Raw genomic sequence first — 87,615 nt, 5'->3', positions numbered from 1 at the left:
CGGGGCTGCGGGCGGAGCTGTGGGCGCGGGCCAGGGCGGTCTTCGCGGCGGCGGGCAAGGACCCGCCCGCGCCGGGGCCGACAGGTTCGACAGGTTCGGCGGGCCCGTGTGGTTCGCCTGGTTCGGTCGGCTCGCCAAGCTCGCCGGGGGAGCGGAACCCGTGACGTCCGGTGCGCGCGCGCTCGAGCCGGCGCTGCCGCCCTGCACGGAGCGGGCCGTGCCCGGTGGGTGGGTGCGGGTGGACTGTCACGTGCACACCGTGGCGTCCGGTGACGCCGTCACGACGCTCGGCCGGCTCGCCGAGCGGGTCGCGGCGCACCGCATCGACGTCGTGTTCCTCACCGACCACAACCACCTCGCCGGCACTGCGGACGACCTGTCGCGAGCCGTCGGGTGCCGGGTCGTGCCGGGCGAGGAGGTCCGTACGGGGTCCGGCGAGGTGCTCGGGCTCTTCCTGACGGAACGGGTGCCGTACGTGCTGCCCACCCGTGAGGCGATCCGGCGGATCCGCGCCCAGGGCGGGCTGGTGTGCGCGCCCCACCCGTACGACCCCGAGCGCTCAGGGCTCGGCGGGCACCTGGACGAGCTGTGCCGGGACGGGCTGATCGACGCCGTCGAGGTGTTCAACGCCAAGATCGAGGACCAACGCCACAACAGGGCCGCGCTGCGGGCGGCTCGGGCGTACGGGCTGCCCGGCACCGTGGGCTCGGATGCCCACGACCCGGACGGGATCGGGGCCGCGTACCTGGAGATGCCCGACTTCGACGGTCCCCGCGCGTTCCTGGAGGCGCTGCACCACGCCCGCCGCTACGGCGAGCACCGCCCGCACGCCCGCCGCTACGCCCGCTGATCGCATTTCCTTTACCGTCATTTGACGAAAGAGAGCAAGGGCAGGTCGCCCGGCTGATACGTGCCGCATTTCCCCCGCGACAGTGCCAAATGATGGCAGAGCGGTCGTTAGGATTCTGCGGGGAGAACGTGAACGTCCGGGCGGGAGAGCATCGGTGAGTGAGAAGACGGAGGCGAGCGCCGCCAACGGCCTCACCAGGGGCCCCGCCGGCAGCCCCACGGGCGGGACCGCCGCGTCGGGTGACGCGGTCGGCAGGGTGCTCGGCACGCATGCCGCCTCCCCGCTGTCGTTCTGGGTCGGGCTGGAGCCCGGCCGCGTCGTCCAGCTCGACGACGTGGTGGTGACCAGGCGCGACACCCCCGACTACGGCCCGGTGCTGGTCGCGGGCGTGGTGTCGGCCGTCGAGGCGCGTCACGAGGGCGCCGGCTTCGACTCCGACGTCTTCCTCATCGCCGACGGCGCGCTCCCGGCGGCCGTGGTCGAGTGCGCCGAGGTGCGCGTCACCCGGGTCGAGCCGGAGATCTTCGTCCCGCCGCTGCCCGGCGCGCCCGTCTACCGCGCCGAGAGCGGCGACCGCGACCAGGCGCTCTACTTCGACGTCATGGACCGGCGCGTCCCCATGGGGCTGGGCCGCGACGGGCAGCCGATGTACGTCAATTTCGATTTCCTCGACGGCACCCGCGGCGCCCACGTGTCGATCTCCGGCGTTTCCGGCGTGGCGACGAAGACGTCATTCGCCACATTTCTCATCTATTCGATATTCAATTCCGGCGTGCTGGGTGCGGAGGCCGCCAACACCAAAGCCCTGATCTTTTCGGTGAAAGGCGAGGACCTGCTGTTCCTCGACCACGCCAACACCCGCCGCGACGCCGCCGCCACGGCCCAGTACGCCCGGCTCGGCCTGCCCGCCGGGCCGTTCGGCAGCGTCCACGTGTTCGCGCCGCCGCGCCCCCGCGACCCCAACGGCGTGCCCGACGTCTCGGCCAGGACCCGCGACGTCAGCGCCTACTACTGGACGCTGGCCGAGTTCTGCGCCGACGAGCTGCTGCGCTTCGTCTTCAGCGACGCCGACGACGAGCGGGCCCAATACTCGCTGCTCGTCGGCCAGGTCGCGGCCAGGCTGCAGGCGTGGGCCGAGCCGGTGGGCGAGGGCGGCGCCGTACGGATCCGCCGCCAGGGCGAGGAGAGCGGCCCGATCTGCCGCACGTTCGGCGACCTGGTGGACGTCGTCGGCGCGCAGCTCGCCGACGAGGGCACCCGCGCCGCCTGGACCGGCGCGCCCACCCCGCTGGGCACCGTCAACGCGTTCCTGCGCAGGCTGCGCGGCGCGGTCAGGGCGCTGTCGCCGATCGTCCGCGGCGACCTGCCCGGCGGCCGGCCGCACGCGATCGGCACGTCCGACGCTCAGGTCTCCATCGTCGACCTGCACAACCTGCCTGAGCGGGCGCAGCGGTTCGTGGTCGGCGTGACGCTGCGCGGTGAGTTCGCCCGCAAGGAGAGCGCCGGCACCGCGAAGCCGCTGCTGTTCGTGGTGCTGGACGAGCTCAACAAGTACGCCCCCCGCGAGGGCGAGTCGCCCATCAAGGAGATCCTGCTCGACGTCGCCGAGCGCGGCCGGTCCCTGGGCGTGATCCTCATCGGCGCCCAGCAGACCGCCTCCGAGGTCGAGCGGCGCATCGTGGCCAACTGCTCGGTCCGCGTCGCGGGCCGCCTCGACCCGGCCGAGGCCACCCGCCCCGAGTACGGCTGGCTGCCCGCCACCACGCGCGACCGCGCCACGATCGCGAGGCCCGGCACCATGTTCGTCACCCAGCCCGAGATCCCCGTGCCGCTCGCCGTCACCTTCCCCTTCCCCGCCTGGGCCACCCGCCCCGCCGAGGCGGCCCAGCGGCCCGCGGCGCGCCGGGAAGCCGATCCGTTCGCCGGGCTGCCGGGCGCCGACGACGACATCCCGCCCTTCTAGGTCAGGCGAGCGCATGAAGATCCTGCACACCGCCGACTGGCACGTCGGCAAGGTGCTCAAGGGCCGCCACCGCATGGACGAGCACCGCGCCGTCCTGGGCGACCTCGTCCGGCTGGCCCGCAGCGAGGACGTCGACGCGGTGCTCGTGGCCGGCGACCTCTTCGACACCAGCGCCCCCACCCCCGAAGCGCAGGCCCTGGTGCTCAACGCCCTGATGGCGCTGCACGAGGGCGGGCGCGACGTGGTGGTCCTGGCCGGCAACCACGACAACCCGCACCTGCTGGAGGTCTACCGGCCGGTGCTCGGCAAGCTCGGCATCCACGTCGTCGGCGCGTTCCGGCGTCCCGACCAGGGCGGCACCCTCGCCTTCACCGCCCGCTCCGGCGAGCCCGTGCGGCTGGCCGTGCTGCCGTTCCTGTCGCATCGGTACGTCGTACGCGCCGCCGAAGTGCTCGCCGGCACGCCCGCCGAGCACAACCGCGACTACGCCGCCCGCATCGCCGAGCTGGTCGGCGCGCTCACCGACGGCTTCTCCGCCGGCACCGTCAACCTCGTCACCACCCACGGCACGCTGCCGAGCGGCCGGTTCGGCGGCGGCGAGCGGCGCGCCCAGTCGATCTTCTCCTACTACTTCGAGCCCACCGCGTTCCCGCCCGCCACCCAGTACGCCGCGCTCGGCCACCTGCACCGCCGCCAGCAGATCCCCGGCCCCTGCCCCATCTGGTACAGCGGCTCGCCCCTCGCCGTCGACTTCGGCGAGGAGGACAACACGCCCGGCGCGCTGCTGGTCACCGTCGAGCCGGGGCGGCCCGCCCAGGTGCGCGAGGCGCCCATCACCTCGGCCCGCGCGCTGGCCACCAGGACGGGCACGCTGGAGGAGCTGGCTGCCATGGCGCCCGGCCTGGCGGAGACGTGGCTGCGGGTCGTCGTCACCGAGCCGCCCAGGCCAGGGCTGGCCGAGACCGTGCGCGAGATCCTGCCCACGGCGCTGGAGGTGACCGTCCACGAGCGCTTCCGTCCCGTACGCGACGCCCGCCGCAGCTCCGCGGACGGCCCGGCCCGCAGCCCCCGGGACCTCTTCCGTGACTACCTCGCCGCCTCCGGCCGCCACGACGACCGCGTCGCCGCCCTGTTCGACCGCCTGCACGAGGAGGTGACCGGCTGATGCGCCCGCTGCGGCTGCACCTCCACGACTTCGGCAGCTTCCGCGAGCCGGCCACCGTCGACTTCTCCGGCGTCGACTACTTCGTCCTGGTCGGTCCCACCGGTGCGGGCAAGAGCACGCTCATCGACGCCATCTGCTTCGCCCTCTACGGCACCGTGCCGCGCTGGGGCAAGGAGAACGTCATCGCTCACGCCCTCGCGCCGTCCGCCGTCTCCGCCAAGGTCGCCCTGGTCTTCGAGAGCGCGGGACGCAGGCTCGCCGTGGTGCGGGCGCTCAGGCGCGACGCCAGGGGCAAGGTGCACACCGCCGAGGCCCGATTGGACGAGCTCGACCCGTCCGTGCCCGCGTCGGCAGAGCTGGAGGACCTGCTGGCCGCCGTCGTCCGTCCCGTCGCCGAGGGGGCCGCGGTGACCGGCGAGGTGCAGCGCGTCACGGGGCTGGAGTACCGGTTCTTCACGCAGTGCGTGGTGCTGCCGCAGGGCAGGTTCGCCGAGTTCCTGCACGCCCAGCCGCGCGAACGCCAGGACCTGCTCGTCCAGCTCCTTGACGCCGACGTCTACGAACGCGTCCGCCGGCGCGCGGTCCAGGAGGAGCAGGCCGCCGCACAGGCCGCCGGTTTCGCCCGCGAGCGGCTGGCGAGGCTCACCGACGCCGACGAGCCGGCCGAACGCGCCGCCGCCGACCGGCTCGCCGCCCTGCACGCCCTCGACGCGCGGATCAGGACGGACCTGGAGGCGCTGCGCGGCCACGACGAGGAGCTGCGCCGCCTCGCCGGCGAACGCGACGCGCTACGCGACCGGCTCGCCGCGCTGACCGCGCTCGCCCTGCCCGCCGACGTCCCCACCCTCGCCTCCGGCGCCCGCGCCGCCGCCGGCGAGGTCGCCGCGCTCACCGAGACCGTGACCGCCGCCGAGGCCGCCGAGCAGCGCGCCGAGGACGAGCTCGCCGCCCACGACGATCCCGCCGTGCTGCTGGAGCTCCTCCAGGCACTGGAGACGTACGAACGTCTGCTCGCCGACCTGGACGCCGCCGAGTCACAGGCCGCGGAGACCCGCGCCGCCCTCGAACCGCTGGCCGCCCGCTCCCGCACGCTCGAGGCCGCGGCGACCGAAGCCGAGCAGGCCCGCGACCGGCTCCGCGACGCCCACGCGGGCGCCGACCTGGCCCGCCGCCTCGTCGTCGGCGACCGCTGCCCCACCTGCCTGCAACCCGTCACCACCCTGCCCCGCCACCCGGCCACGGCGGACCTGCACGCCGCCGGGAAGCGCCTCGAAACGGCCCGCCGCGAGGCCGACCAGGCCGGCCGCGCACACACGGAAGCCCTCACCGGACTCCGCCACCTGGACCGCACGGTCGACGACCTCACCACCCGCGCCACCACCCTGCGCAAGGAGCTGTCCGGCGTCTTGCAGGAACAGGAGGCGGGGTGGGAGGGGAAACCCGGCATCGACGCGGGAGCCCGCCCGGGGACGGCCGCCGAAGCGCCCGGGGAGAGGGCCGGCGACGGGCAGCACGAGGCGCGGCCCCCTTCTGCGGTGGAGCCCTTCTACGGGCGGGTCGAGCGGGAGTGGATCGCCGCGTGGCGAAGTGAGCTGGAAGGCCGCGTGGCGGCGGGGCGGGCGGCGGAGCGGCGGGCGGCCGGAGCGCGGCGGGCCGCGCGGGAGGCCCGGGCCGAGCTCTCCAAAGCCAGGAAGCGGGCCGACGAGCTGGCCGGCCGGACCGAGCGGCTCTGGCGGGACATCGAGGCCGCCCGCGACACCGTGGTCCCGCTCGGCGCGCCGCCGCTCGACCGTGCCGACCTGCACCACGCCTGGACGGCCCTGCTGGCCTGGCGCGAGGAGGCGGAAGGCCGCGAGCGCGCCGCGCTGGAGAGCCAGGAGGCCCGCATCGCCGGAACAGAACGGCAGGCCCGCGCCCTGTGGACGTCGGTGGTCGCCCAGCTCACCGAGCACGACGTGGCCGTACCCGACCGGCCCGCCGCGCTGGGGGAGGCGGTCAGTGCGGCCGTCGCGCAGGCGCAGGCGTGGCTGGACAGGGTCAGGGAGAATCGGGCGGCCGCCCGTGAGCTGCGCGAGCGCGTCGAGAAGGAGGAGGAGCGGGCCAGGGTCGCCAAGGAGCTGGCGCAGTGCCTGCGGGCCGACGCCTTCGAGCGGTGGCTCTGCACCGAGGCGCTCGACCTGCTCGTCACCGCTGCCTCCGAGACCCTGCGCGAGCTGTCCGACGGCCAGTACGAACTCGCGCTCGGCGCCAGGAACGAGATCGAGGTCATCGACCACGCCGAGGCCGGGATGCGGCGCAACGCGCGCACCCTGTCGGGCGGCGAGACGTTCCAGGCCGCGCTCGCGCTGGCGCTGGCCCTGTCCGACCAGGTCGCCGGCCTGTCGGCGACCGCCGCCCGCAGTCTCGACTCGCTCTTCCTCGACGAGGGCTTCGGCAGCCTCGACCCGGCCACCCTCGACACGGTGGCCACCACGCTCGAACGCCTGGCGGCCGGCCGCGACCGCATGGTCGGCGTGGTCACGCACGTGCCCGCGCTGGCCGAGCGCATCCCGGTACGCTTCGAGGTCGGCCGCGACGCCAAGGGGTCACATTTGTCCAGGATGACCGCATGACGGCAGGGTTCACCGTCGACGCGTGGGACCCGTCCTACTCCGCCGCGCTCGACGCCGAGGCGCTGGCCGAGCTCGACGCCACCAGCGCCGAGCTGGACCTCGACGTCGAGCTGGCCGCCGCCCGCTGGCGCCCGATCACGCCCGGCCCCGGCGTCGCGCCGCCCGAGGTGCTGCTGATCGCCGACGGGGTGCGCCGCATCGACGCGCGCCTGTGGACGTACGCCGACGGCGACCCCACCGCGCTGCCCGGCATCGCGGCCTCATGCGCGGCCGGGATCGTCCGCTGCGCGCCGGGGGCAGGGGCCGCGCCGGTCGCCGTCGAGGTGAGCAGGTCGCTGTTCAGCGCCTCCCCGTACGCCGGCGACGTCATCACCGGCGCCGCCGCCTACCGCGCCCGCCGCGCTCCCGGCCCGGGGGCCGACGAGCTGACCCTGGCCCTGCAGCGGCACCTCACCCAGCTGGAGGTCGAGCTGGCCGTCCGGCACAGGGCCGAGGCGGGGGAGGAGGACCTGCTGCTGGTGGACGGGCCGCTGCGGGGCCGCACACACCTGCCGCGCACGGTCGGCTACGTCAAATCCCACCACACCGCCTACCTGCCCGCCCCGCAGGCCGCCACCGTGTCGGAGCTGCTGCCCGGCCAGCGCACCCCGGTCTTCCTCATGGGGACGAGCTGGCGCCGCCACACCTGGTACCTCCGGCTGCCCGCCACCTCCGACATGCCGTGGGCGGGCGTCGTCCGCTGCGAGGCGAGCGCCGACCTGCCGCTCGACGACCTCGTACGCCTGGCCGACTCCCTCACCCATGCCCTGCCGCCGCTGGCGGGCGTCGACTACAAGGACCCGCGCGCCCCGCAGAACCTCGTGCCCATCGGCGGCCTCGAACGGCTGCTGCGCCACCGCCTGGGCGACGCGCGGCTCCTCTACCGCGCACTCCGCGCGGCCGCCCGCCGCCAGAGCCGCGCCACGTCCCCGCGCACCCCGCTCCCCACGCGCTGAGCCGGGCTTCACCAGTACCGGGGCAGCGGGGTGAATCCCTCGCAAAACAGGACAGAATTGTCGCGTGACCGTCGCAGATCATCTTCCGGCCGGCCCGTTCGAAGAACAGCTGTGGGCCGCCTACCAGGACGGGCAGCAGGCGCTGTGCCTGAGCCTGCTGCGTGAGGCCGACCTGGCGCTGCCGATCACCGCCGCCGCGGCGGCCGGTGCAGAGCCCCCCGCGTGGGCGACCGCCGCCGACGCCGAGCGGACCTGGGTGATCGCCTTCACCTCCGTCGAGGGGATGACACGGGCCACGGGCGGCGCCGCGACGCACTACCGGGTCGCCTCGATGACGGAGCTCGCCGCCGTCTGGCCCGACCCGCGCTGGGGGCTGGCGATCAACCCGGGGCTGCCGGCGTCGTTCATGCTCGAATCCGGCACGGTCGCCCGCCTGGCCGTGCCCACCCTGACCCAGGACCTGCTGCTGGCCCCCGGCTCCGGCGTGCCGGTGATGCAGAAGCTGCTCGCCGCCGCCGACATCCCCGAACTGCTGTCCACGCCGGAGCCCCGGGTCTCGGGCTACTGCCATCACGCGCTCGACGTCTCGCACATCGCCACCCCCGCCGTGCTGGCCGCCGCACTCGGGCAGGAGGAGCTGATCACGGAGTCGGGCTCGCTGAACATGCTGCGCTGGCGGCCCGTCGGCCTGGAGCTCTATCGGACGCCGTACGGGGGGACCGACGAGGAGGGCCGGCAGGCCGTGGCCGGCTGGGTGGTGGAGGAGCCGCCGTTCGTGGGGATGGGGCTGGTGCCGAACGTGGACTCCATCGTCCGCGAGTACAAGGTGTACGGCGTGGGCCTGCCGCACGGCGCGCAGATCTGGGAGCTGACCAACGCCGGCACCGAGCACCGCCGTGCCGTCTACCACGGCGACCTGCGCCGCTGGTACCTCGTGGGCAGGACGTCATGACGTCGTGGCACTCCTACCGGGCCCGCTGGCAGGGCTCGGTCTTCCCGGCCAGCCCCGAGCCGCACGCCCTGGAGCTGTGGGTACGCCTGCGCAGCGAGGAAGCGCTGGACGGCTTCGAGGAGGTGGAGCCCGGCTGCCACGTGCGTACGGTGCCGGTGACCGAGTGCGAGTCGCTGCACTTCGTCACGGTCGTGTGCCGGTGGCGTGACGAGCCGTTCCAGGTGCACGACGAACGCGATGGGCTGCTGCTGCTCGAATACCTCGGCGGGTCCGCGCCGCGGGCCCGTGACCTGGGGCTGGAGCGGGTGGAACGCGGCGTGTGGCGGGCCTGGGCGCCCCGCTCGGAGGTGACGGAGCTACGGGAGGAGGCCGTGTCGCTCACTTCCGGATATTCATATGTTTAGGTCAGCCCCTTGTTTCCTGGTGTTAATGTGACGGAAACTTACTCCTCAGGTAGATGTGGCGTCACATGGGCGAAAGTGGCGAGGGGACTATGGGGGCTTCGGAAGGTCCGGACGTGGCCGCGATGCGGGCGTACGCCGACGAGCTGCGCGAGACGTTCACCCGGCTGCAGGACGAAGGGCTGGAGCTGCACGCCAAGGCCAAGGCCGTGCAGGTCACCGAGACCTCGCGCGACGGCCTGGTCTCCGTCACCGTCGGCCCGCGCGGCGACCTGATCAGGCTCGACCTCGACCCCCGCATCTACCGGCGTCCCGACGCCCGCGCGCTCGCCGACACGATCGCCGAGACCGCGCACAGGGCCGCCGCGGCCGCCCAGGAACGCGTCATGGAGATCTTCGAGCCGGTGATCCCGCCCGACCAGTTCAAGGCGCACCTCGAAGGCGACGTGGAGGCCGTGATGGCCCGGCTCATCGACGACATGGGAGGCGACCGGTGAACGAGGACTGGAGCGGCGCTTTCATCGCCAAGACCGTCGTGGACCGCGGCATGTCCGCCTGGTCCACCACCGCCGAGGAGGTCGGCAAGAGCCTGCCCAAGCTGGCCGCCGACGTCGAGGCGCACCTGTCCACCGCCCCGTGGGGCGACGGCATCGAAGGCATGGCCTTCTACCAGGCGCACCTCGCCGAGGGCGGGCCCTACGAGATGATCAACCAGTGCAAGCGGCTGGCCGAGCAGGTCGTGGACGCCGGCGACCGGCTGCGCGCCGCCATCGACAACACCCTGGAGACGGACGCGGACATCAGGGACGGCCTCACCCGCATGACGCGGGAAGTCTGAGACGGGGTCCATGTCGCACACGGGCGGTACGAACGTCCAGGGGCCCGATCCCGGCTTCGGGGGGCAATCCGTCGAGAAGCAGATCGTCCGCATCGACAGCGACGTGCGGTCCGTATGGGAGACCGAGGCGCTGCCCGACTGGGTGGTCTACTGGCTGATCCCCATGCTGTCGGCCGGGCAGAAGTGGCCCTCGGCCAGCGAGGCCGGCCTGTCGGAATTGGCCCGCCGCTACGCGGCGCTGTCGGACGGCGCGCTCTCCTCCGCCGAGCCCGCCGGCACCGCCGCGCGGACCATCGTGACGGGCTGGCAGGCGCCCGCGACCGCCAAGTTCGTCGGCAGGGCCCGTGAGCTGTACGGCAAGGAGGGCGGCATGGCGGGCGTGAGCAACAACGCCCACGCCTACGCCCTGCAGGCCCAGAACTTCGCGGTGCAGACCCAGTACTCCAAGCTGTCGATCAACGTGGCCTTCTGGGTGACGGTCGTCGCCATCGCCATCGTGTTGCTGGTCAACTTCTTCACCGCCGCCTCCGCCACCCCGCTGATCGGGAAGTACGCGGCCATGGCGCGCGCGGCGATCAGCCGCATCCTGGCCAGGCTCGCCGCCATGGCCGGCAAGCAGATCGGCGCGGTCAGGCTGGCCCAGGTGGCCGCGCTCGCCGGCCCCACCGGCCGGGGGCTGCTGCTCCGCTTCCTGGCCTCGCCCATCGGCAGGGAGCTGGTCGAGGAGATCGGCGAGGAGTTCTTCATCGCCTGGAAAGCCCAGTCACAGCAGATCGACATGGGCACCCGTAAGGACCTGGACTGGAAGGAGCTCGGAGCCACCGGCCTCGGCGCCGGCACGGGCGCCGTCTCCGGGACCGTCCTGTCCGGGCCGATCTCGCGGGTCACCGGGCTGATGCCGGGCTTCGCCGGGCGGGCGCTGACCACCGGCACGACGAACGTGATCGCCTCGCCGCTCGGCAGCTTCGTCGGCAACGGCGTGGTGTACGGCCAGTGGCAGAATCCGTTCACCGCCGAGTCCATGACCGGGGCCTTCCTCGGTGGTGTGGGGCGTACCGGGACGATCAGCCCGTTCAATCCCGACGTGGTCTCGGCGCTGGCGCACCCGACGACCTCGCTCGCCTCCGCCTACGACGCCGCCGCCCGTGCCGACGCGGCCCGCGCCGCCGCCGGCAGCCCCGCGGGCGGACCGTCCGGCGGTCCCACCGGTCCCACCGGTCCCGCCAACGGGCCGACCGGCCCCGACGGCATGTCGCCCGCGGGCTCCGGCGGGCTGCGCATCGCCGACCCGGTCAACGTTCCCGCCCAGCGTACGGCGAGCACGACGACGCCTGCCGGTTCGTCCTCGGCGAACCGGCCCGGCCCCGGCCTGCCCGACACCGACTCCTCGTCCCGCCGCCGCACCCCGGACCAGCAGCAAGCCGTCACCCCGGCCCCCGACGACAACGCGGACGAGACCCCCGAGACGACTCAGGAGCGCCGCGCCACCCCGGCCACCGCCGACGCCCCCTCCACGGCCGACACCTCGTCCCGGCAGACCTCGAACAACCAGAACCACCCGAACACCACCGCCGAGCCGCGCCAGGACGCCGCTCCAGAGCCGGAGACGGACACCACCCCCGAGCAGCAGGCGGACACGCGGGCGGCCACCGCGCCCGAGCCACAGCCGGCCACCACGCCGCAGCCCGACATGTCCTCCCAGCAGCCCGCCACCACCCAGGAGCCGAGCCCGCCGACCGGCGACCCGGCGACCGGCGACACCACCACGGGCGCCACGAGCGGGGACACGACGGCTGACACGACGGCCGGGGACACGACAGCCGGGGACACGACGGCCGGGGACACGACCCAGCAGCCCGACACGTCCGGCCAGACGGACACCGGCCGGCAGCCCGACACGTCCGGCCAGAGCGACGCGACCCCCCAGACGACGCCCGCCCAGGCCGCCTCGACTGGCCAGGCGGCGAACGGCCAGGCGGACACCGGCACGCCGGTGACCAGCCTGACCACCGCCGACCAGGGTGACACGGACGGGCAGGCGTCCAACAGGGCGGGCGCGCCGATCAGGGCGCGGGCGGCGTTGCTGGAAGCGCTCACCACCACGTTCCCCGGCGCCGTGATCGGCCCCAGCGGCGAGGTGCTCGTCCCGAAGCAGGACGGCGGCCACCGCGTCCTGCCGAACGCCACGATGCGGCGCGTCCGCAGGGCGCTGGACGCCCGCGCCGGCGAGGTGGCCGCCCAGGCCGACCTGGTGGTGGACGCCGCCGCGTTACTGGTGCTCGTCGCGTCCGACCCCCATCTGTCGTCGGACGCCCCCGCCGGCGCCGCCCGCCCCCAGGCGCACACCAGCAGGCCGGGAACCGTCACCTCGCACCCGATCCCCGGCACCCGCTACGTCACCGACAGCGGCCGCGGCTCCGACGTCACCACGGCCGAGATCAAGCAGGCCGTCGCGAACCTGGACCCGCAGCACTTCGTGCACGGCGCGGGGCACGTGCGGGGCTTCTCCTGGGACGGCGACGTCCTGGTGGTGGACACCGCGAACGGCCCCCAGCACTTCCGCTTCACCATCGGCAGGCCCGACCAGCGGGAGATGGCGACGACCCAGGTGCGGACGGGCATCGACACCGGCCCGCACCTGGTGACCTTCGCCCCCCGCATCGCCACCGACCAGCTCACCAGGGTCTGGCTGCACGAGATCACGCACACGTTCCAGCGGCAGGAGGCCATGTCGAGGGGCCCGCTGCGCAGGATCCTGCGCCGGATGCTGCCGAGCGGCGTCGCCGCCAACTCCAGGGACGAGTGCGTGACCGCCCAGCAGAACGAGCTGGCGTACCTGATCGAGCGCTGGACCACCGCCGACACGGTGCCGGAGCAGCGCGCGACGGCCGTCGACATCGACGGTCTGCTGGCCACGCTGCGCGCCCGCGGCGTCGAGGTGCCGCCCGCTCCCTGGGAGGCGGGGCCCGAGCACGAGCGGACCACCCTCGACATCCCCCGCCTGGGCGACGACCCGAGCGTCGCGGAGGCCCGGCGGACCGCCGAGCGGCTCAAGGAGTCCGAGAAGACCCTGCGGCGGCTGCGCGAGCAGTACAAGGCGAGCGCCAGGGAGGCCCGCGACGACGCCAGGCAGGCCGAAGCGGCCGCCAGGAAGACCACCAAGGAGAAGGACAGCGGCGTCGAGCGCCGGCGCGCGGCGGCCGTCGCGGAGGCCCGCGCCGCGCGGGACAAGCAGGAGCGGCACGAGCGGCGCGCGGCAGCGTACGGGACCGCGCTGAACGCCGCGATCCGGGCCAGGAAGGCGCACGAGCGGTACGCGCGGCTGATCGAGGCCATGTCCGGCCCGCCCCGGCTGACCCGCCCCGACGAGGTCTCGCTGCCCATGCTCGCGCAGGCCGCCCTGCGCGAGGTCGCGGCGTCCCACATGGGGTACGACGCGGCGGTCGGCCACACCCGCCCCGACCCGTGGTCGCTGACCGAGTCGATGCCCACCGGCCGGCTGGCCCACCTGGACGAGCTCACCGAAAAGGTCAACCAGGAGCTGAGGGCCAAGAAGTCCGTCAAGCAGTACAGGGCGGGCGAGCTGGACACCCTCATCCGCGCCGACTGGCACAAGGTGGTGGCGGGCGACGGCCTGGTGCTGGTCGCCGGCCACGGCCGCAAGGCGGTCGAGGTGCGAATCGCGCTCACGGTGTCGGACCTGGTGGAGGTGGCCGACCCGGGCATGCGGGCGTCCCAGCTGACGCAGGGCAACTTCTACCAGACGGGACAGTCCTACACCGCCACCGAGTCGGGCAGCCTCGGCACGTCGGCGGAGTTCGACACGCGGAAACTGGCGCAGTGGCTGCCCAAAGGCTCGATCACCGACTGGATGGGGACGGCCGGCGTCGCCATCGGCGGCGGCGCGAGCCGTAACTGGTCGGTCTCCAGCGGCGGCAGCATGTTCGAGCAGGGCGGCTCGGTCGCGGACAATCGTACGGAGGCGGCGCTCTTCGACGGCGACGCCAGGTGGACGGTGCAGGTGCGCACCGGGCGGAACACCACGTGGAGCGACCCCGTCGAGGTCACGACCGGCAAGCCGGGCGACTCCCGCACCCAGCGCATCTGGGTGTGGCACTCCGCCATCGACCCCAACGTCACCCGCACCCTCACGATCCCCGCCGACCAGCGCCGCCCCGGAGTGCCGAACCAGGAGGTCCTCGGCATGACCGGCCTGGAGGAGGCGCTGGACGCGCTCGCCGCCGAGCTCGGCGGCGACTACACCCGGATCGGCACCGGCGCCCACGACAACCTGCGCAGGTTCGTCGTCCGCGAGATGCAGCTGCGCTTCCCTCAGGTGCTGGAGTCCGGCCTGTCGGTGAACCTCGCCGTGCGGGGCATGCCCGACGCCAGGATCACCGCCACCGCCGAGGTCGTCGAGGAGGAGACCGAGCTGCTCGGCGGCTGGACGCGGGACGTGCTGCAGGAGAGGGTGCTCACCGAGACCGCCACCTCCACCACCAGGATCGAGCACGGCGGCTCGATCGAGGGCAAGGTGGCCGCGAAGATCACCTCCGACGACCTCAACGACGTGGACGTGCTCGGCCCCCTCGGCGACTACTCCGCAGACTCGATCAAGCCCGAGGCCAAGGCCAGCGTGTCGATCTCCCAGTCGTCCGCCTCGACGGCCAACGAGGTCGCCGTGCACCCGCAGGTGGACAAGAGCAGCGGCATGTCGGTGACGCACCGCAAGCAGGTCAAGATCAAGTTCGCCATCGAGCGGGCGGGCAGGCCGGCGCGGGAGCTGGACCCGTTCCTGACCGAGCTGCTGGTACGCCAGCAGGCGGTGGACGCCTGGTACGCCGGCGACCCCGTGCCGGTCCAGGCGTTCGTCAGGGACGACGGCGAGCTCAGGTTCGACGCCGACGGCCTGCCCGTGCCCGCGGACGCGCCTGCCCAGGAGCCCATCACGGGCCGCAGGATCGGGCTGCCCGATTGGCTCGGCGCCGGCGAGGGCCGGCTGCGCGGCGCGGGCCCCACGGACGTGCGGGAGATCCGCGAGCTGGGGAACCTCGTGCAGGAGGTGATCGACAAGCTCGAGCACACCGGCCTGGTGTCCACCAGAGGCGAGAACGGCGCGCGCGTCTACAGCGACAACCCGCTCGTCCGCCTCGCCCAGCAGCTGAACGAGGACGACATCAAGGCCCACCTGCAGGAGAGCGCGCTCCGCAGCGGGTTCGACCAGCTCACCCAGTCCGGTGTCATCGTCCCGCTGCAGTCGCACGGCGTCGGCCGAGCCCTCGACCTGCACGCCCTGTACATCGTGATCCGGCAGGACGAGGGCGACACCGGCACCGGCGTCGGCCAGACCCACAAGGTGCGGACCCACCTCGACATCGCCAGCGACACCTCAGGACGGGGCATCAACCGGTCGGCCACGAAGGCCGTCGGCGGCTCCCTGGGCAAGACCGACGGCCCTGGGGAGGGGCAGGACGGGGTCTCCCACAGCGCGGGCGGGAACGTCGGCGGCGACCGCACGTTCTCGGCCGGCACCAGCACCTCCAGCATGGTCAACAACGTCGGCATGACGGAGGACGACAACAAGGAGCCGACCGCCAGTGTCCTGACCGAGGCGACGATCCAGGTCGACCACCTGCACGGCGACGAGGTCACGACGCTGGTCGAGCCGCGTGCCATCAAGCCGTTGCTGATGGTCCCCGCCGGCCTGCTGCCCCATGAGGGGGGCCCGCGCTTCAGCGGCAAGATCGGCAAGCCGTCGAAGCGGTTCATGGAGATCGCCAGGCTGGAGCATTTCGACGCCGGCCGCGAGCTGGGCGACATCAACAAGGCCAGGACGCTGCTGCCCAAGGCGCTGCGGAAGAGCATCGCGGCGCTGGTCCAGCTCTGGCCGATGCTGAGCCGCCACCATCTCGCCGGCCACATCTTCGAGGGCCCGGTCGTGAACGACGTCGTGCTCGACCTCAACGGGGCCTCGCCCACGCGCGTGCGGGTGGACGTGCGAGGGGTGCTCGGCGAGGCGGAGTTCGTCGACATCGCCGACCCGGTGTCCGGCGACATCATGCTCGCCCTGCGCAGCGCCGGCATCAGCTGGAGCGCGGCGCGCAACTTCCTGAGCGGCCTGATGAACAGCGTCGGCGACGCCGACGACGGCGGCACGACCAGCGACACCGGAACCGTCTCGCTGCCGGGGCGCAACCGGGTCAAGGCGGTGGCGACCGCGCTCGTCGCCATCTTCGGCACCGAGTTCCTCGGCATCGCGGTGGGCCGCAAGTACCGGATCCGGGTGCCGGTGGACGTCATCGCGAAGGTGACGACCCGCCAGACGTCCCAGATCGGGTTCGACTTCGCCGGCGAGCGGTGGGGCGCCGCGCTGCGCAGCCGCGGCCAAGGGGTGTTCGTCGTCCCCGAGAACGACGCGCTGCGGCTGTTCGCCGAAGGCGAGCTGAACCTGCCGGTGCCCGTCGTGGCCGACGCGGTCGAGCGCTGGCTCAACGGCCACATGAAGCTGCACCGCACGGTCGCGGTGCCGCTGATCCACCGGTACGTTCAGGTCAGCGCCGAGGCGAACCACCGCGGCGAGGACATCGGCCTGGGAAAGAAGCACTATCCGACGCGGCTGCTCGAAGCGCTCAAGGAGGTCGCCGACATCGGCCCGGCGGTCACCCCGGCCGCCGACGCCGCGCGGCACGACCCCGGCAAGGGCTGGGTCCGGCTGGACGAGGCCCTGACCGCCGCCCAGGCCGTCAACGACCAGCTCAGAGAGGTCGTCGTCGCACCCCAGTACGAGCACGGCATGGGCGTCAGCGTCCCGGAGTCGTTCGTCGTGCGCAACCGTCCGGGCGGGGAGCAGGTCGCCATCCTCGACGAGGTGATGAACGCCGTCGAGGAGGCGCTGCCCGGCGTCACCGAGCACACGCCCAACCTGTACCGGCAGCTCCGGGTGGACCTCAACGCGGCCCGCCCGAAGGTCCACCTCGAGGAGATGTGGTCGCGGCGCGGGTTCGAGCGCGAGTACGACGTGCAGAACGGCTCGGAGAGCCAGGCCTCCCAGGTCGTCACCATCCGCCTGCGGACGGTCAGCGCGGGCGACCCGCGCCTGGCGCGCATGGTGAGCCAGACCGACGAACAGGGCACCATCATCCAGCGCTACAGGGGTGAGGAGGCCACCCGCACGGAGTCGTACAGCGCCGCGTGGTCCGCCGGCCTCGACTACAGCGACAGCCAGGACGGCACTGACGGCAAGTTCGGCCTGTCCACCAAGCGCAACCGCTCCTTCGCCAGCACCACGATCCGCAACGTCATGCGGCTGCTGCGCATCGCGAGGTTCGTCGGCGACACCACGATCGAGCAGGACCAGGTGCTCGTCCTGGAGGTCGCGACCCGCCCCGCCCGGGTACGGCCGGTCCCGTTCGAGCGGCACGTGCCGGGCCTGGCCGCCAAGATCCGCGCCAAGAGGGACGCCACGCACGTCGAGCGCCTGGTGGTGCGGCGCGAGTACGACATGACGCTGCGACGCCGCATCCCCAGCGACATGGTGCGCCCCGTCGCCCAGGACCCGGGCCCGGCCCCCGACGTGATCGACCCGCGCTCGGTGGAACTGCCGCCGGGCTTCTTCCCCGACGTCCTGGTCGAGCACGATGACAAGCCCACACTGCACGCCGCCATCATGCGCAAGCTGGAGGAGATGGTCGGCCCCGCGGCGGCCGTGGAGCGCTCGGGAGCGCTGTCCGCGTGGCTGTCGCACTCCGGCATGATCACCGGCCTGGAGCGCGTCGCGAGGCCCGACGGCCAGGTGGTGGCGCAGGTCGCCGAGCCGAGGTTCCATACCCAGGGCGTGGACGTCTCGGTCAGGGCCCGCAACTCGGACCTCACCGTCGTGGCCGGGCCGTTCGACGGCGAGACGGGCGAGGTCAACAGAAGTGCCGAGGCGCAGAACGTCTCCATCGGCCGCAACCGGCTCAAGCCCGTGGGCCTGAGCGCGGGGAACGGCTGGGGCTTCCTCGGTCTCTCCTACGGCGTCAACGCCGGTGCCCAGGCCTCGGAGAGCGTCAACCAGCACCAGGGGGCGCGCAGCGAGCGCAGCATGTTCGAAAGCGGCAAGCTCTACACCGTCCGCGTCCGGGTGGACTACGACGCGACCTTCACCCGGGTCAAGCGGCAGCACGACGGCAACGTCAAGCCCCGCGAGGACAGTGCGTTCCTGCCCGCCGCGGCCAGCGCCACCGCCATGATCACGCTGCCCGGTGAGGTGCTCGCGGAGCTGGACGCCCGAATGCAGCGCGGCATCCGCGTCGCGGCGCCGATGGACGATCTGCCGCAGTTCACGTTCCAGCCGGAGCCCGGCCGCGAAGGGCTGATCCAGATCCTCCAGGACGCCAGGGTCGCCGCCCGCGAGCGCGGTCAGGTGGCCAGCGTCTACGTGCGGGAGTCCGACGGCATCCACCGCTACCTGGCCGCCCCCGACGGCACCGTGCGCAACGACAGCGCGCGCAGCAGTCAGCGCGACGCCGGCTTCGCCAAGGCGTTCTCCACGCTGCCGCCCCACCTGCTCGACGCGGCCGACCGGCACGACCTCGACCTGCGCCACGTCTTCCTCACCTCGCCGGTGCGCGGCACCTTCACCGACCAGGTCGCCACCGCGCTGGACGAGCGCGGCGTGCTCCCGCCGCCGCCGGAACCGGTCTGGAAGATCGCCGAGGAGGAGGAGGCCACGCCGGCCGTCGGCGGCGGCACCTTCCTGGGGTCCACCTCACCGTCGGTGCACTCCCAGGAGCTGCCCGGCAGCCCGCTGTCCGCCTCCGCGCGTCCCGAGGGCGTCCCCGACCTCACCGTCGACGAGATCCGCGGGCAGGACGTGTCCGTCACCGACTTCGGCGGCGCCGTCGCCCACCTGGGCTGGAGCGGGGACGACCACCTCGTGGTGCAGGTCCCCGGGGCGGCCGGCCAGCACGTGCACGTGCTGGCCGAGGACCCGGGCGCCGGGCTCGTCGGACGTACGGAGCTGTACGCGGGCACCGCGGAGGAACCGCACGTGATGCGCATCGGGCCCCGCGTGCACCCGGACCTGGTCTCGTCGGTGCTGGTCCACGAGATCTCGCACGTCGCCCAGGAACGCGCCGCGCAGCAGGCCGGTACGCGGCACGGGATCGTCAGGGGGGCGCTGTCGGCCCAGGAGGAGGGCACCGACCACTGCGTCACGCCCCGGCTCGACGAGCACGCCCACCTGTCGCGCAAGTGGCACGCGACCACCGACCCGCAGGCCAGGGACCGGATCGCGGCCGCCATCGACGCCCTGGCCCTCGACCTCCGCAAACGCGGCCACACCCCGCCGCTCCCGCCCTGGCCCACGTCGGCCCCGTCGGCACTGTCGGCCCTCGCCGACGCGAACGGCACGCCTTCCGCGGTCAGTGCGGCGGACGCGGCGACCGCCGCCAAGCTGCGCGGCCTCATCGACACGATCAACGGTCGTCAACCCGCAGCCCCGTCGATCGCCGACGCCCTCAACGGCACCGCCACGCAGGGCTCGATCGCAGCCGCCCTGAACGGCGGCGCTGCCCTGAACGGCGGCGCTGCCCTGAACGGCGGCGCTGCTCTGAACGGCGGCGCAGCCAGGACGCCGGCCGCCACCGCTGACGGGCGCAAGGGCGGGACCAAGGGGTCCCTCGCCGATGTGCTCAACGGGCGGGCCTCCGTTCGCGGATCGATCGCGGCGGCGCTCGGCGGCGGGCGGTCCGCGCCCACCGGGATGGCCGCCGTGCTCCAGGCCGAGGCGAGGAAGGCCGGCCTGGCACCCGGGCAGCCGGGGGCGGCGGCCAAGATCGCGGCCCTGGCCAGGGCGGGTGAGCTGACGCCCGAGCACGTGGCGGCGCTGCGCGGCGAGCCCGAGCTGCCGGAGCTGGCCGCCGCCCACGCGGTCAGCAGGGCCGCCGCGCTCATGGGCGCCAGGGCCCGCGTCCTGGGCCCCGGCCTGCTCGACATCCGGCTCCCCGGCCGCCCGCCCCTGGTCATGGAGATCCGCCCCGCCGACCTGGCCGGCCCCATGAACGGCGCGGGCCAGGTGAACATCCCGCAGCAGGCGAACGGTCTGAGCACGGCGAACGGCTCGGGTGCGGCGAACGGTTCCGGTGCGGCGAACGGTTCCGGTGTGGCGAACGGTTCGGGCGCGGCGAACGGGCTGAGCGCGGTGAACGGTTCCGATGCGGCGAACGGGTCGGGGGTGCAGGGTGACGGTGGTGTGGTGACGTACCAGGTGGATGGGCGGAAGACGGTCGGCGCGAACGAGCGGGCCGCCGCCGCGACCGCCGCGGGAGCGCTGGCGGCGGCGCTCGGGCTGCCGGCCGGCCCGCACCAGGAGGTGGCGGCGCTGTTCGAGGCCGTCCGCCAGGTGCGGGCCGCGAGCCCGGCGCAGCGCCCGGCCCGGCTCGGCGTCCTGCACGACCTGGCCGCCGCCGCGCCGCTGCACCTGGTGCCCGCCCCGCTGGCCGCCGACCTCAGAACGATGCTCGCCGACCCCCGGCCGGACGACCGGCAGACGTTCCTGCACCGCGGCCGCGACCTCGCCGACGGCAGCGGCTGGGAGGTCATGTGCGAGTGCCCGCAGGACGGCCCCTGCTTCTGCGGCCGTCGCAAGGACGCCGTGCCCGACCGCCTCGTGGCCCAGTGATGACGAGGAGATGACGGGGGCAGGAGTCTCCGGGGTGCGGGCATGATAGGAGAACGGCGAGGAGAGGACGGTTATGGCGTTCGCGATAGCACGGACGAGGGATGAGGCGCATCTCTACCTCGACCTGCACCCGTGCGCGTGCGGCTCGGTCGAGACGGCGTGGGAAAGCGGCCTGGTCGCCGTCGACGACGGGCTCGCCACGCGCTACTGGGGGGCCTGCGACGACTGCGGCAGGCAGCGCGAATACCTGTTCGGGGTGCCCGAGCGGCCGACGATGCCGGCGGGCTACCCGACGTTCGGCGGCCCGGAGCCGTCGGAGCTGCTCGACGCGGGGGAGTGGCTGTGGGTGGCCGACCTGACGGCGGGCAACGTGCCGGTGGACGACGAGGCGGAGGCCCACCGCACGCTGTCGATCGCCACGGCGGCCGTCGAGGAGGTCGTGAAGTTCATCCCGCCGGGCGCCGACGAGGTGCCCGACGACGGGTTCTGGTCGCAGCGGGGCAGGGAGATGCGGGCGGCCGAGCCCGGCAGGTTCCAGCTCGACCGGCTGCTGATCGTCCGCGACTCCTTCCGCGACCTGGCGGCCCGGCATGCCTGACGCCGTCATGGCGCGCTCGCTGGTGGAGGCGCACGTCTACCTCGACCTGACGGTCTCGGGCGGGTCGGGGGGCGCTGAGGTCGTCGAGGTGCCCGACGGGTGGCTGGTGCGGGCGGGCGGCGTGGAGGTGCCGGTCTCGTACGCCGGCGAGCACGCGGCCAGGGAGGCCCGCACCACGTTCGGCACGGGCAGGTCCGAGCTGCTGGACGCCGGCCAGTGGGTGCTGATCGGCGGCACGTACGCGAGCCGGGCCCTGGAGGGCGGCCTTTTCTACGCCGCCGGCTCGGCCGACCCCCAGCGGGTCCGTGCCGTCGAGACCGACTGGACGTACGCCGCCGACGCGGTGGCCGAGGCGCTGAAGTTCCTGCCCGAGGGGGGCGCCGCGCTGCCGTCCGAGGCGTTCTGGACGGAGATGGGCAGGTCCGCCCGCGAGGCCGAGCCCGGCCGCTTCACCAGGGCCAAGCTGGAGAGCGACCTCGCCTTCTACCGCCAGAGCCTCGCCGGCTTCCGCCGTCTCGCCGGCTCCGCCCGGCCGCGCTGACCCTTCCGATGTCAGCCGGATCCGGAGCTCACTGCAATATCATGCAAACTTGGTAGGAAATGTTGACTTAGAGCCTCGGCGCTCGTACCTTCGAGACCATGAGCCAGGGCCCCCACCACACGTCCTCGTCACGACCCACGCTCGCCGCGCTCGTCCTGCTGCTCCTGACGGCCTGCGCCCCGAGCGCCGCCCAGGAGCCGGGCGGGCCCGAGCTGGCCGCGCAGGCGCCGCTGCCGACCGTGGTCCCGCAAGGCGCCAGGCTGATCGTCGGAGACCCCGCGACCAAGGTGGCGCTGCAGCTCTCCGGCGAGATCGAGAAGTTCTCGTTCGCCATCGAGTGGGCCAACATCAGCGGCGGCCCGCAGACGAGCGAGGCGTTCAGGGCCGGCGCGCTCGACGTCGGCGCGGTGGCCGACATCCCGCCCATCCACGCCACCTGGACCGGCCTGCCGGTGAAGATCGTGGCCTCGAAGTTCCGCAAGGACCCGCTCGCCCACCCCACGTACGAGCTCGGCGTCGCCCCCGGCGTCCACGTCAGGACCCTCGCCGACCTGCGCGGCAAGAAGATCGCCTACAGCCCGGGGCAGGCGCAGGGCGCGCTCGTGCTCAGGGTGCTGAAGAAGGCCGGGCTGACCAAGGACGACGTCGAGCTGATCGAGCTGCCGAGCACCGGCGACGTCTACCCCAACGCGCTGGCCTCCCGCCAGGTGGACGTCGCGCCCATCGGCGGCGTCAACATCAAGCGCTACACCGCCAAGTTCGCCGAGGACGGCGCGACCACCGTCCAGCACGGCCTGCGCGACGACCCCGCCCACCTCTACGTCCGCACCGAGACGCTCAAGGACCCGGCCAAGGCGGCCGCCCTGCGCGAGTACGTCGCCGCCTGGGCCCGCGCCTCCCGCTGGATCTACGAACATCCCAAGGAGTGGATCGACGGCTACTACGTCAAGGACCAGGGCCTCAACGCGGCCGACGGCCAGTACCTGGTGGACCAGGCGGGCGAGCCCGACATCCCCGCCGACTGGTCGGAGGCCGTCGCCCGGCACCAGGAGACCATCGACATCCTGGCCGCCGAGACCGGCAACGAGCCGCTCAAGGCCGAGGACCTCTACGACCGCCGCTTCGAGCCCATCGCCGCCGCCGCACTGAAGGAAGGTGCGTGATGACGTCCCAGAGAACGCCGCTGCCGGGCACCCGCACGGTGACGACCCTTCACGGCGGGCCCCTGCCGGACACCCGCAGGAAGGAGGGCGTGAGATGACGCTGCTCGCCTCCCGGCCCGCCGCGCCCGCCCGCGTACGCGCCCGCCGCCGTCTCAGGCCGGGCCGCCCGATCAGGCTGGGCTTCCTCGTGGGCCCGCTGCTGCTGCTCGCCCTCTGGGCGCTCGCCTCGGCGACGGGCCGGCTCGACCCCCGGTTCCTGTCGGCGCCGTGGACCGTGGTCGCCACGGCCGGCGACCTGATCGTCAGCGGCCGCCTTCAGGACAACCTGCTGACCTCGGTCGGCCGGGTCGCCTCGGGACTCGCCATCGGCGTGCCGCTGGGCACGGTGCTGGCGCTGGTGTCCGGGCTCAGCCGCTGGGGCGAGGCGATCATCGACGGCCCGGTGCAGATCAAGCGGGCCGTCCCGTCGCTGGCGCTGATGCCGCTGCTCATCCTGTGGCTGGGCATCGGCGAGGGCATGAAGATCACGGTCATCGCGGTCGGCGTGCTCGTGCCCATCTACATCCACACCCACAACGGCCTGCGCGGCATCGACAGCCGCTACGTCGAGCTGGCCGAGACCGTCGATCTGCGGCGCGGCACGTTCATCAGGAAAGTGGTGCTGCCGGGGGCGCTGCCCGGGTTCCTGCTGGGGCTGCGGTTCGCGGTCACGACGGCCTGGTTGTTCCTGGTGGTGGCCGAGCTGATCAACTCCACCAGCGGCATCGGCTACATGATGGACCTGGCCCGCACGTACGGGCAGACCGACGTCATCCTCGTCGGCCTCGTCCTGTACGGCCTGCTCGGCCTGTTCTCCGACGCCGCGGTCCGCCTGGTCGAAAGGAGGGCGCTGTCGTGGCGACGGACGTTGGCGAGCTGATCCGCGTCGAGCGGCTGACCCGCGGCTACGGAGACCGCAAGGTGCTGGACGGCCTCGACCTGGAGCTGGCGCCAGGCGAGTTCACCGCGCTGCTCGGCCGCAGCGGCTCGGGCAAGAGCACGCTGCTGCGCGCCCTGGCCGGCCTGGACGGTGACGTCGCGGGCGGCGGCGCGGTGCGGGTGCCCGACGAGGTGTCGGTGGTGTTCCAGGACGCCAGGCTGCTGCCGTGGCAGCGGGTGCTGCCCAACGTCGTGCTCGGACTGGCCGGGGCCGAGGAGCGCGGCCGGCAGAGCCTGACCGAGGTCGGGCTGGCCGGGCGCGAGCGGGCCTGGCCGAACGAGCTGTCGGGCGGCGAGCAGCAGCGCGTCGCGCTGGCCCGGTCCCTCGTACGCGAGCCCCGGCTGCTGCTCGCCGATGAGCCGTTCGGCGCGCTCGACGCGCTGACCAGGCTGAAGATGCACCGGCTGCTGCGCCGCCTGTTCGAGCAGCACCGCCCGGCCGTGCTGCTGGTAACCCACGACGTGGACGAGGCCATCGCGCTGGCCGACCGGATCCTGGTGCTCGACTCCGGCCGCATCGCCACCGAGCTGCGGCCCGACTCCGGCGCCGACCCCGCAGAGGCCAGGGCCGTGCTGCTGCGGGCGCTCGGCGTCACCGGGCAGGAGTGATGGTCGCACTCGCGCGGCTACTTGAGCGGCGGCCCGGCCGGGTGGAGCATCGTGTCCACATCTGCTTCACCCGCTTTCCGAGTCTTCCTACTAAATCTATGGGAAAATGAGTTCATGAGCCTGGACGAGATGCGCGCGTCGAGTGCCCGCGCCGACACGCCGCTGACCGCCGCCATCCTGGCCGGCCGGTGGGTACGCTCGGCCGCCGTCGACGACCAGCATGGCCGCTGGTGGCAGGCCAACCCCGACACGCGCGGCGCGTCCGCCGTCACCGCCGAGCCCTGGTCCCTCTACTCGGGGGCCGCCGGGGTCGTGCTGTTCTTCCTGGAGCTGGCCGCCGCCACCGGGCACGAGGCGTACCTGGAGGACGCCAGGGCCGGCGCCCGCAGGCTCGCCGCCATCTGGCGCGAGCAGGACGACCTGACCCTCTACCACGGGCTCACCGGCGTGATGATCGCGCTCATGGAGGCCGGGTGGACGCTCGGCGAGCCCGCGTTCGAGTCCGAGGCCGCGGCCATCGCCGACCACATCGTGCGCAAGGGCACCGAGCGGGGCGACGGGGTCCAGTGGTCGCGCGATCCGGCGCAGCGCGGCGAGGGCGGCATCATCCTCGGGCTGCTGCGGGCCGCCACGCACCTCGGCGTGCCCGCGTACGAGGAGGCCGCCGTGGAGGCCGGGCTGCGCGTCGCCCGCCTGCCCGTCCCCGGCCATCGGTTCGGTGACTGCGCCGACCTGCCGGTGGACGCCGTCACGCCGGGCTTCCTCGCCGGCACGTCCGGCACCGCTTACCTGCTGGCCCGCCTGTACGGCGTCACCGGCGAGCGGCGCTTCCTCCACGCCGCGCGCAGCGGCGCCGCCTTCGTCCGCGAGGTCAGCGTCGTGAGCGGGCGCTGCGCGGTCGTGCCGCACCACGTGCCGCACGCGCGCGGCCTGCACTACCTCGGCTTCTGCTCCGGCTCCGCCGGGGTCGCGCGGATGTTCTACGAGCTCTACCGGGTGGACGGCGACCCCGCCGACCTGGAGTGGGCCGAGCGGCTGGCGCGCGGCATCATCAGCAGCGGAGCGCCGCGCCTCCGCACCGAGGGCTACTGGAACGTCGCCTGCCAGTGCTGCGGCACGGCCGGCGTGATCGAGCTGTTCGTCGGCCTGTGGGCGGCCACCGGCCGCCGGGACCACCTCGACTACGCCTGCACGCTCGCCGCCGACCTGATCGGCCGCGCCACCGACCACAACGGCCAGGGCTACCGCTGGTACCAGGCCTACCGCCGGCTCCGCCCCGGCGAGGTCACCGCCGACACCGGCTACATGGTCGGCGCCGCCGGCATCGGCTCGGCCCTCCTCCACCTCGACGCCGCCGGCCTCCCCGACCGCCCCCGCCGCATCGTGCTCCTCCCCGACAACCCCTTCCCGTCGATCCCCCTCCCCACCTCAGCCGTCAACGACGGCTGAGCACCGCATCCCGCGCGGGTCAGCGGGGAGCCAGCAGGTCCGTGATGCGGAGGAAGCCGTCTTCGCCGTGGCCGAGGCCGATCACTCTGCGGGCCAGGCCCTCCGCGGCGCGCATCACGCTCGCGTCGATGCCGCGTTCCTCCGAGGCCTGGACGATGTGCTTCATGGAGGAGGCGGCTGAGGTGATCGGGTTGACGTCACCTGGGAAGGAGCCGGTGTCCGCCTCCTGCGCGCCTGCCTCGATGAGCGGGGGCAGGATGGCGGCGATGCCCTGCGCGAAGGGCGCCAGTTCCCGCGCTGTGACGCCCTCCGCCTTGGCCAGGGCCAGCGCGTGGGCGTAGCCGGCCATGGCGGTCCAGAAGATGTCGAGCAGCGCCAGGTCGTAGGAGGCCGCCCGGCCGATGTCGGCGCCCAGGTGGGTGTGGGTGCCGCCGAGCGCGTCCAGCACCGGCTTGTGCTCGCGGTAGAGCTCCTCGGGCCCGCTGTGCAGGAACACGGCGTCAGGCGTGCCGATGGTGGTGGTCGGCGTCATGATGGCGCCGTCGAGGTAGCCGATGCCGTGCGCGGCCGCCCACGCGCCGGTCTCCCGGGCGCGGGCGGGCGTGTCGGCGGTCAGGTTGACCAGCGTGCGGCCCTTGAGCACGGAAGCGACCGCTTCCCTGCGGACGATCGCGTCGCCCGCGTCGTAGTCGACCACGCAGAGCACGGTGAGCGGGCTCGCGGCGACCGCGGACTCGGGGGAAGACGCGCCCGCCGCGCCGCGGGCGACCAGCTCGCGGTCCCTGCCCGGCGTACGGTTCCAGACGGCGACGGCCAGGCCCGCGTCCAGGAGGGCGCCGGCCAGCGCCCGGCCCATCGGGCCCAGACCGAGCACGGTGACGGCAGACTGTGGGGTGGATGCGGACATGCGTGAAGACTCCTTGATGACATGACTGAGGGTGGGATGGCGCGATGACGCGCAGCAGGGCACAGGACACGAACGTGTGCGGGGTGACCGCCGCGATCGCCGTGATCGACGGCAAGTGGAAGACGCTCCTGCTCTGGCTGCTGGAGTCAGGCCCGTGGCGGCCGGGTGAGCTGCTGCGCCGGGCGCCGGGGCTCAGCGAGAAGGTGCTGACGCAGACGCTGCGCGAGATGGAGGCCGACGGTCTCGTCCACCGGGAGGTCTACGACGTCCGGCCGCTGAAGACCGAATACTCGCTGACCCCGTTCGGACAGGACCTGGCCGACGCGCTGGCACCCCTCGCTGACTGGGGCCACCGCCGCCTCGAGAGGCTGGCCGCGACCCGGCAGGTCTCGTGACGCGCACCGCCCCGGCCTCCCCTCGAACGTCCGGCTGATCCCGGCGGCCTCCCGGCTGCCATGACTTCAGCTTCGTCCGGGGACGGCCGGGGCGGCAAGTACCCACAAAAAGGTGGGTATCAGGCGCACGCCCTGACCCCTGCCACGCCGTGCAGCTTCCAGCTCGCCGCTCACCGTGCAGCCGCCTCCATCGACGGCGCGTCGCCGTGGCGGGTGTTCTGGACGATCGTGCCGCCTCATCGCGCCGATCATCGGGCTCTTCTTCCTGCAGCGCCGCTTCATCGATGGGGTGACGCTCACCGGCATCAAGAACTGATACATGGCGGTGGTCGGGCGTCGCGCGGGCGTAGTGCTAGGTGCGGGTGGCGGCCTCGTCGTCCATCGACTCCCACGCCGCCTGCGCCCGCCGGTGCCAGCGGTTGCGCAGGTCGTGGAAGACCGTTGCCGCGCGCGGCCCCGGCCAGTCGGGACGCAGCAGCTCGGCCGGCAGGTCGGGGTCGAGGAACGGGAAGCGCCGCCACTCCTGGATGAGCTGCACCTGCGCGGCGAACACCGCCTGCTCGGAGCCGGCCGTCTGGAGGGCGGTGAAGCGGTCGATGAAAGCCAGGTAGCGCTGCTCCACGTCGTCGAGGTCCCAGGCGGCGGCGATCAGCGCCCCGGGGTCGCCGATGCCGGTCGCGGGTCCCGTCCAGGCGAAGGCCCGGTCGCCGAGCCCGAGCTCAGTGATGACCTCGCGCACGGCGGTCTCCTTCGAGGCGTCCGGCACCACCCACAGACCGGGGGAGGGGGAGCCGAGGCCGAGCCAGGTGAGCCGGGTGCGCAGCCGGTGGCGCAGCCGCCGCTGGGCCTCCGGCACCCCGGCGGTCAGCACCAGCCAGCGGCCGTCCCAGTCGTGCGGCCCGCGCATGAAGCCATAGATGCGCTCGGCGCCCTCGTGCAGCAGCCGGTCGCCCGCCGGTGTCAGGCTCCAGCGCACCCTGCGCCCGTGGCGGGCGGGGGAGAGCAGCCCCTGGGCGGCGGTCCGCGACAGCGCCTGGCGGGCCGACTTCTCCTCCACGCCGAGCGCCCCGAGCGCGGCCACCAGCGTGCCCGTCCACACCTCGCCGCCGCGCGGCAGCACGAACTCGCCGAGGATCGTCAGCAGCAACGCGGGCGCCCCCGCCGCCTCGCGGGCCCGCCCCGCCGGCGTCGCGATCTCCAGGGCCTTCGCAAGCTCGACCACGTGTGCTCCTCAGCCGGAACAACTTACTACAAAAATCTGACGATACCCGCTTCTGGCGTCGAATGTCATGGCTGAACTTCCGGCACCGCCGAGCGTAATGTACGGGACATGCTCGACGGCCGCCCGCTCATCGACGCCCATGTTCACGTGCCCGTGCTCGGCACGCTCAAGCCCGCCTGGCTGAGCTGGGCCCGGAGGTTCGGCGCCGACGGCGTGCTGGAGGCCGTCTGGGACGCCGAAGGCCGGCCCCGCCCGGGCAGGCTCGACGCGTTGTTCGCCGCCGAGGGCGTGGACGTGGCGCTGCTGATGTGCGAGTACAGCCCCAAGGCGACCGGCCTGCAGGAGTTCGAGGACCTGCTGCCGATCGTCGAGCACAACCCGCGCAGGTTCCGCCCGATCGCGAACGTCAACCCGCACCTGCACCACCCGATTGCCGCCGAGGCGCGCCGCCAGCTCGCACTCGGGGCCGCCGCGCTCAAGCTGCACCCGGTGCACGGCGGGTTCCGCTGCGACGACGCCGCGCTCTACCCCGCCTACCACGTGCTGGAGGAGAGCGGTGTGCCGCTGGTCGTGCACTGCGGCACCAGCTCGTTCCCCGGCTCGGCCAACGAGAACGCCGATCCGGCCTTCCTCATCCCGGTCCTGCGCGACTTCCCCGGGCTTCACGTGGTGCTCGCGCACGGCGGGCGCGGCTGGTGGTACGACGCCGCCGCGTTCCTCGCGCTCGCGCACGACACGGTCTGGCTGGAGTTGTCCGGCCTGCCGCCCAAGCGGCTGCCCGAATACTACGCCCGCTACGACCTGGCCCGCCTGGCTCGCAGGTGGATCTTCGGCACCGACTGGCCCGGCGTCCCCGGCACCGCCGCCAACGCCCGCGACGTCGCCGCCCTGCTCCCCGCCGAGGCGCCCGATCTCGTCGCCGCGGTGCTCGGAGGCAACGCCCGGCGGGTCTACGCAGGACTCCCCGATCCATTTCCTGCATAACAAGTAGGAAATATTGACTTATCGGGACGCGCGGCTTAGCGTCGAAGACATGAGCCAGGGCTTCCTCCTGACCGCGCGCCCCCACGTGGACTTCTGCCACGTCGCCAGCGCGCAGTGTCGCTGATCACGGACCACCGCCCGCGGCGTACCGTCGCGTTCTCCCTCGTCCCCCTCGTGCTCCGGCGTGGCCGACGCCGTCCACGCTCCCGCTGACGAACCCGTACACCGCGCTCGCGCACCACACCGCCAGGACGCCGCGCGCGCACGCCTTCCCTGTGAGGAACGATCCCGTGATCCCATCCCCGACCAGCCCAGCACCGACCAGCCCAGCACCGACCAGCCCAGCACCGACCAGCCCAGCACCGACCAGCCCAGCACCGACCACCACGCCCCGCGACCAGGAAGGGAGGGTCCGGGCATGACCGACACGATGCCCGGTCGCGCCGTCGGCGCCGAATCGTTCCGCCGGGCACTCGCCGTGCACGCCAGCGGCGTCGTGGTGATCACCGCCCAGAACGACGGCGTCCCGGTCGGCATGACCGCCACCTCGTTCTCCTCGGTCAGCCTCGAACCGCCGCTCGTCTCCTTCTACGTCGACCAGTCCTCCACCACCTGGCCCTGGCTGCGCACCGCCGACCACTTCGCCGTCAACATCCTGTCCGGCGACCAGGCCGACCTGGCCGCCAGGTTCGCCCGCAAGGGCATCGACAGGTTCGCGCCGCCCACCCGCTGGCGGCCTGGACCGCTCGGCGCGCCGCTGCTCCAGGACGTCTCCGCGCACCTGGTGTGCCTGCCGTACGAGACCGCCGACGTGGGTGACCACGTGCTCGTCGTCGGCCTGGTCGCCGACGTGCGCACGCACGGCGACGGCCGGCCGCTCCTCTACCACCAGGGCCGCTTCGGCCGGTTCCACCCCGAAGACTGAGCGCGTCCGGAGCTGGATGTGACCGTTTACACCACCGGCCGCCTGCCGGACGCCTGGCGCGCTCCCCGCGGGTGTGGCCGATGGCCTGCAAGAAGCAGGTGCACCTGGCCGCGCGCTTCCCCGGCGTCAACAACACCACCGTCCGGCTATCCTTCATCTATCCGAATATTTGGATAGATGAGGAGACCATGGTGAAGGTGCTGGTCGTCGGGGCCGGGGCGTTGGGGCAGGTGTTCGGGGTGCGGCTGGCGGCGGGCGGCGCCACAGTCGGGTACCTCGTACGGCCGGGGCGGGAAAGCTGGGCAGGAGGTCCGCTGTACCGGCTCAGGCGGGGCAGGGCGCCGGTGCACGAGCGGCTCGAACCGTACGAGGTGATGAGCGAGCTGCGCGACGAGCACTGGGACATGGTGTGGTTGTGCGTCGACTCGACCGCGCTGCGCGGCACGTGGACGGCGGCGCTGCGCGCGGCGACAGGCGCGGCGACGGTGGTCACCATCGGTCAGGATCCGGGCGACCTGAGCACCCTCGCCGAGGTCTGGCCGCGGGAGCAGATCGTGCAGGTGATCCCCACGCTGCTCGCCTACCAGGCGCCCCTGGGGAGCGAGGTGCCGGGGCCGGGGGTGGCGTACTGGGTGCCGCCGGGCTCGGCGATGGGCGTCGCGGGGGAGCGCGCCCCGCGGGTCGTGGCCGCGCTGCGCGCCGGTGGCCTGCGGGCCAGGCGGGTGACGCGGGCCGGTGCGGCCGAGCTGACCGCCGCCCGCATGATCCCGTACATCGCCGCGCTGGAGATCTCCGGCTGGCGGCTGCCCCTGAAGGGGGCGCGGCTGCGCGCCGCCGGCGCCGCGGCGAGGCAGGCCGTCGCCGTGGTGTCCGCCCGGCACGGGCGGCGCGCGCTCGCCTCGGTTCCGTCGTGGGCCGTGGGGCCGGCGTTGCGCGTCCTGCCCTGGTTGCTCCCCTTCGACCTGCGCCGCTACCTGGAGGTGCACTTCACGAAGGTCGGCGCCCAGACGCGGCTCATGCTGGCCGGCTGGATCGCCGAGGGCGAGGCCAGGACGCTGCCGGTGGGCGCCCTGTCCGCCCTGCGCGGCGCGCTGCCGGCATGAGCGGCCCGATCGAGAGGGGGGACGTGGCGGCGCTGTTCGCCACGACCCGGCCGCTGTTCACCGCCCTGGGCGACGAGCGCCGCCAGGAGATCGTGGTCTTCCTCCTGGAGGCCGCGGCCCCGCGCAGCGTCGGCGACATCGCCGCGCACCTGGAGCTGTCGCAGCCCGCCACCAGCCACCACCTGAAGATCCTGCGCGAGGCGGGCCTGCTGAGAGTGCGGCGCAGCGGCGCCCTGCGCCTGTACGAGCTGGACGCCGCCGCCTGCCCCGGCCTCCTGACGCCGATGCGCGACCTCATCACGAAGATCATCACCTGCTCCTCCTGACGGGGGCCTGCAGTGGAGGATCCTCGTGTCCCCGGCGGACGGCCCGGGCGCGAGGCTCGCCAAAATGGGGGGTGGGGGTTTTGGGGGAAGTCAGACAGAATTGGCGAAGTGTGCCGCTATTTGAGAATTGGGCGGTGCACGACCGATTTATGGTTCATCGAGTGATTGGCGATTGCATGGCGGGCGAGCACACGCGCAAGGTCCTCGTGGTACGAGGCGGTTGGGAGGGCCACGCTCCGGTGGCGGCCACCGACCTCTTCGTGCCCTTCCTGGAGAAGAACGGCTTCGAGGTGCAGCTGGCGGACAGCCCTGCCCCGTACGCCGACAGCGCACTCATGGCCGAGATCGACCTCGTCGTGCAGTGCTACACGATGGGCACGATCGAGGCGGACCAGCTCAAGGGCCTGCGGGCGGCCATCGAGGCGGGCACGGGGATGGCGGGCTGGCACGGCGGCATCGCCGACTCCTTCCGCAACTCCTCCGACTACCTGCACCTCATCGGCGGCCAGTTCGCCTGCCACCCGGGCAAGCACCCCGACGACCCGGACGCCGGCACCGAGCGGCACAACTTCGTCCCGTACACGGTGAACATGCTGCCCGAGGCGGCCGCGCACCCGATCACGCAGGGCATCGAGGACTTCGACCTCGTCACCGAGCAGTACTGGGTGCTGACCGACGACTACATCGACGTGCTGGCCACCACGACGCAGAAGGTCCGCCCGTGGGACCCCTGGCACCGCGAGGTGACCTCGCCGGCCATCTGGACCCGCCGCTGGGGCAAGGGGAAGATCTTCGTGGCGACTCCCGGGCACAGCCTGGACGTCCTGGAGCAGGACAGCGTGCGGACGATCGTCGAGAGGGGCATGCTGTGGGCCAGCCGCTGACCGTCGGCATCGTGGGCTGCGGCGCCATCTCGGCCCAATACCTGACGACCATCGCCCGCCTGCCCCAGGTCCGGCTGGTGGCCGTGGCCGACCTCGACCCGGAGCGGGCGCGGGCGGCGGCGGAGCCGTACGAGGGCGTCGAGGTGCTGGACGTGGCCGAGCTGCTCACGGACCCGCGCATCCAGGTGGTGATCAACCTCACCATCCCGGCCGCGCACGCGGAGATCGCGCTGCGGGCCATCGCGGCGGGCAAGGACGTCTACTGTGAGAAGCCGCTGGCCGCGACGGGCGAGGACGCCAGGCGCGTGCTGGAGGCCGCCGGCCAGGCCGGGGTGCGGGTGGGCTGCGCGCCCGACACCGTGCTCGGCACCGGCATTCAGACGGCCAGGGTCGCCATCGACGAGGGGCTCATCGGCCGTCCCATCGCGGCCACGGCGACGATGATGACGCCCGGCCACGAGCGCTGGCACCCCGACCCCGACTTCTACTACGTGCCGGGCGGCGGGCCGCTCCTGGACATGGGCCCCTACTACATCAGCAGCCTGATCACCATGCTCGGCCCGGTGGCCACGGTCATCGGCGCGGCCAGCAGGACGCGGGCCAAGCGCACGATCGGCTCGGGGCCGCGTCAGGGCGAGGCGATCCCGGTCACCGTGGACACGCACGTCACCGGCGTGCTCGTGCACGAGTCGGGCGTGCTGTCCACGCTGGTCATGAGCTTCGACGCGGTCGCGACCCGCGCGCCCAACATCGAGGTGCACGGGGAGCGGGGCTCGCTCGTCGTCCCCGACCCCAACCGCTTCGACGGGCCGGTGCTGCTGACCAGGCTGGGCGACCAGGCCGCGCGGGAGCTGCCGGTCTCGGCCGGGTACGCCGAGGCGGGACGCGGCGTGGGCCTCATCGACTTCCTGTCCGAGCGGGAGCCCAGGGCGGGCGGCGCGATGGCGTTCCACGTCCTGGACGTCATGGAGTCGCTGCTCGCCTCGGCGCACTCCGGCCGTTCGGTGGACGTCGAGAGCACCTGCGAGCGGCCCGCCGCCGTGGCGTTCGGCGACCCCGCCACGCGCGAGTAGAAAACCTTCGAGCGATCCCGGCCGGGCCCGGTCACGGCCGGGATCGCGGGCCACCGCGGGCGGACCCGCCCGGACCCGCCCGGACCCGCCGTCGCGCCCGCCGCCTCCCGGACGTTTAATGAGGTCAGGGAGGAGACCTAGCTGATGACTGAAACCGCGGCGGAGATGCCCGTCTACATGCGCCGCTCGACCTTCACCCCGGATCCCGACCTCGCGCGGATCCGCGAGGAGGAGGGCGTGCGCAAGGTCAGCACCTCGTTCGGCATCGACGTCTGGATGGTGACCAGGTTCGCCGACGTCAGGGAGGTGCTGGGCGACCCCGCGCGGTTCAGCAACGCCCGCCAGCCCGGCCACCGGCCGCCGGGCGCGCCGGAGTTCAGCGACGACGAGGTGCGGCGCATGCGGGCGGGCAACCTGCTGATGTTCGACCCGCCCGAGCACACGCGGCTGCGGCGCATGCTCACCCCCGAGTTCACGATGCGCCGCATGCGCCGCCTGGAGCCGCGCGTCAAGGACATCGTCACCGCCCACCTCGACGCGATGGAGGCGGTGGGGCCGCCGGCCGACCTGGTGTCGGCGTTCGCGCTGCCGATCCCCTCGCTGGTGATCTGCGAGCTGCTCGGCGTCCCGTACGAGGACCGCGACGACTTCCAGCGCCGCAGCGGCACCACGCTCGACCTGTCGCTGCCGGTGGACCAGCGGGTCGCGGCCCAGCTGGAGTCGCGCGCCTACATGACCGAGCTGGTCGGCCGCGCACTCAAGGACCCCGGCGACGACCTGCTCGGCATGCTCGTCCGCGAGCACGGCGACGACCTGTCCGCCGACGAGCTGATCGGCATCGGCGGCCTGCTCCTGCTGGCCGGCCACGAGACCACATCCAACATGATCGGCCTCGGCACGCTGGCGCTGCTGCGCCACCCCGACCAGCTCGACCTGCTGCGCAAGGAGCCCGAGCGGTGGGGCGCGGCGGTCGAGGAGCTGCTGCGCTGGCTCAGCATCGTGCATTCGGGCACGTTCAAGGTGACCACCACGGACGTGGAGGTGGCGGGCGTGCGCATCCCGGAGGGCGAGCTGGTGGTCTGCGTGCTGCCGGCCGCCAACCGCGACCCCGCGCTCGTGCCCGACCCCGACCGGCTCGACATCTCGCGCGGCGAGATGGGCCACGTCGCCTTCGGCCACGGCGTGCACCACTGCCTCGGCGCGCCGCTGGCCAGGATGGAGATGGGCATGGCCTTCCCGGCGCTGTTCGAGCGGTTCCCCGGGCTGCGCGAGGAGGGCCCGCCCGCGGAGTTCCGCTCGTTCAACATCGTGTACGGCCTCACCTCGCTCCCCGTCGCCTGGTAGCGCTCAGCCCTTGAGCCCGGTGAACGTCATGGTGGCGACGAACTGCCGCTGCGCCGCGACGAACCCGACGATCAGCGGCAGCGTCGCCACCACGTTCCCGGCCATGAGCAGCGACCACTGGGTGTGCCTGGTGCCCTGGAAGTTGGCCAGGCCGAGCTGGATCGTGTAGTTGCTCTCGTCGCTGATGGCGATGAGCGGCCAGATGAGGTCGTTCCACGAGCCGAGCAGGGTGAAGACGGTCAGCGTGGCCAGCGCGGGCTTGGCCAGCGGCAGCACCACCCGCCAGAACACGCCGAACGTCGTGCACCCGTCGATGCGGGCGGCGTCCTCCAGCTCGGCGGGCAGCGACAGGAAGAACTGCCGCATCAGGAAGATCCCGAAGGCCGACGCCAGCCACGGCACGAACGCCGCCGCCAGCGTGTCGATCAGGCCGAGCCGGCTGAACATCACGTACGTCGGGATCATCAGCAGCTGCGTCGGGATCATGATGGTCGCCAGGATCATCAGGAACCCGGCCTGCTTGCCGAAGAACTTCAGCCGGGCGAAGCCGTACCCGGCCATCGAGCAGAGGATCAGGTGCGACACGACCGCGACGGCGGCCACGATCACGGTGTTGAGCAGCCACAGCAGCGCCGACGACTGGCTGAACAGGCCGGCGAACCCGTCGAGGGTCAGCCGGCTCGGGATGAAGCGGGGCGGGAAGCGGTTGATGTCGCTGTCCGGCATGAACGCGGTCAGCACCATCTGCACCAGCGGCAGCGCGAACAGCAGCGCCAGCGGCATCAGCAGCAGGTGCCACGGGCTGAACGGCAGGCGTCGCATCAGAAGGCCTCGATCTTGCTGCGCCGGGAGTAGAGGATCATCCCGACGGTGATGAGCATGGTGGCGGCGAACAGCCCGTACGCGACGGCCGAGCCGTAGCCGAACTTCGTGAGCTTGAACGCCTGGGTGTAGACGTAGTAGACGATCGTCTGGGTGGCGCCGAGCGGGCCGCCCCTGGTGGTGGTGAAGACCAGGTCGAACAACTGCAGCGCGGTGATCGTCTGCCAGATGGAGGTGAAGACGGTCACCGGGCCGAGCTGCGGCATCGTGACGTGCCGGAAGACCTGCCAGCGGTTGGCGCCGTCCATGCGGGCCGCCTCGACCACGTCCTTCGGGATGTCCTGCAGCGCGGCCAGATAGACCACCACGGTGAAGCCGACCTGCCCCCACAGCGCGATCAGGCAGATCACCGCGAGCGCCTGCGACTGGCTCTCCAGGAACTGCTGCTGCGGCAGGCCGAGCGTGCGCAGGACGCTGTTGGCGGCGCCGTACTGCGGGTTGAAGACGAAGTTCGCCAGGATGCCGGTGGCCGCCGCCGACGCCACGAACGGGATGAAGATGCACGTACGGTAGAAGCCGACCAGCTTGATCGGCCGGTTCAGCGCGACGGCGACGAGCATGCCGAGGAAGATCGACGCCGGCACGAACAACACCGTGAACACCAGCGTGTGCCGCACCGCCGCGAGCAGGTCCGGGTCCTGGGCCATGAGCTCGTAGTTCAGCCAGCCGATCGGCTTGGCGGGGGAGATGCCGTTCCACTTCTGCTGCGAGATGAGGAACGCCCACACCGCCGGGAAGATCGACAGGCCGACCACGAGCACCGTGGCCGGGCCGGCGAAGCCCCATCCGGTCAGGGTGCGGTGCAGCCACCGCACCCTGACGGACGGCGGTGCCGAGGCGTGGGCGGCCGGTCGCCGGCGCCCGGCGAACAACACCGACATCGTCAGCCCCCGGCCAGCGCGACGGCCGACTTCTGCGCCGCCTCGTCGAGGGCCTGCTTGGGCGGCGCCGCGCCCTGCATGGCCTTGGCGATGGCCTCGCCGACGTGCCGCGACATCTCCACGTAGCCGCTGACCGTGGGCCTGGCCTGCTTGGCGTTGGCCAGGTTGGCGACCATCTTCTCGGCGCCCGGGTACTCCTTGACGTACTTCTCGTACTCGGGCAGCTCGGTCTCGGAGGTGCGCAGCGGCAGGTTGCCCTGGGTGAGGTTCCACTGGGCGTCGCCCTCGGCCGAGGTGAGCCACTTGATCAGCTCGAACGACCAGTAGGCCCGGTTGGCGTCGCCGTTGTCGAACAGCGTCCACAGGTCGGGGCCCGAGACGGTCTGGTGGTCGCCGTTCGTGCCGGGCAGGAAGGCCACGCCGTAGTCGGTCTTCTTCTGTTTGAGGTCGTACAGCGACCACGGCCCGTTGATGATCATGCCGATGCGGCCGTCGGCGAACAGCGGCGCGTAGCGCTCGTCGGTCTGGTCGAGGTAGACGCTCTTGTCATCCACCGCCATCGCCCGCAGGAACTCCAGCGCCTCCACCCCGGCCTGCGAGTTGAACGCGGCCTTCTTCTGGTCCGGCGACAGGATGCTGCCGCCGCGCTGCCACAGCAGCGGCCAGAAGTGCCAGGTCGTGTCCTCGGAGGCGCTCACCGAGTACGCGGTGCCGTAGATCTTCTCCGCCGGGTCGGTCAGCTTCTTGGCCGCCGCGCGGAAGTCGTCCCAGGTCCACTCGTCGGTCGGGTACGCCACGCCCTTGGCGTCGAAGAGCTTCTTGTTGTAGAGCAGCGAGAGGTTGTCCACGATCGCGGGGAAGCCGATGACCTGCCCGTTCGGCGTCGCGGTCGAGCGGGCCGCCTGGGGGAACTCCGCCCACTTGACCGCCGGGTCCTTCACCTTCTCGGTCAGGTCGAGCGTCTTGCCCGACTCCTGCAGCTGCGAGGCCCAGCTTCCGAAAGCGTAGGAGATATCGGGGTAGACACCGCTGGCGAAGCCGGCGGAGAGCTTCTGCAGCAGGTCGTCGGTGGTCGAGGCGCCGGAGGAGACCTCGATCGTCACGTTGGGGTGCTGCTGGGTGAACTTCGCCGCCAGCCCTTCGAGGACTTTCTCGGCGTCCGCCGTCTGGCCCGTCCACCAGGTGAGCTTCACCTTCGCCTGCGGGTCCACCGTCTTCGCGCCCTCCTGCGCCGACCCCCCGCAGCCCCCGGCCGCCAGGACGATCGCCGCGACCAGGGCCGCCGCGGTTCTTCTTCGCACTGTGGATGCTCCTCCCGGAATGATTGGAGCCAATCATGGTTACTTTCGAAGTCTTGTCAATACCTTCGAAAAATCGCAAGACTTGACAAGCTTTCACAACACCTGAAACGGTGCCGTGGTGTCCAGAACGACCTTCGACCTGCTTGTCGTCGGCGACGCCAACCCGGACGTGATCGTCTCCGGCGCGCCTCGCCATCCCGAGTTCGGCCAGCGGGAGCAACTCGTCCCCGCGGCCGGCCTGGTGCTCGGCGGCTCCGGTGCGATCACCGCGTACGGCGCCGCCCGGCTCGGCCTGCGGACCGCGTTCGTCGGCCGGGTGGGGGACGACCCCGCCGGGGCCTTCGTCCTGGACGCCCTGCGCTCCGGCGGCGTCGACGTCTCCGCCTGCGTCGTCGACCCCGACGTGCCCACCGCCATGACCGTGGTGCTCGTGGACGGCGACGACCGGGCCATCCTCACCGCCTCCGGCTGCCTCGACCGGCTCGGCGCCGGCGACGTGCCGCGCGGGCTGCTGGAGCGGGCCGCGCACGTCCACGTGTCGTCGTACTTCCTCCAGCCGCGGCTCGCCGCCGGGCTCGCCGGGCTGTTCGGGCTGGCCAGGGCGGCCGGGGCGTCCACCTCGCTCGACACCAACGACGACCCGGCGGGACGGTGGGCGGGCCTCGCCGAGGTCCTGCCCGTCACCGACGTCCTGCTCCCGAACGAAGCCGAAGCCCTCGCCATCGCCACCACCGTCGCCACCACCGTCGCCGGCCCGCCACCGGCCGCCGGCGAGCGCGGAGTCGACGCTTTTGGCGAGCGCGGTGATCGCGGCGAGCCCGATCCGCTGCTCTGGGCCGTACGGGAGCTGGCCGCACTCGGCACGCTGCCCGTCGTCAAGCGCGGCGCGCTCGGCGCTCTCGCCTTCGCCGACGGAGAGCCCGCCGAGGTGCCCGCCACCCCCGCCACCGTCGTGGACGCCGTCGGCGCCGGAGACAGCTTCAACGCCGGCCTGCTCGCCGCGCTCCTGCGCGGCCTGCCGCTCAAGCAGGCCATGACCGTGGCCGTGACCTGCGGCACCCTCTCCACCCGCGCCGCCGGGGGCACCGCGGCCCAGCCCACCTGGGAGGAAGCAACCTCATGAAGAAGATCGTGTTCGTCGGGGCGGGAAGCGTCGTCTTCACCCAGGGGCTGCTCGCCGACCTGGTCGCCTTCCCCGAGCTGCGCGGCATGCGCATCGCCCTGCACGACATCGACCCCGAGCGCCTGGAGGTCGCCGAGGCCGTCGCCCGCCGCATCACCGGCGACGCCGCCGCCGTCACCGCCCACCTCGACCGCCGCGCGGCGCTCGACGGCGCCGACTTCGTCATCAACATGGTGCAGGTCGGCGGCTACGACGCCACGGTGACCGACTTCGAGATCCCCGCCAGGTACGGGCTGCGCCAGACCATCGCCGACACCATCGGCGCCGGCGGCGTCTTCCGCGCCCTGCGCACCTTCCCCCTGCTCGACGCCCTAGCCGCCGACATCCGTGCCGTCTGCCCCGACGCGCTGCTGCTCAACTACACCAACCCGATGGCCATGAACGTCTGGTACCTGTCGGGCAAGGTCAAGAACGTCGTCGGCCTCTGCCACTCCGTCTACTGGACCATGCGAGGGCTGGCCGACCTGGTGTCGGTGCCGTACGAGGAGATCTCGTACGTCGCGGCCGGCGTCAACCACCAGGCGTGGGTGCTGCGCTTCGAGCGCGACGGCGAGAACCTCTACCCCCGGCTCGACGCCGACGACCCCGAGCTGCGGCGGCGGGTCAGGATCGACATGTACCGGCGGCTCGGCTACTACCCGACCGAGACCAGCGAGCACTCCGCCGAGTACGTGCCGTGGCTCATGCACCACGACGGCGAGCTCGACCGGCTGCGCATCCCCGTCGGCGAGTACCTGCGGGTCAGCGAGGAGAACGTGGCCGAGTACAAGCGCACCCGCGACCTCGTACGCGGCGGGGGCGAGCTCGACATCGCCGGCACCGACGAGTACGCGCCGCAGATCATCCACAGCATCGTCACCGGCACGCCGCGCGTCGTCTACGGCAACGTCGTCAACGACGGCCTCATCTCGAACCTGCCGCCCGGCTGCGTCGTCGAGGTGCCCTGCGCGGTGGACGCCACCGGCGTCCGCCCCACCGCCGTCGGCGCGCTGCCCCCGCAGTGCGCGGCCCTGAACAGGGCTTACGTGAGCGTCAACGAGCTGACGGTACGGGCGGCGCAGGAGGGCGACCCCCGCCTGGTCAGGCACGCCCTGATGGTCGACCCGAACACGGCCGCCTCGCTCACCCTCGACGCGATCTGGTCGATGGCCGACGACCTCACCCGCGCCCACGGCGATCTCCTGCCAGAGGCGCTTCGCGCCTGACCGCCTCCCGGCGGTGAGGCGCTTCGCGCCTGCCTGACCGCTCCCGCCTGGCGTCTGATCCCCGCCTGGCCCGCCGCCTGCTCCGCGCCGGCTTCGGGCCCCGCCCGCCGCCCTGGGCCCCCGCCGCGACCAGCGGGGCCCGGGCACCGGGAACGGCCGGCGAGGGCGCCCGATGGATCTGCTCAGCGGGCGACTTCGACCTCCAGCCCCTTGTCGCGCAGCGCGGCCACGCACTCAGGATCGGCCGACTCCCCGGTGATCAGCAGATCGATCTCCCCGATCGCGCAGATGGGCGCCATCTCCACCACACCCAGCTTCGACGCGTCCGCCACCAGGATCTTCCTGGCCGCCGCCCGCAACATCCGCTGCTTCATCTCGGCGTCGGGCAGGCTCACATTCGTCACCCCGGCCACCGGATCGACCCCGCCGCAGCCCAAAATCACCGTGTGCGCCCTGATCCCCTCAAGCAGCTTGCCGCCCAGCGGATCGACCAGCGAATGCTGCTGGCGGCGCAGGCTCCCGCCGGTCACCACGACCGAGATCCGGGGCAACGCGGGCTCCAGCTCCAGCGCCGTACGCAACCCGTTGGTGAACACCGTGACCTCGGACAGCTCCGAGCGCGCCACCAGCTCGCGGGCCACGTAGGACGTGGTCGTGCCCGCCCCCATCAGCACCGACTCGCCGGACGTCACCAGCCGCGCCGCCACCTTGGCGATCAGCGACTTCTCCACCGCCGCCGTGCCCAGCGACAGCTCGAACGACGGCTCCACATGCGGGGCGGGACCGGCCGCCATCGCCCCGCCGCGCACCCGGCGTACTCTGCCCTGCTCCTCCAGCGCGTCGAGGTCGGCGCGCACGGTCACGCTCGACACCCCGAACGCCTCGGCCAGCTCCGCCACCCGCGCGAACTCCTGCTCGGTGAGCAGCGCCAGCATGCGCTCGCGGCGCACCTCCGTCGGCATCGACTCCATCACGCACGGACCGCCGGAGGCAGCAGGTCGCCGTGCGCCTCGATGAGCTCGTCGCACAGCGCCTTGATCGCGGGCAGCGGCAACGTGGCGGCGGTGTTGGGGTCGAGCATCGCCGCATGATGAACGTGCGAACGATCACCGTCGAGCGCCGCCCGTACGGTCAGCTCCACCACGTTCAGGAACGTCCTGTTGAGCGCGGCGAGCTGCACCGGCAGGTCGCCGACGGCCCGCGGCCGCGCCCCCGCCGCACCGACCACCGCCGGCACCTCCACGCAACACCCCTCAGGCAGGTTGCCGATCAGGCCCCGGTTGGCCACGTTGACGTAGATCTCCTTCTCCTCGCCGGTCAGCATCGCCAGGATCATCGCCGCCGCCGGCTCCTGGTGCTGCCACCGGATCAGCAGCGGGTGGCCCGCCGACAGGGCGCGCCGCGTCTCCTCGTACAGGTGCAGGCTCTTGCCGACGCGCCGCAGGTATTCCTCGACCGGCACGCCCAGCCGGGCGGTCTCGCCGGGGTGGCGCATGATCCAAGGGACGTACTCGGCGGCATGCTCGCTCGACTGCGTCGGGAAGTAGCCGAACGTACGGTAGAGCTCGGCGCGTACGTGCCGCCGCAGTTGCGGGTCGGCCTCCAGCACCGCGTCCAGCTCGGGATAGAGCGACCGCCCGCCCGCCTCGAACCGCAGCACGAACGACTGGTGATTGAGCCCGGCGCTGAGAAAGCTCACCTCATCCTCATCGCGCCCCACGAGATCCGCCAGGTAGGCGTGCGTGTCGCACACCGCGTGGCACAACCCGGCGAACCGCTCGTAGCCGGTCGCCTCGTGCACCGCCCACCCGGTCATCGCCATCGGGTCGCTGCAGCTCAGCAGCCACGCGTCCGGGCACTCGTCGGCCATCTGCCGCGCCAGCTCGACCAGCACGGGGATGGTCCGCAGCCCGCGGAAGATCCCCCCGATGCCGATGGTGTCGCCGATGGTCTGGCGTAGTCCGTACCGGTGCGGGATCTCGAAGTCCCGCAACGTCGCCTCGAACCCACCGATGTCGAGATGACTCACCACGAAATCGGCACCCCTGAGCGCCTGCCGCCGATCGAACACGCTGCGGATCTTCGCCTCGGACCCCGCCTCCGCGTCGATCGCCCGCACCAGCCGCTCGGTCGTCACCAGCTTCCCGGGATCGTCATCATGGAGCACGATCTCCAGCTCGCCCCGCAGCCCGGACCCCAGCACCAGCGCGGACACCACGCGGCGCGTCAACTCCACGTCACCGACCCCGATGAACACGACCCGCGCCATTTCCGCAGTATCCCACGCCCCGCCAGGTGAGAAGGCGGGCCCAGCCGCCCAACGGGACAGTCGCCTTTCGGGTGAGGCCGGTGAGCCGGACCGGTCGGCTGGGGCTGGGCTTGAACGTGGGCTGGGGTGCTGGGTTCGGGTCGAGTACAGTGCCCGCCAACCCCAGCCCCCAGCGTGACAAGAGAGCGACCATGGACCTCTTCCTCGGCATCGACGCCGGCGGCACCTCCACGCGTGCCCTGCTCACCACGTCCACCGGCGAACGCGCCGGCTATGGCCTGGCCGGTGGCGGGAACCCCGTCGCACACGGCGTAGCTGCCGCACTCGCCGAGATCACCACTGCCGTCAAGCAAGCGCTAGGTGCGACCGACTCCGGCCGGGTGGTGAACGGGGTGATCGGCCTCGCCGGCCTCGGTGCATTGGAGGACCCCGCCGTACACGCCGCCTTCACCCGCGCCTGGGCCGACTGCGGCCTGCACTTCCCGGTACGCGGCGTCGAAGACCCCCTGCTCGCTTTCGTAGCCGGCACCCCTGACCCCTCGGGCCACGTCCTTTTGTCGGGCACAGGAGCCGTAGCCCTGCGCGTAGCGGACAGACGGGTCACGAAGGTCGCCGACGGCCAAGGCTGGCTGCTGGGCGACGAAGGCTCCGGCTTCTGGCTCGGCCGCGCCGCCGCCCGCCACGCCATCCACCACCTCACCGCCCCACCACCCCATCCCACCGCCGACATGCCGGGCGCCCGCTCGATGCGATCGGGAGCGGAGGACCTGGACGACTCCCCAGCGGGGCAGCCCGTCGCCATCCATACGTCCGTGGACCAGGCGCCCCAACCCGCGTCGGAAAGTGCGGGCGACGCCGCGGGTCGCTCGGGTTCGGCGGGGCGTGTGGGGGACGCCCCGGCCCGCTCAGGCCCAGCGGTGCATGTGGGTGGCCGCGTTCAAGGCGCGGGCGTCGGCGGGGCGGAGGGTGAGTTGGCGCGGTTGGTTGCTGAGGCGGTGGCTGGGCCCGGGGTGGAGTTGAGCTCACGCACCGCTGATCTCATCATCATTCGGGCGCAGGCTGCGCCCGTGGCGACGCTCGCGCCGCTGGCTCCGCTCGTCGGGCAGGCCGCCGAGTCGGGTGACCCGGCGGCTGCTGCGATCATCGAGTCGGCCGCCGATCGGCTGCTGGCCACGCTGGCCAGGGTCCGGGCGCCTAAGGAGACGTCGCCGATCGTGCTGGCCGGTGGCGTTCTGACGGCGCAGGGGCCGCTGCGGGAGCGCGTCCGGCGGTTGTGTGCGGAGCGGTGGGCCGCCTCGGTCGCCATCGCCGGTGACACGGCCGCCGCAGCGGCCTGGCTTGCCGCCGGGGCTCACGGCGCTCACGCCGACTGGCTCGCCAGCGGCTCCTGAGCCACCGCGCACCCACCGGCCCCGCCACATCCGGCCCCGCCACATCCGGCCCCGCCACATCCGGCATCGGTCCGCCGGCATCCGGTAGCCGGCTCCCGGCGCCTGGCCCCTGCCCTCGGCGCCCGGGGCCGGAGGTGCGTGCGCGTTGTTCTCCCAGCTCATCGCCGGTCCGGTTCGTTAGCGCGGCAGTGCGTGCCGCTGCGCAGGCTCGGCCGAAGCGATCGGCAAGTGGTCTAGACCAATAATAATGAGATCTGCGAGGACAACGGACGGGCTGCAGGGTGGAGGTCGGAAATGGGTGGGCTGGTGGCGGGGTTGTCGGTGGCGTGTGGGGTCATCGCTGCGTTGGTGTGCTGGATCGTGCTCAAGGGTCTTGGCGCGGATGATGTCGTGGCCTTCACCACCAGTGCGGGGGCGGTTGTCGTCGTCAGTGGGGCGGTGGTGGGGCTTGTTCAGTTCGTCAGGAGCTTCGAAGACAGGACATGAGGGGTCTGTGGCAGGGGGGGTGACTGATCAGGTCGGGTTCCGTCGGTGGGACTCTGGCGGACGGCGCTCGGCGAGCGCCATGACATTTCCCGTCACGGCGGGCGCTGAGCGGCCGCCTTTGGTCAGAGCTGGGCCTGCTCGATGTCCCGGAGGCCGTGCAGGGCGCGCCACGTCGGCAGGGGCGACAGGAGGATGATCACGGCGGCGGTCCAGAGCGCCGGACGTACCCCTGCGGTTTCGGCCAGTACGCCGCCCAGCAGGGCGCCCGCGGGGAAGATGCCGGTCACGAAGCAGCGCATGGTGGCGTTCACCCGGCCGAGCAGCCGGTCGGGGCAGAGCCGCTGGCGCAGGGTGACGCTCGTGATGGCGTACACGATCTGTCCCAGCTCGCCGGCGGCGGTGCCGAGCACGAGCAGGGTGACGCCCCAGCCCGGGGTGGCGAGCGGCGTGAGCAGCCCGGCGGGCCCGGTCACGGCCAGGCAGAGCCAGACGATCCGGGCAGAACCGTACCGACGGGCCAGACGCGGGGTGATGGCGGCGCCCAGCATGACGGTGACCGAGCCGAGCGCGAGCACCGCGCCGATCGCGGCGGGCGGGAGGCCGAGCGTACGGACCATGAAGACGAACCCGGCCGCCGAGGCGACGCCGAAGGAGAGGTTGCCGGCCGCGCTCGTCACGAGCAGCGCGCGCAGCACGCGGGTCCGCGCCACGAACGCCAGCCCCTCCCGGATCTGCCCCGCCATCCCGCTCCCGGCGCCCAGGGGCGGGACGGCGGGCTCGCGGGCGGCGATCGCCAGCAGCGACCCGGCCGACACGACGAACGCGGCGGCCTGCACCAGCACCACGTTCGCGGCGCCGGCGAGCGTGGCCGCCCAGCCGCCGAGGCCGGGCCCGGCGAGCTGGCCGCCCGCCCGGATGGTCTCCATGGCGGCGTTGCCCTTGAGCAGATCAGGACCGGCGACGGACGGCAGGTAGCTCTGGTAGCCGACGTCGAAGAACACCCGGGCGACGCCGGTGAGCAGCGACACGAGCACGAGTTGCGCGATGGACAGCGTGCCGAGGAGCGCCGCGACCGGGATCGTGACGAGCAGGGCGGCCCTGACCAGGTCGGCGGCGACGAGGACCGGGCGGCGGCGTACGCGGTCGAGCCAGGCTCCTGCGGGCAGCCCGATCAGCGCGAACGCGACCGTCCCCGACGCCGTGACGAGACCGAGCTGCAGCGGGGACGCGTGCAGGGTCACGACGGCGAGCAGCGGGATCGCGACGGCGCTGACCTGGGCGCCGAGCTGGCTGGTGGTCTGCCCGAGCAGCAGCAGACGGAAGTCGCGCGAGGCGGTGGACATGCGGGCCTCCGGAGAGCCGATGGATACGGCCCCCACCACCCGCGGGCCCCGGAAAGGCGTCGCTAGGGGAGGGGGACGATACCGCCCCCCGGCCCGCGGGTCAAACGGCGAGTGAGTCGATCCAGCGCTCCAGGCGGTGTCCCTCCACGGTCATCAGCTCGGGATCGCGGAAGGTGTTGGTGAGCAGGGCGACGCCCTGGTACGAGGCGAACAGCCCGACGGCCAGCTCTCGTGCGTCCGCCCGTCCCATGGCCGCGAACTGCGTCTCCACCCAGTCGAGCAGCCGCCGCATCACCCCGGCGATCGCCTTGTCCAGGCCGTCGTCGCGCTTGTCCAGCTCGGAGGCGAGGGTGCCGGTGGGGCAGCCGAAGCGGGCGGTGACGTCGGGCCGGCTCATCCAGCCGCGCAGCAGCGCCTTGAGGCGTTCCTGGGGGACGGGGAGTTGTTCGAGGCCGGCGATCAGGGTGTCGAGCTCGCGGCCGTGCTCGTCGATGGCGGCCTGGATGAGCTGGTCCTTCGTCTTGAAGTAGTAGTAGACGTTGCCCACGGGGACGTCGGCGGCCCGCGCGATGTCGGCCAGGGTCGTCTTCTCGACCCCGCGCTCGTGCAGCACCTGTACGGCGGCGCCCGCCAGCCGCTCCCGCTTTCCCGGCCGCTTTGAGTCAGTCACCTGACTAACTATAGACAGCCCAGCCCTCCGCCCGCTATGGTCTCCGTTCTAAGTCAGTCAACTAACTAATAACTGAGGTCTTCATGTACGTCATCACGGGTGCCACAGGGAACGTCGGCGCCGAGGTCGTCCGCCTGCTCGCCGCCGCGGGAGAGCAGATCACCGCCGTCTCACGGAACCCCGCGCCGCAGCCGGCGGGCGTCCGGCACGTCGCGGCCGACCTCGGCGATCCGGGGAGCCTCAAGGCCGCCTTCGCCGGGGCGAGCACGTCGTTCCTGCTGGTCGCCGGGCAGGAGCCGGAGGCCGTCCTGAAGACGGCTCAGAGCGCGGGGATCCGGCGCGTCGTCCTGCTCTCCTCGCAGGGCGCGGGAACCAGGCCCGGCCTGTACGCGCACCCGGCCGCCTTCGAGGCCGCCGTCCGCGCATCCGGCCTGGAGTGGACGATCCTGCGCCCCGGCGGCTTCTTCACCAACACGCTGGCCTGGGCCGGATCCGTGCGCGAGGGCCGGACGGCCGCCGCGCCGTTCGCCGACACCGCGCTGCCGTTCATCGACCCGGCCGACATCGCCGAGGTGGCGGCCATGGTGTTGCGGCAGGACGGGCACGCGGGACGGACGTACGTGCTCACCGGACCCGAGCCGATCAGCCCGCGCGAGCGGGCCGCGGCGCTCCGGCGGGCGCTCGGCACCGAGGTGCGCTTCATCGAGCAGAGCAGGGACGAGGCCCACGCCGAGATGGCGCGGTTCATGCCGCTGGAGGCCGTCGAGGCCACCCTGTCCGTCCTCGGCACGCCGACGGCCGCCGAGCAGCAGGTCAGCCCCGACGTGGCCACCATCCTGGGCCGCGCACCGCGCACGTTCGCCGACTGGGTGGCCCGCCACGCCGCCGCCTTCCGCCCCTGACCACCACCGACTTCGCCACAGAAAGGGCCGCATCATGCCCGTGACCCGCATCCTCGGCTCCACCCTCCACCACCGGGAGACCGGAGCGGGGCAGCCGATCGTGTTCCTGCACGGCAACCCGACCTCCTCCCACCTCTGGCGCGACGTCATGCCCGCCGTCGCAGAGGGCCGCCGCCTGGCGCCCGACCTCATCGGCATGGGCGAGTCCGGCAAGCCGGACATCGACTACACGTTCGCCGACCACGCGGCCTACCTGGACGCCTGGTTCGACGCGCTGGACCTGGACGACGTGCTGCTCGTCGGCCACGACTGGGGCGGCGCGCTGGCCTTCGACTGGGCCGCCCGCCACCAGGACAGGGTCAGGGGCATCGTCGTCACCGAGGCCGTCATCAAACCGATGACCTGGGAGGAGTTCCCCGAAGGAGGCCGCGACCTGTTCAGGGCGATCAAGACGCCGGGCACGGGCGAGAAGATGATCCTCGACGACCCCGACTACCTGCGCCGCTCCCTGCCCGCCACCGCCGCCACCCCGCTGGGGGAGGACGACCTGGCGGCCTACCTGGGGCCGTACCCGACGCGGGAGAGCCGCCGCCCGCTGCTGCGCTGGGCGCGGTCGCTACCGCTCGGCGGCCAGCCCGCCGACGTGGTGGCCAGGATCGAGGCGTTCGGGGCGTGGGCGGCGGCGAGCACGCACGTCCCCAAGCTGGTGCTCGCCTTCCATCCCGGCCCGGGGGCGATGTGGACACGGGAGACGCTCGCCTGGTGCGCGGCGAACCTCGCCGCCGTCGAGATCGTCGAACGCCCTGAGGTGGCAGGCCACCACACCCCGGAGGACCGGCCGCAGGCCGTCGCGGAGGCCGTCACGGCATGGCGGCACGCGCTCGCCTGAGTCGTACAAGTGTTGGCCTACACTTGTTGGCATGGCGTTCACAGAGAGGTCGGCGGCGACCAGGAACGCGATTCTCGCCGCCGCCAGGAAACTGCTCATCGAGCGAGGCTACGAGGCCATGACGATCAGGGCGGTCGCCTCCATGGTCGGCGTCGACCCCTCGATGGTCATGCGCTACTACGGCAGCAAGGCCGGGCTGTTCAGCGCGGCCGTGGACGTCGACCTGCGGCTCGGCGCCGTGGGGGAGGCGCGGGCCGACCGGCTGGGCGAGCTGCTCGTCCGGCACTTCCTGGCCCGCTGGGAGGGCGAGCTGTCCGACGACGTGCTGGTCCTGCTGCTGCGCTCGGCCAGCACCAACCCCATGGCGGCCGAGCGCATGCGCGAGGTCTTCCAGGAGCAGATCGCCGGTTTCGTCACCCAGGTGACCAAGGCGCCCGACGCGGCCTACCGGGCCGGGCTGGTCAGCACCCAGCTGCTCGGCCTCGCCCTGACCCGTTACGTCCTGTGCCTGCCGCCGATGGCCGAGGCCGAGGTGGAGGACCTGGTCCGCGACATCGGCCCGGTGGTGCAGGGCTATCTCGCCGGGCCTTGAGCGGAGATGTGCAGCATCTCGCCCACCTTGCGGTAGCCGACCCGCAGGTAGACGCGGGCCGCCCGGTCGTCGGCCGGGGTCAGGAACGGCGTCGTGATGCCGGCCTTCGCGCCCGCCCTGGTCAGCAGCGCCGTGACCGCGCCGCCGATGCCGCGCCGCCGATGTGAGGCGGCCACGGCGATGCCCGCGACCTCCGCCACCCCCAGGTGCGGGCCGCCGAGCTGGCCGGCGCCGACCACCTCGCCGGTGGCGGTGTCGACGGCGGCGGCCATCAGGCCGCCCCGGCCGAGGACCCCGCGCAGCCTGGCGACGTCGTGCTCGGTCGCCTCGGGAGCCTCGAAGGCGGCGTTCATCACCCGGGCGGCGCCCCACAGGCCGGGATCGTCGTCGACCAGCGTGACCTCGACGCCGGGCACGGCCTCGTCCGCGACCGCGTCGGGCGGGCAGATCAGCAGCGGATAGCGGCCCTCCGCCACGAACCCGGCCGCCTCCAACGCCTGCTCGACCCCGGGAGCGGCCTGCGGCACGTACTCCAGCCGGGGGGTGCGCGCCCGCTCGCGGAAGGCCGCCACCAGCGCCGCGACCTCCTCGGCCGTGGGCGTGACGCCGTCGTCCGGGATCGCGTAGTTGAACGGCAGGGCGTCGTCGTGCTCGTCGAACCGGATCGTGAACGGTCCGGCCCGGTGGGCCTGGTCGCCCGCGGCCGCTCTGAGGTAGGCGTGCACGTGAGTGCTCAGCACGTAGGGTCCTTGTCTTTCGGGGGAGTCGAGCCGGTCAAGCGTAGTCGTGAACGTTTCCACCCGAGAAGCCCGCAGGTGGCCGTGGCGGTGCGGCGGTTCCCAGCCGACCACCGCCGCGCCCCGCCCGATCAGCTCTCGCGGGTGAGAAGCAGGGCGTCGATGGCGGCGTCGCCGGTCGGCGGGCCATGCCGGGTGGGGGCGCCGGCCTCGACCAGCGCGCGTACGGTGCCGAGGTAGTCGCCGTCCTCGGCCCGGTTGTTCCGCAGCCCCCACAGCGCGCAGTCGAGCGGCGTCGGCCCCTCGTCGTCGAACGCGCAGTCGGCGAGATCCGCCCCGCGCTCGATCAGCAGCCGTACGGTGGCCGTCCGCCCCTGCATGGCCGCCTGGTCGAGCGGCGTGAAGTTGCTGTAGCCCCGCGTGTCCACCGCCATCCCGGCATCCAGCAGCGCCCGCACCACCTCGGTCCGGCCGAGCAGCGCGAACTGCCCGAGCAGCCAGCCGAAGTGCCCGTCGTGCGGCACGCCCAGCACCGGCACCGGCGCGACCGGCAGGCGGGCCGACTCGCCGCGCGCCACCGCCAGCACCGCCGCGTCCACCGGGTCGAGCTCCGCGGTCGCGCCGCGCGAGAGCAGCAGCTCGTACGCCGCCAGGTGCCCGCAGCGGGCGGCCAGCGCCAGCGGGCGGCGGCCGACGTCCCAGCGGTCCCAGGGCAGGTCGATCCGGGCGCCCGCGTCCAGCAGGATCGTCAGGATCGTGGTGCTCCTGCCCCGGACGATCGCGTGGTGCAGCGCGTGGGCGGCGTTCACGTCGGCCCCGTGCGCGAGGAACCAGCGCAGCCCGTCGGCGTCCTCGAAGTCCAGCTTGCGGACGATCAGCCGCTCGAAGCCCGGCCGGTACAGCAGGTCGAGGAACGCGGTGCCGGACTGCTCGCAGGCGTGGTAGAAGGCGTCCTCGTCCGGCGTGGCGCCGCGGTCGACGAGGAGGCGGGCGAGGCGCAGGTCACGGCGTTCGACCGCGTCGAACAGCGCCGTGCGCCGCCACTCGCCGCCGTTCTCCGGCGTGTGCGCGCCGGGGTCGGCGCCCGCGTCGAGCAGGAGGCGGGCGCACTCGCGTACGCGGGACTCCGGCGCGGTGGCGCGGCGCAGCAGCACGAGCAGCGGGTCGAGCCCGCCGACCGGCTCCCGCGCGGCGTCCCCGGCGGCGAGCAGGCCGGTCAGGGCGGCGGGGTCGGCGAGGACGAGGGCGCGTTCGATGCCGTGCAGCGAGGTCGCGCGGACGTGCTCGACCAGGCGGGGCCAGCTCGGGAAGCCGTAGGCGCGGGCCAGCTCGTGCTGGGCGCGGCTGAGCGGGATGCCGCGGTCGCGTTTGCGGGCCTTGGCCTGCTTGCGCAGGTGCTCAAGGGATGGGCGCGTGGGTAGCTCGGACACGGCGAACCTCCGTCTGCCCGGGTCCGCGTGCACGGGACGAGGTCCGTCGGTGGTGTGAGGTCGTGCTGCCGGTGGGATAGTCCCTGCCCCGCGGACCGGATGCGCCCGGCGAACGCGCCCCCCATCCTAACCCGCCCCCCGCCTTTCAAGGCGTGGTCAGGGCCGCGACGGCGCGGTCCACGTCCTCCTCCGTGGTGTAGAGGTGGAAGCTGGCGCGGACCTTGCCCTCGCGCACCGCCGCCCGCAACCCCGCCGCCTCCAGCCGCCCGCCGGGCGCGTCCACCGAGACGATCGCCGAGTCCGACGGGTCCAGGCCGAGCCCCGCCCTGAACCGGTTGGCCAGCGCCACGTCATGGTCCCTGATCCGCTCGACGCCGATCTCGTTGATCAGCTCGATCGCGGGCGCCGCGCCGACGTAGCAGAACCAGGCCGGCGACAGGTCGAACGCGCGGGCGTCGGACGCCAGCCGCAGCGGCGGGCCGTAGTAGGAGCCGCCCTCGTCGGAGCCCGCGTACCAGCCGGCGGCCAGCGGGCGCATCCGCTCGCGCACCCGCGGCGACAGGTACGCGAACGCCGCCCCGCGCGGCGACATCAGCCACTTGTACGCCGCGCACGCCAGCACGTCCACATCCGAGACGTCCACCGGCAGCCAGCCGCACGCCTGCGAGCCGTCCGCGATGACCAGCGCGTCATGGGCGCGGGCGGCGGCCACGACGTCGGCGAGCGGCGTCACGTACCCGGTGAGCGACTGCACGAGGCTGAACGCGACCGCCGCCGTGCCCGGCGTGATCGCGTCGGCCAGCCGGTCGGCGGGCACCGTCACCACGTCCGCGGCCACCGCCCACGGGAACAGGTTGCTGGTGAACTCGATCTCCGGCACCACCACCCTGGCCCCGGGCGGGAGCGCGGTGGCGACGAGCGACATGAGCTGGGAGACCGTCGAGCCGATGGTCACGTCCGCGGGCCGCGCGCCGACCAGCTCGGCGAACGCCGCCCGGGACCGCCCGACGGAGGCGTCCCACGGCTTCCAGTCGCTGGTGCCGTGCCGCCAGTCGGCCAGCACGGCCTGCAGCTCCTCGACGGCGCGGCGGGGCGGCAGGCCGTAGGAGGCGGTGTTGAGCCAGCCGGGGGCGGCGTCCCAGAGCTTCGCGGCAGCGGCGATGTCCATGTGATCAGCCTAGGACGAGCCTCCCGCAAAACCGGACAATCCGAAAAGTTATGACTATTGGAGTATTGACATGACTAATCGCTACAAGCAGTATTTTGGCATGTCAGAACGTGACCTCTTGCTCCACCTGCGGATCCGCAGGGCGCTTGAGGCACGCATCAGAAGCGGACAGTGGGGTCCGGGCACCCGGATCCCCACCGAGGTCCAGCTCTGCGAGGAGTTCGGCGTCTCGCGCATCACCGTGCAGCGAGCCCTGCGCGACCTCGCGGACGCCGGACTGATCGTGCGCTTCCGCCGCCGCGGCAGCTTCGTCGCGCAGGCCATCGGGCAGCACAACCTGCTGCGCTTCACCGGCCTGCTGATCCAGGGGGCGGAGATGCACGGAGACCACCGGGTCGTCGCGGCCCAGGTGCTGCCCGCCCGCGCGGCGCGGCTGCGCCTGCCGGGCGTGCCCGACGACGAGGCGGTCGTCCAGATGGAGCGGCACAAGCTGAACGCGGCCGGCAAGGTGATCAACACCGAGCTGCACGTGCTGCCGTTCCGGCTCGCCCCCGACCTGCTCGACCAGCCGTTAGAACCGTTGACCACCCACGCCTACCTGCGCGATCGCGGAGTCGAGCTGGTCCGCGCCAGGCTCTACGTCGAGCCGTACGCCGTCGGCCAGGACGAGGCGGAGCTGTTCGGGCTCGCCCCCGGCACCCCCGTCTTCCGCTGGACCCGCGAGACCTGGACCCGCCGCGGGGAGATCGCCGAGCTCCTCGAAGAGATCGTCACCCCCGGCTCCGAGCGCTTCTACGTCGAGACCGACCTGAGCGGCTCCTCCGACCGCCACTGACCGACCGCCCTCCCGTACGAAAACGCCACCTCGTCGCGCCCGCGTGCGCCACGGCGACGTCGTCGCCGACCTGCCCGAAACCGGTACGACCGGCCGTGCCGTCGGCCATCCAGCCCCGAACCGCCCCCTTCGGAGGTCGCCATGAAAGCCTCTCTGACCGCCGCGCTCGCGGCCGCGGCGCTCGCCGTCGCCGCCTGTGGCGCACCGACACCATCCGCCGCCCCCGGGACGCTGGTCGTGGCCGGATACGGCGGCTCGTACGAGGAAGCCTTCAAGCAGTCCGTCATCCCCGCCTTCGAGAAGTCCTGCTCCTGCCGGGTCTCCTACATCGCCGGCAGCTCCACCGACACCACCGCCAAGCTGAAGGCGCAGAAGGAGTCGCCGCAGATCGACGTGGCGCTGATCGACGACGGCGTGCAGAACCAGGCCGTCGAAGCCGGCCTGCTCGCCCCGCTCGACCCCAAGACGGTCACCAACCTCTCGCAGGTCATCGACCTCGCCCGGCTGCCCGGCGACGTCGGCGTCGGCTTCTCGCTGAACGCCACCGGCATCGCCTACAACAGCGACTACTACGCGCAGAACGGCCTGCCCGCCCCCAAGCGGCTGGCCGACCTCGCCGACCCGCGGCTGCGGGGCAAGCTGGTGATGCCGTCCATCACACAGACGTACGGGCTGGGCGCGCTGCTCATCGCGGCCAAGGTCGGCGGCGGCTCCGAGCACAAGATCGACCCAGGGTTCGCCGGCGTCAGGAAGATCGCGGCGAACGCCGTCACGTTCGACACCACCGCCGACGTGTCCAACTTCTTCCTCCAAGGCCAGGCGGTCGCCTCGATCTGGGGCAACTCGCGGGTGCAGACGCTGGCCAAGAAGGGGTTCCCCGTCGAGTTCGTCTATCCGGAGGAGGGCGCGCTGCCGCTGATCGCCACCGTGAACGTGGTGAAGGGCGCCCCGCACGCCGACCTGGCGCAGAAGTTCGTCAACACGCTGCTGGAGCCGTCGGCACAGCAGGCGCTGGCCGCCTCCGCCTTCAACGGGCCCGTCGTCAAGGGCGTCGAGCTCGACCCCGAGCTGGCCGCCGCTGTCGTCGGCCAGGACAGGGCCGCCGAGCTGCGCAAGCTCGACTGGGCGGCGATCAACAAGAACCGCCCGGCCTGGACGGACCGCTGGAACAAGGAAATCGAGACCTCATGAGCGTGGCGAGCGTGACCGGGGCGGCGACGGACCAGGGCGTGCGGCGCGGGCGGCTGCGGCTCGACGGCGTGCGCAAGGTGCTGGGCGGCAAGGAGGTCGTCTCGGCGGTGGACCTGGAGACCGAGCCGGGCGAGTTCCTCACGCTGCTCGGCCCGTCCGGATGCGGCAAGACGACGACGCTGAACATGATCGCCGGGCACCTGGCGGCCGACGGCGGCCTGATCGAGGTGGACGGCCGCGACATCACCGCCGTGCCGCCGCACCGCCGCTCGATGGGCATGGTCTTCCAGTCCTACGCCCTGTTCCCGCACATGACGATCGCCGACAACGTGGCGTTCGGGCTGCGGATGCGCAAGGTGGGCGGGGCCGAGCGGCGCCGGCAGGTCGCCGACGTGCTGGAGCTGGTCGGCCTGGACGGCATGGCGCAGCGCCACCCCCGCCAGCTGTCCGGCGGCCAGCAGCAGCGGGCGGCGCTGGCCAGGGCGCTGGTCATCAAGCCCGACCTGCTGCTGCTCGACGAGCCGTTCTCCAACCTCGACGCCCAGCTGCGGGTACGCCTGCGCGACGAGGTGTCGGCGCTGCAGCGCCGCATCGGCACCACCACCATCCTCGTCACCCACGACCAGGAGGAGGCGCTGGCCGTCTCCGACCGCATCGCCGTCATGGCCGGCGGCGTCATCCACCAGCTCGACCGGCCCAGGGAGATCTACCTGCGGCCGGCGACCGACTTCGTGGCGCAGTTCATCGGCGAGGTGAACACGCTCGACGGCACCGCCGCGGGCGGGCACGTCTGCGAGGTGGGCGGCGGCACCGTCGGCGGCACGCCGGTGGGCGAGGCGCCCGGCAAGGGCGCGGCCGTGCGCCTGTACGTGCGGCCGGAGGTCGTACGGGTGGCCGCCGGCGCGGGGGAGGGGCTGCGCGGCCGCGTACGCGAGACGCGCTTCCTCGGCTCCCGCATCCGCTGCGTGGTGACCACCGCGGCCGGCGAGGTGACGGCGGCGCTGCCGTTCGACGCGCGGGTGCCCGCCGAAGGGGAGGAGGTGACCTGCTCATGGCGGCCATCGGACGCGTCACTGGCGACCAGGTGACCGGCGCGGCCACCTCCGCGACCGGGAGTCCCGCGACCGGCGGCTTCGGGAACGGCAGCGCCACGACCGGCGGTCCCGGGAGCGCCTCGGGGAGCGGTGGGTCGGTGCGGGCGGCGGCGGCGAGGCCGCTGTGGCGGACCGGGCTGCTGCTGGCGCTGCCCGCCATCGCGATCTTCGCGCTGCTGTTCGTGGCCCCGCTGTTCACGCTGGTCGCCAACAGCTTCAGGACCCAGACCGGCGCGTTCACCCTCGACAACTACGTCCGCTTCCTGGGCGACCCCTTCTACCGCGCCGTGCTCTGGAACACCCTCAAGGTCGCCGCCCTCACCACGGCAGGCTGCCTGCTGATCGGCTACCCGTTCGCCCTCTACATGCGCGGCCGCTCGCCCAGGACCCGCAACCGGCTCGCGCTGCTCCTGCTGTCGCCGCTGCTCATCAGCATGGTCATCAGGGCGTACGGCTGGCTGGTGGTGCTCGGCCCGAACGGCCCCGTCGCGTCCGCGCTCAAGTGGCTCGGCATCACGCCGCCGCAGCTGCTCTACAACGACACCGCCGTGCTCATCGGCATGGTGCACGTGATGCTGGCGTACATGGTCCTGCCGCTGATGGGCAGCCTCGACCGGATCGACCCGACGCTCGTGCCGGCCGCGCGCGGGCTCGGCGCGCCGGGCTGGACCTGCTTCTGGCGGATCACGCTGCCGCTGTCGGCGCCCGGCATGCTGGCAGGGGCGATGATCGTGTTCAGCCTGACCGCCTCCAGCTTCGTCACCCCGGCGATCCTGGGCGGACCGAAGGTGAAGCTCATGCCGTACTTCGTCTACACCCAGGCGACCGTCAACCTCGACTGGCCGTACGCGGCCGCCATCGGGTTCGTGCTGGTCGTCGTCACGACCGGGCTGCTGCTCGGCTACTCGCGGCTGCTGCGCAGGCGCGGCGGGGAGGCGGTGTTCGGATGACCCGGCTCACGAGGGTGCTCGGCGGCGCGTTCGCCGCGCTGGTCGGCGTGTTCCTCATCGCGCCCGTCGCGGTCACCGTGGCCTCCTCGCTGACCAGCACCTCCTACGTCACGTTCCCGCCGCAGGGCCTCACCCTGCGCTGGTACGCCGAAGTGCTGGCCAAGCCCGAGTTCCTGGCGTCGTTCGCGCTCAGCGCCGGCGTGGCGGCCGCGGCGGCGGCCATCTCCGCCGTCGTCGGCCTGGCCGGCGGGCTGGCCATCCACCGCTACCGCTTCCCCGGCCGCGCCCTGCTGGAGGGCGTGCTGTCGAGCGCGTTCGCGGTGCCGACGATCGTGCTCGGCATCGGGCTGCTGCAGTGGTTCGCCCAGATGGGGCTGGCCTCCAGCCCGTTCACGCTGCTGCTCGCCCACCTCGTGCTGACCGTCCCGTACGCGGTGCGGCTGGTGCTGGCCGGGCTGTCCGGCTTGGACCGGTCGGCGGAGAAGGCGGCGGCCGGGCTCGGCGCCCCGCCGTTCCTGGTGTTCTGGCACGTCACGCTGCCCGCCGTGCGCGGCGCGCTGATCGGGGGCGCGTTCTTCGCGTTCATCACCTCGTTCGACGACCTGACGGTGGCGCTGTTCGTGGTCACCACCGACCTGCAGACGCTGCCCGTACGGATCTTCAACTACATGCAGTACGACTACGACCCCACCGTCACCGCCATCGGCACCCTCATGGTGCTGTTCGCCGTGGTCGCGGTCGTCGTCATCGAACGTTTCGTCGGCGTCGCCAAGCTGTTCGGCGCCGACGAGGAGCACAAGTGAGAGGAGCAAGCGTGCGAGTCGTCGTCATCGGCGCGGGGGTGATCGGTTCCGCGGTCGCGGCCGGCCTGACCCGGCGCGGCGCGCGGGTCACGGTGCTGGAGGCGGGCACGCCGGGAGCCGGTACGACGTCCACCTCGGTCGCCTGGATCAACGCCAACAACAAGACCCCGCAGGCGTACTTCGACCTCAACCACGCCGCCGTCTGGGCCCACCACCAGCTGCCGGGCGGCTGGTTCCACCCCACGGGCAACCTCGAGTACGCGGTCACCGACGACCACAAGGAGCAGCTCGAAGCCCGCGTCTCCCGCCTCCAGGACATGGGCTACCCGGTCGAGCGGGTCACCGCCCGGCGGGCGCTCGCCCTCGAACCCGACCTGGTGCCCCCGCCGCCGGGCACCGAGCACGTCTTCTTCCCGGTCGAGGCGTACGTCCAGCCGCTGCGGCTGCTCGGCCGGCTGCTCGGCGAGGCCCGCGACCGCGGGGCCAGGCTGGAGTGCGGCGCCGAGGTCACCGCGATCGAGACGGGGGCGTCCGGGGTGAAGGTGACGGTCGCGGACGGGCGGACGTTCGCCGGCGACGCCGTCGTCACCTGCGCGGGCCGCTGGACCGAGCAGGTGGCCGCGCTGGCCGGCGCCACCGTCCCCATGCTGGACCCGGCCGTGTCGGGCACTGTCACCAACGGCTTCCTGGTCACCACGACCGCGGTGCCGGCCCGGTTGTCGCGCATCCTCACCACCGCCGCGCTCAACCTGCGCCCCGACGGCGGCGGGCGCATCCTGCTGCAGGCGCTGCCCCTCGACCACCTCGCCGATCCGGCCGCCCCGGTGCCCGCCGAGGTGCTCGCCAAGATGATGGCCCTGCTGCCCGGCGTGCTGCACGCCACTGACGGCGCCGCCGTAGAGCGGGCCGTCGTCGGCCGGCGCGCGATGCCCGGCGACGGGCTGACCGTGGCCGGGTTCGCCGACCCCGACCGGCGGGTCTACACGGTGGCCACGCACAGCGGAGTCACGCTGGCGCCGCTGCTGATGGACGAGGTGGCCGGGGAGCTGTACGGGGAGGAGTCGGCGCTGCTGGCCCCCTTCCGTCCCGGCCGCTTCACCGACGGCACGGCCGGGCCCGCGCCCGTTCCGGCGCGCCGGCCGGGACAGCAGTGACGTTCCGTCCTGTCGTCAGCGGGTACGCGTACCTCGTCCTGGCTCGTACCGGATGGTGAGGGGACGGCGGTGCTCGGACGGCTGATCGACCTGGGCGGCTTCGGCGTGGAGGCCGCCGCCACGCTCACCCGCAACGGGCTGCTCGGCCCGGTGCACCCGGCCGCGCTGGCCCGCATGGTGGAGGCGTACCGGCACTTCCACCTCACCCCCGCCACCGGCGTGGCCGTCGCCGCGGCCCGCTGGCCCGATCGTGAGGCCGTGATCGACGAGGCGGGCACCGTCACCTTCGCCGAGCTCGACGACCACGCCGCCGCGCTGGCGGCCGGCCTGCACCGGCGGCTCGGCGTCGGGCCCGGCACCACGGTGGCGGTCATGTGGCCCAACGACCGCGGCCTCCCCGCCGCCGTCGCGGCCGTGTCCAGGCTCGGGGCCGACCTGCTGCTCCTCAACACCGGCATGGCCGGGCCCCGGCTGCGCGAGGTGCTGCGGAGGGAGGGCGTGCACGTGCTCCTCGCCGCGCCCGGGTCGTCGGAAGTCGAGTTCGGCGGCCCCTACATCAGCGGCCTCGACGACCTCGCTGATGCTGGGGAGCCTGGGGATGAGCCGCCGCCGTACCCGAAGCGGCCGGGGCGGCTGGTGCTGCTCACGTCCGGCACGACCGGCACCCCCAAGGGGGCGCCGCGGCGGCTGTCCATGGGGGCGATGGCCGAGCCGTTCGTGTCGATGCTGGGCACCGTGCCGCTGCGCGGCGGCGAGCCGATGCTGATCGCGCCACCGCTGTTCCACGGGCTCGGCCTGCTCTGGTACGCCGCCGCGCTCGTCCTCGGCTGCCCCGTCGTGCTGCTGCGCCGCTTCGACGCGGCGGCCGTGCTGGACGCGCTCGACCGCACCGGCGCGGGCGCGCTGATCGCCGTGCCGGTGATGCTGCGCCGCCTGCTCGACCTGCCGCCCCGGCCGCTGCCCCGCCTGCGGGTCGTCGTCTCCGGCGGCTCCGCCCTGCCCGCCGGTCTCGCCACCCGCTTCATGGACGCCTACGGCGACGTCCTGCACGACCTGTACGGCTCCACCGAGGCCGGCTGGGCCGCCCTGGCCACCCCCGCCGACCTGCGCGCCGCGCCCGGCACCGTCGGCCGCCCGCCACGCGGCACCACCGTCCGCATCGAGGACCCGTCGGGCGGCGAGCTGCCGTCCGGGCAGGTGGGACGGGTGGTCGTGGCGGGCGGGCTGACGTTCGGCCCCGGCGGCCCGCTGGCCACCGGCGACCTCGGGCACCGCGACGAGCACGGGCGGCTGTTCATCGACGGCCGCGACGACGACATGATCGTCTCCGGCGGCGAGAACGTGTTCCCGCAGGAGGTGGAGGACTTCCTCGCCGCCCGGCCCGGCGTGGCCGACGTCGCCGTGCTGGGGGTGAGCGACGAGGAGTACGGGCAGCGCCTGGCCGCCTACGTCGTCCCCGAGGACGGGGCCGAGCTGTCGGCCGACGAGCTGCGGCGGGCGGTCAAGGAGGAGCTGGCCGGGTACAAGGCGCCGCGCGACGTGGAGTTCGTCTCCGAGGTGCCGCGCAACCGGACCGGCAAGGTCGACCGGGCACGGCTCACCCGGCCGCGATGAGCCGCTCGACCGGCGGGTTGACCCGGGCGAACCCCTCCTGATTCCGGTAGGGGAAGTACGGGTACGCCGCGGTGACCTCGCTCGCCGCGTCCAGCCTGCGTACCTGCTCGGCTGTGAGCCGCCAGCCGACGGCGCCGAGGTTCTCGCGCAGCTGCTCCTCGTTGCGCGCGCCCACGATCACCGAGGCCACGCCGGGCCGGGTCAGCAGCCAGTTGAGCGCGATCTGCGGCACGCTCTTCCCGGTCTCCTTCGCGACCTCGTCCAGCGCGTCCACGACCCGGTAGAGGAGCTCGTCGGCCACCGGCGGGCCGTACGCGGCGGTCTTGTGCAGCCGGCTGCCCGCCGGGATCGGGCTGCCCCGCCTGATCCTGCCGGTCAGCCGCCCCCAGCCGAGCGGGCTCCACACCAGCGCGCCGACGCCCTGGTCGAGGCCGAGCGGCATCAGCTCCCACTCGTAGTCGCGGCCGACGAGCGAGTAGTAGACCTGGTGGGCGACGTACCGGGGATGGCCGTGCCGGTCCGCGGCGGCCAGCGACTTCATGAGCTGCCAGCCGGAGAAGTTGGACACGCCGACGTACCGCAGCTTGCCGGCCGTGACCAGGTCGCCGAGCGCGCCCAGCACCTCCTCGACCGGGGTGGCGGCGTCGAAGGCGTGCAACTGGAACAGGTCGATGTAGTCGGTGCCGAGGCGGCGCAGCGCGTCGTCCACGGCCGTGATGAGCCGCGAGCGCGACGTGCCCGCGCCGTTCGGTCCGTCGTGCATGGGCAGGCCCGCCTTGGTGGAGATGAGCACCTTGTCACGCCGCCCCTTCACGGCCTGGCCGAGCACCTCCTCCGAGGCGCCGTCGGAGTAGACGTCCGCCGTGTCGAACATGGTCAGCCCCGCGTCGAGCGCCACGTCCACCAGGCGTCTGGCCCCTGCCACGTCGGTGTCGCCCCAGGCGCCGAACAGCTCGCCCCTGCCGCCGAACGTGCCGGCGCCGAAGCTCAGCGCGGGCACCTCGAGCCCGCCCAGCCGCCGATATTCCACAACATCCTCCTAAATGGTACGGATTTACCGTTAAGGACGGTAGCACATTAATGGCATATCTTTTCCGTTAAGCGTTCCCGGCGGCCTCCGGCGGCAGGCCCGTCAGCGCCTCGGCACGTCCCTTCGGATACGGCCTGCCCGGCCACTCCACCAGCAGCACCGTCGCGTCGTCGCGCAACCGGCGCTCGTGGTAGGCGAGGTGATGATGGATCAACCGGCGCAACGTCTCCGGCACCGGCAGCTCGTCGGCCTGATGCCGGGTGAGGAAGTCGGCGAACCGCTCCATCCCGAACTCCTCGCCCTGCCGGTTGCGCGCCTCGGTGATGCCGTCGGTGTAGAGGAGCAGCCGGTCGCCCGGCTGGAGCTGCGCCCGGCACTCCGTCACCGTCTCCGCCAGCCCGATGCCCGCCGGCGGGGACGGCGGGCAGTCCAGCTCGACCGTCGCCCGCCTCCTGACGATCACCGGCGGATAGTGGCCGCAGCTCACCCAGAGCAGCTCGCCGCTGAGGATGTCGAGAGTGGCCAGCAGGCACGTCGCGAACCGCTCCCCGCCGAACTGCTCCGTCAGCTCCTCGTCGATCCTGGCCGCCCACTGCGCGGGCGTCATGCCGGACTGGCGGCTGTTGCGGAGCGTCGTCAGCGCCAGGTTCGCGGTCAGCCCGGCCGCCGTGTCGTGGCCCATCGCGTCGAAGATCGCCAGGTGGGCGACGTGACCCTCGATCGCGTAGTCGTAGACGTCGCCGCTCACCTCGTACGCCGGCTCCATGACCGCGCTGACCACCAGCCGGTCGGTCGCGAACGTCCGCTGCGGCATCAGCCGCCACTCCATCTCCGCCGACACCGTCATCCGCCGCCGGCGGACGAGACGGCTGTAGGAGTCGCTCAGCGGCCGCTTCGAGACCACCAGCAGCGCCACCAGCCCCGCCAGCAGCTTCATGTCGTGCACCGTCCCCGCGTCCGCGCCAGGGGCGGTGATCCGCAGCACCCCCAGCCGGTCCGTGCCGTCCACCAGGGGCACCCACCACTGCTCCGGGTCGCGCGCGGTCGCCGGCAGGATCTCCCCGTGCTGGAACGCCCGGCCCGCCACCGTGCCCTCGACCCCGATCTCCGCCTCCTGCGCCTCCCCGGCCGGCGCCGGCTCCGCGACCAGCGGCGACAGCACCTCCTGCTGCAGGTCCGCCAGGTAGATCACCACGTCGCGCAGCCCCGCCGGGGCCGCGTGCTCCGCCACCAGGCCAGGGATCTGCTCCAGGGTGCAGGTGTGGGTGGCGGCGATGAGCTCCCCGAGCATGGACGCACGCGCCGCCACGGACGCGGAGTCTCGGTGAGCGATCATGCACTCACGGTTATCATCCGCCGATGGGCGCGGCGGGCCATAACACGGTGATAGGGGGAAAATGATAGGGATCCGCGGAGGTCGTACCGGCTTACGGTGGGTGACAGGAGGCCCGCCTGCATGAACGTGTACCGCCTTGCCGTCACCACCCTCGCTCTGCTCGTCGCCCTGATAGGGACATCCGCTCTCCCGGGCACCCCCGCCTCGGCCGGCGCCCGCCCCCTGGCCGCGCTCGACGCCGACAAGAACCGCCTCGACGCCGCCGGCCGCCTCGCCGGCCCGGACGTGCACGCCTGGTACGCGGACGCGACCACCGGCGAGATCGTGATCCTGGCCGCCGACCCCGCCGAGGCCACCGCCTTCGCCCGCGCGGCAGGAGCGGACCCGTCCGCCGTACGCGTCGAGCCGTCCGCCGCCCGCCCCGCCCCGTACGCCGACATCCGCGGCGGCGACGGCTTCATGGTCGAGGGCAAGGGACGCTGCATCGTCGGCTTCACCGTACGCAGCGGCACCACCGGCGGCTTCCTCACCGCCGGCCACTGCGGCGAGCGCGGCGACGTCGCCACCACCGCCGACGGCACCCCGATCGGCGTCTTCGAAGCCTCCTCCTACCCCGGCGACGACTACGCCTGGGTCTCGCTCTACCCCGGCTGGAACCCGCGCGGCGCCGTCGTCGCCCTCGGCACGGAACGCCCCATCCGCGGCGCCGGCCCCGCCCCGATCGGCGCGTCCGTCTGCCAGGCCACCCCGATCGCGGGCTGGCACTGCGGCGTCATCCAGCAGCGCAACGTCACCGTGAACTTCCCAGAAGGCGTGATCACCGGCCTGGTGCGGACGAGCGTGTGCGCCGAGCCCGGCACGTCGGGCGCGCCCTTCGTCTCCGGCGATCAGGCCCAGGGGCTGACCGTGGGCGGCTCGGGCAACTGCGCGACGGGCGGCACCACATACTTCCAGCCGGTCGCCGAAGCGCTCTCAGCCCTGGGCCTGACCCTGGTCACGTCCTGATCCTCGCGCGGAGGCTGGTCCTCGCGAGGAGGCTTCCGGCCGTGCGCCAGCGCGGGCCGGGAGCCTTGGCCTGCGGCTAGTCGCCGAGCAATGCGGTCACCATCCGCGGCCGGGCGAAGACGATGAGCATCACGTTTCAGTGATCACGTTCGAGAACCGAAATTGTCGTGGCCGCTCGATAAGGTCCCGGCCATGGCGGAAGCGGTGGCGCCGGCGGGGCGTACGGAGGTCGCGCGAGCGTGGGCCGAGGCGCTCACCCGCATCCGGGCAGGCGACGTGCCCGGCACCGAGCACTACATCAGCACCCTCAGCCCACCCCAGCGTGCCGCGATCGCAGCCGAGCTACCTGGTCACGTGACGCGCAACCTCGGCTGTGCGGCGACACCCCTGCTTCTGGCCGGCGCCGGTTGTCTCAGCGAGCCCGCAGAAGTGGCGTCCTGGCTGTTCAAACCCGAGCTGCAACCCGACAGGGCAGAGCCGCCGCGCAAGGACAAGCGCTCGTGCCCCGAACGCACCGAGAGCCGGCGCCTGCTCGCCCTGCTGCGCCGGAGACCGCCGCAGTGGCAAGCCGACGTGGCTCGCCACATCACCTCCCGCCTGCGGCTCCCGGAGCTCCGGCACTGGGAGGTGGCAGCCGAGCTGACCCGCGAGACGGGCATCCAGCCACCCGGCGACCACGCGTTCATCGTGGGCTGGCTGCGTTCGTTGCGATCGTCGCCACCCGGCAGTCCGGCGAACGACCCGCTCTCCGCCGCCTACGCCCCGCACCTCCTCGACTTCGACGGCCTCACCCACGCCGACCTGTGGCTGCTGGTCGGCGCAGCGACACGCCTCGTTGAGGACGGCCTACTCACCCGCACATCCGTCCTTGAGACTCTCCTCCACAAGCTGACCCAAGAATCCAGCTCCGCCCCGGCCCGCCCCATCAACGCGCGGTCGGCCCGCCCGCATGCGGGCGCCTCCGCCCGCTTCACCCACCCGATCTCGGGGCCGATGGCAGCCACCGGCCGGATAGAGAGGCAGCCGCGCTTCGGCGAACGGCCCACCCCCTGCGAGGCCACTGATCCACGTGCAGGCCGCCTGACATCGGCCCACCTCGTGGGCCTGCACGACCGCCTCAACCTCACCCTCGACGAAGCGGCCCCCCACGCCCCCGACTACGTGCGCCTGCTCTCCATCGGGCCCCTCGCGGTCGCCGTCATGGCGCTGTCCCAGCTGTGGCGCCTGGAAGAAGCCGGACACCTGACCGAGGGCTTGTTCGCAGAAGCCTTGCATGCCCTGACATACCGTCCTGAGAAGAAGCTGCTGCGCGCAGCCGTGGAGTGGGCAGACGAGGCGGCCCTACGCGACGCATCCCGCACCGACGTCATCCTGGCATCCCTGACCCCCGTCCTCACCCAGGACACCCCCGCCCTGCGAGAACGCGCCGCCCGTCTGGCGATGCGATTGGCTGCGCAGCCAGGACCGAGGGAACGCGCGGCGACCCGCCAGGCAACCGCGCACCAAGCCACCGACCTGCGCGAACGCCTCCCGCCTGTCACCCCCTTATGAGAAGGAGAGCGCCCGAAGGACGGCTGTCATCGGTCCCGTCGAGGGCAAGGGGACGCGGTCGTTTCGCTGCTGGTGAAGATGTTCTGCCATGGGCGATGGCGGGCTGTGCCGGGTGGCCGGGGCGGGGAAAGTGGAGGCGGCGGACCGGCCGGCGGTCGTTGGGAAGGCGGTGGCGTCATGGTGGTCGAGCTGGCAGCAGGGCCAGGCGAGTGGCGGGCGGACGACGTTCGTGGAGACGAGGCGTGGATCGTACGGCTCGATGAGGAGCATCGGCGAGAAGTGCTCGCGGCGGTTCGCGCGACCGGGAGGGGCACCACCTCCCGACCCACGGCCACGAACCGGCAAGCCGATCCCCGCCCAGCGCCGGCTGCCGACCCAGCGCTGAATCCCGGCTCGGCTGACGATTTCCCGTTGCCGACGTTGAGGCCGGTGCTGGAGGGCGTTCGGGAGGAGCTGGTGGGTGGGCGGGGGTTCGTCCTGGTGCGCGGGGTGCCGGTGGAGGAGATGACGCAGCGGGAGCGGGAGGTCGCGGCGGTGGGCCTGGCGCGTCAGGTGGGCGAGGTCATGCCGCAGGGAGCCGAGCGAGCGCCGCTGATGCACGTACGGGACACGGGCGCCGACCCGTCGCAAGGACGGACGCGAAGTTACGAGCATCGTGGGCGGCTGGGTTATCACAGCGACCCGTTCGACGTGGTGGCGTTGCTGTGTGTGCGGCCGGCGAAGGCGGGGGGATCGAGCGCGATCGTGAGCTCGGTGGCGGTGCACAACGAGATCGTCCGGGTGAGGCCCGACCTGGCAGAGGAGCTGTATCAGCCGTGGTGGCACGATCGCCGCACCGGAGACGGCCCGGACAGCTTCTACACGAAGCCGATCTGCGTGCGGCGCCCCGACGGCGGGCTGTCGATCGCGTACGGCCCCGATTACCTCCGCTCGGCGCAGCGGGGCGCGAGCGTGCCCCCGCTGACGGCCGCGCAACTGGAGGTGATGGCGTTGCTCGACGAGCTGACGAACGATCCCCGGTTCGCGGTGACGATGGAGCTGCAGGCGGGCGACATGCAGTTCCTCAACAACCACGTCGTCCTGCACAGCCGCACCGCCTTCGAGGACCACCCGGAGCCGGAGCGACGCCGCCACTTGCTGCGCTTGTGGGTGACCGTGCCCAGAAACGGGACGGACACGACGGCATGCTGACCTCGTTTCATCAGGATCGCCACGTGCTGGGCCGCTTCCCGCAGGGCCGCTTCCCGCAGGGCCGCTTCGCGCAGGGCCGCTACGGGGGTGTCGCTACGTGCAGGAGCGCAGCAGTGGCACGGCCGGCAGCCGGCCGTCGTCGCCTAGAGCGTTGTCGGAGTGCCCGCGGGTGGTCCGGTGAGTGTGGCGAGGTGGAGTTTGGTTTCGTCCTCGCTGCCCGCGACCGCCGACAAGATCACGATCTTGCATGCAGAGTCGCCGTCGGTCAGGACGTCGCAGTCCACCGCGATCGGTCCCACCGAGGGGTGCTCGACGGTCTTGTGGTCCTCGCGGTGCGCGGCCACGGTGCCCTTCGCCCAGAGGGCGGCGAAGCGTTCGTTGCCGGCCCGCAGATCGTCGATCAGGCGGCTCAGGCGCGGGTCCCGGGGGAAGCGGCCCGTGGCGCGGCGCAGGTCGGAGACGACGGCGGCGTCGGTGGTGGCCGCGTCCAGCTCGCGTACGGGCCAATGGGCGAGCCGGGGCGGGGCGTCGTCCACGGGGAACCTGTCGCGGGCGAAGTTGCGGAGGTGGCGGGGCGCCGTGGAGGGGTCGCCGAGGAGTGCGGCCCAGGCGCGGTTCCAGCGGATGAGCTGCCAGTCGGCGGCGAACACGGCGACCGCGACGTCCCCGAGCCGGGCGAGCACGCGTTGCACCCCTGGCGCGATGTGGTCGGAGACGGCGCCGTCAGCCGGCGGTACGAGGTTCGCCAGGCGGTAGAGGTGGTCCCGTTCGGCGGCGGAGAGTTGCAGGGCGCGGGCCAGGGAGGCGACGACCTGGGCCGAGGGCGTGGTGGCGCGGCCCTGCTCCAGGCGGACGACGTAGTCGACCGAGACCCCGGCCAGCTCGGCCAGCTCCTCCCGGCGCAGGCCGGTGGCGCGGCGGGAGCGTCCCACGGGCAGCGCCGCCGCCGACGGGGGCAGGCGGTCCCGCCAAGTACGGATCATCGCTCCCAGCCCGGCATTCGTCACCATGCTCCCATCTTGCGGCATGTCAGCCGAGTGAAGGTGGTACGGCTGTTCCTACCGTCGTGGTGTCCCTGGTGAGCGTGGGCGGCGGTGCCGAACGATGACGTTCATGACGATTACCTTCATCACCGGCGCCAACAAGGGCCTCGGCCGCGAAACCGCCCGGCGTCTCATCGCACTCGGCCACACCGTGCTGGTCGGCGCGCGCGACCCTGAGCGGGGCGCGGAGGCCGCCGCCGCTTTGGGCGCGCGGTTCGTCCCGATCGACGTGACCGACGACGCGTCCGTGGCCGCCGCCGCCAAGGACGTGGCCGAGCACGAGGGGCGCATCGACGTACTGATCAACAACGCCGGCATCCACGGCCCCTTCGGCGACCCCTCCGCGCTGACCGGCGCCGAGGCCCTCGAGGTCTTCGACGTCAACGTCGCCGGTGTCATCAGGACGACCACGGCGTTCCTGCCGCTGCTTCGCCGCTCACCGGAGCCGCGCGTCATCAACGTCAGCAGCGGCATGGGGTCCCTGGCGCTCACCCACGATCCGTCGCGCCCCGAGTCGAAGGCCATCGCGCCCCTCTACACCGCCTCCAAGGCCGCCTTGACGATGCTGACCACCCAATACGCCAAGTCCCTGCCCGGCATCCGCGTCAACGCCGCCGACCCCGGCTACACCGCCACCGACCTGAACGGCCACACCGGCCCCCAGACCGTCACCGAGGGCACGGACGCCATCGTCACCCTGGCCACGGAACCTCCGGAGTCCGGCACCGGCCGCTTCGTCAGCCGCACCGGCGACATCCCCTGGTCCTGACCGGTTTCCGTGCCGTCCCGCTGCGGCAGTGACGCTCGGGCGGGCGATGGGGGGAGCCGGTGTCTTGGTCCGTGGGTCGAGCGAGGATATGCGGATGGGACGGGCGGCGTGCCGTCGGGGTGCGGGACGGGCGGCGTGCCGCAAGAAGATGCGGCAACGCTGTCCGGGCATCGGCCGGTCGCGCTACAAGCAGCCTGGGCGGGGGAGGGGAGGGGTATGAGTGCGCCGTTCTTGCCCGCCGGTGATCCCGTCGCGCCTGCCTTGCGTGGGTTCGCCCGTGCGCACGCGCACCTCGTCGAGCTGCGCGAGGACCCCGTGCATCTGCGGGCTCGTGAACGGGCCCCGCGCCGCGTCGTCGGGCTGGTCGCGGGTGGCGGGTCGGGGCATGAGCCGATGCATGCCGGGTTCCTCGGCCGGGGGATGCTGGACGCCGTCGCGCCGGGGCAGGTGTTCGCGTCCCCGCACAACCGGCAGGTCCTGCACGCCAGCCTGGCCGCCGCCGGGCCGGAGGGAGTCGTGCACGTCGTCAAGAACTACACCGGCGACCGCATCAACTTCGGCATCGCCGCTGAACGGCTGCGTCACGAAGGGGTGCGGGTCGGGCGGGTCCTCGTGGACGACGACCTGGCCACCGATGACACGGACAGTGCGACGGGGCGGCGCGGCACCGGGGCGACGGTCGTCGTGGAGAAGCTGCTCGGGGCCGCCGCCGACGAAGGCCGGGGCCTGGACGAGCTGACAGACCTCGGCAACGCGGTCGCCGCCGCGTCCCGCAGCCTGGCCGTCGCCTCCCGCGCTCAGACCTCCTTCCACACCGGCGAGCCCGCCTTCGCCCTCGGGGCCGGCGACCTGGAGTACGGCGTCGGCATCCACGGCGAACGGGCCGCCACCACCATCGACCGGCCGCCGCTGCCCGACCTGGTGGTCCGCATGATCGACGAGCTGCTGACCGGACTGCCACCAGGCCCGGGCGAGCTGCTGGTGCTGGTCAACGGGATGGGGGCGACCACGCAGCTGGAGCTGTACGGCATCTTCGACCAGGCCGCCGCCGTGCTGGAGGAGCGCGGGCTGAGGGTGGCGGAGTCGCTGGTGGGAACGTATGTGCCGGCGCTCGACATGGCCGGGTTCTCGCTGACCCTGACCCGGTTGCAGGACGGATGGCGTACGTGGTGGCGCGCCCCGGCCCGCACCCCGGCGTTCCCCGTCCTGGACGATGTTGACGAGGAGGGACGATGACCGCGACCGCAGCGCCCGTACTGCGCCGCTACGCCGAGTCCGTCGCCGCCGCTCATGACGAGCTGACCCGGCTCGACCAGGCCAGCGGCGACGGCGACTTCGGCGACAACCTCCGCTCCGGCCTGACCCGCGTCCTCGCCGAGCTGGACGAGCCGGGTGCCGGGCACGGGTTCGACGTGGCGGGGCGGGTGTTCCTGGACGAGGTCGGCGGGACGAGCGGGCCGCTGTTCGGGCTGCTGTTCACTGAGATCGCTCGCGCCCTTGACGAGGACCCCGGCGGCGGGTGGGCGCGCGGCGCCGCCGCCGGCCTCGCCGCCATCCAGCGGGTCGGCGAGGCCGAGGTGGGCGACCGCACGCTCGTGGACGCGCTCGCTCCGGCGGCGGCGGAGCTGGAACGCGGGACGGGCTTCGCCGCCGCGGCCCGCGCCGCCGCCGAAGGCGCCCGCGCCACCGCCGACCTGCGCGCCCGCCGCGGCCGGGCCAGCTACGTCGGTGAGCGCGCCCGCGGCCTGCCCGACCCGGGCGCGATGGGCGTGGCCCTGCTGTTCGAGGCCCTCGCGGCGACGGAGAACCCCGACTTCTCAGCAAACCTGTTCTGAGCGGTCGCCCGTCACGCCTCGGCGGCGGCCTCCTCCAGGGCGCGGAGGTCGAGCTTCTGCATGCCGAGCATCGCCTTCATCACCCGCTCAGCGGCGGCAGGGTCGGGGTGGCCGAGGAGCTCGGGCAGCCGTCGGGGGACGATCTGCCAGGACAGGCCCCACCGGTCCTTCAGCCAGCCGCACCTCGACTCCTCGCCGCCCTCCATGAACGTGGCCCACAGCTCGTCGATCTCCTCCTGCGTCTCGCAGTCGACGTAGAGGGAGACGGCCTCGTTCAGGGTGTACTGGGGGCCGCCGTTGAGCGCCATGTACCGCTGCCCGGCCAGCTCGAACGTCACCACCATGACGCCACCGCCCGGCCCGCGCCGCACCTCGACGATGCGGGAGCCGGCGAACAGCGAGGTGTAGAAGGTGGCGGCCTGCTCGGCCTGGTCGTTGAACCACAGGAACGTGGTGATCTTCTGCATGGGAAAGCTCCTCCCGGGTTGGTCGTCCGTCACCGACGCGTCGAACGCGCCACCCCCGGATCGACACGCTCCCTCACACCATTTTGCGTCAGACGGATCTCCACGTCGTGCGCTGGTTGTTCGTGCCAGAAGGATCACGCCTCGCGGACCACGATCACCAGGACGAGGGCCTCGAAAGGCAACTTACCGGACATCTGATGGCCGGGGTCAGGAGCCCAGGACGGCGCCGATCGCGGTCATGATCGGGATGGACAGGCCCGTCGTCACCAGGATCGTGCCCCTGGCCAGGCGGCGGGCGGTGTCGTACGTGACGGCGTACACGTAGATGTTCTGGGCCGTGGGCAGGGCGGCGAAGAGGGTGGCGGCCAGGAGGTGGGTGCCGTCGAGGTGGAGGGCGAAGCGGGCCGTCAGGTACGCCACCGCCGGCTGGGCGACCGCCTTGAGCGCCACGGCCAGGGCGATGTCCTTGCCCACGCCGTCCTCGCCGGGCGCGGGGGCCTGGCGGCGGGAGCCGTACAGGCTGAGACCGTAGGCCAGCAGCGCGACGGGCACGGCCGCGCCGCCGAGCAGGTCGATCGGGCGCATGACCGCGACCGGCAGCGAGACGCCGCTCACCGCGAGCGCCAGCCCGAGCAGGGAGGCGACCGTGAGCGGGTTGCGGAACGGCAGCAGCAGGGCCGCGCGCGGGGAGCGGGCGCCCTTGTCCAGGATCAGGAACGAGACGGGGGTCAGCACCAGGAGCTGGAAGAGCAGGATGGGGGCGATCAGTGCGGCGTCGCCCAGGACGTACAGGGAGATCGGCACGCCGAGGTTGCCGGCGTTGACGTACGAGGAGGCCAGGGCGCCGATCGTGACCTGCCGGGTGCTCCGCCGGAACGCCAGCTTGGCCACCAGCACGAACACCAGCTGCGTGAACGCCACCGCGATGACCTCGGTGAGCAGTACGGGCGACAGCAGCGCCCCGAGGTCGGCCTTGGAGACGGTGGCGAACATCAGCGCCGGGGTCGCCACGAAGAACGCCAGCCGGGACAGTGTCAGCTCGTCGCTCGCCCGCAGCAGGCCGGTGACGCCGATGACGTAGCCGAGCACGGCGACCGACACCAGTGCGGCGAAAGCCGCGACAACCCCCGACACCCCAATACCTCCCAAAGCGGACAGGCTATCTAAGCCCGCACGTCGGGGCGGAGGCGGCCTCGCGCGTGGTTACGGAGCGGGGTCGAGCGGGTGGGGCGGGTGAGCGGCCGAGCATAGGTCGCAAGGAAGGGGGTAAGCCCGTCGTACGGCGCTGACCTGCGAAAACAGGGCGCCACAGGCATGTCGGGGCAAAATGGGGGGCTTCGGTGACTCTTGAAGAACCGCGTACTGACGAACCGTTGACGTCCGCCCTGGCGCCGGTCGAGGCCAAGGGCAAGGGGCGGCTGATCGTGGCCTGGCTGACCAGCACCGACCACAAGACCATCGGCTACATGTACCTGATCGCCTCGTTCCTGTTCTTCGCGCTGGCCGGGCTCATGGCTCTGATCATCCGGGCCGAGCTGGTGCAGCCCGGCCTGCAGCTGGTCAGCAACGAGGCGTACAACCAGCTGTTCACCATGCACGGCACGATCATGATGCTGTTGTTCGCGACGCCGCTGTTCGCCGGGTTCGCGAACGTCATCATGCCGCTCCAGATCGGGGCCCCCGACGTCGCCTTCCCCCGGCTCAACGCGGTCAGCTTCTGGCTGTTCCTGTTCGGCGGCCTCATCGTCGTCAGCGGCTTCTTCAGCGCCGGCGGCGCCGCCGACTTCGGCTGGTTCGCCTACACCCCGCTGTCGCACTCCACGTTCAGCCCCACCATCGGCGGCGACCTGTGGATCATGGGGCTGGCCCTGTCGGGGCTCGGCACCATCCTCGGCTCGGTCAACTTCTTCACCACCATCATCGCCATGCGGGCCCCGGGCATGACCATGTTCCGCATGCCGATCTTCACCTGGAACACCCTGCTGACCAGCATGCTCGTGCTGATGGCGTTCCCCGTGCTGGCCGCCGCGCTGCTCGCCCTGGAGGCCGACCGCAAGCTCGGCACCCACATCTACGACCCCGCCAACGCCGGGGCCATGCTCTGGCAGCACCTGTTCTGGTTCTTCGGCCATCCCGAGGTCTACATCATCGCGCTGCCGTTCTTCGGCATCATCACCGAGGTCATCCCGGTCTTCAGCCGCAAACCCGTCTTCGGCTACATCGGCCTGGTCGGGGCCACCATCGCCATCGCGGGCCTGTCGATGACGGTGTGGGCGCACCACATGTTCGGCACCGGGCAGGTGTTGCTGCCGTTCTTCGCGTTCACCACGTTCCTCATCGCCATCCCCACCGGCGTGAAGTTCTTCAACTGGACCGGCACCATGTGGCGCGGCCATCTCAGCTTCGAGACACCCATGATGTTCGCGGTCGGCTTCCTCGTCACCTTCCTGCTGGGCGGGCTGACCGGGATGATCCTGGCCTCGCCGCCGCTCGACTTCCACATCACCGACACCTACTTCGTCGTCGCGCACTTCCACTACGTGGTGTTCGGGACGGTGGTGTTCGCGATGTTCTCCGGGTTCTACTTCTGGTGGCCGAAGATGACCGGACGGATGCTCAACGAGCGGCTCGGCAAGTGGCACTTCTGGATGTTGTTCATCGGGTTCCACACCACGTTCCTGGTGCAGCACTGGCTGGGCGTGGCCGGCATGCCGCGACGGTACGCCGACTACAGCGCCGTCGACCACTTCACCGACCTGCACCTCATCTCGTCCATCGGCGCGCTGCTGCTCGGCCTGTCCACGCTGCCGTTCCTCTACAACGTCTGGTGGACGGCCCGGCAGGCGCCCCGCGTCACCGTGGACGACCCCTGGGGCTTCGGCAACTCGCTGGAATGGGCGACGAGCTGCCCGCCGCCCCGCCACAACTTCACCAGCCTGCCCCGCATCCGCTCGGAACGTCCCGCCTTCGACCTGCACTATCCGCACACCGCCTATCCGGCCGTCGAAGCCGCCGCGGAGAAGGGGTGAACCCCGTGGACGGCCTGTCGCCCCACGAGCGGCTCATCCTGGCGGAGATCGAGCTGGAGCTGCGCCACACCGAGGCGCGCCTGGCCAACCGGCTGAGCGCCTTCAACGCCAGGGCCGGCGAGGACGGGCCGCAGCGCTTCGCCCCGCAGGTCAGCAACTGGGAGGTCGTCGCGGTGCTGGCCATGGTGCTGCTCATCTCGGGCATCATGACGCTTTTCGTGCTGTCCTGCTGACGGCTAGGGTGGCCGGTCGTGGCTCCCCGCATGCGCCGTTCCGTACGCGCGATCATCCTCGACCCTGACGACCGGGTCCTGCTGTGCCGCCACGACACCACCGCCGCCGGCGGGCCCGTGGTGTGGGCGATGCCGGGCGGCGGCGTCGAGCCCGGCGAGACGGACCTGCAGGCGCTGCGCCGCGAGCTGGCCGAGGAGGTCGGGCTGCGCGTGGACACGCTCCCGCCGCACGTCTGGCACCAGAGCGCGCTCGCCGATCACGTACCCGGCTACGACGGCGTCGTCAACGACTACTTCCTCGTGCGCGCGCCCGCGTTCGCGCCGCGCGGGGAGTGGGACGACGCGCGGCTGGCCGCCGAGCAGATCACCGGAGTGCGCTGGTGGAGCGTGCCGGAGATCGCCGCGGGGCACGGCGACGACCTCTTCTCGCCGCGCGCGCTCGCCGTCACGCTCGGCGCGCTGCTCGCGGGCGGCGTTCCGTCCGAGCCGGTGCGGCTGGGCGTCTGAGCTCAGCGGCGGCCGCGGAACGTACGGCGCAGGTCCGCGACCCACTCCTGCGGGATCTCCCATGGGATGAAGTGCCCGCCGCGGTCGTGGCAGGTGATCCCGACGTGGTTGTACCAGGCCGCCCTGTCGCTCTCCAGGAACCCGTGGATGCGCTGCTCGCCGGTCGTCACCCCCGGCGGGTTCTCGTAGCTCACGAACGTGATGCCCGTCGGCGCCTCCACCACCGGCCGGCGGTCGTGCGACGGCGTCCACGGGTAGCGGTTGTTGTTGGCGTACGTGCGGACGGACGAGCCGATCGCCTCGCCTGCCCAGTAGATGGTGGCGTGCGTGAGCAGGTCGTCCTTGCTGAACACCCGCTCCACGTCGCCGCCGTTGTCCGACCACTTCGCCCAGCGTTCGAGCATCCAGGAGAGCATCCCGGCGGGCGAGTCGGCCAGGCCGTGCGCCAGCGTGGACGGCGCCATCATGTGCGCGGCCAGGTGCACCGCGAAGCGCCGGTCCAGCTCCATGAACCGGGCGTGCACGTCGGACGGCAGATCGGGCGGGATGGGGGCGCCGCCGCTGAAGTCCCACGCCCGGTCGCCGTTGAAGAAGTCGAGCTTGAGCGCCGAGCCGATGTGGATGGCGATCAGCTCGCCGGCGTACTTGTGGCCGAGCTGCCCCGTCACCAGCGCGCCCACGTCGCAGCCCGCCGCCGCGTAACGCTCGTGGCCGAGCACGCCGGTCATCAGCTCGTGCCAGACGTCGGCGATCTTCCAGAAGTTCATGTCGGGACGTCCGGTGAGCGGCGTCGAGAAGCCGAAGCCCGGCAGCGACGGCACGATCACGTCGAACGACTCCGCCGGGTCGCCGCCGTACGCGGCCGGGTCCGCCAGCGGATCGACGACCTTCGACCAGTGCCAGAACGTCCATGGCCAGCCGTGGCTGAGGATCAGCGGCACCGGGTCCGGGCCCGCGCCGGGCCGGCGCATGAAGTGCACCGGGACGCCGCCGACGTCCACCCGGTAGTGCTCGTAGGCGTTGATCGCCCGCTCGGCCGCCCGCCAGTCGAAGCCGTCGGCCCAGTAGGCGACCAGCTCCTCCAGGTACGCCCGGCGCACCCCGTAACGGCCGTCCTCGTTGCCCGGGTCGGGCGCCCACCTGGTCGCCGCCAGCCTGCGGCGCAGGTCGTCGAGCACCTCGTCCGGCACGTGCAGCGGCACCGGCTCCAGCGGTTTCGTCATGATCGCTCTCCTCGCTCCTCCAGCCCGGCCGCGATCTCGGTCAGGCGGCCCAGCACGCGCGCGACGTCCGCGAGCGCCGCCCGGTCGCCGTCGTCCAGTTGCCCGACCAGGCGGCGCAGGCGCTCCACCCGGTCGGCGCGCCTGGACTCGACGATCCGCCGGCCGTCGGGCGTGAGCGACAGCAGGACCGCGCGCCCGTCACGCGGGTCGGGGCGGCGGGACACCAGCCCTTCGCGCTCCAGCTTGGCCACGAGCGCGGTCAGCGCGGGCTGCTTGAGCTGCTCGGTCGCCGTCAGGTCGGTCAGCCGCAGCGGGCCCTTACGTGACAGGGTGTGCAGCACCGACAGCGTCGAGAAGTTGAGGCGGCGGACCGAGGGCAGGCGGATGTAGTACGCGTTGAAGTCCTCGATCGTGGTCGCCAGCTCGCCGAGGTCCAGATCGGAGGTCACCCTCGCATTTATATCAAAGTTCGATGTAATACGGCACCTTACGGTCTGGGTGGGGCGCGCCGTAAACGTTCCGTAAGTCAGTTCCGCCAGGATTGAGCCAACTGACCGACCGAAAGGAACGACCCCTGATGCGTACGCTCAAACTTCAGGTCCAGACCACCATCGACGGCTACATGGGCGGCCCCCAGGGCGAGATGGACTGGGTGGACTTCAACTGGAGCGGCGACGTCGGCGCCTACATCGACGCCATGACCTCCTCGGTCGACTGCATCCTGCTCGGCCGCGAGCTCGCCGGGGGCTTCATCCCCACCTGGGCCGCCGAGCCCCAGGGGGAGAGCAAGGAGACCGTCGCGTGGATGAACGACACCCCCAAGGCCGTCGTCTCGAACACCCTCACCGAGTCGCCGTGGCCCAACGCCACCATCCTCGGCGGTGACCTCGCCTCCGCCATCCGCGACCTCAAGGCGCAGCCCGGCGGCGACATCATCACGTACGGGGGCGCCAAGCTCGCCTCCGGCCTCATCGCAGAAGGGCTCATCGACGAGATCCACCTGTTCGTCAACCCCGTCTCGATCGGACGCGGCCTGCCCGTCTTCCCCGACGTCGCCGGTCACCAGCGCTTCCGCCTCGCCGGGGCGAGGCCGTTCGAGTGCGGGATCACCGCCCTGCACTACGAGCCCAAGCGCGACTGATTCTCCGGGGCGGAACGCGGAAGACCGGGCGCCGCTCCGTGAGAAGATCGAGATCATGATTGGACTGCCTGGCTCATGCCGCCCGGGCGCTCACGACGCCCGCGCGACGGCCACCGACTCCTCCGTGACGTCCATCGCGCGGCCGGGGCTGCTCGGCCATGCCGCTGTCGTGGTGAGGGCGGGTACGGTCGAGTGCTGAGCATGCCGAGAGCCCACGACGACGCCGCCACCGTCCCCGGCGCCTCCGGAGGCGTACACGCGCAGTCCTTAACGTCCCGCGAGCCGGGCCCATCCTCTGACGGCGGCGCTCGTAAGGCGCGGGCCGGGAGCGTGGGGCGCATCGCCGGGCTGCGGCCACGGCGCAAGCCCGGCGACGGCGGCGAGGTGGCCGCGGCCGACGTCGATCTCGTCGACGGGCTGGCCGCGCCGACCCGCCGCACCGTGGTCGCGTGGCTCACCGAGCGGCCGTCGGCGGCCACCCGGCAGGCCAGGTTGCAGGTGCTGGCCGCGTTCCTGCGCTGGCTCCACGACACCGACCCGGCGCTCGAGCCGCTCGCGGCCACCGGCGCCCACCTCGACGCCTACTGCGACGGCGCGCTCAGCGGCACCCTCGCCGTCGGCGTGCGCACCCCGGGCAAACCCCTGTCACCCGCGACCGTGTCCCGGAAGCGGGCGATGCTGTCGGCGTTCTACACGTTCGCGTGGCGCAGCGGCGCCGTACGCCCGGGGCCCGTCCCCGCGCTGACCCCCGGAGACCGGCGGCTGCTGCGCAAGGGCATCGCCCGGCTGGCCGCCGGCGGCAGGCCCGCAGAGGCCGCCGCCGTCGCGCTGCTCGACGCCACAGGCGCGCCCGTCGCGGCGCTGGCCGGCATCACGTTGCAGGACCTGCGGGCGGTGACCGCCGGCGAACCCGCCATCGTCACCGTCCCCGACGGGCGCGGCGACCTCGTCGCCTTCCCCATACCGGCGCTGGCCAGGCCCCTGCTGCGGACGCTGTCGTCGTCCAGGACCCCGGGCGAGCCGCTCATCAGGCAGGACGACGGGCACCCCGTGGACGCCCGCTGGGTCAAGGACGCCCTCACCGAGGCCGCCCTGGCCGGCGGCATCCCCCGGCGCCGCGCCGAACTCCTCGACCCGCACATGATGCGCGCCCCCACGGTCACCGACCTCCTCCGCAACCGCCCTGCCTACTGACCCTTGCGGCCCGCCGCCCTGCTCCACGGCCGGCTCGCCCGCGCCCCCTGCGGCCCGCCGTCCCGCCGACGGCGGGCCTGCGTGTCTGCCGGGCAGATGGGGGAGGGCGGGGCTGCGTGTCCGCCGGGCAGATGTCGCACGGTGTGCGCGCGTCAGCCGCGCAGGCGGCCGACCGCGCCCAGGACGCCGCCCTTGTCCAGGCCAGGTGCCGGGTGCGGGGCGTCGTCGCGCCAGTGCTGCACCGGCACCACTCCCGGCTCCAGCAGCTCCAGCCCGTCGAACCAGCCGCGCACGGTGTCGCGGTCGCGCCAGGCGATCGAGCCGGACGCCGAGCGCCGGTAGACGTCCTGGGCCTCGTCCATCCGCTCCGGCCGGCCCTCATCCGGCTCGACGTAGCTGTGCGAGATCACCAGGTGGCCGCCGGGCACCAGCGCGTCGCGCAACGTGGCGACGATGGCGGCCACCTCGTCGTCATCCGGGAGGAAGTGCAGGACGGCGGCCAAGATGATCGCGACGGGGCGGCCGAAGTCGAGGTGGGCGGCGTCGCGCAGGATGCCGGCCGGCCGGCGCACGTCGCCGTCCAGCACATACGTGCCGGGGGTGCCGGCGAGCAGCGCCTGGGCGTGGGCCAGCACGGTCGGGTCGTTGTCGACGTACACGACCTTGGCGTCAGGTAAGACCCTGCGGGCCACCTGGTGCACGTTGTCCTGGGTGGGCAGGCCGGTGCCGATGTCGAGGAACTGCCGTACACCGGAGGCGGCGAGGTGGTGCACCGCGCGGATCAGGAAGCCCCGGTTGGCGCGGGCCATCTCGCGTACGTCGGCGCCTGAGTCACGGGCGAGCTCGACGATCTGCTCGGCGGCGTCACGGTCGGCGCGGAAGTTGTCCTTGCCGCCGAGGTAGTAGTCGTACATCCGGGCGACGCTCGGAACCGTCGGATCGACGCCCGGCGGAGCCTGCTCATCGGTCATCGCACTGCGCCCTTCCCTCGGCCTGCCCGGATCATAAGCCCGAGATCATCCCGGGGTCACGACCCCGTACGCGCCCAGCACAGCACCCGCGCCGCAACCTCGGCGGGGGCGGCGCCGTGCGAGGAGAACACCGTCGGGATCAGCGCCCGGCCCTGGGCGGCGTCTTCGAGCGCGCCGCCGACGGCCTCCGGCTCACCGCGCTCGTGCAGCCGCCTGGCCCGCTCGGCGTCGGGACAGTCGAGCAGACCCCACCGCACCGGCGCCTCCCATCGGGCTCCAGGGGCCAGTTCGTCCGGATCGGGGATCGGACACGTCAGCAGCACGTGGTGCCCCGCCCGGCGCACCATCGTGACGACGCGCCCCCATAGACGGTCGTACGCCGGCCAGACGGGCGCCGCCTCCGGCGCCGCGATCCGCACCCCGAGCAGCGCCCCGTCCTCCAGCAGCTCGTCCATGTCCATCACCACTAATCCATCGGCCGCGCGGAGGAGGTGGGGGAGCAGCGTGGTCTTGCCGGCGCCGGGCGCGCCCGCGAGAAGATGCAGGGTGCCGTTCACACCAGCGATCTTAGGCATTTCGTTCATCCATGAGAGGAAGGCATCAGGTGAGGTCTCGCTCAACGCATCCCGCGTGCGTTCTCATGCTGGTCCAGGCTGCGGCCGGTCGAGAAGACGTTCGCCTGGCTCACCGGGCGGATCGCCGAGCTGCTCGAAGAGGGGCGCGCGGCCGGGGAGCTCGACGCCCGCCTCGACCCCACGGCCACGGCCACCGCCCTCGTCGCCGTGCTCCAGGGCGGGTACGTGCCGGCCCGCGCCGCAGGTGACCCCGGTGTGTTCGCCGCCGCCGTCGAAGGCGCGCTCGGCCTGCTCACCCGGTCCGCTCTCTGCTGAGAGGAAGACGATCATGCCCTTCGTCCGCATCGACGCGATCCGCGCCGACCCCGAGCGGCTCGACGCGCTCGGCCGTGCCGTCCACGATGCGATGGTGGAGACCGTCGGCATCCCGTCCGATGACCTGTTCCAGGTGCTGACCTCGCACGACGGCATTCGCAGCGTGATGCGGTACGGCACCTTTCCCGACCTGCGCCGGGACGACGACGCCGTGTTCGTCACGATCACCCTGCGCTCCGGCCGCACGCCGGAGGTGAAGAAGGCGCTCTACCGGCGCATCGCCGAGCTGGCCCACGCGTACGCCGGCACCGAGCCGCGCAACGTGCTCGTCTCGCTGACCGAGAACGAGTCGATCGACTGGTCGTTCGGGCTCGGCGTCGCCCACTACATGCCCTGACCCCCCAAGGGGGTTCTGGCGAGCAGGCGCAGGGCGAGCAGGCCGCCGATGCCGGGCAGCCAGGCGACGAGGGTGGCGGGGAGCGTACGGCGGGGGTCGCGGGCGGCGGCGACGACCGTGAACAGGTACGCGCACCCGTGCACCGGCCCCGCCAGCGACGAGATCGCGGGCAGGTGCACGGTGAGCACGTTGCCCAGCAGGACGACCAGCGTGGCGAGCTCGACTGCGGCGGCGATGCGCAGGGGTTGCCGGTTCACGGTCATACCCCCGTCGTGGAGCCGGGGCGGACGATCATGAGGACGGTCACGACGGCCCAGAGCAGGTTGAACACGCCGGTCACCATCCCGAGCCGGGCGGTCGAACCGTCATCGACCCCGTTCAGCAGCCGTTCCTGGCCCGGCAGGACGGCCAGGGCCAGCACCCCGGCGGCGAGTGCGGTGAGCCCGATCGAGACGATCAGCCAGGCGTCGGTGAGGACGCCGAGGCTGCTCGCCGTGGCGAACCCGAACACCGGGACGGCCAGGCCGAGCACGGCGTAGACGCGGCAGATCCGGTGCAGCAGCCGGACGGAGGCGATGGAGGCGGCGTCCGCCCCGGCCGCGTGCGCCCGCCGCACCGCCGCCGGGAACATGGAGGCCGCGACCGTGACCGGCCCGACCGCGACGATGGCGGCCAGCACGTGCAACGACAACAGCACCTTCGTCACGGCCGGCCCCCAGCGTCCAAGGCGCGGCACCTCTGTGGTGTCGGCTCGTGAAGGGGGAAGGGCGGGAGCATCCGCTGCCGGGGGCGAAGGGGCATGGGGTGGTGCGGGGGCTGAGGCATCGAGGGGTAGGGGAGTGGTTTGGGTGGGGTGTGGGGCATGGCGGGCCTTACCAAGCGACGGTGGGGCCGGTGGGGGACCAGGCGGTGCCGCGGCGTTCGTGGGCGAACAGCGTTTCCACGGCGTGCGCGATCTGCGGGCCGGTCTCGCGTTCGACCAGGTAGAGCGCCAGGTCGACGCCTGAGGTGATGCCGGCGGCCGTCACGAGGTCGCCGTCGTCCACCAGCCGGGCCCGCACCGGGCGGGCGCCGGTCGCGGCGAGGGCGTCCAGGCCCTGGTGGTTGGTGGTGGCGTGGCGGCCGGTGAGGAGGCCGGCCATGGCGAGGATGAGCGAGCCGCCGCACACGGTGGCGACCAGCGTGCCCTCCCGGTCGAGCGCCTGCTTGGCGAGGGCGGGCAGGCCGGTCTCCAGCGAACGGGCGAGCACGGCCCGCACGGTGTGCTCCCCGTCGCCGGACAGCGCGCCGGCCCCGCCCGGGATGATGACCACGTCGGCGGCGGCCGGGTCGAGCGTGCCGGTGGCGCGCAGCGTGAGGGGCGGGATGCCGCTGGGCACCTCGCGGGGACCTTCGGCGGTGACCAGCTCGGCCGTGACGTCACCGCCGGCGAGGGCGGCCGCTTGCAGGACCTCGTACGGGCCGAGGGCGTCGAGCGGGTCGAACCCGTCGAACAGGACCACGTGAACGTGCATGAAGAGATGCTCCTTTCGTCGGCGGCCCACGTTAGGGCGGCGGCGGGGAAGCACCCCAGTGGCTGGATCGACAATTTCCAACGGGTTCTCGCCAACCGGTCAGCCAAGGACCGAATCCGGGCGCAGGCGGACGACCTGGGCGTTCATGCGTGGCGGGATCTCGGCTACGGTGGCGGGCATGCACACGGTGGCGGTTCTCGCGACGGACCATGTGGTGGCGGCCGACCTGGGCGTGCCGATCGAGGCGTTCGGCCGGGCGCGGCTGGCCGACGGGCGCCGCCCGTACCGCGTGCTGGTGTGCGCGGCGGAGCCGCAGGTCGCGACCGAGACGTTCACGATCTGCGCGCCGCACGGGCTGGAAGCGCTGCGCGAGGCCGACACGATCATGGTGCCGGGCCAGTCGGAGCGGGGCACGCCGCCGGGCGAGGACGTCCTGGACGCGCTGCGCGCGGCGGCACGAAACGGCACCCGCATCGCCTCCATCTGCGTGGGCGCCTTCACGCTGGCCGCGGCGGGCCTGCTCGACGGGCGAGGCGCGACCACCCACTGGCTCGCGGCCGACCGGCTGGCCCGGATGTTCCCGCAGGTGGACGTGCGACCCGACGTGCTCTACGTCGACAACGGGCAGATCCTCACCTCGGCGGGCGCCGCCGCCGGGCTCGACCTGTGCCTGCACATGATCCGCCGCGACTTCGGCTCGGCGGTGGCCGCCGACGCGGCCCGGCTGTCGGTGATGCCGCTGGAGCGCGAGGGCGGGCAGGCGCAGTTCATCGTGCACGAGCAGCCGCCGGTGCCGCGCGGCTCACAGCTGGAGCCGGTGCTGGCGTGGATCGAGGACAACCTGGCCAGTAACGTGACGCCGGCCGACATGGCGCGGCGCGGCGGGCTGAGCGAGCGTACGTTCAGCCGCCGCTTCCGCGAGCAGACCGGCACCACGCCGCTGCAGTGGCTGCTGCGGGCCCGCGTACGGCGGGCGCAGTTCCTGCTGGAGACCACCGACCACGGCGTGGAGCGCATCGCGGCGCAGGCCGGGTTCGGCTCGGCCACCGCGTTCAGGGAACGGTTCAAGCGGGTGGCAGGCGTGACGCCGCAGACCTACCGCGCGTCCTTCCGGGCCGGCGCGGAAAGCTCCCGTGCCGCCGCAGAAGCATCCGCGCAGCGAGCCCGCGCATAGCGAACCTCCGTACAGCGGGCCGGCGGGGGAGGACGCGCGCGATCAGAGACGGTGGGTGGCGTCGCTGCGGTAGTCCGTGTACGTGTACGGGTTGTCGAGCACCTCGGCCGTGGGGATGTCCGGGTTCATGCCCTTCTCCCACGCCTCCTCGCCCATCTCCCCGCGCAGATACTCGACGGTCCTGTCCACCTCGGCGCGGGCGGCGGCGAGGTCGATGCCGACCAGCCGGTGCTCGTGCTTGACCACCCGCCCGTTGACCAGCACCGTGTGCACGTCGCCGCGCTGAGCCTGGAACACCACGTGCCCGAACGGGTTGAGCAGCGGGAACGACACCGGCGAGTGATCGTTCTTGATGAGCACGAGGTCGGCCTTCTTGCCCGGCTCGATGACGCCGAGGTCGTCGCGCCCGATGGCCTCGGCGCCGCCCCTGGTCGCCCACTGCGCCACCTGGTCGGCGCGGAGCGCGGCGTGCGTGACGGTCTCGCCCTTGGCGTGCGCCTCAAGGTGCTCGCGGGAGCGGTCGGCGCCGAGCGTGGTGCGCATGGCGGAGAACAGGTCGCCGCTCCACCAGACGCTGGTGTCCATCGACAGCGAGACCGGGATGCCGTGCTGGCGGATCGCCCAGGTGGGCGGGTAGCCCTGGCCGGCGCTCTGCTCGCTCTCGGTGGAGACGGAGATGGAGCCGCCGGTGGCCGCGATGCGGTGGTAGGAGTCGGCCGACAGGGAGGCGGCGTGCACGTAGACGGTGCCGGGGGTCATGAAGCCGTGCTCGTACATGAGCCTGATGCCCTCGTCGCTGGTGGCGCCCCAGACGCCGGCGTGCGTGGTGACGCTGACGCCGAGGTCGCGGGCCACCTCGAAGGCGGGCTTCTCGGGGAAGGACGGGTCGCCGAGCACGTCGAAGGCGATCTGGAAGCCGAGCAGGTCGTCGCCGGTGATGCGGCGGCGCACGAAGTCGCGGAACTCGGGCGCGGTGGTCCACTCGGCGGGCGGCGCCTGGATGTTGCCGTACGCCAGCACGTACCGGCCGGGCACGGCCTGCAGCGCGTCGGCGGCGGCGTCGGCGTGGTCGGGGGTGCGCAGCCCGTGTGACCAGTCGACGACGGTGGTGACGCCGGCGTCGAGCGCCTCGATGGCGGCCAGCGTGTTGCCCGCGTGGACGTCCTCGGGCCTGAACAGCTTGCCGTACTCGAGGTAGTACCAGACGAAGTACTGGGTGAGCGTCCAGTCGGCGCCGTAGCCGCGCATCGCGGTCTGCCACATGTGCCGGTGGGTGTCGATCATGCCGGGCATGACGATGCCGCCCGTGGCGTTGATCTCGGCGGTGCCCTCGGGCACCTCGAGCGCGGGGCCGACGGCGGTGATCTCGTCGCCGGTGACCAGCACGTCCGTCTCGGTCAGCACCCGCCTGCCGTCCATGGGCAGCACGGTGCCGCCGCGCAGCACCAGGGGCCGCCCGGCCTCGAACTCGGTCATCGTAGGAACTCCTCACGGCACGGGAACGCAGACCCCGCGAACATATGTCCGCACAACGGTCATTTACTTTGCCGTAACTCTACGAGCGCCCTGCCTGGTGTCAAGGGTGCTCGCCGCTGTGGCCCAGGCGTGCGGACGTGTGCCAGAATCCCGATTGCGGACATGTGTCCGCTGAACGAACGTATCGAACGAAGGGAAGGCCGGATGACAGCAGACGCCGCAACGAACGGGCCGGCGGGGGGCGGGCCGCTGTCCGGCGTCCTGGTGGCCGACTTCTCCCGGATCCTGGCCGGCCCGTACGCCACGATGCTGCTGGCCGACCTGGGCGCCGACGTCGTCAAGGTCGAAGGTCCCAAGGGGGACGACACCCGCGGCTGGATGCCGCCCACCCGGCGCGAGGTGTCCACCTACTACCTCGGCGTCAACCGGGGCAAGCGCTCCATCGCGCTCGACCTGCGCGACGAGGGCGACGCCGAGGTGGCCAGGGAGCTGGCCAGGCGCGCCGACGTGCTCATCGAGAACTTCCGGCCGGGCGGGCTGGCCAAGTACGGGCTCGACTACGACGCCGTCACGTCCGCCAACCCGGGCGTCGTCTACGCCTCCATCAGCGGGTTCGGCTCCGGCAAGGGCGCCCGCGTGCCCGGCTACGACCTCATGGTGCAGGCCATCTCCGGCCTGATGAGCCTCACCGGCGAGCCCGACGGGCCGCCGTACCGGGCCGGCATCTCGGTCTTCGACGTCATGGCGGGCAACCACGCCGTCATCGGCATCCTGGCCGCGCTGCGGCACCGCGACGCCACCGGGCGCGGGCAGCACGTCGAGATCAACCTGCTGTCGTCGGCGCTGACCGGGCTGGTCAACCACAGCTCCGCGTACGTGGCGGGCGGGCAGGTGCCGTTCCGGATGGGCAACGCGCACCCGAGCGTGTTCCCGTACGAGCCGCTGCCCACCGCCGACGACGACCTGATCGTCACCGCCGCGAACGACGGCCAGTTCCGCAAGCTGTGCGAGGTGCTCGGCATCCCCGAGATCGCCGACGACCCGCGCTACGCCCGCAACGCCGACCGCACCGCCAACCGCGACGAGCTGCGCCCCATCCTCGTCGAGCGGCTGGCCACCAGGGGCGCCGTCGAGTGGTTCGAGCTGCTGGTCGAGGCCGGCGTGCCGAGCGGGCCGATCCAGACCATCGACGGCGGGTTCGCGATGGCCGAGCGGTTCGGGCTGGACCCGGTGGTCGAGGTCGGCGAGGGCGAGCGGGCGGTGCCGACCACCCGTAACCCCATCAGGTTCTCCGAGACGCCGGTCAGCTATACGCTTCCGCCACCGGAGCTCGACGAGCACGGCGCGGAACTCCGCGCGTGGCTCACCGGGGCCGGCGAGGAAGGGGAGGAGCGGGCGTGAGCGAGCGCGACTACCCGACGGCGCTCGGAGCGTCGTCACTGAAGACGATCACCCTGCTCGGCCAGGATCTGGCCGGCGACGTCATGGGCGAGGTGGGCTTCGGCGAGCTGGCGTTCTGGCTGGCCACCCAGCGCCGCCCGTCGCCCGGCGAGGTACGCGTCTTCGAGGCGGTCCTGGCCGCCCTGGCCGACCACGGGTTCACGCCGACCGCGATCGTGACGCGGCTGACGTACCTGTCGGCGCCCGACTCCGTCCAGGGGGCGCTGGCGGCGGGGCTGCTCGGCGGCGGCTCGCGCTTCCTCGGCGTCACCGAGGACTGCGGGCGCTTCCTGAACGACGTGATCCAGGAGCACGGCGACCCGCTGCCCGCCGACGACGCCGGCTGGGACGCCCTCGCCCTGCGCACCGTGCGGGCCCGCCGCGAGGAACGCAAGCTCATCCCCGGCCTCGGCCATCACGTGCACAAGGACGGCGATCCGCGCACGCCCAGGCTGTTCGAGATCGCCGCGGAAGAGGGTCTCTACGGCCCCCACCTGTCGCTGTTCGCCGCGATCGGCCGCGTGCACCCCCAGGTGCTCGGCCGCACCCTGCCGCTCAACGGCGCGGGGGTGTGCGGCGCCGCGCTCGCCGACCTCGGCCTGCCCCTGGAGCTGCTGCGCGCGTTCGCCCTGCTGGCCAGGACCGCGGGGCTCATCGGGCAGCTCGCCGAGGAGCTGCGCAACCCCGTCGCCAACGACATCTTCCTGTCGGTGGACCTCAACAACCGGCCCATCGACCCCGAGCCCTATGGAGGTTCGCATGGCTGAACTCGTCGCGGTCATCGCGTCGACCCACCACCCGTTCTACTACCGCGCCTCCACCTCGACCGGGGAGGACCGGCCGCCGTTCGCCGACGAGTGGGTACGCAAGGTCGAAGCCTTCCGCGAGACCCTGACGCGGGCGAATCCCGACGTCCTCGTCATGGTCGGCTCCGACCACTTCCACCAGTTCTGGCTGGACAACATGCCGCAGTTCCTGGTCGGCAAGGCCCCCTTCTACGACGCGAACTTCTACAACGAGGAACGCGAGTTCGGCCTGCCCCGCATGCTCTTCCAGGGCCAGGAGGACCTGTCGGCGCACCTGCTGCGCGGCGGCATGGACATGGGCTTCGACCTCGCCTTCTCCAACGAGTTGCGGATCGACCACTCCATCACGTGCCCGATCATCACCCTGCGCCCGCAGAACGACCTGCCGATCGTGCCCGTCTACACCAACATCTTCGCCCCGCCGCTGCCGCAGCCGAAGCGCTTCATCCAGCTCGGCCAGGCCATCCGCGAGCTGGTCGAGTCGTGGCCGGGCAACCAGCGGGTGGCGGTCATCGGCACCGGGCACCTGTCGCTGGAGCTGGGCGGCCCTCGCCAGTTCGGCCCGCACGGGCCCGACCCCGAGTTCGACCGCAAGGCCGTCGAGTGGATCTCCACCGGCGACATCGAGGGCTGCCTGTCGGAGGTCACCCTGGACAGCCTGTGGAACCCGGGCAACGCCACCCACGGCTTCATGGACTTCATGCTGATGATGGGGGTCGCCGGGGAGGGCCGCAAGGCCGACTACGTGGACACCTACGACCTGTTCCACACCATGGAGGCGTACTTCACCTGGTACCCGAACGGAGGCGGCCGCGCATGAGCAAGTACCTGCTGAACAAGTTCCTCTTCACCGTCGATCGTGACCCCGAGCTGGTCGAGCGCTACCGCGAGCAGCCCCGCGCCACCGTCGAGTGGTGGGAGGCCGAGTACGCCAACCGCATTCTCGGCTGCCACTCCGGAGAGTCGTCCACGTGGCTGCGCTTCGACGACGCCGAACGTGAGGCGCTGGCCGGCCACGACTACCCCAAGCTGTTCGAGCTGGGCGCGCATCCGTTCCTCACCTTGACGCTGTTCATCGCGATGTTCGAGCGCGACTACAGCGAGCCGCTGGGCTTCCAGCTGGAGTACGCGCGGCGGCTCGCGCACCACCAGCTGCCGTATCCGGACATCGCCACCTGATGCGGGCCGCGCAGATCGACACGTGCGGCCGGCCGCCGCGTCCGGCCGACCGGCCCGACCCCTCGCCGGGGGCGGGGGAGCTGCTCGTGCGGGTGCTCGCCGCGCCGATCACGCCGCTCGACCTGCTGTGCGCGGGCGGGACCTCCTACTTCGGGGCACCCGCGACGCCGTACGTCCCCGGCGTGCAGGGGGTCGGGACGGTGGACGGGCGGCTGGTGTGGTTCCCCACGCCGGCCGGGATGGCGCCGGGCGACGGGAGCATGGCGGAGCTGGCCTGCGTGCCCGCCGGCGACCTCGTCGAGCT

General features: G+C 72.7%; 82 protein-coding genes (1 of these 82 running past the window's edge). 56 read left to right on the top strand and 26 right to left on the bottom strand.

What is annotated here, in order from left to right; genetic code table 11:
• The 16 genes from AB0K12_RS21920 to AB0K12_RS21845 all read left to right on the top strand — a co-directional run.
• The coding region (locus tag AB0K12_RS21920; protein ID WP_364563935.1) for a PHP-associated domain-containing protein at positions 1 to 850 on the top strand (850 nt) is incomplete at its 5' end.
• Between the two features lie 154 nt (positions 851 to 1,004).
• The gene (locus AB0K12_RS21915; RefSeq protein ID WP_364563932.1) at positions 1,005 to 2,813 is read left to right on the top strand and encodes an ATP-binding protein; all 1,809 of its coding nucleotides are present in this window, start codon (positions 1,005 to 1,007) and stop codon (positions 2,811 to 2,813) included.
• Between the two features lie 13 nt (positions 2,814 to 2,826).
• Positions 2,827 to 3,978: an exonuclease SbcCD subunit D gene (locus AB0K12_RS21910; RefSeq protein WP_364563929.1), complete on the top strand. Its 1,152-nt coding sequence runs from the start codon at positions 2,827 to 2,829 to the stop codon at positions 3,976 to 3,978.
• Positions 3,978 to 6,590: an SMC family ATPase gene (locus tag AB0K12_RS21905; protein ID WP_364563926.1), complete on the top strand. Its 2,613-nt coding sequence runs from the start codon at positions 3,978 to 3,980 to the stop codon at positions 6,588 to 6,590. The genes AB0K12_RS21910 and AB0K12_RS21905 overlap by 1 nt, the downstream gene beginning before the upstream one ends.
• A complete protein-coding gene (locus AB0K12_RS21900) occupies positions 6,587 to 7,585 on the top strand; it encodes a hypothetical protein (protein WP_364563923.1) in 999 nt (332 codons plus the stop codon). The genes AB0K12_RS21905 and AB0K12_RS21900 overlap by 4 nt, the downstream gene beginning before the upstream one ends.
• A gap of 64 nt (positions 7,586 to 7,649) precedes the next feature.
• On the top strand, positions 7,650 to 8,537 hold the full coding sequence (locus AB0K12_RS21895) for an SseB family protein (RefSeq protein WP_364563921.1): 888 nt from the start codon (positions 7,650 to 7,652) through the stop codon (positions 8,535 to 8,537).
• A complete protein-coding gene (locus AB0K12_RS21890; protein WP_364563918.1) occupies positions 8,534 to 8,941 on the top strand; it encodes a hypothetical protein in 408 nt (135 codons plus the stop codon). The genes AB0K12_RS21895 and AB0K12_RS21890 overlap by 4 nt, the downstream gene beginning before the upstream one ends.
• 122 nt (positions 8,942 to 9,063) lie before the next feature.
• Positions 9,064 to 9,435 (top strand): YbaB/EbfC family nucleoid-associated protein, encoded by a 372-nt coding sequence (locus tag AB0K12_RS21885; protein WP_364563970.1) that lies wholly within the window; start codon positions 9,064 to 9,066, stop codon positions 9,433 to 9,435.
• The gene (locus AB0K12_RS21880) at positions 9,432 to 9,776 is read left to right on the top strand and encodes a hypothetical protein (RefSeq protein ID WP_364563916.1); all 345 of its coding nucleotides are present in this window, start codon (positions 9,432 to 9,434) and stop codon (positions 9,774 to 9,776) included. The genes AB0K12_RS21885 and AB0K12_RS21880 overlap by 4 nt, the downstream gene beginning before the upstream one ends.
• 10 nt (positions 9,777 to 9,786) lie before the next feature.
• A complete protein-coding gene (locus AB0K12_RS21875) occupies positions 9,787 to 20,439 on the top strand; it encodes a hypothetical protein (RefSeq protein WP_364563913.1) in 10,653 nt (3,550 codons plus the stop codon).
• A gap of 73 nt (positions 20,440 to 20,512) precedes the next feature.
• Positions 20,513 to 21,037, top strand: coding sequence for a hypothetical protein (locus AB0K12_RS21870; RefSeq protein ID WP_364563910.1), 525 nt, complete (start codon positions 20,513 to 20,515; stop codon positions 21,035 to 21,037).
• Positions 21,030 to 21,578 (top strand): hypothetical protein, encoded by a 549-nt coding sequence (locus tag AB0K12_RS21865; protein WP_364563907.1) that lies wholly within the window; start codon positions 21,030 to 21,032, stop codon positions 21,576 to 21,578. The genes AB0K12_RS21870 and AB0K12_RS21865 overlap by 8 nt, the downstream gene beginning before the upstream one ends.
• A 98-nt stretch (positions 21,579 to 21,676) precedes the next feature.
• Complete coding sequence (locus AB0K12_RS21860; protein WP_364563904.1) at positions 21,677 to 22,741, top strand: ABC transporter substrate-binding protein; 1,065 nt, start codon at positions 21,677 to 21,679, stop codon at positions 22,739 to 22,741.
• 94 nt (positions 22,742 to 22,835) lie between these two features.
• Positions 22,836 to 23,660 carry an ABC transporter permease gene (locus tag AB0K12_RS21855; RefSeq protein ID WP_364563902.1) on the top strand — a complete coding sequence of 275 codons (825 nt, stop codon included), beginning with the start codon at positions 22,836 to 22,838 and terminating at the stop codon, positions 23,658 to 23,660.
• Entirely contained in the window at positions 23,636 to 24,328 is a 693-nt protein-coding gene (locus AB0K12_RS21850; RefSeq protein ID WP_364563899.1) for an ABC transporter ATP-binding protein, read from the top strand. The genes AB0K12_RS21855 and AB0K12_RS21850 overlap by 25 nt, the downstream gene beginning before the upstream one ends.
• Positions 24,329 to 24,442: 114 nt before the next feature.
• Positions 24,443 to 25,777 (top strand): lanthionine synthetase LanC family protein, encoded by a 1,335-nt coding sequence (locus AB0K12_RS21845; RefSeq protein ID WP_364563895.1) that lies wholly within the window; start codon positions 24,443 to 24,445, stop codon positions 25,775 to 25,777.
• A gap of 19 nt (positions 25,778 to 25,796) precedes the next feature.
• On the opposite strand, the gene AB0K12_RS21840 is transcribed toward AB0K12_RS21845, so the two are convergent.
• Positions 25,797 to 26,684, bottom strand: a complete 888-nt coding sequence (locus AB0K12_RS21840) for an NAD(P)-binding domain-containing protein (protein WP_364563892.1) — start codon at positions 26,682 to 26,684, stop codon at positions 25,797 to 25,799.
• 44 nt (positions 26,685 to 26,728) lie between these two features.
• Between AB0K12_RS21840 and AB0K12_RS21835 the strand changes: the two genes are divergently transcribed.
• On the top strand, positions 26,729 to 27,079 hold the full coding sequence (locus AB0K12_RS21835; protein ID WP_345404343.1) for a helix-turn-helix domain-containing protein: 351 nt from the start codon (positions 26,729 to 26,731) through the stop codon (positions 27,077 to 27,079).
• Positions 27,080 to 27,431: 352 nt separating this feature from the next.
• On the opposite strand, the gene AB0K12_RS21830 is transcribed toward AB0K12_RS21835, so the two are convergent.
• Positions 27,432 to 28,301, bottom strand: a complete 870-nt coding sequence (locus AB0K12_RS21830) for a PaaX family transcriptional regulator C-terminal domain-containing protein (RefSeq protein ID WP_364563889.1) — start codon at positions 28,299 to 28,301, stop codon at positions 27,432 to 27,434.
• Positions 28,302 to 28,409: 108 nt separating this feature from the next.
• Here AB0K12_RS21830 and AB0K12_RS21825 point away from each other — a divergent pair, with 108 nt between their 5' ends.
• From AB0K12_RS21825 to AB0K12_RS21795, 7 genes are all read left to right on the top strand, one after another.
• Entirely contained in the window at positions 28,410 to 29,285 is an 876-nt protein-coding gene (locus AB0K12_RS21825) for an amidohydrolase family protein (RefSeq protein WP_364563886.1), read from the top strand.
• Between the two features lie 418 nt (positions 29,286 to 29,703).
• The gene (locus AB0K12_RS21820) at positions 29,704 to 30,210 is read left to right on the top strand and encodes a flavin reductase family protein (RefSeq protein WP_364563883.1); all 507 of its coding nucleotides are present in this window, start codon (positions 29,704 to 29,706) and stop codon (positions 30,208 to 30,210) included.
• A gap of 80 nt (positions 30,211 to 30,290) precedes the next feature.
• Positions 30,291 to 31,313 (top strand): 2-dehydropantoate 2-reductase N-terminal domain-containing protein, encoded by a 1,023-nt coding sequence (locus AB0K12_RS21815; RefSeq protein ID WP_364563880.1) that lies wholly within the window; start codon positions 30,291 to 30,293, stop codon positions 31,311 to 31,313.
• On the top strand, positions 31,310 to 31,639 hold the full coding sequence (locus AB0K12_RS21810; protein WP_364563877.1) for a metalloregulator ArsR/SmtB family transcription factor: 330 nt from the start codon (positions 31,310 to 31,312) through the stop codon (positions 31,637 to 31,639). Before AB0K12_RS21815 ends, AB0K12_RS21810 begins: the two co-directional genes overlap by 4 nt.
• 161 nt (positions 31,640 to 31,800) lie before the next feature.
• The gene (locus AB0K12_RS21805) at positions 31,801 to 32,523 is read left to right on the top strand and encodes a ThuA domain-containing protein (protein WP_364563874.1); all 723 of its coding nucleotides are present in this window, start codon (positions 31,801 to 31,803) and stop codon (positions 32,521 to 32,523) included.
• The gene (locus tag AB0K12_RS21800; RefSeq protein WP_364563871.1) at positions 32,508 to 33,596 is read left to right on the top strand and encodes a Gfo/Idh/MocA family oxidoreductase; all 1,089 of its coding nucleotides are present in this window, start codon (positions 32,508 to 32,510) and stop codon (positions 33,594 to 33,596) included. Before AB0K12_RS21805 ends, AB0K12_RS21800 begins: the two co-directional genes overlap by 16 nt.
• Before the next feature lie 144 nt (positions 33,597 to 33,740).
• Positions 33,741 to 34,940 (top strand): cytochrome P450, encoded by a 1,200-nt coding sequence (locus AB0K12_RS21795; protein WP_364563868.1) that lies wholly within the window; start codon positions 33,741 to 33,743, stop codon positions 34,938 to 34,940.
• A gap of 3 nt (positions 34,941 to 34,943) precedes the next feature.
• Here AB0K12_RS21795 and AB0K12_RS21790 read toward each other — a convergent pair whose 3' ends face one another.
• The 3 genes from AB0K12_RS21790 to AB0K12_RS21780 are packed head-to-tail and all read right to left on the bottom strand — an operon-like array spanning position 34,944 to position 38,004.
• Positions 34,944 to 35,762 carry a carbohydrate ABC transporter permease gene (locus AB0K12_RS21790; RefSeq protein WP_355428079.1) on the bottom strand — a complete coding sequence of 273 codons (819 nt, stop codon included), beginning with the start codon at positions 35,760 to 35,762 and terminating at the stop codon, positions 34,944 to 34,946.
• A complete protein-coding gene (locus AB0K12_RS21785; RefSeq protein ID WP_364563864.1) occupies positions 35,762 to 36,703 on the bottom strand; it encodes a sugar ABC transporter permease in 942 nt (313 codons plus the stop codon). The genes AB0K12_RS21790 and AB0K12_RS21785 overlap by 1 nt, the downstream gene beginning before the upstream one ends.
• 2 nt (positions 36,704 to 36,705) lie before the next feature.
• Positions 36,706 to 38,004, bottom strand: a complete 1,299-nt coding sequence (locus tag AB0K12_RS21780; protein WP_364563861.1) for an ABC transporter substrate-binding protein — start codon at positions 38,002 to 38,004, stop codon at positions 36,706 to 36,708.
• Positions 38,005 to 38,122: 118 nt separating this feature from the next.
• On the opposite strand from AB0K12_RS21780, the gene AB0K12_RS21775 reads away from it, so the two are divergent.
• A complete protein-coding gene (locus AB0K12_RS21775; protein ID WP_364563858.1) occupies positions 38,123 to 39,127 on the top strand; it encodes a carbohydrate kinase family protein in 1,005 nt (334 codons plus the stop codon).
• Positions 39,124 to 40,392 carry an alpha-glucosidase/alpha-galactosidase gene (locus AB0K12_RS21770; protein WP_364563856.1) on the top strand — a complete coding sequence of 423 codons (1,269 nt, stop codon included), beginning with the start codon at positions 39,124 to 39,126 and terminating at the stop codon, positions 40,390 to 40,392. The genes AB0K12_RS21775 and AB0K12_RS21770 overlap by 4 nt, the downstream gene beginning before the upstream one ends.
• Before the next feature lie 182 nt (positions 40,393 to 40,574).
• On the opposite strand, the gene AB0K12_RS21765 is transcribed toward AB0K12_RS21770, so the two are convergent.
• Both AB0K12_RS21765 and AB0K12_RS21760 read right to left on the bottom strand, forming a co-directional pair.
• Positions 40,575 to 41,354 (bottom strand): DeoR/GlpR family DNA-binding transcription regulator, encoded by a 780-nt coding sequence (locus AB0K12_RS21765; RefSeq protein WP_364563854.1) that lies wholly within the window; start codon positions 41,352 to 41,354, stop codon positions 40,575 to 40,577.
• 8 nt (positions 41,355 to 41,362) lie between these two features.
• Entirely contained in the window at positions 41,363 to 42,661 is a 1,299-nt protein-coding gene (locus tag AB0K12_RS21760; RefSeq protein ID WP_364563852.1) for an alpha-glucosidase/alpha-galactosidase, read from the bottom strand.
• Positions 42,662 to 42,852: 191 nt separating this feature from the next.
• On the opposite strand from AB0K12_RS21760, the gene AB0K12_RS21755 reads away from it, so the two are divergent.
• Both AB0K12_RS21755 and AB0K12_RS21750 read left to right on the top strand, forming a co-directional pair.
• Complete coding sequence (locus AB0K12_RS21755) at positions 42,853 to 44,052, top strand: BadF/BadG/BcrA/BcrD ATPase family protein (protein WP_364563849.1); 1,200 nt, start codon at positions 42,853 to 42,855, stop codon at positions 44,050 to 44,052.
• 294 nt (positions 44,053 to 44,346) lie between these two features.
• Positions 44,347 to 44,538: a hypothetical protein gene (locus tag AB0K12_RS21750; protein ID WP_364563846.1), complete on the top strand. Its 192-nt coding sequence runs from the start codon at positions 44,347 to 44,349 to the stop codon at positions 44,536 to 44,538.
• Between the two features lie 122 nt (positions 44,539 to 44,660).
• On the opposite strand, the gene AB0K12_RS21745 is transcribed toward AB0K12_RS21750, so the two are convergent.
• Together AB0K12_RS21745 and AB0K12_RS21740 are read right to left on the bottom strand one after the other, a co-directional pair.
• Positions 44,661 to 45,881, bottom strand: coding sequence for an MFS transporter (locus AB0K12_RS21745; protein WP_364563843.1), 1,221 nt, complete (start codon positions 45,879 to 45,881; stop codon positions 44,661 to 44,663).
• Positions 45,882 to 45,981: 100 nt separating this feature from the next.
• Complete coding sequence (locus tag AB0K12_RS21740) at positions 45,982 to 46,551, bottom strand: TetR/AcrR family transcriptional regulator (RefSeq protein ID WP_364563840.1); 570 nt, start codon at positions 46,549 to 46,551, stop codon at positions 45,982 to 45,984.
• 83 nt (positions 46,552 to 46,634) lie between these two features.
• Between AB0K12_RS21740 and AB0K12_RS21735 the strand changes: the two genes are divergently transcribed.
• The 3 genes from AB0K12_RS21735 to AB0K12_RS21725 are packed head-to-tail and all read left to right on the top strand — an operon-like array spanning position 46,635 to position 48,934.
• Positions 46,635 to 47,453, top strand: coding sequence for an NAD(P)H-binding protein (locus AB0K12_RS21735; protein WP_364563836.1), 819 nt, complete (start codon positions 46,635 to 46,637; stop codon positions 47,451 to 47,453).
• Positions 47,454 to 47,487: 34 nt separating this feature from the next.
• Complete coding sequence (locus AB0K12_RS21730) at positions 47,488 to 48,342, top strand: haloalkane dehalogenase (RefSeq protein WP_364563833.1); 855 nt, start codon at positions 47,488 to 47,490, stop codon at positions 48,340 to 48,342.
• 31 nt (positions 48,343 to 48,373) lie between these two features.
• Positions 48,374 to 48,934 (top strand): TetR family transcriptional regulator, encoded by a 561-nt coding sequence (locus AB0K12_RS21725; protein ID WP_364563830.1) that lies wholly within the window; start codon positions 48,374 to 48,376, stop codon positions 48,932 to 48,934.
• Here the strand turns inward: AB0K12_RS21725 and AB0K12_RS21720 are convergent.
• The 3 genes from AB0K12_RS21720 to AB0K12_RS21710 all read right to left on the bottom strand — a co-directional run bounded on the left by AB0K12_RS21720 (position 48,916) and on the right by AB0K12_RS21710 (position 52,269).
• Positions 48,916 to 49,674, bottom strand: coding sequence for a GNAT family N-acetyltransferase (locus AB0K12_RS21720; RefSeq protein ID WP_364563828.1), 759 nt, complete (start codon positions 49,672 to 49,674; stop codon positions 48,916 to 48,918). The two genes, AB0K12_RS21725 and AB0K12_RS21720, sit on opposite strands and share 19 nt — an antisense overlap.
• A 128-nt stretch (positions 49,675 to 49,802) precedes the next feature.
• Positions 49,803 to 51,101: an ankyrin repeat domain-containing protein gene (locus AB0K12_RS21715; RefSeq protein WP_364563826.1), complete on the bottom strand. Its 1,299-nt coding sequence runs from the start codon at positions 51,099 to 51,101 to the stop codon at positions 49,803 to 49,805.
• Between the two features lie 145 nt (positions 51,102 to 51,246).
• The gene (locus AB0K12_RS21710; RefSeq protein WP_364563823.1) at positions 51,247 to 52,269 is read right to left on the bottom strand and encodes an aminotransferase class V-fold PLP-dependent enzyme; all 1,023 of its coding nucleotides are present in this window, start codon (positions 52,267 to 52,269) and stop codon (positions 51,247 to 51,249) included.
• A gap of 100 nt (positions 52,270 to 52,369) precedes the next feature.
• On the opposite strand from AB0K12_RS21710, the gene AB0K12_RS21705 reads away from it, so the two are divergent.
• The 7 genes from AB0K12_RS21705 (at position 52,370) to AB0K12_RS21675 (ending at position 59,910) form a co-directional block, all read left to right on the top strand.
• Complete coding sequence (locus tag AB0K12_RS21705) at positions 52,370 to 53,104, top strand: GntR family transcriptional regulator (protein WP_364563821.1); 735 nt, start codon at positions 52,370 to 52,372, stop codon at positions 53,102 to 53,104.
• A 141-nt stretch (positions 53,105 to 53,245) separates the two neighbouring features.
• A complete protein-coding gene (locus AB0K12_RS21700) occupies positions 53,246 to 54,295 on the top strand; it encodes an ABC transporter substrate-binding protein (protein WP_364563819.1) in 1,050 nt (349 codons plus the stop codon).
• Positions 54,292 to 55,383 carry an ABC transporter ATP-binding protein gene (locus tag AB0K12_RS21695; RefSeq protein ID WP_364563816.1) on the top strand — a complete coding sequence of 364 codons (1,092 nt, stop codon included), beginning with the start codon at positions 54,292 to 54,294 and terminating at the stop codon, positions 55,381 to 55,383. The genes AB0K12_RS21700 and AB0K12_RS21695 overlap by 4 nt, the downstream gene beginning before the upstream one ends.
• Entirely contained in the window at positions 55,347 to 56,339 is a 993-nt protein-coding gene (locus AB0K12_RS21690) for an ABC transporter permease (RefSeq protein WP_364563813.1), read from the top strand. Before AB0K12_RS21695 ends, AB0K12_RS21690 begins: the two co-directional genes overlap by 37 nt.
• The gene (locus AB0K12_RS21685; protein ID WP_364563811.1) at positions 56,336 to 57,142 is read left to right on the top strand and encodes an ABC transporter permease; all 807 of its coding nucleotides are present in this window, start codon (positions 56,336 to 56,338) and stop codon (positions 57,140 to 57,142) included. The genes AB0K12_RS21690 and AB0K12_RS21685 overlap by 4 nt, the downstream gene beginning before the upstream one ends.
• A gap of 11 nt (positions 57,143 to 57,153) precedes the next feature.
• A complete protein-coding gene (locus AB0K12_RS21680; protein WP_364563808.1) occupies positions 57,154 to 58,296 on the top strand; it encodes an FAD-binding oxidoreductase in 1,143 nt (380 codons plus the stop codon).
• Between the two features lie 69 nt (positions 58,297 to 58,365).
• A complete protein-coding gene (locus AB0K12_RS21675) occupies positions 58,366 to 59,910 on the top strand; it encodes an AMP-binding protein (protein ID WP_364563805.1) in 1,545 nt (514 codons plus the stop codon).
• On the opposite strand, the gene AB0K12_RS21670 is transcribed toward AB0K12_RS21675, so the two are convergent.
• Positions 59,894 to 60,940, bottom strand: a complete 1,047-nt coding sequence (locus AB0K12_RS21670) for an aldo/keto reductase (protein ID WP_364563802.1) — start codon at positions 60,938 to 60,940, stop codon at positions 59,894 to 59,896. The two genes, AB0K12_RS21675 and AB0K12_RS21670, sit on opposite strands and share 17 nt — an antisense overlap.
• A 67-nt stretch (positions 60,941 to 61,007) precedes the next feature.
• The gene (locus tag AB0K12_RS21665) at positions 61,008 to 62,276 is read right to left on the bottom strand and encodes a PP2C family protein-serine/threonine phosphatase (RefSeq protein ID WP_364563800.1); all 1,269 of its coding nucleotides are present in this window, start codon (positions 62,274 to 62,276) and stop codon (positions 61,008 to 61,010) included.
• A gap of 120 nt (positions 62,277 to 62,396) precedes the next feature.
• Between AB0K12_RS21665 and AB0K12_RS21660 the strand changes: the two genes are divergently transcribed.
• The 3 genes from AB0K12_RS21660 (at position 62,397) to AB0K12_RS21650 (ending at position 66,023) form a co-directional block, all read left to right on the top strand.
• Positions 62,397 to 63,281, top strand: a complete 885-nt coding sequence (locus AB0K12_RS21660; protein WP_364563797.1) for a S1 family peptidase — start codon at positions 62,397 to 62,399, stop codon at positions 63,279 to 63,281.
• A 192-nt stretch (positions 63,282 to 63,473) separates the two neighbouring features.
• Complete coding sequence (locus tag AB0K12_RS21655) at positions 63,474 to 64,832, top strand: hypothetical protein (RefSeq protein WP_364563794.1); 1,359 nt, start codon at positions 63,474 to 63,476, stop codon at positions 64,830 to 64,832.
• A 177-nt stretch (positions 64,833 to 65,009) separates the two neighbouring features.
• Positions 65,010 to 66,023 (top strand): TauD/TfdA family dioxygenase, encoded by a 1,014-nt coding sequence (locus AB0K12_RS21650; protein WP_364563791.1) that lies wholly within the window; start codon positions 65,010 to 65,012, stop codon positions 66,021 to 66,023.
• A 143-nt stretch (positions 66,024 to 66,166) separates the two neighbouring features.
• Here AB0K12_RS21650 and AB0K12_RS21645 read toward each other — a convergent pair whose 3' ends face one another.
• Positions 66,167 to 67,033, bottom strand: a complete 867-nt coding sequence (locus tag AB0K12_RS21645; RefSeq protein ID WP_364563788.1) for a helix-turn-helix transcriptional regulator — start codon at positions 67,031 to 67,033, stop codon at positions 66,167 to 66,169.
• A gap of 103 nt (positions 67,034 to 67,136) precedes the next feature.
• Here AB0K12_RS21645 and AB0K12_RS21640 point away from each other — a divergent pair, with 103 nt between their 5' ends.
• The 3 genes from AB0K12_RS21640 to dhaL all read left to right on the top strand — a co-directional run bounded on the left by AB0K12_RS21640 (position 67,137) and on the right by dhaL (position 69,670).
• Complete coding sequence (locus AB0K12_RS21640) at positions 67,137 to 67,835, top strand: SDR family NAD(P)-dependent oxidoreductase (RefSeq protein WP_364563785.1); 699 nt, start codon at positions 67,137 to 67,139, stop codon at positions 67,833 to 67,835.
• A gap of 216 nt (positions 67,836 to 68,051) precedes the next feature.
• On the top strand, positions 68,052 to 69,071 hold the full coding sequence (locus AB0K12_RS21635) for a dihydroxyacetone kinase subunit DhaK (protein WP_364563782.1): 1,020 nt from the start codon (positions 68,052 to 68,054) through the stop codon (positions 69,069 to 69,071).
• The gene (gene dhaL, locus AB0K12_RS21630) at positions 69,068 to 69,670 is read left to right on the top strand and encodes a dihydroxyacetone kinase subunit DhaL (RefSeq protein ID WP_364563779.1); all 603 of its coding nucleotides are present in this window, start codon (positions 69,068 to 69,070) and stop codon (positions 69,668 to 69,670) included. Before AB0K12_RS21635 ends, dhaL begins: the two co-directional genes overlap by 4 nt.
• A gap of 11 nt (positions 69,671 to 69,681) precedes the next feature.
• Here the strand turns inward: dhaL and AB0K12_RS21625 are convergent, their stop codons facing one another.
• Both AB0K12_RS21625 and AB0K12_RS21620 read right to left on the bottom strand, forming a co-directional pair.
• Positions 69,682 to 70,137: a VOC family protein gene (locus AB0K12_RS21625; protein WP_364563776.1), complete on the bottom strand. Its 456-nt coding sequence runs from the start codon at positions 70,135 to 70,137 to the stop codon at positions 69,682 to 69,684.
• Between the two features lie 207 nt (positions 70,138 to 70,344).
• Positions 70,345 to 71,271: an AEC family transporter gene (locus AB0K12_RS21620; protein WP_364563773.1), complete on the bottom strand. Its 927-nt coding sequence runs from the start codon at positions 71,269 to 71,271 to the stop codon at positions 70,345 to 70,347.
• Between the two features lie 239 nt (positions 71,272 to 71,510).
• Between AB0K12_RS21620 and ctaD the strand changes: the two genes are divergently transcribed.
• The 3 genes from ctaD to AB0K12_RS21605 are packed head-to-tail and all read left to right on the top strand — an operon-like array spanning position 71,511 to position 73,906.
• On the top strand, positions 71,511 to 73,166 hold the full coding sequence (ctaD, locus tag AB0K12_RS21615; protein WP_364563770.1) for a cytochrome c oxidase subunit I: 1,656 nt from the start codon (positions 71,511 to 71,513) through the stop codon (positions 73,164 to 73,166).
• Positions 73,163 to 73,399 carry a DUF3040 domain-containing protein gene (locus AB0K12_RS21610; protein ID WP_364563767.1) on the top strand — a complete coding sequence of 79 codons (237 nt, stop codon included), beginning with the start codon at positions 73,163 to 73,165 and terminating at the stop codon, positions 73,397 to 73,399. Before ctaD ends, AB0K12_RS21610 begins: the two co-directional genes overlap by 4 nt.
• 18 nt (positions 73,400 to 73,417) lie before the next feature.
• Positions 73,418 to 73,906: an NUDIX domain-containing protein gene (locus tag AB0K12_RS21605; RefSeq protein WP_364563764.1), complete on the top strand. Its 489-nt coding sequence runs from the start codon at positions 73,418 to 73,420 to the stop codon at positions 73,904 to 73,906.
• Positions 73,907 to 73,908: 2 nt separating this feature from the next.
• On the opposite strand, the gene AB0K12_RS21600 is transcribed toward AB0K12_RS21605, so the two are convergent.
• Together AB0K12_RS21600 and AB0K12_RS21595 are read right to left on the bottom strand one after the other, a co-directional pair.
• The gene (locus AB0K12_RS21600; RefSeq protein WP_364563761.1) at positions 73,909 to 75,129 is read right to left on the bottom strand and encodes an epoxide hydrolase; all 1,221 of its coding nucleotides are present in this window, start codon (positions 75,127 to 75,129) and stop codon (positions 73,909 to 73,911) included.
• Entirely contained in the window at positions 75,126 to 75,578 is a 453-nt protein-coding gene (locus AB0K12_RS21595) for a MarR family transcriptional regulator (RefSeq protein ID WP_364563758.1), read from the bottom strand. The genes AB0K12_RS21600 and AB0K12_RS21595 overlap by 4 nt, the downstream gene beginning before the upstream one ends.
• Positions 75,579 to 75,706: 128 nt before the next feature.
• Between AB0K12_RS21595 and AB0K12_RS21590 the strand changes: the two genes are divergently transcribed.
• Together AB0K12_RS21590 and AB0K12_RS21585 are read left to right on the top strand one after the other, a co-directional pair.
• A complete protein-coding gene (locus AB0K12_RS21590; RefSeq protein ID WP_364563755.1) occupies positions 75,707 to 76,270 on the top strand; it encodes a dihydrofolate reductase family protein in 564 nt (187 codons plus the stop codon).
• 201 nt (positions 76,271 to 76,471) lie between these two features.
• On the top strand, positions 76,472 to 77,464 hold the full coding sequence (locus AB0K12_RS21585; RefSeq protein ID WP_364563752.1) for a hypothetical protein: 993 nt from the start codon (positions 76,472 to 76,474) through the stop codon (positions 77,462 to 77,464).
• Between the two features lie 152 nt (positions 77,465 to 77,616).
• Here the strand turns inward: AB0K12_RS21585 and AB0K12_RS21580 are convergent, their stop codons facing one another.
• The 3 genes from AB0K12_RS21580 to AB0K12_RS21570 all read right to left on the bottom strand — a co-directional run bounded on the left by AB0K12_RS21580 (position 77,617) and on the right by AB0K12_RS21570 (position 79,340).
• On the bottom strand, positions 77,617 to 78,435 hold the full coding sequence (locus AB0K12_RS21580; RefSeq protein WP_364563749.1) for an SAM-dependent methyltransferase: 819 nt from the start codon (positions 78,433 to 78,435) through the stop codon (positions 77,617 to 77,619).
• 56 nt (positions 78,436 to 78,491) lie between these two features.
• Positions 78,492 to 78,992, bottom strand: a complete 501-nt coding sequence (locus tag AB0K12_RS21575) for an AAA family ATPase (RefSeq protein ID WP_364563746.1) — start codon at positions 78,990 to 78,992, stop codon at positions 78,492 to 78,494.
• Positions 78,993 to 79,073: 81 nt separating this feature from the next.
• Positions 79,074 to 79,340, bottom strand: coding sequence for a hypothetical protein (locus AB0K12_RS21570; protein ID WP_364563743.1), 267 nt, complete (start codon positions 79,338 to 79,340; stop codon positions 79,074 to 79,076).
• Here AB0K12_RS21570 and AB0K12_RS21565 point away from each other — a divergent pair.
• A complete protein-coding gene (locus tag AB0K12_RS21565; RefSeq protein WP_364563740.1) occupies positions 79,339 to 79,722 on the top strand; it encodes a tautomerase family protein in 384 nt (127 codons plus the stop codon). The genes AB0K12_RS21570 and AB0K12_RS21565 overlap by 2 nt on opposite strands.
• On the opposite strand, the gene AB0K12_RS21560 is transcribed toward AB0K12_RS21565, so the two are convergent.
• From AB0K12_RS21560 to AB0K12_RS21550, 3 genes are all read right to left on the bottom strand, one after another.
• Positions 79,710 to 79,979, bottom strand: a complete 270-nt coding sequence (locus tag AB0K12_RS21560) for a hypothetical protein (protein ID WP_364563737.1) — start codon at positions 79,977 to 79,979, stop codon at positions 79,710 to 79,712. The two genes, AB0K12_RS21565 and AB0K12_RS21560, sit on opposite strands and share 13 nt — an antisense overlap.
• Positions 79,980 to 79,981: 2 nt before the next feature.
• Positions 79,982 to 80,428: a hypothetical protein gene (locus AB0K12_RS21555; RefSeq protein ID WP_364563734.1), complete on the bottom strand. Its 447-nt coding sequence runs from the start codon at positions 80,426 to 80,428 to the stop codon at positions 79,982 to 79,984.
• A 166-nt stretch (positions 80,429 to 80,594) separates the two neighbouring features.
• Positions 80,595 to 81,236, bottom strand: coding sequence for a DJ-1/PfpI family protein (locus tag AB0K12_RS21550; RefSeq protein ID WP_364563731.1), 642 nt, complete (start codon positions 81,234 to 81,236; stop codon positions 80,595 to 80,597).
• Between the two features lie 178 nt (positions 81,237 to 81,414).
• Between AB0K12_RS21550 and AB0K12_RS21545 the strand changes: the two genes are divergently transcribed.
• On the top strand, positions 81,415 to 82,410 hold the full coding sequence (locus AB0K12_RS21545) for a helix-turn-helix domain-containing protein (RefSeq protein WP_364563729.1): 996 nt from the start codon (positions 81,415 to 81,417) through the stop codon (positions 82,408 to 82,410).
• Positions 82,411 to 82,452: 42 nt separating this feature from the next.
• On the opposite strand, the gene AB0K12_RS21540 is transcribed toward AB0K12_RS21545, so the two are convergent.
• Positions 82,453 to 83,886, bottom strand: coding sequence for an amidohydrolase family protein (locus tag AB0K12_RS21540; RefSeq protein WP_364563727.1), 1,434 nt, complete (start codon positions 83,884 to 83,886; stop codon positions 82,453 to 82,455).
• A gap of 204 nt (positions 83,887 to 84,090) precedes the next feature.
• Here AB0K12_RS21540 and AB0K12_RS21535 point away from each other — a divergent pair, with 204 nt between their 5' ends.
• The 5 genes in view from AB0K12_RS21535 to AB0K12_RS21515 are tightly spaced (each overlapping or abutting the next) and all read left to right on the top strand, a layout consistent with a single transcriptional unit that may run on beyond the window.
• The gene (locus AB0K12_RS21535) at positions 84,091 to 85,287 is read left to right on the top strand and encodes a CoA transferase (RefSeq protein WP_364563725.1); all 1,197 of its coding nucleotides are present in this window, start codon (positions 84,091 to 84,093) and stop codon (positions 85,285 to 85,287) included.
• Positions 85,284 to 86,093 carry a citryl-CoA lyase gene (locus tag AB0K12_RS21530; RefSeq protein ID WP_364563723.1) on the top strand — a complete coding sequence of 270 codons (810 nt, stop codon included), beginning with the start codon at positions 85,284 to 85,286 and terminating at the stop codon, positions 86,091 to 86,093. The genes AB0K12_RS21535 and AB0K12_RS21530 overlap by 4 nt, the downstream gene beginning before the upstream one ends.
• Positions 86,086 to 86,952: an extradiol ring-cleavage dioxygenase gene (locus AB0K12_RS21525; RefSeq protein WP_364563720.1), complete on the top strand. Its 867-nt coding sequence runs from the start codon at positions 86,086 to 86,088 to the stop codon at positions 86,950 to 86,952. Before AB0K12_RS21530 ends, AB0K12_RS21525 begins: the two co-directional genes overlap by 8 nt.
• Positions 86,949 to 87,311: a hypothetical protein gene (locus tag AB0K12_RS21520; protein ID WP_345404520.1), complete on the top strand. Its 363-nt coding sequence runs from the start codon at positions 86,949 to 86,951 to the stop codon at positions 87,309 to 87,311. The genes AB0K12_RS21525 and AB0K12_RS21520 overlap by 4 nt, the downstream gene beginning before the upstream one ends.
• Positions 87,311 to 87,615: the 5' portion of a zinc-binding alcohol dehydrogenase family protein gene (locus AB0K12_RS21515; RefSeq protein ID WP_364563716.1), read on the top strand. The gene runs 652 nt beyond the window's last position; 305 of the gene's 957 nt are visible here — the first part of the coding sequence; the start codon lies at positions 87,311 to 87,313; the stop codon falls past the right edge of the window. The genes AB0K12_RS21520 and AB0K12_RS21515 overlap by 1 nt, the downstream gene beginning before the upstream one ends.

The sequence above is a fragment of the Nonomuraea sp. NPDC049419 genome (assembly GCF_040676995.1).
In the GTDB taxonomy this organism is placed as follows: domain Bacteria; phylum Actinomycetota; class Actinomycetes; order Streptosporangiales; family Streptosporangiaceae; genus Nonomuraea; species Nonomuraea salmonea.
Note: the sequence above shows the minus strand (reverse complement) of the source record. Positions and strands in the feature narration are given on the sequence as shown.

Coding starts and splice junctions, on each gene's coding strand:
- AB0K12_RS21905 (WP_364563926.1), top strand. CDS start 3,978: ATGCGCCCGCTGCGGCTGCACCTCCACGACTTCGGCAGCTTCCGCGAG.
- AB0K12_RS21765 (WP_364563854.1), bottom strand. CDS start 41,354: ATGCCGACGGAGGTGCGCCGCGAGCGCATGCTGGCGCTGCTCACCGAG.
- AB0K12_RS21890 (WP_364563918.1), top strand. CDS start 8,534: ATGACGTCGTGGCACTCCTACCGGGCCCGCTGGCAGGGCTCGGTCTTC.
- AB0K12_RS21750 (WP_364563846.1), top strand. CDS start 44,347: ATGGGTGGGCTGGTGGCGGGGTTGTCGGTGGCGTGTGGGGTCATCGCT.
- AB0K12_RS21565 (WP_364563740.1), top strand. CDS start 79,339: ATGCCCTTCGTCCGCATCGACGCGATCCGCGCCGACCCCGAGCGGCTC.
- AB0K12_RS21550 (WP_364563731.1), bottom strand. CDS start 81,236: ATGCACGTTCACGTGGTCCTGTTCGACGGGTTCGACCCGCTCGACGCC.
- AB0K12_RS21885 (WP_364563970.1), top strand. CDS start 9,064: ATGCGGGCGTACGCCGACGAGCTGCGCGAGACGTTCACCCGGCTGCAG.
- AB0K12_RS21580 (WP_364563749.1), bottom strand. CDS start 78,435: ATGACCGATGAGCAGGCTCCGCCGGGCGTCGATCCGACGGTTCCGAGC.
- AB0K12_RS21520 (WP_345404520.1), top strand. CDS start 86,949: ATGAGCAAGTACCTGCTGAACAAGTTCCTCTTCACCGTCGATCGTGAC.
- AB0K12_RS21705 (WP_364563821.1), top strand. CDS start 52,370: ATGTCAGAACGTGACCTCTTGCTCCACCTGCGGATCCGCAGGGCGCTT.
- AB0K12_RS21725 (WP_364563830.1), top strand. CDS start 48,374: ATGGCGTTCACAGAGAGGTCGGCGGCGACCAGGAACGCGATTCTCGCC.
- AB0K12_RS21760 (WP_364563852.1), bottom strand. CDS start 42,661: ATGGCGCGGGTCGTGTTCATCGGGGTCGGTGACGTGGAGTTGACGCGC.
- AB0K12_RS21660 (WP_364563797.1), top strand. CDS start 62,397: ATGAACGTGTACCGCCTTGCCGTCACCACCCTCGCTCTGCTCGTCGCC.
- AB0K12_RS21625 (WP_364563776.1), bottom strand. CDS start 70,137: ATGCAGAAGATCACCACGTTCCTGTGGTTCAACGACCAGGCCGAGCAG.
- AB0K12_RS21540 (WP_364563727.1), bottom strand. CDS start 83,886: ATGACCGAGTTCGAGGCCGGGCGGCCCCTGGTGCTGCGCGGCGGCACC.
- AB0K12_RS21825 (WP_364563886.1), top strand. CDS start 28,410: ATGCTCGACGGCCGCCCGCTCATCGACGCCCATGTTCACGTGCCCGTG.
- AB0K12_RS21695 (WP_364563816.1), top strand. CDS start 54,292: ATGAGCGTGGCGAGCGTGACCGGGGCGGCGACGGACCAGGGCGTGCGG.
- AB0K12_RS21635 (WP_364563782.1), top strand. CDS start 68,052: ATGAGTGCGCCGTTCTTGCCCGCCGGTGATCCCGTCGCGCCTGCCTTG.
- AB0K12_RS21690 (WP_364563813.1), top strand. CDS start 55,347: ATGGCGGCCATCGGACGCGTCACTGGCGACCAGGTGACCGGCGCGGCC.
- AB0K12_RS21600 (WP_364563761.1), bottom strand. CDS start 75,129: ATGACGAAACCGCTGGAGCCGGTGCCGCTGCACGTGCCGGACGAGGTG.
- AB0K12_RS21730 (WP_364563833.1), top strand. CDS start 47,488: ATGCCCGTGACCCGCATCCTCGGCTCCACCCTCCACCACCGGGAGACC.
- AB0K12_RS21710 (WP_364563823.1), bottom strand. CDS start 52,269: ATGGACATCGCCGCTGCCGCGAAGCTCTGGGACGCCGCCCCCGGCTGG.
- AB0K12_RS21900 (WP_364563923.1), top strand. CDS start 6,587: ATGACGGCAGGGTTCACCGTCGACGCGTGGGACCCGTCCTACTCCGCC.
- AB0K12_RS21845 (WP_364563895.1), top strand. CDS start 24,443: ATGAGCCTGGACGAGATGCGCGCGTCGAGTGCCCGCGCCGACACGCCG.
- AB0K12_RS21815 (WP_364563880.1), top strand. CDS start 30,291: ATGGCCTGCAAGAAGCAGGTGCACCTGGCCGCGCGCTTCCCCGGCGTC.
- AB0K12_RS21545 (WP_364563729.1), top strand. CDS start 81,415: ATGCACACGGTGGCGGTTCTCGCGACGGACCATGTGGTGGCGGCCGAC.
- AB0K12_RS21790 (WP_355428079.1), bottom strand. CDS start 35,762: ATGCGACGCCTGCCGTTCAGCCCGTGGCACCTGCTGCTGATGCCGCTG.
- AB0K12_RS21645 (WP_364563788.1), bottom strand. CDS start 67,033: ATGGTGACGAATGCCGGGCTGGGAGCGATGATCCGTACTTGGCGGGAC.
- AB0K12_RS21875 (WP_364563913.1), top strand. CDS start 9,787: ATGTCGCACACGGGCGGTACGAACGTCCAGGGGCCCGATCCCGGCTTC.
- AB0K12_RS21685 (WP_364563811.1), top strand. CDS start 56,336: ATGACCCGGCTCACGAGGGTGCTCGGCGGCGCGTTCGCCGCGCTGGTC.
- AB0K12_RS21700 (WP_364563819.1), top strand. CDS start 53,246: ATGAAAGCCTCTCTGACCGCCGCGCTCGCGGCCGCGGCGCTCGCCGTC.
- AB0K12_RS21735 (WP_364563836.1), top strand. CDS start 46,635: ATGTACGTCATCACGGGTGCCACAGGGAACGTCGGCGCCGAGGTCGTC.
- AB0K12_RS21755 (WP_364563849.1), top strand. CDS start 42,853: ATGGACCTCTTCCTCGGCATCGACGCCGGCGGCACCTCCACGCGTGCC.
- AB0K12_RS21770 (WP_364563856.1), top strand. CDS start 39,124: ATGAAGAAGATCGTGTTCGTCGGGGCGGGAAGCGTCGTCTTCACCCAG.
- AB0K12_RS21795 (WP_364563868.1), top strand. CDS start 33,741: ATGACTGAAACCGCGGCGGAGATGCCCGTCTACATGCGCCGCTCGACC.
- AB0K12_RS21655 (WP_364563794.1), top strand. CDS start 63,474: ATGGCGGAAGCGGTGGCGCCGGCGGGGCGTACGGAGGTCGCGCGAGCG.
- AB0K12_RS21820 (WP_364563883.1), top strand. CDS start 29,704: ATGACCGACACGATGCCCGGTCGCGCCGTCGGCGCCGAATCGTTCCGC.
- AB0K12_RS21785 (WP_364563864.1), bottom strand. CDS start 36,703: ATGTCGGTGTTGTTCGCCGGGCGCCGGCGACCGGCCGCCCACGCCTCG.
- AB0K12_RS21745 (WP_364563843.1), bottom strand. CDS start 45,881: ATGTCCACCGCCTCGCGCGACTTCCGTCTGCTGCTGCTCGGGCAGACC.
- AB0K12_RS21810 (WP_364563877.1), top strand. CDS start 31,310: ATGAGCGGCCCGATCGAGAGGGGGGACGTGGCGGCGCTGTTCGCCACG.
- dhaL (WP_364563779.1), top strand. CDS start 69,068: ATGACCGCGACCGCAGCGCCCGTACTGCGCCGCTACGCCGAGTCCGTC.
- AB0K12_RS21535 (WP_364563725.1), top strand. CDS start 84,091: ATGACAGCAGACGCCGCAACGAACGGGCCGGCGGGGGGCGGGCCGCTG.
- AB0K12_RS21570 (WP_364563743.1), bottom strand. CDS start 79,340: ATGATCGTCTTCCTCTCAGCAGAGAGCGGACCGGGTGAGCAGGCCGAG.
- AB0K12_RS21665 (WP_364563800.1), bottom strand. CDS start 62,276: ATGATCGCTCACCGAGACTCCGCGTCCGTGGCGGCGCGTGCGTCCATG.
- AB0K12_RS21910 (WP_364563929.1), top strand. CDS start 2,827: ATGAAGATCCTGCACACCGCCGACTGGCACGTCGGCAAGGTGCTCAAG.
- AB0K12_RS21835 (WP_345404343.1), top strand. CDS start 26,729: ATGACGCGCAGCAGGGCACAGGACACGAACGTGTGCGGGGTGACCGCC.
- AB0K12_RS21585 (WP_364563752.1), top strand. CDS start 76,472: ATGCCGAGAGCCCACGACGACGCCGCCACCGTCCCCGGCGCCTCCGGA.
- AB0K12_RS21840 (WP_364563892.1), bottom strand. CDS start 26,684: ATGTCCGCATCCACCCCACAGTCTGCCGTCACCGTGCTCGGTCTGGGC.
- AB0K12_RS21870 (WP_364563910.1), top strand. CDS start 20,513: ATGGCGTTCGCGATAGCACGGACGAGGGATGAGGCGCATCTCTACCTC.
- AB0K12_RS21650 (WP_364563791.1), top strand. CDS start 65,010: ATGGTGGTCGAGCTGGCAGCAGGGCCAGGCGAGTGGCGGGCGGACGAC.
- AB0K12_RS21590 (WP_364563755.1), top strand. CDS start 75,707: ATGCGTACGCTCAAACTTCAGGTCCAGACCACCATCGACGGCTACATG.
- AB0K12_RS21860 (WP_364563904.1), top strand. CDS start 21,677: ATGAGCCAGGGCCCCCACCACACGTCCTCGTCACGACCCACGCTCGCC.
- AB0K12_RS21640 (WP_364563785.1), top strand. CDS start 67,137: ATGACGATTACCTTCATCACCGGCGCCAACAAGGGCCTCGGCCGCGAA.
- AB0K12_RS21525 (WP_364563720.1), top strand. CDS start 86,086: ATGGCTGAACTCGTCGCGGTCATCGCGTCGACCCACCACCCGTTCTAC.
- AB0K12_RS21855 (WP_364563902.1), top strand. CDS start 22,836: ATGACGCTGCTCGCCTCCCGGCCCGCCGCGCCCGCCCGCGTACGCGCC.
- AB0K12_RS21865 (WP_364563907.1), top strand. CDS start 21,030: ATGCCTGACGCCGTCATGGCGCGCTCGCTGGTGGAGGCGCACGTCTAC.